Below are 115,343 nucleotides of genomic sequence, written 5' to 3'. Positions count from 1 at the left end.
AGCACATTGGTCATATGGTGACTCACAACCGTATTATAAAACCACTGTAGGTGTCCTTGATGCGGCATCATCCAGTTATTAACCTTGGTGCTCTCTGGAAAATTGGCAATCATTTGTTGGAAAAAAGCATTCATAAATACTCCATTTTCCAAATTATGGGATGCGATCAAGGTAGTTGCCGATTTAATATTTTTACATTGGCTTAAATCTTTATATTTCGTGTAGATACCCGTTCCCTCCACAACACTGTCAGAACCACCCGGAACAGGTTGGTTAGCAATTATATGGATAGGTTTTCCCAAATCATCAAGAGATCGTGCAAGCCCCAAAGCACTTACAGCACCTCGGCTAAACCCTTGGGTTACTATCTTATCTATAGGTAGGATGCCCCGCCAGTCCCGGTATTGTTCTGGCTCAATGCGAACGATGGCGCCCCCGAGATTGTCCTCAGCAAAGCCTTGTTCGTTATAAGTAACCTTTGCCATTCCCAAATTTTCAATTAACTTACCTAAATTGAGATTACCCTCTTTATCAAAAGCGTCTTTGATATTGTTAATACCTCGCTCGAGATCGGGAAATAAGACACTGCCCCCTATTTTAGGGTGCTGACAACCGGTTAAGTGTATTCGTATTACGTCCTCATCAAATGCTGAGCGCTCTTCCATTTTCTTCGCGCTCGATTCGCCGATATCACCTGTTCCTGCAAAGCAAAAAATAATTTTTGGCACAGATTCTCTCCTATATCCCCGAAGGAGATGTACTAAAAACAATCTCCTGATGTAAATATAGACCAAAGCCAGCATGCCGTCTAACAGACGGCCATGCGATTAATTATTACTAAAGTATACAAATTGTCTTCAAATAGCTTAGTTCAGCGTCCATTTTAAAAAATTTATCTTATACGCCGAAAATTCTATTGAGTAGTGAGGGCATTTTACGTTATGGTAAAACTACCTAATTACATGATTAGGCTTCATTTAAGGATAAAGGAATACAATTGCTCAGTACATTGCAGCAATTGAGAACTAGAGCAAAAGGAGAATTTGATATGGCTAGGGGCGAAGTTAAATGGTTTAATAATGCCAAAGGATGGGGATTTATTATTCCAGAACAAGGTGGCGATGATATTTTTGTTCACTTTTCATCAATTCATGGCACTGGCTATAAGACATTAGTCCCTGGGCAGGTAGTAACCTATGAAGTGGGACAAGGCGATAAAGGTCTTCATGCAGCAAATGTGTTTGTAGTTACTGAAGCTGCTGAACTAGAACCAGCCTAATCAGCTAATGCGGCATTATAATTGCCTAACTTCGTTTCGCGTCAAAGTCATTTAGCTGCCTTTGATGCCAAACTCATGTTAATTAATAATGCCGCTCCGACTAAATTTGCCTTAATTACTGAATTCGGAGCCATATTCAGGTATGATGCCTCTAATTTTATTAAGATCAATATTGTCTAATGAGACGTGGTTTATTACTTGTTAATCTTGGGACTCCTAAAGCCCCACAGGTCCCTGCTGTTCGTAGCTATTTACGCGCATTTTTAACCGACAAACGTGTTATTGATTTGCCGGCCCTACTTCGTTATATCCTAGTGTATGTCTTTGTACTACCTTTTCGAGCCAAGCGATCTGCCCATGCTTATCAAGCCATTTGGACTGAGTGTGGCTCCCCGCTACTGTGGCATAGTCAGAACCTACTAACCCAAGTTCAAGAAGAATTAGGTGCTAAGTATGGCGTGGTCTTAGGAATGCGTTATGGCGAGCCATCCATTGCAGAACAATTAAACCGGCTCAAACAGTGCGAATCGATTACTATTTTACCTTTATATCCCCAATATTCTTCAGCTGCAAGCGGCTCATCTATTGAAGAAGCCCTAAAGATTATTAGTTCCTGGGATATAATTCCCTCAATAACAGTAATCCGTGATTTTTTCCAACACCCAGCCTATATCAAAGCACAAACAGCCGTGATTAAAGAACAGGTTAAAGAATATGAACATATTCTTTTTAGTTATCATGGAATTCCTGAGCGCCAGATTACTAAAAATAACTGTAAATCAGTCTGTACTGATGCCTGCCCGATAATCTCCGAGCAGAACCAAGGCTGTTATAAAGCCCAATGCCACCAAAGCAGTCGCTTATTAGCCCAAGAACTGCAATTATCAGAGCAGCAATACAGCACCGCATTCCAGTCTCGCTTAGGAAAAACCCCCTGGATAAAACCGTACACCGATGAACGACTCAATCAACTTGCCGCCCAAGGCATAAAAAAATTAGTAATCGTCTGTCCTTCATTTGTTGCGGACTGTCTTGAAACCTTAGAAGAGATCAGCATCAGTGCAAAACAACAATGGCAAATTTTAGGCGGAACCCAATTAATTGTAGTACCTTGTTTAAACGCACATCCTCTATGGGTAAAAGCCATTGTAGAGATAATTTCTGAATAAAAGTTCTGCTTGCAACCAGGCTTTCCTTAAAAATCACTGCGCTTAGCCAATCCTAGCAATCTGCAACACGCTTTGGCTTGAACGAGTACATCCCCTACTCTACATCCAAATTTTCATGTACTATGACAAAAATTGCCCTTTTAAATTTATTTTTTATCCAGGAGGATTAGAGTGAAACGGATATTTATTTTATGGCTTTTTCTGGTTACCCAAGCGGTTGCTGCGGTATTTAGCCCCGAAGAAATTAGCACCTTAAAAACAAATTTTTTGGCAAACATTCATCCTAATGGCGCAATTATCGCATCCCCCTCGCAACAGAACCCCAACTATTATTATGACTGGGTCCGCGATTCAGCTATTGCCATGAACTTAATAGAGCGCTGGTATGAAGCAAATCATTCCGCCGCAAATAAAGAACGCCTATTTCATTATGTTTCATGGACACGGATGATTCAGCATCAAAACGATCCCCTGCCCGGACAAGATATTCTGGGCGAACCTAAATTCTACATTAACGGTTATCCCTTTGACGGCTCCTGGGGTAGGCCCCAAAATGATGGCCCGGCAATAAGAGCGGTCGCATTAATTCGTTTTGCTCAGCAATTATTAAATCAAAATGAACTAGAGTATGTACAAACTTATTTGTATAACAAGGGCATGGAACCACGCGGAATGAGCGTGATTAAGTTAGACCTGGAATACATAGCCCACCACTGGACCGATGAAAACTTTGACCTTTGGGAAGAAGTTTATGGCAATCATTTTTTCACCACCATGGTACAACAAAAAGCATTACTGGATGGTGCCGCACTAGCTCGTCGTATGGATGATGAACGTGCCGCTATTTATTATGAACAGCAAGCGCGATTGATGGATTATCGTTTATACCAACATTTGGATCAAAAAAAACAACTGATTCAAGCAACCCTTCCGCCCCATTTAGGTCCGCAAAAAACTATGGAACTGGATTCTGCCGTAATTTTGGGCGTATTATTCAATCCCCAACGAGGTCTCTTAGCTCCTAATAGCATTTATGTGGAAAAAACCATTAATGCCTTACATAAACAATTTAACCAAATGTTCCCCATCAATGAGAATAATTCAGGGGCTATTTTGTTCGGTCGTTATCCGGGAGATACTTATGATGGATATCAAACCAATAGCCAAGGCAATCCCTGGTTTATTTTAACCGCAACCATGGCTGAATATTATTACACTTTAGCGGATATGTTGCCTGTAAAACAAAGCCAACATGCGCTAATGAAAAAATACATTGAAACCGGCGATACCTATTTAGAGCTTGTCAAAAAATATGCTCCAGACATGAGTTTAGCCGAGCAAGTTAATTTAAACACTGGCGTTCAACAAGGGGCCAAATCACTAACCTGGAGTTACGTCTCCGTGCTGCATGCCATGGAAGCAAGAAATAAAGTGACCAGTAAATTGGAATAAGATCCGTAATATACATAAATCACATCTCGTTAATTCAACCTGGTTGTTAACAACCAGGTTTTTCTTAAACAGCAACCCGCCCCACGGCCCTCCCAGAATACCTCCATCTACGCAGGAAAACTCGATGTTTCAACCGAAGGTTAGTTTTGCTGCTCCCCGTTCACTTATACGAACAAGCCAAAAAAACACCATTACGTGAGTCTAATTGCTTGAATTTATTTTCTTTAATTCTCTAGCCACGCTAATTATCTAGCCACCGCGCCGCAAAAGAGAAAAACTCCACCAATATGGGTATTTGACGACCAATGATTATGGAGCAATAATTATCTATATGGAAGATAAGCACGTTGGTAACTAATATGTCCAACCTTAAAATTGAATATAAATCAACATCAGGGATAGCAATATTTTCTTTTCCTGCCACCCCACTTTTGGGCTCCCCAGTATTGGCCATGGGCTTTCTATTCGAGGCAGCAGAACAACTAAAAGAACTCGAGCGCTCACCACCGAGAAGGGAGTAAAACCATCGATTTTTATCAGGCAAACAGGAGTAATTACAATGGACATTATAGGACTAATAAGCAGTTTAATTGGTGGCGCTATTGGTGGTAATGCAACTGGTGTCGGGTTAAAAAACTTAAGCCTCGGTACAATTGGAAATACAATTGCTGGTTTAGTCGGTGGGGCATTAGGCGGTTATATATTACAAGGAGTGCAGCTACTCAATCATCTAGGCATAGCCGATACCACTCTTGGTACTATTTTAGGTGATGGAGGTACGGGGCTAGTTAGTGGTGGTATTGTAACTGCCATTGTGGGTTTAATTAGAAATATGATGACCAAATAGAGTGCTCATGCATAGGCTGGGCCGAAAAGCCCAGCACTGAAGCGGTCTAAAATGACACTAGCCAGGTGCTAATACGGAAGCATCTTTTGCATGAGGATCTGATATTTCCGCCCCCCCTAACAAACGCAAAGGCCTCCCTTCCATCACATAGCTCTCAATCTGTTCCAAGCTAATATTTTTGGTTTCAGGCATATAAAAATAGCTATAAATAAGACCTAAGAAGCAGATAGTGCCATATAAAGCAAACGTGAACTCAATACCTAGGGCTTTATGCAATAACGGAAAACTAAAAATAACTACTGTATTAAACGTCCAATTACTCATTGCCGAGAAACCCATCCCTACTCCACGCACATGTAGAGGGAAAATTTCAGCCATTGCAATATGCGGTATTGGCCCTACGCTGATTGCAAATGAGAAAATATATACGCTAAGGCAAATCATCGATAAACAAGGAAGCCATGCACCCTGGTTCAATGAAAACAGGCTTAAGGCAAGTAAACTCACCCCTGTTCCTAGAAACCCTAGAAGTAAGAGCTTGCGACGTCCGATTTTATCAACCCAGAGAATAGCTAATAGAGTAACCAGTAAATTGACCAGTCCGATACCAATCGTCGCTAATATTTGCCCTAAAGTGCTGCTTAATCCCAGACTTTTAAAAATTTCTGGGGCAAAATAGATAACGACATTGATCCCACTTAACTGTTGCAAACAAAATAATAGCGTACCTAGCATTAATACTGGTAATAGAGGTTTCTTAAACAGCAAACGCCAGCTCCCCTGTTTGGGCTCATGTGTCAAGGTTACTTCAATATCACGCAACTCTTGTTCAATAAACTGAGCCTTGCGTAAGGTTTTTAAGGCCTTGTTTGCCTCGTCAGGGCGACCAACACTGCATAACCATCGAGGGGATTCTGGCATGAATAAAATCCCTATCCCCAAAACCAAGGCTGGGAATGCGCTTGAAGCAAACATTGCCCGCCAGGCTTGATTCTCCATCAATAAGTAATTAACGGAATAGGAGCAAACAATCCCTATTGTCATTGCCAATTGGTAAATAGCGACTATCGCTCCGCGTTTTTCCAAAGGAGCAGTTTCTGCTAAATATAAAGGGGCCATGACAGAAGCAACGCCAATCGCCAGGCCAAGAATTAATCGCGACAACTCCAATACCGTAATTGAATCGGCAAAACCAGCACCGAGCGCACCACAAAAAAATAAGCAGCCCGAAAAAGACAAGAGAGTGCGACGTCCGAAATGTTTAACAGCTTTCGAAGCCAGAACCATCCCAATCAAGATAGCCCCCAACAAAGCCCCAAAAGGTAACGCTGCCGCCATCACGCCAATATCAGTTGCGGTTAGCGCAAAATGATTTTTGACCAGCTCTAAAGAGCCGGCAATAATTCCTTCATCATAACCAAATAAAAATCCAGCAACAGAGCCAATAACCGCGACCATCCAAGTCATTATTCCTCCTTGAATCTTAATTACTAATGTAATAACCAGGTCTATCCCTGCCTCCCCGTTGGAGGGAGTCGATCAATGCCCTAAGGATGAATGCGAAAGAGGCAGGGGGAAGGGGAACTTAGCTTGATAAGTTAGCCCCAACCTCGCATTCCTTGCCGTGTAGAAAAACATAAGTCAGTGATTAATGACCAATCATTTTTCTTAATTGCTTCCTCCGGAACTATCCACGACCCCCCAACACAAGTCACATTAGGTAGGGCGAGGAAGTCAGAAAAATTGGATTCATTAATCCCTCCGGTTGCACAAAATCGCGCTTGCGGAAAAGGTCCATAGAATGAACGTAACATAGGAATCCCACCCGCAGCAACAGCAGGAAAAAATTTAAAGTGGGTATAACCTAAAGCCAATCCTTCCATAAGCTCAGAAACACTAGTCACTCCAGGAATAAATGGAATATTGCCGTTAAGTCCCGCGCGGAGTAAATCTTGAGTGGAGCCCGGACTAAAGGCAAATTTCGCCCCCACTTCTATAGCTTGGTCTAGCTGTTCAGGGGTCACAATAGTACCGACACCAATTAATGCATCAGGAAACGTCTGTACTAATAAACGTACTGCCTCCAGAGCGATAGGGGTCCTTAAAGTGATTTCCAGGGCATTAACTCCCCCAGCAAATAATGCTGTAGCTAAAGGAATAGCTTGTTCAATCTCTTTAATTTGAATCACAGGAATTACCGGTGAAGAACAAAACACCGTATCTGCTTGCACAACCCAATTAGAAAATGACATCTAGGTCTCCTTTTCGTACCCGTTCAATCTGATGTTGCAAACGCTGCTTCAAGTGTACTGCAGCGCCTAATATTCCGGGCTGTTTTGCAGTAATTACATAAGTAGGAATTTGCGCATTAAAACTACTGAAACGTCCTTTTTCTTCAAACCTAATTCTAAAATCACTCTGATTCAATAATGGAAGCAAACGTGGAGCAATACCTCCAGCGATATAAATACCACCAAAGGCCGCAAAGATTAAAGCCAAATCGCCAGCATAGGCACCTAAAATAGCTAAAAATTGCGCCACGACTGCTTCAGCAACTACTGATTCACCAGCTAAAGCTAAAGCAACTATTTGTGCGGCTGACAATGAGCGTTCATCCTGCTGATGAAATGCCGTCAGTGCACGATATAAGTTTTCTAATCCCTGGCCTGATAATAAGCGCTCGTAAGAAACATGACCATATATTTTATTGAGGTAACACGCAATAAACCATTCTTGCTCGGTTTGGGCTCCCCAACTTACATGACCACCCTCGCCCCCATAAGCAATATAACTCTGATCATGAGGAACTAAATGCGCAACCCCCAATCCAGTGCCTGCACCAAGAACGACACGCGTTTTATTTTTATCCGCAACGCCCTGACCCAGTTGCACTAATTCGGATTCAGACAATGCAGGAAGGCTCATGGCGATGGCATTAAAATCATTTAATACCGTAAGCTCAGATAAAGCCAATTTTTGTTGCAGCTCGTTAATTGAGAATTGCCAATGAGCATTCGTCATGCAAATTTCATCACCCAGCACCGGACAGGCAATCGCAATCGCGACTTGGGTAATGTGTTCTAACTCATGTTTGCGTTGATAGGCTAATAATACAGCTTCAAGGCTACTGTATTCAGCACAAGAGTAAATTTCGACTGCGTCAATAGCTAAGCTATCCAAGCGCACACGGCTAAAACGAGCAAAGGTGCCCCCAATATCCGCTACGATCGCATATAAATTATACTCATCAAACCTCATAAGCCGACTCTCTTCCTTGAAATAGACTGCAAGCTCCCTGTTCTGCCCCGGTAAACTGAGTACGCAAACTACCAAATAATTCACGTCCAGTACCGTAATAAAGTCCATCAGCATTCATTAGCGCCGCCACACGCAAGCTTAGCTCGTCGTCGCTAACAAGCACTTCTAACTGACCTTGCTCGGCATCAATAATAATCATATCTCCCGTTTCAACCCGGGCCAATACACCATTATCTAAAGCCTCAGGCGTCACATGAATTGCCGCAGGAACCTTGCCCGAGGCACCAGACATACGGCCATCAGTAACCAAGGCAACTTGATATCCTTTATCCATCAGCACCCCTAATTTGGGGGTTAGCTGATGGAGCTCGGGCATGCCACAGGCTTTAGGTCCTTGAAAACGCAAGACCACCACACAGTCTTTATTCAATGCACCTTGTTTAAACAGCTGCTCAAACTCTTCTTGGCTGGAACAAATCACCGCGGGCGCTTTAATTTTATCTTTCCCCTGAGCCAGGCCAGACGTTTTAAACACTGCGCGCCCCAGATTCCCACTCAAGACTTGTAAGCCACCTTGAGCTTTAAAGGGGGTAGAACTTGCCGTTAACACCGCCTCATCGTTGGAAACGCTGGGACCATCAATCCAATGCAATTGCCCATTATCCAAGATAGGTTGACGAGTATAACGTTCCAGTCCATGGCCCATTACTGTATCGACATCCGGATGCAATAAGCCGGCATCCAATAAGGTATGGATGAAATAAGCTAACCCACCAGCGCGCTGAAACTGATTCACATCAGCAGAGCCATTAGGATAGATCTTAGTGATTAGGGGGGTTACTGCTGATAATTGAGCAAAATCATCCCAATTAACCCTATAACCTGCCATCGCCGCAATCGCAATTAAATGCATCGTATGATTCGTCGAGCCCCCAGATGCTAATAGAGCAACAATGCCATTCACTATATTTTTGACATCCATTAGCTGGCCAATGGGTAAGTACTCCTCCCCTAAATCAGTCAATGTTAATACTTGTTGTGCCGCCGCTTGCGTTAATGCATCGCGTAATGGCGTTCCGGGATTAATGAACGAGGAACCTGGAAGTTGTATCCCCATCACCTCAATGACCAATTGATTTGAATTTGCTGTACCATAAAAAGTACAGGTTCCTGGGGAATGATATGAAGCAGATTCAGCTTCCAACAAAGCCACTTTATCTACTTTCCCTTCCGCATATAATTGGCGAACCCTCGCTTTTTCTTGATTCGAAATTCCTGATGGCATTGGCCCTGCAGGCACAAAAATAAAGGGTAAATGGCCAAAACTTAAAGCCGCCATTAATAATCCAGGAACAATTTTATCGCAAATTCCTAACATTAAGGCGCCATCAAACATATTATGTGATAAAGCAATTGCCGCAGACATCGCGATCACATCCCTGCTTAATAAACTCAACTCCATCCCAGGCTGGCCTTGGGTAATTCCATCACACATTGCGGGCACACCACCGGCAAATTGAGCAACACCACCTGCGGCCGCAATTGCCTCTTTAATCAAATCGGGATAACTCACATAAGGTTGATGTGCTGAAAGCATCTCGTTATAAGCAGAAACAATGGCGATATTGGCTTTTTTCACGCCACTCAAACTGGCTTTGTCTTTCAGCGCACAGGCGGCAAAACCATGTGCTAAGTTACCACAATGCAACATGGTACGTTGAGGACCACGAATGCGGGCCTTTTCCATCTGCTCAAGGTAAAACGCACGGCCCCGTGCACTGCGTTCACGAATGCGGGCTGTGACTTGCTCAACTACTGGGTGCATTTTAATTCCTCATGGTGCATACATTACCTGTACATCCGCTTGAGGGCTATTTAAAAAAGCGCTAATGGGCATAAGCATGGGGTCAGGCTGAGCCATGGCTTGATGCAATACCGCTAATTTATTTTGTCCCTTCAAATGTAAAAATATAACTCGGCTATCCAATAATCGTCTTTTGGATAGACTAACACGTTGGAGATCACTGGTTTTGGGATTGACAAAAAGTACCGCTGGAGCATTTTCATCAAGTCCTAAGTTTAATTCATCAGCACTGGGAAATAAGGAGGCCGTATGCCCATCATCACCCATGCCTAAAATAACCACATCAAAGGTGGGTAAGGCAGAAATATCTTGCTTCACATGATGTAAGTCAGGATCAGTTTGAGAATACAAACTGACAAAACGAGCAGCCTTTGCCTCGTGCTGTAGCAGCAATTGTCTTAACATGCGCTCATTGCTATTAGTGTCATCAAGGGGTACACAACGCTCATCCGCCAAAGTAATGGTCACCTTAGACCAGGGTAAATCAACTTTGGCTAAGGCCTGAAACAAATCAGCCGGTGTTTTGCCACCCGAAACCACTAAATAAGCCTGCCCTCGCTGAGTTATTGCATCAAGCAAGAGACGTTTTAATTGAGATACTAAATCGCTAACTAATAAATCTGCATCACCGAAACTATGTAACTGCATTTTGCTCCCCCCATACATGAGCTTTGCCATTGTATAAGCGAATCACCTCTAAAGGTCCCCAAGTTCCGGAAGGATAAGTATATAATGGAATAGACTGTCTTTCCCAAGCTTGTTTAATATTATCGATCCATTTCCAAGCTTGTTCCACCTCTTCTCGGCTGACAAATAGGTATTGATTCCCTAACATCACCTCCAATAACAAACGTTCATAGGCATCAGCAATACGTTGGGTGTTAAAATTTAAATCTAACTTACTGTCACGTAACTGCATACTTTCACTAAGCCCAGGAACTTTGTTCATCATCCGCACTTCAACCCCTTCATCAGGCTGTAAACGAATAATCAATCGGTTGGGTGATAATTCTTGTTTTAATTGTTGAAAAATATTGTACGGCTGCTGCTTAAAATAAATTACGACTTCACTTTGTTTTTTAGGTAATCGTTTTCCGGTAAGCAGATAAAATGGCACACCAGACCAGCGCCAGTTATCAATAAATGCCTTAATGGCTACAAAAGTTTCGGTTTTAGAGTTCTTATATGCTCCATCCTCATCCAAATAACCTGGAACCTTTTGCCCTTTGATGGTATTACTAATGTATTGAGCACGTATGGTTTGCTCCTGGACATGCGTCTCATTAATAAAGCGTAAACTTTTTAATACCTTTAGTTTTTCACTGCGAATACAGTCTGCCGAAAGGCTCATAGGCGGCTCCATTGCCACCAAAGCTACGATTTGCAACAAATGATTCTGAAGCATATCGCGCATTTGTCCCGATTTGTCATAATAAGACCAACGCCCTTCCACTCCTACTTCTTCAGCAACGGAGATTTCAACTTTTTCAATCATACTTTGATCCCAGTTTGATGAAAAAATTGCATTAGCAAAACGCAGAACTAAAAGATTTAAAACCGTTTCTTTTCCTAAATAATGATCAATGCGATAGATTTGATCTTCGGCAAAGAAATGAGCGACCTGATCATTGATGACAATTGAAGAGGGTAAATCATGACCAATTGGTTTTTCTAAAACAACTCGCGAGGGTTGATTCGTCAAACCGATGGTAGATAATCCCTGGCAGGTCTGCGCATAGAGTGAGGGTGGAATTGCAAAATAGGAAATAGCTATTCGCTCTGCAGGATGTACGTATTCCGTTAATTTGAAATAATCTTCAGATTTTGCCATATCGAGTTGACAATAAATGAGTCGTTGCGTAAGGCGAGCCCAAGCTTCTTTATCCAAAGCCTCGTGCGTGAATCGTTCGATTTTTCCCTGCATTAGTTGAATGAAATCGGCTAAAACCAAATCCTCACGAGCACAACCAATAATTCGCGTGTCTGGATGCAACAATTGTGCACATTCCAGCTGATATAATGCAGGGAATAATTTACGACAGGATAAGTCGCCTAAGGCACCGAATATTATTAAATCACAAGGATACTTCGCTGCAACATCTTCAATCATAGGTCATCCCACATTGGGCCGAATTCAAGTGAAATCAATACTAAATTGAAAGAGAACACAGATCAACCAAATTCGACCCTTAAGGTACCCCTTACATTGCAAAACTAACGTTTTATGCTATATCAAAATAATGGAACGGGTTTACTTTTCTCTAAATAAAAGAATCAGGAGAACTATATGCTCAACAGACGATTTTCAGAACGACTAAATAAAGAACTCGATAATATTGGCGCACCCGTGTCAGCTCATGAACGTATTGAAGTCCTATCCAAATTAATTAAAATTCCCAAGTTCAAAGCAGAAGCTTTACTTAATGGTTCAACAAATCCGGATGCAGCAATCTTAGATAGCTTAGCTAAAGAGTTCGAAGTAAGTGCCGATTGGCTTGTAGGAAAAGATGAATCATCGCATTAAAGGGCAAAACTATTGCTATACTGTTAGTAAGATTTATTGCAGAGTGCGTAGAATATGGGCATTTTCAATGATAAAAAAACCAGGCTTGTCGAACAGATAGGAAAATATGGCACTGACACTACTGAATCCCCTTTAAGTAAGGAAGGACAAATTGCGCTGTGTGAAGGAGTTGGCAAATATCAAAAAACTCATGCCAGTAAAGTAGCTGAATACCAAAAAGAACATGATATTAAGCCACGAGCAGATGGCCTGCATGAGCCTAATTTTTTTAGGCAGCAGCTAATTGAGTACATAGAAAATCATCAACTGCCTGGATTCACACCGGGTAAGCCTGATACGCGGGGGACCGATCCAGAAAGTGCAACCATTAAAATGGAAGCATTACTGGGTGAGGAAGGAGTGAAGTTGTATAAATTAGCTTTAGAAGAGGAAATGAATAGCAAAGAATTCCGCTTTGCTGTGGCTGAAGCGTCAACAACACATTACGAAGGTCCTAAATGGGCAAAAGAGCGGCCGGTTGTTATTGTTGCCGGCCCTTCCGGCTGTGGAAAATCTCGTGCTGCTGAAGATGCGGTAAAAACAGCTAACCGCTTTTTACCCACCAATGATGAGGATATGAGCGGCAATAACGTAATTAGCGCCGATGGTGGTGTGGTTCGTGAAGTATCACAAATGCGCAAATTATTAGTGCAGGTGGCACTTAAACAAGGGTACACCGGGATTGAGGATTTGCAGAGTAAAAGCAAATCCTTAGAAAAGGTTAAACATCACGTGCAAAAGGCGGCATTCGCCTCCCCCGATGTGGGGGTAGTTATTCCCGAGACGTTCTCAAAATGGCATATTAATCCATTATGTGCCGCAAGAAGCCTGATGAAGCGGGTCGATGCATTGACAAACACAAAGCAAATTTTTGCTCGCGTAGAAGGAGCCGACAAGGATACTTTTGAAGGGACCGTCGCATTTATGGGCTCTCGCAGAGCCTGGAAAACTAAAGATTTTGATCAGCAGTTAGACTTCGATTTAAATATATCAAAAGATGCCATTTGTGAATCCAAAGCCTATTCTGGTGGGTTTAAATTTGATGCCGGAAAATTCGGCTCAAAAGCAGCTGAAAAGTGGTTTAATAAATACAGTAAAGATAAGTTAAGCATGGTGATAACCAATGACTTGATTCTGTTAAAACCCGACCCCAGCAATCCCCAAGGCCCCTGGCTTTCTGCGAGCAAAAATGATGAGGGAACAAGACTCATTTCTAAATCAGTGTATGATAAATGGCTCTCCCTACCCGAGGGAGCACAGAAACCTGCCATGCTCGACTATTATAAGAAACACGATAAACCTATTATTATTACCTCAGCACAAATTGATTTTGCCATCGCTCAAAAACAAGTTGATAAACGCTTGGCAATCACTGAAGCAAAACTGGAAAAAGAATTAAACAAAGAAAATCCAAACCCAGCGCGTATTGGCCAACTTATTCATCGCCAAGCCCTTTTAAAAGAAATAGCGCAATTCGATCCCAGGGATTTAAATAACCATGAAGCAGTCGCAAACTTACGGTCTAAAATCCAAGAAGCAATTGAGGATTTAAAGGCTGCCAAAACCACTTCTGTTCTATCAATCAGTAGGTCAATTAAAGCCTTTGATAAAGTATTAGCGAATGTTGAGAAAGTAGGCCAGGAGCTAGAATCTCATAATCCTGCATCAGAGACAGTACAAGCTAATTGCCATAATAGCCGTTCGCTAAGATGTCGTTTGCAAAGTATGAGGGCAGAGAAAGAACAAGAACCCGAACTCAACCATGATGACAGAAAAAACATCATCGCAGTAAAATAGCTTAGCTGAAAGTAGCCCGTACTCGCCTAGTATGATACGGACTACGTTGTACTACCCATGAAAACGATGGCTCAAACTCATTGGTTTTGCATGTTTTTCAATGTATTCAATAACTTTTCCAGCAATATTAACACCAGTCGCCTTTTCAACACCCTCTAAGCCTGGTGAGGAGTTGATTTCTAAAACTAATGGCCCATGATTAGAGCGAATTAAATCCACCCCTGCAACTTTCAATCCCATGGTTTTCGCAGCACTCACCGCAATAGCACGCTCCTGCGGCGTCAGTTTTACTTTAACAGCATTACCACCTTGGTGCACATTAGCACGAAACTCGCCTTCTTTGGCTTGGCGTTTAATTGCACCCACCACTTTTTCACCAACCACGAAACAACGAATATCCGTACCTCGAGATTCTTCAATAAACTCTTGTACTAAAATATTGGCGTGCATTTCCTTAAATGCATTGATAATACTTACGGCCGATTGATGGCTATCTGCTAAAATCACCCCTTTGCCTTGAGTACCCTCTAATAGCTTAATCACTAAAGGAGCGCCACCCACCATGCGAATTAAGTCTTCCGTATCATCAGGGGACTGTGCAAAACTGGTTAAAGGCATCGGAATGCCTTTACGCGCTAATACTTGTAATGAACGAAATTTATCGCGTGAACGAGAAATAGCAATAGATTCATTAACGGTATACATACCCATGGTTTCTAAATGACGTAAAACAGCGGTACCATAATAAGTCATTGACGCACCAATTCGAGGAATAACTGCATCAAAATGAGGTAAAGGTTCCCCTCCACGGTAATGAACTTTAGGACTGGATGCAGCCACATTCATATAGCAATATAAAGGATTAATAATCTTAATCTCATGGCCAGCAGCTTCCCCTTCTGCCTTTAAGCGCTTATGTGAATACAACTGTGGGTTTGTGGCCAAAATTGCAATTTTCATGAATATGCTGTTCCTCAATTATTTTTATTTTTTATGCTTTATGAATATATCTAAAGCCTAGCCTATAAATTGGAAAATCTCCTCCTACCGCGGGGGTGGAAAAGAACGTCCAAGCAGCTCTTAATTTCCTCCTTGATTTACTGCCATCAAGTTAAGCGGCTATCTCTCACTAGGTTCAAGATGACTTGCTTAGTCTGATGGCATTACTTCCTTGCCAGAATAAAAGCGCTTAACTAACTGGTTGTTTAAGAAACCAATTGTATGTAATCTTTTGCTAATAAATCAGCACGATGTGGGGTGGTAAAAAATGCATTTAATTCCCCTTGAGGATTAAATAACATCAATGCACCACTATGTTGCATGTCATAATTTTTCGGATCTGAGGCATCTTTTTCCATAATTTTGGCATAAGCAATTCCCATCTCACGAGTCATCGCCTTAATCGATGTTTCCTCTCCGCGCGCACCGTAAAAATCAGGATGAAACGAAGAAACATAGCTGCCTAATTTTTCTTGATCATCGCGCTCTGGATCAATTGAAATCATCACCACACGAGGTAAATCTTTCACCCCTTTGTCTTCGAGAATACGGTACATTTTGCCTAACTCAGCTAAGGTTGTAGGACAAATGTAACCACAGTTAGTGAAGCCAAAAAACATCACCGTCCACTTACCTTGCAAGCTAGCGTTATCAAAAGATTGTTGATCTGTGCCCGTCAAACTAAATTGATTCACCGTTCTTGGGTTTTCTAAATAAGTCCCATGAAAATTAGCAACATCAATTTTTTTCTTGAAGTGCATATGCTGTCCGACAAAAATACCGGAAAACAACCCTGCCAACGCCAACAAAATAACCACCGTAAAGGTAATGCCCTTAGCTTTTAAATTCATTCTCATCCCCTACAAATAGTGATCCACTAATAAAAACACGAACAATAGCATTAAATACACAATCGAAAATCGGAAGGTTTGCATCGCCACTGCAGGCTTGTCCGTACGATATAATTTATGCGCCCAAAATAAGAATCGGGCTCCTAGCACTAAAGCACCGGCCAAATAAAACAGGCCACTCATCCCCACGACAAAGGGTAAAACGCTCACTACTAAAAGTAAGATGGTATATAAATAAACGTTTAATTTGGTAAATTGAATGCCATGGGTTACCGGCAACATGGGAATTTCAGCGTTCTGATACTCTTCTCGTCGATAAATTGCCAAAGCCCAAAAATGGGGCGGGGTCCAAGTAAAAATAATCAATACCAATAATAAAGCCTGAGGATCTAACTGATTGGTTACCGCGGTCCATCCCAATAAAGGAGGAGCCGCCCCAGCCAAACCACCAATAACAATATTTTGTGGGGTAGCACGCTTTAAATAACCGGTATAAACACCGGCATAACCAATTAAAGTGATAAAGGTGAGTAACGCAGTTAATTTATTTACAAATACCGTTAAAATAGTCAGCCCTAAACCACCCATAATTAAAGCGAACCAAGCCGCTTGATAAACAGAAACACGCCCATGAGCCACAGGACGTTTTTTAGTTCGCGCCATAATTGAATCAATCCGTCGATCAACTAAATGATTAATTGCAGCCGCACTACCCGCACACAAGCCAATCCCCACCAAAGAATTGAGCAATAAAGCACCACTAACCCAGCCAGGTGCCGCCAGATACATGCCAACAAGCACGGTGAGTAACATCAACATGACCACACGCGGCTTACATAATTCGACGTAATCGCGCCAAGCGGCTGCGGTTTGTATTGTTTGATCTATCTGCATTATTCCTGCCCTTTACGAGTCAAATGAAGTGAGCTAAATACTGTTGCCAATAAAAGCGCTGCAACACCATTATGGGCAACTGCTACAGAAATTGGCAGCAAATACACCACATTCAAAATTCCTAAGGTGAACTGTACAAGCACCAATATAAACATTACAAAGGCAGCCCCCTTTAAATACTTAAAACGAACGTTAAGCATCATTAACAATGCGAGTGTTAATACATAAACGGCGGTGAGAACCGCACCAATACGGTGAATAAATTGAATCGTTACCCGAACTTCATGATCTAATAAACCACCTTGGTAATTCGCGCCAACGGGAGAAAATAAATTAAAGCCTTGAGCAAAATGTAACTCAGGTAGCCAATCCCCATTACACAAAGGGAAACCAACACAGGAAATACCCGCATAATTTGAGCTGACCCAGCCACCAAGTGCAATTTGGAAAAATACGATAATCACTGCCAATCGTAGCCAAGGCCGCCACTGGGGCAAATCCTCTCCTTTTAAGGAGCTAACCTGAAAACGCAAGCGACTCAGACAGGCAACAATCAGCATCCCACCTAAAAGATGCCCCATAACCACAACAGGCAATAATTTTAAGGTAACGGTCCACATCCCCAAAGCTGCCTGGAAAACAACCAGGACCAATAAAGCCGCGGGTAAATGCCAAGGTAAATTGGCCCCTTGTAAACGCTTACGCAGCATTGAAAAACCAATGTAAAAAATTAATAAGCCTAAAGTCCCTGCGGCATAACGGTGAACCATTTCTGTCCACGCTTTTCTTGATTCAATAGGAATCTGTGGAAAGGTCGTTTGCGCTTGTTGTAAACTCGATGCAGCACTAGGTAACACCATGCGCCCATAACATCCCGGCCAATCTGGACAACCTAAACCCGCATCAGTCAAACGTGTGTATGCACCAAGCATCACCACGAGCAACGATAAAAGTACTGCAGCAGTTACTGCAATGCGTAATAATTTATTGTGCATTCAATTAACCATTCTTTTCTGTTGTATTGAGCAATAATTTTAAATCTTTATATACATCATCTGGTTTAACTAATGATGCATAACTAAGAATTAAGTAATTATTAGGATCCGCTAAAAATATCTTGGGTTCAGCGAGTAATGCTTCATGAGCATTCGCCTCAGCAGCAGACAATTGTACCACTTGAAACTGCATGTCTTTAAGTGCTGATTGTTCTTCAGTTGATAAGACAGATGCCTTATCTCCAAGCACCAGAACTTGATCAACCTGATACAACTTACGGCCTAAAGCCAAACGCACTTTTGCCAAAGTTTCTAATTGGTTCTTACAGGCAGAATCGCATCCCATAGGCGCCCAAAAGACAATATGCCATTTTTTTTCACCCTCTAGGGCCTTTAAAACAACCGGGGGAGTCAGCAAGGCACCTTTATTGATGCGAGTGGCGCCTAACCAGCTTGGATGTTGATAAAAAACATAAGCCGCGATACCAGGTGCAGCAAACATGATAATTAATAGTAATACAACATAATATTTATTGGACTGTGTCTTCATTTCTTTTCTTCAGATTCAATGCTACAAATATAATTAAGATAACCGAAGCCATAGCAAACCACTGCAATGCATATGCTATATGTCGCTGCGGAGGCATGGATACCGTTGCCCATTCTCGTACAAATCCGTGTGTATCTTGCTTGTCGAGGCGAATAATAAACGGATAGACTGATTTTTGCAAAAGTTGACTTAACAATTGTTCGTCTAAACGCTCAAGAATTACTACGCTATTCTCTTTTTTTTCATAATCCTGCCCCAAAACCCACTGCCCTTTACTCGGAAAATAAGTTCTTCCTTGTACTTGAATTAAATTCTCAGGCGCAGTAATTTTAGGAAAAATACGCCGGCTCATATCGCCTGGAATCCATCCTCGGTCGATTATCACAACAGAACCATCTGCAAGTTCTAATGGGGATAAAACATGGTAACCAAACTGATGTTGGTGATGCTGATTATCGAGGAGAAATACTTCTGGCAAATAACGCCCCACTATTTTAATCGGAGTGTATTGTAATGGCAACTTTTGTTTTGGGTTCCATTGTACTGGTTTTAGGTTCGCCTGCCTTTTTTCCGCAGCAAGCATTTGCTCTTTTTCATCAGCACGTTGAATTTGCCAAAATCCTAAACGCAGAAATAAGCCCATAACGACTAAGGTTAGCAGCACCATTGTCCAACTTGGGGTGAAACGAAATTTAAAAAAGGGTACACTAGGCATAATTTATTAATTGCTCAATTTTTTTTCAGATTTAACCAGCAGTTCAGGGAGTATAACAAATGATCACTAAAATCATCATCATCTTTACCATGATTATTATCGCGGGCTCACTTGCCAGCGGTCTGCTTTTTTTACTTCGCGACTCAGGAAATAGCAAACGCACGGTAAAAGCCTTAACCATTAGAGTTGCCATCTCATTGAGTTTATTTATTTTTTTGATAATTGCTTTTAAATTAGGCTTAATTAAGCCTCACGGAATTTAAAGTTAAAATTTAAGGACCTAACTATGCGCTTTTTCTTTATCTGTTGTATTTTTTTTGCCAATTACGCCTGTGCAGATACGATTAGAAATTATATGGACATTGCTAACAATATTCCACAAATGGAAATGAAAGCCGATCCGCAAGCCCAGGCTTGGGCGAGATCAGCACGTCATGTGCTAATGATCACCAGCGAAAGCATTCAAGAAACCCTGATTCAAGCAAACGAAACAGCTAAAAGCCAAGGACACCCTGTTTTTTGCCTCCCCCCTAGTGTGCAATTAAGTCCAATCACTTTAAATGAGCTGATTCAGCAAACTTATAATGAAATTTCCAGTCAACAAAGTGATAAGGATTCAATGACTGTATCTCAGGTTGCCTGGTTGGGGATAACCAAGAAATACCCCTGCCAAACAAATGTCGCGAAAGCCGAAATGGATTTAGTTGCTGCCGCCTGGGGTGGACAACAACAAGTACAACAACCAGCACAGCAGCAAGCACCTCAACAACCAATACAACAGCAAGTTCAGGCAAACCAGCTGCAGCAGGCGTTAAATTAGCACGTAGAACAGAACCACCAACATCACGTTCCGAGTGGCTCAATACTTTGTTATTGGGCCCTAGGCCCAACCTACACTCTAAGCACTAAACTCTTCAAAGGCTTCTAATGCTTCCGCAGCATACATCAAAGATGGGCCGCCTCCCATATATACAGCCATACCCAGCGTTTCTAAAAGCTCTTCTCTTGAGGTTTGCAACTTAACTAAAGTTTGAGAATGAAAGCCAATGCAACCTGGGCAATGATTAGCAACCGCTAATGCCATAGCAATCAATTCTTTAGTTTTTTTATCTAATACGCCCTCTTTTGACGTTGCTTGTGCTAAAGCGGAAAACCCTGCCATAACCTCAGGCATTTCTTTACGCATTTTTGCTAACTGAGTGCTGATGTCTTTAGTAACTTGAGAAAATTTTCCTGACATTTATAAAGCTCCTTTTTATAGCCTATGAAAAACAGCACCTAATGTACCGTATTCCTGTCCTGAACAAAAGACTAAGATATCGCTCTATTTAAGGTTTCTTTTGCCAACGTCAAGCGACGCTCCAGCTCACCTAGTTCTGCTTTTAACTGCAAAATGGCGCTAGTATTCTGGCCACGCATCATTTGTTCTAAAGCATTAATCATTGCGTGTTGCTGTTTTTCTAATGTCTGAATGTCGACTTCCAGAGTGTGTATCCATTGTTGCCGAGTACTTAACATTTTGATACCAAATGACGCATTGTCTTCTGGCTTATGTTGATGACTATGGATTTGGCATAAAGCCACCAAGACATTTACTTTTTGTTGGATTCGCATTGCCAGATAAGCAGCACTATTCCCCTCTTGTTTAGCTAAGCTATGAATATCTGTTTTAATTTCGGCAATACATGCCGTTCCAGTTTGACTCTCTGAACGGAATAAACCACGCGGTAGTTTATGACTCGAAAATGAATTACCTAATTCACCAACTTTCCACTCAAGTTCCGGTAGTCTTGCGGTTAGGTTTTTTAAAAGTTGTTTCGTTTCGATTGACATTTTTGAGTGCCTGAATTGGAGATTGGCCTAACTAGCGCCATCCTTTACTAGGCTCGGATGACGCTATTAAACTACATAAATTAAACTGCGGGTTCCAGATCAGGAGTTTTAGCCTGTAGCCAAGAACTGATAAACGGAGGAGAACACATCAACAGTAAACCAAAAATCAAGGTACATTCATAACGCGCCATGCTACCAACATCAATTCCATCAGGAGGAATGAAGCTTACGGCTAAAGTAGCACATACACCAACAATACCGACCCCAGCCACAAATAACATACCAAACAAACCGCCTGGAATTTTAAATGCACGTGGATGCTCAGGCTCAGATAAACGTAATTTAATCGCGGCAACAAACATAATGAAGTACATCAACATATATAACTGTGCCGCTAATGCAGTTAACAACCAATAAGAACCATTAACGCTCGGCATAAATAAGAACAGTCCCGAGAGTAAAGTTACAATTGTTGCTTGAGTGTATAACATCACTACAGGAGCGCCATTTGCATTTGTCTTTTGGAAAGCCCCCGGCAAATTACCATCTTCAGCCGCAACCAATAAACCTGTAGTCGGAGCAATAATCCAATTACTCACCCCACCAAGGCCACCTAACACCAGCATCACCGCAACTATGGGCATCATCCAATGCATGTGATAGCTCGAGAAAAAAGCTTCAAAAGCCTGCATAATTCCGGCCACTAAATTGATGTCATTTTGTGGTAATACAATGGCAATTGCTAAAGAACCGAGAATTAAGGTACTTAAAATAATTCCTACCGAATAAACCAAAACTTTAGGAAAGGCATTTTGTGGATTGTTCACATCATTTGCATGCACTGTTGCAATCTCAATACCGCAAAACGACATAATGATGGCCGTTAAGGATACCCACATGGATCGATCGGATAAATGCGGAACAACGCTCGGAACATCAAATTGTACTTGCAGTGGGTTACCTTGAGCAATCCATGCCACGCCTAAGCCAATAATCAATGACATAGGCAATAATAGGCCTGCCAGTGAACACAGATTACTAAACAGAGCAGAGGAACTCATACCGCGTAAATTAAGTAAGGTTGCGCCCCAAAAACAACAGACGATGACCGACCAGAGAAAATATGGATTGCTGGTTAGTGCGGGATTGATTAAATAACCAATAGTCCCTGCAACAAAAGATAAGATAGTAGGATACCAGATTACATTCTCAATCCACTGTAACCAAATGGCCAAAAAACCCATCTTCTTGCCAAATGCCTGTTTCACCCAGATATAAATCCCACCTTGCTTGGCCCATCCTGAAGCAAGCTCAGCAGAAACCAGCGCCGTCGGAAGTAAGAAAAATAAAGCGCCTAAAATAAAATAAAATATAAGCTGACTGCCAAATAAAGCAGTAGCCGGTAAATTACGGATGCTGTCTACAGAGCCAACCGTAATCATGGTTAAGCTAAAAATAGTTAGTGAGTGTTTTTTATTGCTCATCGCATTCCTTCGTTGCAGTGTTGGGCCTACAGAAGCTCCCATTATATAAGGCAAAGCTTAAGAAACCCTTAATAATAGCGTAATAAATAAACAAAACCCTCTGTTATTAACCTATAAAAAGACGAACAGAGAACAATAAACATTATCGCAGAGCTAAAATAACACGATTTAAATAGAAAATCTCTGCAATTTTGTCGTTCTTTATGAAAGAAACCATTCCAGAAAGAACTATAATAAAGCGTAACCGCAAAGTGATACGCCCTCCCTAGCATAACACTCATTAGGATAACGTAGCCCCCCAGAGCAATTACAAGATGGCACATTCCATACTGGCACAATATAATATCTATGTGCTATAGTGACTATTTTTTTCGGGTACCACCACCATGTTTGACACCTTAACCGAACGCTTGACCCGCACCTTTAAAAATTTACGCGGACAGGGCCGTTTAACAGAAGAGAATGTACAAAGCGCCCTTCGTGAAGTCAGACTCTCACTGATTGAGGCGGATGTTGCCTTACCAGTTATTAAAGAGTTTATTGAACAGGTAAAACAAAAGGCGCTTGGACAAGAAGTTTTAAACGACTTAAACCCAGATCAGGCCTTTGTTAAAATTGTCCATGATGAATTAATTCAAGTCATGGGTGGTGAACGGGTTGAACTCAATTTCAAAACCCAGCCACCGGCAATATTTTTAATGGCTGGATTACAAGGTTCGGGTAAAACCACCAGTACAGCAAAACTTGCGCGTTACCTGAAAGAAACCGAAAATAAAAAAGTAATGGTTGTTAGTGTCGACGTATACCGGCCAGCTGCAATTCAACAGCTCAAAGTATTAGCCGAACAAATTGATGTCGCATTTTTCCCGGCAGAATCCCATGAGCAACCATTATCCATTGCCCAAAAAGCCATCGATAGTGCGAAAAAGCAATATATGGATGTGCTGCTTATTGATACCGCGGGGCGTCTGCACATTGATGCAGAAATGATGGCGGAACTTAAAGGTCTGCATCAAGCGATTAAACCAATTGAAACGCTCTTTGTTGTGGACAGCATGACCGGACAAGATGCCGCAAACACAGCGAAAGCATTTCATGAAGCCTTAGCCTTAACAGGGGTTATTCTTACGAAAACAGATGGTGATGCGCGTGGTGGTGCTGCCCTATCTGTAAAACAAATTACGGGTCAACCCATCAAGTTCATCGGAAGTGGGGAAAAGATCGAAGCATTAGAACCATTCCACCCTGAGCGTGTTGCTTCAAGAATATTGGGAATGGGAGACATTCTTACGCTGATTGAAGAAGTAGAGCGTAAAGCAGACAAACAAGCCAGCGAAAAACTAGCTAAGAAATTAAAGAAAGGCAAAGGCTTTGATTTGGAAGATTTCAAACAACAGCTATTACAAATGAATAATATGGGCGGTATTAGCGGCATGATGAGCAAGCTGCCAGGTGTAAGCCAAATGATGCCGCAACAGGCAATGAAGCAAGTTAGCGACAAAGCAATGGCTCAAACAATTGCCATTATTAACTCGATGACGCCTAAAGAGCGACGTATCCCTAAATTGATCGTCGGTTCACGCAAAAAGCGTATTGCTATGGGTTCAGGAACCCAAATTCAAGATGTTAATAAGCTATTAAAGCAATTTGAGCAAATGCAGAAAATGATGAAAAAGTTTACTAAACCGGGCGGCATGCAAAAAATGATGCGTGGTTTAGGGGGAATGGCTGGATTAAAGGGCATGTTCCCAGATGAGTTCAAGTAATTATTAAAGAATAATGTTAGAAAAATGAGAGCAGTACGATTTTTTTAAGATAATTCGTAAGAATTACTTCACATGCCGAGTTAATTTTCGTACAATACACGGCATTTTTACGTAACCACTCTAAAGTAGAGGAAAATAATGGTCGTTATACGTTTATCACGAGGTGGCGCAAAAAAGCGTCCTTTTTATCATTTAGTTGTTACTGATAGCCGCAAGCGTCGCGATGGTAGCTACATCGAGTCTATTGGTTACTTCAACCCAGTAGCACGTGGACAAGAAGTGCGTATTCACATCGATGCAGAAAAATTAAGCCAATGGCAAAAAGTTGGCGCGCAATTATCTGATCGCGTAAGTGCACTGGTAAAAGAATTTAACAAAAAAGATAAAGCTGCTTAATAACGTGAGTAATCAGGAAAACTGGATAGTCGTTGGTCGTTTTGGGCGGCCTCATGGTATTAAAGGCTTTGTTACGGTTCACTCCTTCACAGAGCCACGGGATAATATCTTGAGGTACGAAGATTGGCATGCGTTTATTAATAACAAATGGCAGCCAATTAAACTGCTTAATGCGGAAGTACAAACTAAGTCCATCATAGCTCAGATTGAAGGTTATCCTGAACGCGAAACTGTAGCTCATCTAACTAATGTAGAGATCGCTGTTCAGCAAGCACAGCTTGAAGAACTGGACTCTGGTGAATATTACTGGCATCAGCTAATTGGCATGAGTGTAGTGAATTCCAAAGGAGACTCTTTTGGTAAAGTCACTGAAATCATCCCGACAGGCTCTAATGATGTCTTGGTAGTGCAAGGCGAAAAAAGGCATTTAATCCCTTATTTACCTAGCCAATTCATCTTGGATGTTAATCTCAACCAACAACTTATTACTGTTGATTGGGACTTGGATTTTTAAGTGGCGCTTCATCTTGGAGTCATCACTTTAATACCCGAAATATTAAATGCTTTACATTATGGCATTACGGGTAGAGCTATAGAGCAAGGCTTGGTTAAAATAGATCACTGGAATCCACGTGATTGGGCTTCACGGCCATATCGGCAAGTGGATGATAAGCCCTACGGTGGTGGACCAGGAATGGTCATGATGTATGAGCCCTTGCAAGCAGCAATTATGCAGGCTCGCAGTCAAATGCCCAGTCACTGCAAAACGATTTACCTTAGCCCGCAAGGAAAGGTGATTCGCCAGCACGACTTAAATCAAGTGGCAAATGACAAGCAACCCTTGCTCTTTATTGCAGGGAGATATGAAGGAATTGATGAGCGCATTCTTCAGCATTATGTCGATGAAGAATGGTCTCTTGGAGATTTTGTTTTAAGTGGTGGTGAATTAGCCGCTACGGTATTCATCGATGCGATTATTCGTTTGATACCTGGCAGTTTAGGACATCTTGGTTCAGCAGAACAAGATTCATTTATGAATGGTTTGTTGGATTGTCCTCACTACACACGACCAGCAACAATTAACGGATTAGATGTTCCTCCTGTATTATTAGGTGGAAATCATAAAGAAATCGAATTGTGGCGCAGAAAACAATCTCTTGGTAAAACCTGGCTTAAGCGACCAGATTTACTGGAAAAAATAGAATTAAATAATACAGACCAGCAATTGCTTGCTGAGTTTAAGTGCGAACACGGTATTTCCTAGCCTCGAATCTAGGAAGACCAATTTGAGGAGTAGTCCATGACTAATATTATTGACCAACTGAATGCTGAGCAAATGCAGGGTAAAGAAATTCCTGAGTTTAGCCCAGGTGATACTGTTCTGGTTCAAGTGAAAGTAATCGAGGGAACCCGTGAGCGTTTACAGGCTTTTGAAGGTGTTGTAATTGCTAAGCGTAATCGTGGTTTGAACTCAGCGTTCACAGTACGTAAAATTTCTCACAACGTTGGTGTTGAGCGTGTATTCCAAACTTACAGCCCAATCGTTGACAGTATTACTGTGAAAAGACGTGGGGATGTACGTCGTGCTAAACTATATTACCTCCGTAATTTAGCTGGCCGTGCTGCACGTATCAAAGAAAAATTAGCAACTAAAAAAGCTGATTAATCGCTCTGCATCTCTTTTCCTGTCGCAGGAAAGAGATGCAAGTATCTCATTTGGCTGCACGCATGCATCCAATGAGGTGGTTGTATGATGAACTTTAATCTGCCAACTAATCTTACTGTCTCTATTTTTCCTACCCCTTGGGGTAAACTGGCCGTTGAATTTGATGAGCATTTTGTTTATCGCTCTTTTTTTACTTTAGATTCAGGCCCATCACACAAGCTTCCATTATCTGATTTAATTCAACATGAATTAGCATCTTATATTGCCAATCCTAATCATCGCTTTCAATTACAACTGAAGCCGCAAGGCAGCGCCTATCTGCAAAAAGTATTAAATGCTTTACTGGTGATTCCTATCGGGCGTACCGTTACTTATGGTGAGCTGGCGTTAACATTACAAAGCAGCCCCAGAGCTGTTGGCCAAGCCTGTAAGCGCAATCCGTTGGCCTTATTTATTCCCTGTCATCGAGTTATAGGCAAACATAGTTTAGGAGGCTACATGGGAAGCCCTGATGCCTTGCATTATAAAGATTCCTTATTGGCCCATGAAATGTCCGTAAAGCGGTAAATTCGCGAATATTTAAGTAAAAAATACCCTATCGCACATTAGCCCACCTGAAGCGATGTTTCTGCTTTATTTTCTACTGATGTCCCGGGAATTATTTTAGTAAAAAAGAAAGCACAATAAGTAAAAAAGGTCTTAGATACCTGCATCAGAAATGTAGGTGGAGCAATGATATCTAAATATTTTTCCTCCCACTTCTTAGGCTGGGCTTTACGCAGCAGTGCCACATAATTATTTATTTCGGATAAGGCTTTATCTCCCATCGCAGTCTGTCCCTTTAAATAAGACACAAAGGCTTCTGCAATTCCTAAGCGTGTGTAACACAAACTGCTTCCCTTTTCCTTATCTTCTTCACAATAAAGCTTATCCTTATACTCGCGCACTGCATGCAATACAAAATTGATATCGTAGATTTTTTTACACGAAATAAGCAATTGTGACTCATTAATAAAAGAGGTACGTTTTAAAAAATCATTCCGAACTAAGTTGGTACTTTCATTAAAAAGCTCAGGACTGCCCCCCCAACTCCGCGTTTTTTCATCCATAAACTTATAAATCTCACGTTCATTTATTCCTACGGGAAAATTCGTGTCCTCTAAATTAAGCTTGTGGAACGCCACGCATGAAAAGAGCGCATTAGTGGTTGTCATTAATTGAAACATGAGCACCCCCGAATGCAACAGCGCTGTTAACTCAGAAATCGCATAGAGAATAGCCATGTGCTCAATATCTTCATCGCGAAAACCATAACTGAGCCATTCAAAAACCAAGCAATCCATGAGCGCATCGCCACCTAAAGGGGCATCGGGCCTCCCGTATTTTTTGGCAACAAAGTTAGGCCACTCCAAAAAGAGAAAAAAATCGCGTTCCCGCAGAGCCATAAGATATTCAGAACTGGATGAAAGCATAACAATCCTTGCATGCAAACAACAATTTTTTTAAGATTATTATCCTATACTTAAAAAAAATAAATATATATATTCCTGAGGGTGTATAATGAGAAAAAACTATTTATCCTTAATCGCGTTATCACTTTTACCGTTCCATTCCGCATTTGCAAACTGTGATTTAACTAAGTTTCGCTGGGAATGTGACCTGCCCGTCCAAGTCGCCCCAAGACCCTATGCTCACTCATTAGTATATTGTAATAACTCGTATGGTTATATTACCAAAGAGCAATATGACATCTTAACTCGCTATCAACGCGCGAATGTGAATATGGTCTTAGACATTGATGGCGAATATATAGACAGTCCTTGTATCCCAAGAGAAAGAGAGTAAAATGGTAAGATAGAGCCTCCACTTCCTGTTGTATGATTATCGAATTAGATGGCATTTCTATTGAAGTCACAAGAAAGCCCATAAAAAATATGACTCTGCGCATTTACCCTCCGGATGGATTAGTGCGAGTAAGCGCCCCACTAAAATATAGTGAACGTTTAATTCGTAAAACGCTGGAAGAAAAAAAAGCGTGGATTCATGAGCATCGTGAACGTATGCGTCATCGTGCGCCCTTAGAAAGTTTGCCCTTACGAACGGGTACAACTATACCTTTTATGGGGAAAAATTACTTATTAATCATTGAAGAGCACCATGGTCCCAATCAGGTGCAACTTCAAGATGAGCTCATCCACTGCTATACACAAGTGGGTAGTTCACCAGCCCAAATCCAAGCGCTAGTTGATGCATGGTACAAGCGTCAAATGCAACTGTTGCTCCCCAGGCTCATTATGCATTGGGAAACCATTGTTGGTGTTAAAACCAAACAATGGGGCATCAAAAAAATGAAAACACGCTGGGGTTCTTGTAATCCGCATGCTGCACGTATTTGGTTAAACCTCACTCTCATTAAAAAGCCCCAAATTTGTTTGGAGTATGTTTTAGTCCACGAATTAGTACATATGCTCGAGCCCAGTCATAACAAACGATTTTATAGCTTCATGAATCAATTTATGCCTCACTGGCGTGAACATCAACATCTGCTTGAAGGACGCTAATGCTACAAAATACCGAGCAGCTTATTGATAATCTGTGCAATCAAGGATTTCATCTCCTCGATGGATTCTTATCTCAAGAACATTATTTTTCACTCCGAACTACGGCGAAAGAATTATATGAGCAAGGTTTATTTCGTAGTGCCAAAATTGGTGTGAATATGAGCTCGCAGCAAAATAATGCCATTCGCACCGATGAAATTTTATGGCTTGAATCAGATAGTGCAAACCCTGCAATACAATTTTTTGTAGCTCAAATTCATCAGCTAGGCCAGATTCTCAATCAAAACCTATTTCTTGGTATACATGAATTTGAAACTCATTTTGCAAGCTACCAACCCGGTACTTTTTACAAAAAGCATATCGATCAATTTGCTGCCCAAAAAACTCGAAAAGTATCCTTTGTTTATTACCTAAATGAAGAGTGGCAAGAGGAGTATGGCGGTCAATTAAAACTTTATGATACCAATGACCAGCTACTTGAAAACGTCAGCCCTCAAGGCAATCGACTCATTTGCTTTAATAGTGAGTTACCTCATGAAGTAGTGACCACCAACCAACCGCGATACAGCATCACTGGCTGGATGAAAACCCGACCCATTAATCATGCAATACATACCTAAGAAGTACGGGCAAAATAACCTTATTCAACCCTACAGTTAGGTAGGTATGTCTAGTCCCCCTGTTCTTTTACATGCTTAAGCCCGCGATTGAACTTCTTGTTTTTCTGCAGCAATCTGTTTGTTAGAATCATTTTGAGAAGCCTTCAACCATCAAACCACCAAAAAGGAAAAATCGGCCCGCGTAATCATCAAAATTATTGTCTATAATGATAATTTATCCTCACATAATTCTATATGCATGCCTTAGACATTAAACAACTATCTAAAACTTATGCCAATGGAGTTCAAGCGCTCAAAGGCATTGATTTAACCATAAAATCAGGTGATTTTTTTGCCCTCCTTGGCGCTAATGGTGCGGGAAAGTCGACTACAATTGGCTTAATAAGCACTTTACTTACGAAAACCTCGGGCACCATTAGTATTTGCGGCTATGACTTGGAAAAAGAAGCAGAAAGAGCCAAAGCCTGTCTTGGCCTAGTACCCCAAGAAATTAATTTGAATATATTCGAAACCTGCCTGCAAGTTTTACTAAGCCAAGCCGGTTACTATGGGATCTCACGAAAAAATGCCTTACCCAAAGCAGAGGAGCTCCTAAAGCAGCTCGGCTTATGGGATAAACGCGATTCGATTGTCCGTCATTTATCTGGAGGCATGAAACGCCGCTTAATGATTGCCAGAGCACTAGTACATCAACCGCGGGTTTTAATTCTTGACGAACCAACTGCGGGTGTTGATATCGAAATCAGACATAGCATGTGGGAGTTTTTGACCCATACCAATAAAGAAGGCACCACCATTATTTTAACCACTCATTACTTAGAAGAGGCTGAGCAGTTATGTAAGAATATTGCCATTATTGATAAGGGGCAAATTATTAAAAACAGTGCCATGAACGCCTTACTGCAAACCTTACGCCATCAAACCTTTGTCTTTAATACGGAGCAGCCCATTCACGCACTTCCCGACTTAAGTCCGTTGCTCGCCACCCTGATTGATTGCCATACCCTGGAAATTCGTGTTGATACCCATGACAGCTTAAATGCAGTATTTACTATTTTATCCAGGCACGGCATCAATATTAGTAGTATGCGGAATAAAACCAATCGCTTGGAAGAACTCTTTTTGGATCTGATAAAAAATGGCCATTGAAAAACAACTTGTTTCATTATACACGCTGGTACGACGTGAAGTGGTGCGAATGTTTCGTATTGCCAGCCAGGTATTTTTGCCTCCCGTAATCACTACCACGCTTTATTTTTTGATCTTTGGTAGTTTGATAGGCCCCCGTATTGGGGAAATTCAGGGCGTAAGTTATCCCATGTTTATTGCCCCTGGCTTAATTATGATGTCGGTAATTGTTAACTCTTATGGTAACGTATCCTCTTCGCTGTATAGCGTGCGTTTCCAAAAAAGTATTGAGGAAATGCTTATTAGCCCGATGCATGATGGCTTTTTACTGCTGGGCTATGTTTTAGGAGGTATGGTACGCGGCTTAATTGTTGCAATTTTAGTTTATCTGATTGCTAGTTTTTTTCTCACGATTCAATTAAGTCATTTACCGATGACCTTGCTGGTTGTCTTACTAGTTTCCGCCGTATTTTCCTTAGCGGGTTTTACGAATGCGATGGTGGCGCGTAATTTTGATGACATTATGATCATTCCTACCTTTATACTTACCCCTCTAACTTATTTAGGAGGTGTGTTTTACAGCACCACAATGTTGCCGGATTTTTGGCAAAAGGTATCTCTTTTAAATCCAATTTTATACATGGTTAATGCGCTTAGACAGGCAATGATTGGTCAAAGTGAAGTGGGTATGGGCTTAGCGATGGGTATCATTTGTATCATGCTGGTTTTATTAGCGACATTGAATCTGTTTTTATTAAAGAAAGGGGTTGGATTGCGCGAGTAAGTGCCCATGGTCGCCCTGATGTCCACCCAGGACGATGCTTCGTTAAAGCTCCATCATGGATTGCTTCACTACCTGCTGAGGGATTTAAATTAAAAATTTCTTATTCGGTCATTGGAGGAACATGATAACGAAGCAACCAGGAGTTCAATATTCTGAGCCTAAGTTGCTTCGCTACTTAGTGATAATGAATTTAAAATACCATAAGAACTGGTAGCCCGTATTAGACGCGGTCGTAATACGGGTTCTGTAAAATGGTGCAATCGAACCGGCTAAGGTAAGCCAGTACTACACGCTAGGGAAATGTCCGCAACCGCAGTCACTGCCTGAATAGAGTCAATGCTACCGGTCGTAATCGTACCAGGAACCTGGTTCGTAGCAACATAAGTTGCAATTAATGCCCCTTCGTCTGAAACATTAGTATCCGCAACTGCCCCTCCAGCCATCGTTTCAATTTTCCCTGGAGCGTTTAAGGGCGAATTAACGATACCATCTGGTGGGAATGGAGCATCGACAATACGATCACAGGTAACACGTACACTTTTCCCCGGTCTTAACAGCTTATCGCGAGCCGAGACCAATCCCTCGAGAACCTGGACATACGTATTTTCAATGGCGCGAGCTCCAGCACATTGCTTGTTTTTACGATTAGCGTTTGCTTTCGCCGAACGAGTTGCATCAACACGAATATGGGTTCCAAGAATAGCCAGAGAAACAATAGGTGTTTTTAAGGTTTCTTTAATTTTCCCACCATTTTGAATTTCTAATTTTCCATGAGCTAACTCGGCATCAATTTGCACGCCAGATTGCTTTGGAGCATACGCGTGAATCTTATATGATGAGCCTGAACCGATATTTACTAAAGCACCATTTGAATACTGAAGATGCACTGCGGCATCTGCCGCTGTAACAATTTCATCACCAGCCTCCAACGCAGAACCACGCGAAAGGGCCCGCGTACTACCACCATGAACAGCCGTCACCTTATTCTGTGTAAACAATACCTTAGCAGCAGACTCAGCGAAAACCTGGGTCGTCATGGATAAAAGCCCGATTAAAATTATTCTCTTCATATTTTTCCCTGTACAATAAACAAAACATTAATTATTTATGTAGATGAACATAAATACCACTCCAATCTTCCGCAGGTGGTTCCACCTGGAATCCTTTAATGCGCTCAAGATACATTTGATACAAATAAATTTCCGGCGATTTGCTTTTCAGAATATCAAATTTCTTTTCTGCAGACGACCAGTTACGCGCATAATAATCATCTAAGGCTGACTGATATTCCGTCAACTCAGCTACAACAGCATCATCAATCTCTGAACGTAGGCCAACTGGTTGATAAATAATCAATCCCGTTTTACGTCCCTTAACTGTGATTTTATCTACCGGCCGCCAAACAAATCGATCATCGGCAGCATGAGTGCCATCGCTTACTAAAATATTTACTTGGTAAAACTTGGTTAAATCTTGTAAGCGCGAAGCCAGGTTTACCGTATCTCCAAGAACCGTATAGGCTCGACGGAATTCCGATCCCATGTCACCCACGTTCATTAAACCAGTCGCCAAGCCCACTCCAATATTTACTGCAGGCAGCCCTGTTGCTACCATTTTTTCATTAATTTTGGGCAAGCTCTTTATCATGGTTAATGAAGCCATAACCGCATGATAAGCATGCTCCTCATCGACCATCGGTGCGCCCCAGAAAGCAACAATCATGTCGCCAACATATTTGTCAATTGTGCCACGGAAACTGAAAATTATTTCCGTAATCGGGGTAAAAAAAGTATTTAATAAACGTTTAACATTCGAAGCCTCCAAGGACTCACTGATGGAAGTAAAATTGCGAATATCACTAAACTGCACCGTCATATTCCGCTCTTGTCCATCCATACTGTATTGTTCTGGAGAATCAATTAATTCTTTAACATATTGCTCAGGAACATATTGACCAAACAGCTGATTAATTTTTCTCTTTTGTCGCCGCTCCATAATAAATAAATAACCATAATTAGCCACTGTCTGCAGCGTAATCAGCACCAGAATGAAGGCTAAGGGTACATACAAACTTTTGGCGACAAAAAGATAAACGGAAATTGCTAAAGTGGCTAAGATACTGATAAAGGCCAGTATTAGCATGCCTGTAACACCAACCAAGGTAAAGACACAAGTGAAAAAAAATCCTAATAATAAGAGGTACATGCGAGCACTAGTGGTATGCCAATTATATTGGGTAACCAACTGTTGCCCCACAATGCCTTGCACCATATTGCCGACCATTTCCACTCCAGGAAATGATTGAGCTACCGGAGACTGATGTAAATCAGCAAGCAAAATCATGGTTGAGCCAATCACTGCAATGGCACCTTGGAGCTCATCGGAATTAAAGTGACCTTGCATAATATCGGTTGCAGAATAATAAGGTAAGGTCCCCGGAAGCCCCCAGAACGGAATAAGAATTTGCCCATAAGAATTCGTTGGGATAAACACAGCCCCAATTTGAATTCCACTTAACTCACCATCAGTAGTAATCAAGTTAGCGTGATCCACCATCAGATAATTCATTGCAATAGCCAAAGATAAGGTGGAATAAAGTTTGTTATCATAGCTCGCGATCATCAATCCATGACGCACTGAGCCATCTGAGTCAGGAAGATTCGCTACCGAGCCTGCTTGGGTAGCCGCCTCAAGAAATAAAGGCAAACAACCGTTATAGCCCGTAAACTGAAAAAGAGGCATATCACCACGATAGATAATCGCATTGTTTGGCAGGGTTAATGGTGAGGGCAAGGCCCCTTTTTTAACGAGTTGATCATTATGAAATAAAAAACCCAAAACAACATTATGCTCTAATAAAGAATGTGCAAGAATTCGATCATTATCAACATGCGGAGCAATTGACTCTAATAACGCAGGGAGTTGCTGTTGATTGGGTGGAAGTTTGGCAACCAGTGGCAATAATTCATTCTTTAAGCCGATAGCATAATTTACCTCGGGTTCAGACATAACCATATCCGTACCAATAGTTACGATCCCCGCTCCCTTTAATTTGTTAATTAATTCGGCCAATTTATTACGTGGCCAAGGCCAGCGCCCTTCCTGTTGTACAGAGCGATCATCGATATCAATAATAACAACTTTGGGATTAGGCAAATGGGGCCGACGATTTAATTGAACAATTTGATCATAAATTCGATCATCTAACTGATCAATAAGGAAACTGACTAAAGGGAGATGAATTATGTCCGCAAGGAAAATAAATGCCGTACAAAAAAGACCAAGAGAAAATTGCGTCAATTTGGATTTCAGCATTTTGGGCAAAAACTGCGAAGCATTCATTGCAAAAATTCGTCCTTTCTATGAAGGTAACCGTTTTATTCCGACGCAGGTAAAGGCTACGTCCGAGAAATCCTCTCATGTTTTACCCAAGCTCCAACGAACCACGGACTAAGCGCGGCACGTCGGAGATTATCGTATTACGTCAAACGACTAAGAATGCCTAAGAAAACTGGTACTCTATAGCGGCTAAGGTTTGGAAACTATGGAATGTACTGCTCGCATTGTAATATTTTTCCTCAACACGCATCGTAACATTCTTATGGGTATAGGAAACGCCCCCACCTAAACGAAAACCATCTTTATTCATGTTTAACTGAGGCAAAGTACCATTCACTGTAATAGCAGAATTCACGATGGGACGGCTATTGGAGAACTGAGCTACTTGAAATAAACCGCCATTAATAAAGGGCATTAATTTAGGGTTAATAAAATAACCAAGCTCTGCATTTTCCATTAACAGGGTTGCTTTATTTCTTAAGGCTTCAATCGGCACCGACGTTTCTAGCGCGGGGAACTTATACGTATAGGGACCTGTATCAATTTGGCTATATAAAACACCGAAATTTGCTCTTAGTAAAAACTTTTGCCAGCTTTTTCTATAAATCCCATTAGCACTCACAAACCAGTTATCACTACCATTACGCGCATAGGCATGCGACTCATCAAGAGTGTCTGGAGCCACGGTCAAGTAACTGTTGATTTTGTTTTGTCCGTAACCAGCAGCTAAATCCAAATAGATTTGTGGCGTAAAGATCTTTAGTACGTGACCAAAAATTGTATCATTTTTTATATTTTGCGAGGTCGTCGTCACCGGACTCGGTGACAACAAAAAAGCAGAGTTTATCGAAGTATCTACACGAAAATAGTACACACCGGCCATTACGCTGGGGCCAAAGGAAAGATGATCCGCTCCGGCTGAATAAAGATTTGAATGCCCATTGTAACGGTTTATATTCTCCGATGAGGATGACTCAAAGTGAAAATCAGTATATCCATAAAGGAATTCCGGAGTTATCTTTTTCAGAAAACCTGTTACATTACTATTGGTTTCAGTAGCCATTTCACTTCGTGTTCTGGACAAAGCATCAGCACAAACTATTTGCCCACTGCCTAATAAAAATAATGACAGAATTACCGCTTGCTTTTTCATCACATCCAAATTCCTTTTCTAGAAGGTATTATCATCATGCCTCATCATAAACAAAAAATAGGGTACTAGACAAGATAAAGCAGGGAAAAAAGCTGGTAAATCAATATGTTTAAAAGATAGGCAATAAATGCCACGATGTAATTGACGTCTGGTTGAACAGAAAAATATACCTAGTTTATCAATCTGATGCACACGGGAAAATCGAAAAAATGAGGATAGTTTCGAGTGTAACCCACGAAGCGCTACACTCTATGATAACCATTTTAAGCGAAAGCGGGACTTTCCTCTTCAGCGGCAATTTTCTGCTCGATAAGAGCATTGATTACACAGACTATCGCTTCAACAGCTGAAAAAACCAGGGGTAAAAGCGTCATACATGCTAGAGTAGGTCCAACAGGGCTTCCGACTAAAGCAGCCGAAGCAGCAACCGAAGCAGACCAATAAGCCAATCCAGAACAATTTTTGAGCATCTCTTGCAAATGAGGATGTTCTTTTAAAAAGGCATTATTTTCTATATAGTGTCTGGTTAGTAAATCAGGTAACCATTTTAAGAGTGCCGCTAAAGCTCCCACCCCAGCGAAAGCCATAAAGCCACCAGCCCCCTGCACCAACCCGGGAGCAAAAAATGAGCCTGTAAATTTACCGAGAGTACCGATAATGCCACCACCTAGAGCGCCACCGAAAGCTTGGTAGCCAGCCTCTATGAGAACATCTTCTGCACGAACAGGTCCTTTTGCATTATCGATTATACTATCTGCCATAAATAAGATCCCAAGATTAATTAAGTCGCCACATTGTACATAAAAAAAACACAGAGCTCAATAAAAAACTCCTCTTTCCTTAAAAAATGTCCTTTTACTTAAGGGATGAATAATAGAGCAAAAGAGCGCATTACACGCTCAGTGTATAGGGCCTAAAGAAGCCCATTTTTAGTTCATTTGAGGTAAATTTGAATGCAAGTAAGAGGTGATGCATGCCGAGAGCGCATTATTTAAAGAGGCTAGTATCCAAGTAATTGTAGGTATTAACATCATGCACGCAACTGTAGGAGCAACAGGGCTGCCTATTAGCACCGCCGAAGCCGTGACGGCAGCACAACTATAAGCCAAATTCAAGCTATTCTCTATAAAGGACTTCAGATTAATATGCTCGGCTAAATAATCATTATCATTCAAGTAATCTTTGGTTAATAGTTGTGGAATCCACTTTAAAAGTGCGGCAAGAGCACCAACACCAGCAAAAGAGAGAAAACCACCCGCATTACTCATCAGTTCTGGACTAAAAAAGGAATAGGCATACTTACTAGCAAAGCCACCTAAGCCACCAAAGACCGCCCCAAGCCCTGCTTCCCCACTGGCTCGACCAAAAATCTCTGAAAACTCTTGGGACTTCAGCGCTTTAAAACCATTATCATCCTCTAAACGAATAATTTTCCCTGGATACTCTGAGCGATTATTAGGCATGTAGAAAGATTCCAAACAAATCAAGTTGTTAAATTGTACTGTTTTCTGTAAAAAATTTCAACACTAATTAATGAAAAATAATCATTTAAATCGAGCTTATTTACGATTAAAACCTAGGGCACGCAGCCGTTGTTCTATTGAAGGATGGGTATCAAAAGCACTGCTTAAGGATTTAATCGACGAGATGTCTGAGGGATCAAAAAGATAGGATGCCTGGCGCACCTGTTCATGAGCTGTATTCCCATATTCTTCTGCATAATAATCAGCATGTTGTTCATGATCAGAACTAATCTTTAATAAAGCTCGAGCCATAGGCTCATTATCTCGCATCAATTCAACACAGCCAGCATCAGCCATATATTCACGAGTACGACTTAAAAATAGCGTTAATAAAACGGTGATAATTGGTAAAACATAGCGCAGAATCATAATCACCATCAGTAATTGATTATTATCGCGTCGATCATTACCATTGCGTCTAAATAAAACCGAATAAAATAAAATATCGATCACAATAAGCAAAATATTACTTAAAACCGCTACGGTTAAAGTCAATTTAATATCACCATGGCGAATATGACTTAATTCATGTGCCATAACGGCTTGTAATTCAGCACGATTTAATTTATCAATTAATCCACGAGTGATGGCCACCATTGCCGACTTTTCACTATAACCGCTGGCAAAGGCATTCATATAATCTGCTTCAATAATAAAAACTTTGGGAACATACTGTAAGCCCGCAGCAACCGTCATTTCCTCTACCACATTATATAATTGCTGCTCTTGTACATTTTGGGCGTTCTCCGGGGTGATCTCTCGATACTCAGTACCTAAAAGCATGATGCGATCGTAAAGCGAATACGTTATTAATAAAGAAACAGCAGCAAAACCAACCATGAGTAAGGTGGCGTAGGGAATCACGCGAAAATACAGTAAGGCATTCATGCTTTGTTGCACGGTAAGACCGGGATACATAGTTTGTAAAACCACAACATCCGCAATCAAACCGACAGCAAAGTAAACACCAACAAATAATCCAATGACCATACGCGTCTTGCGCTGGTTTTTTCTTATTTGCTCGCGCCAGTCGCCTGCACTGCCATGATAGTCAGCAAGACTCATAGTCTATCTCAAAATTTTACAGTGTAGTCTTCTCTAACCTGAACTTGTTCTTCAGGAAGCCCCCAGTAAACAAAATCTTTATTCAATGCAGAGGAGAAATAATTTACCACCATTGATTCAAAGAAAGACTTTTTCTTCGCATTATAACGCTCAATCGCATCGTTATATGCTTGTTTCGCATAGGCTAATTTGTTTTCGGTATTCACAATTTCTTCCTGCAATTGCAGCACGTTTTGATTGGCTTTCAAATCAGGATATTGTTCAAAAACCACATTAAGGCCTGATGCAATTTGCGAAATTCCATTCTCTGCAGCAATCCGCCCCTGTTCATCACCAGCAGCCTTAGCCGCTTGCGCTTGATTACGTAAGGCAACAACATCTTTCAACGTGGTTTGTTCGTAATCCATATATTTTTTAACAGTATCAATCAGGGATTCGAATACCTTAAATCGGCGATCTAATTGAATATCAATTTGCTTTTTGTCGTTATTAATGGTCTCTATGAGCTGGATTAAAACGTTATAAATACCAATAGCCCAGATTACCAGAAGTACAATGATGACTAAAAGCGCAAGAAAGAAAGTACCCATGTTGTTATCCTATAAAAAATATCCTACTTAAGTTATAGCTTGAAAATAGTAAAAATAACAGGGGAATGTGCCAGACATCCCGTATTAAGACGTCGTCTAATACGGGCTTAGTATTATTTGGAGTTCAGAAGTGGTTTCAAAAATTGTCCGGTATACGATTGTGGACTTTTAGCAACTTGTTCTGGAGTTCCAGTGGCTACAATAAGCCCACCTTTACTACCGCCCTCAGGGCCTAGGTCAATAATCCAATCCGCAGTTTTAATTACATCCAGGTTATGCTCAATAATGACAATCGTATTCCCCTGCTCGCGCAAACGGAATAGTACCGAGAGCAGCTGCCGGGTATCATGAAAATGCAAACCTGTAGTTGGTTCGTCTAAGATGTACAAAGTACTCCCTGTACCCCGTTTGGATAATTCACGAGCCAGTTTAATACGTTGCGCCTCTCCTCCAGACAAAGTGGTAGCGCTTTGGCCTAATTTAATATAAGACAAGCCCACATCCACCATGGTTTGACATTTTCTGGCTAAGATAGGGATGGCGGCAAAAAAAGTACAGGCATCTTCAACCGTCATCTCTAACACTTCATGAATATTTTTGCCTTTATACTGAATATCTAGGGTTTCGCGGTTATAACGCTTACCTTCGCAGACATCACAGGCAACATAAATATCCGGTAAAAAGTGCATCTCTACCTTAATAAGCCCATCTCCCTGGCAAGCCTCACAACGCCCGCCACGAACATTAAAGCTAAATCGACCCGGTTGATAACCGCGTGCTCTGGCTTCAGGAGTTCCAGAAAATAAATCGCGGACATGGGTAAACAGACCCGTATAAGTTGCAGGATTTGAACGTGGAGTACGGCCAATTGGGCTTTGATCAATATCGATAACTTTATCGCAGAGATTCAGCCCAGAAATTTCTTTTACCGCCCCTGGAGTAAACAAACTGGCCCGGTTTAACTGGTTCGCCGCTATCGGATACAAAGTATCGTTAATTAAACTGGACTTTCCAGAGCCCGATACCCCTGTGATACAAGTCATCAAGCCTAAAGGAATACTGACACTCACCTGCTTAAGGTTATTGCAACTAACTCCTTTTAAATGAATCATTTTCTCGGGATTTATCGGTAAACGTTCCTTAGGCACAACGATCGCCTGTTTACCTGATAAATATTGTCCGGTCAGGGATGCCGGATTCTGCATCACTTCTTCAGGAGTACCACGGGCAACAATTTCACCGCCATGAACCCCGGCACCTGGGCCAATATCCAAAACAAAATCTGCACTCCGAATGGCATCCTCATCATGCTCAACCACAATAACGGTATTGCCTTGATTACGTAAATGCATCAAAGTTTTTAACAAGCGATCATTATCGCGTTGGTGTAAGCCAATTGACGGCTCGTCTAAAATATACATTACCCCGACCAAGCCAGAACCAATTTGACTCGCGAGACGAATACGTTGCGCCTCTCCACCTGATAAGGTTTCTGCACTGCGAGTTAAGGACAAATAATCCAAGCCTACATTGACTAAAAAGCCTAAGCGCTCCACGATTTCTTTATTAATCTTGGCAGCGATTTCGCCTTTATAACCAGTTAAGCGCAAATTTTTAAAAAACTCATATGACTTTTCTATGGAATAAGCGGATATTTCGGGTAAGTTTTTATCATCAATGAATACGTTACGTGCTTCCTCACGTAAGCGGGTGCCCCTACAAGTCTGACATGGGCGTGAAGATAAATACTTGGCAAGCTCCTCCCTGATCATCCCTGAATCGGACTCCCGATAACGACGTTGCATATTCGGGATAACTCCTTCAAATACATGCCGCTTCAGCATAAAACCACCATTGGGTCGATGGTAATTAAACTCAATTACGTCACGACCGCTACCATATAAAATGATTTCCTGCATCTCTTTAGGAAGATCACAAAAAGCCGTACCCGTGTTAAAACCATAATGCTGCGCTAAGGATTCCAGCATGGAGAAATAATAATTAGTCTTTTTATCCCAACCACGAATAGCACCTTCGGCTAAACTGGCCGTAGCATCATGAATCACCCGATCCGGATCAAAAAACTGATCCACCCCTAAGCCATCGCAAGAGGGACAAGCACCCACCGGATTATTAAATGAGAAAAGACGGGGTTCGAGTTCACTCAAACTGTAACCACATTCAGGGCATGCAAACTTGGAAGAAAAAACTAGATCAGTAAATTGCTCATCCATGGAAGCGACTATGGCAAGCCCTTCAGCCAAGTTCAATGCATTTTCAAACGATTCACTTAAGCGTTGTTCAATTTCGGGTCTTACTTTAAAGCGGTCGATCACTACTTCAATCGTATGTTTAGTACGCAAGCCAAGTTTGGGCGGCGAATCAAGCTCATACAATTCCCCATCAATGCGCGCACGCACATAGCCCTTCGCTTGCAATTGCTGGAACAACTGCACTTGCTCGCCCTTTCGCTCACGGACTATGGGCGCCAAAATCATCACTTTGGAATCGGCAGGTAAGGTCATTACCTGATCCACCATTTGACTGACCGTTTGCGCATGCAAACGCACGTGGTGTGTGGGGCAACGCGGCTCACCGACCCGCGCATACAACAGACGTAAATAATCATAAACTTCGGTAATAGTCCCCACCGTAGAGCGAGGATTATGTGAGGTTGCTTTCTGTTCTATCGAAATGGCTGGAGATAAGCCTTCAATAGAATCAACATCCGGCTTTTCCATCATCGATAAGAATTGTCGAGCATAAGCAGACAAGGATTCGACATAACGTCGCTGCCCTTCGGCATACAACGTATCAAAGGCTAATGAAGACTTACCAGAGCCTGATAAACCAGTAATAACAATTAACTGATCTCGAGGTAAGTCTAAATCAATATTTTTGAGATTATGAGTTCGTGCACCACGAATACTGATAGTTTGCATAAAATTCGTTCGTTTGGTTTAATAATTCTGAAAAGAAAAATGAATTATGAACTTAAATTCGCAGAGCGTATAGACATTTTTAATTCCATAACCAAGATACGGCCAACAGCATATTTTTTGCCTTGAAGTAACTTGGGTATCCATAAAGACTTCTGCTACACTTAATTTAATAACTCGTTAATATAAAAGGATTTTAGTGATGAGGGCTCTTGTACTCGGAATCATTATCATTTTGGCTCCCAATCTTTACGCCAAAGAACCCATACCAGTAACCGCCTGGACCAAAAAAATCTTACTTAATGCCTTAAGTGTAGATCATAAATCTATAGATGAGGAACCCCAGGAATATAAAGCAGGATTTACCATCAATAGCTGGGATGCGCTGAAGGTCTTCCTTGGAGGATATGCAGAAACCATCCGTGAGAAGGAACTATCGGTTCATCCTCTTTTTCTTATCGAGCCTCAGGTAGTAGACTCCGGCGATGTCTCGGGAATGCGATTTTCCCGCGTCAACACGGAAATCCTGTTGCCGGAAATTAATGTAAAGGTTGCCTTTTCACTACTGGTCATTGCCACGACGCAGCCATCAAGCAGTCCTTATATTATCCAAAGCATTAGTATGGTTAAGGAGGAAAAATAATGCGCCCTTCTTTTCGTTTTAAATTATTTTTCTGGTATTTCTGCCATTTTAAAGTTGCCCTGATAGGCTACTTAAAACCACGGTTAATTAAAATAGATGAAGAAGAAATTGTTATTTGTCTTCCACTAAGAAGGCGCAGCCGTAACCATTTAAACTCAATGTATTTTGGCGCCTTATCGGTTGGCGCAGACTTAGCTGGTGGAATCCATGGTTTTTATCATGCGGAACGAGCTCAATGTAAGGTTTCATTAGTTTTTAAATCATTCCAAGCACAATTTTTACGCCGTCCGGAATCAGATGTTTATTTTGTGTGCACTGATGGTGCCCAAGTCAAAGCCATGTTAGAAGAAACCCAAAGAACAAAAGAACGAGTGAACAGGCCCATCAAAATAGGTGCTTATACAGATTACCCTGGATTAACCAATAAAGTGGCTGATTTTACGTTAGAATTATCCGTAAAAGCGATTTTATAAAAAATAAGTTCAAAAAACCTACATTCTTAATAATAATTTAAGTATTATGCATTACACTAGCGCGGGGTTAATAATGCAGGAAATCTGAATGTTTATTATAGAAGAAAAACTACGAATCATTGAATCATTCAAGAGAAACCAGCTGTCTAAAAAAGTAGAACATTATTACGCACAAATTTTTGATGTGCTTAAAAGTGAGTACGTTAGTCCGCAAATACGTCCTTATTTTGCTGCTGAAAAGATCAATGAAACAGGCGTTCCATTTACTGACTTTGAACTTGAGCCTGATAACATTACCCAGATAAAAAAGCTCATTAATGCCCTTTATTATGCTCGTTTATCCTTTATTGATTTAGAAAATATTGATATTAGAGATTTACGCAAAGCCGGCCCCCATGCCGTATTACTGATTAGCAATACCATTGAAACAACTTATGAAGCAGCTTACTTAGCCACACATTTGGATGTGGATTTAAAAGAAATGTTCCGAGAGGAACTTGATTTTATCCTGCCTCATTTAGCCCAAGTACAACAACTTGCGGAAAAAAATGCCCAAGCAACCAAAGATGCGATTCAACCCTACCCTCTTGCGAAAACGGTCGGGGTAGCAACAGGTAAAACCATAGATCAATTACGCCCTTTAGGTGGCGATGTTGATTATAACTTTCTAACTGAATTTAGTAGGTTGTTGCCCAGTTATATTAATCAGCTCACCGAGAAAATAGAATCATACTCGTCACAACTTCGCCAAAATGAGCCCAAGCTCAATCAAAAAAAATTAGATGAAATACAAAATGCTGCACTTCATTTATTAAATGACATCGAAAATTTAAAAGGAAATAAGATCCTTGTTTCGCTTAAATTTTTAAATTACATCCACATCCTTCGTAACCTAATTACCTTGGTAATGAGTACCCTGGAACAGGTTGGGGAGCTAAGTGAATTCTCCCAAGATGTGGTATGCGGAAAATTATCGCAAATAAAATACGAGGTACTTCCTAAACTATTTGGCCTGGTAGATAAAATTGAAGTGAATTGCATGCTCAATCCGGGCACCTTATCTACCCCCCTGATGGCTAATGCCCAAAAATTATATGAGGCTCTTGTTTATCTTCCCCAAAAAGCCATTGATTTTAAAAAAAGAGGGGAAGAGTTACTGCAAATTGAAGATTCCCGGTTTATTGAGTTAAGACTTGAGCTTGCTTATAAGCGTATTGATACCGCAAATAAAACACTCTATAAAACCGAGCAAGCCCAGAATGCAATTAACGCGTTTTTCGATGAGTTAGCAAAAGCAGAGCATCAAAACCTGAGTCTACATCAATTACCTGAACAGGTAAGAAAAGAACTTGTGAGCCATTACAAAATATTTAAACCTTATGTAGAGCGTTTGGATGTCGACCTCAATGATCAAATGAGCGCAGGCCTGCTTGGTCCCCAAGCGTGGTCATCTTATACTACCCGTTCAACCTGGTCTTCTTATATATCAAGACCATGGAGTTTCATAACCAGAGCACTATCCCCAGATCATGTAAGCTTCGTTCTACCTAAAAGAGTAGCCCTATCCGCATTAATTAAGAAAAATGAGGCAACCCAACTATTCCATATCGGGCTCAATCGAGATCTGATTGACTCGGTATATAAAAATGCGCAGTTAGCCTTATATCCTTATAATCAGCCAATGAATGTGTACACCATTGATGAAACAACTCCTCTAGGGATAAAAAAAGATGACGCACCGCTGACCATTGAAAAAACACAGCTTGTAACGCTGAAATCCAATTTAACTAACTTCAATAAACTTATTAAAAAAACGATTAATGATACTCAAACTCATTTGGCCTTAAATCAGCTCGAGAGCAACGACAAAATTCGTCTGAAAAACCTTTATAATAAACTGCGTTCTTATTTACCTTATTTAACAGCGCGTAAAGAAGACTTACACAAATTTGAACAATACCTTGCTGCATTGCTGGCTAATAGAATAGTAGATCCCAAAGACACTCCCACCATTGTCGACACCACCTTCTTACTGGAAAACTGTACCGCATCGCTGGTGCGAATCCAAACATCATGGCCGACTACAGATGACTCATATTATGATTTGCCACACGCTAAATTCCTTGATGAAGAAGCTGCAGCCGCCTTTCTCGAACAAGAAACCAAAAAACTGAAATTCGAAAAAAGTGATAGCACTCAACATACTTTACTAAGAAACCCAGAACAATTAACCGCCGATCAAACCCTTGAACTTTGCGAATGGTATCGTAATAAGCACAATAAGTTTCAAGTGGCACAGCAAGCCTATAACGATTTTATGAGACTGTTGCAAATACACAGCTCGCAGGAAAAAGGTGCTCAAGCCCCAGCAGCCTTAGCCGTATATGAGGCGACGAGAGCCAGCGTCTATAATATTGACGAAACTAATCTACAAAACACTCAGACTAGCGTCATAATAGCAAGGCCGGAGCAATTAACAGCCGAGCAGGCAATTGAAATCTATACTTTATATTGTACTAAATACAATAAGTTTCAAGTAGCTCGACAAGCCTACATCGAGTTTAATGAAATCCTGAAAAAACATAGTCTTCATGACAATATTTATGCTCTAAGTCAATTAGATGGAGCGCTTAAAGAACAATGCCGTAATTTATATGCCGTGTTCCAACCTTATTTTGTAGTGGCTGCATCGCCTCAAAACAGCGAGAGTATGCTTCGTTTAGATCGTATTCTCGTTGATTTATTATCGAATAGACCTGTTGTTGCAATGGACCTCCCCGTCCCCGATTTATTCAAAGATGCGGAACAACATTTTGGTCGAACAGAAAAGACTTGGCGAAAAAAGAAACAACAATTTATTCGTTTGGCACGAGAACAAAGCACGACTGAAGCAGACTTTATCCAACTATTAAAAGCCCATAAGATTTCAGGTGCCGTACAAAAAATTGAAGCCTTAAATGACCAGGTAAAAACGGAATGCCGCAATTTGTATAATGTTTTTCAAGCTTATTTTGTGTGCGCAGCTCCCGAAACCCACAAAGAAAGTGTACAAAATTTTGATAAATTCTTAGCAGACGCACTATCCAAGAAAAAGCTCGACGCGAAAACAATACCAGTCGTTGACCTGTTTGAAGAACTGGATGAATATCTTGAAACTTATTTTGCTAATGTAAGTATGGATTTGCACCAGAAAAACCAACAATACATTCGTTGGGCTCAAGAAAAACTGATTACGGAAAATGAAGCCGCCTCATTCAGCCTAAATCTAAAGCAGGGAGAAAGAGCCTCTCGCCTTCTCAAAGACACTAATATATCTAAAGGCATTACTGAGTTTAGAGGGGCCTTGTATGGCATCCAGGCGCTCTTTAATGAAGCTATGCGCAAACAATTAATTCCCAAAACCCAAGGGGTTCCTTACCCTGAAATGGAAGACCCGCATCAACAACTGGCTGAGAGCATGCAGGTTCGGGCGATAAAAGATATCTATAATTGCCTGTTTCACATCGAAGGAATTGCTCATGCACTAGAAGATTTAAATGATTACGACCTGCATGGACCTTATACCGCGATTGGTGAAGAAAAGATGGCCAAATTATGGAAATGGAATTATGTAAGTACGCTGTTACAAGCTTATGGTCATATCAACGAAATCATTCAGCTCAGTGAGCGATTGGCCAGCGATCCTCATTATAGTTTTATTACCCGCGAATTAGTCAGCAAAGCGCAAAATCTTTATGCGGTTATACAGGGGCATTCTTTTGCATATCAAACAACGCCTGAGCAAATTCCCGTCGATGGAACCGTACAACAAAATTCCGTGTGGTTTGCACTGAATGCGTTTTATATCGGCCCCAACCACATTAGATCGCTAAAAAATAAGAATTATCAATCGACCGAAGAATTGAAGACGCTCTATAGGAATGCAAAACAAGCTACATTGACTATAGAAGCAATGATTCAAAATTCGCATTCTTATTTTAAACTCTTTCTTCAGTCTCCCCAGATGCTGTTGCTTTACAGAGAGTTGATGCAAAAGCTCAATGAATTTACTACTACAGCACATGATGCCGTACTTAATAATGTAGATAAGATTCGACCTGGAATATTTACACCCATGCTGCTCGAAGCGGATCATTGGGAAACCAAACTGGGATTAGCTTCAGGTAGTCTCTCAGAACCATTACGACGTGTTACTAATGAATTTTATAAAGGCTTTTTAGAGGCTCTTGATTTACCCTCTGAACTGCATGTGGCCTTAATTTGCGATAAAAAACCCTTAGAAGAACGTACGAGTGTTCTCAATAAAAGAATTACTAAGGCTCAAAATAATATTGCACGCGTCAAAAAAGAATACGCCGATCTTGAAACCTTATACCAGTATGTTCAAGAGTACAAACGCTACGCTCACCCCGATCTCATCTCAAAGTTACAACCCATTAGCGTACATCCATTCACTTTTGAGGAGTGCATTGAAGGGCTGCAAAAACAATATAAGAAAAACTTACCCGTCTTAGCTCAGTTTCGTGAGACAAAGAAAGTCAATGTCGCCGTTAGCACCTATGAAGACCAGCATCTATTAGATAAAGTATGCAGTGAAACTCTTAATGCCTACGACCCTGAATTTACCGAAATTGAAGGCTGGATCACAGCCAGTTATCATTACGTTCTTGGCTTGGTAGCAACCTATGAGATGAGACTAAAGACTGCTCAAGAACAACTAACACAGCTTAAAGGAATCGACAAAGTCCAGGATAAAGAAAACCAGGATTTTATTCACGAATATACGACAAAAACCTTTAATCAACATTTAAAGAAACTATGTAACCGTCATATTGGTTTGCAATATACCGATCAAGAGTATCGCAAAGAGTTACGTAAAGAATTACTCACGTTTAAAAACACCATCATTGAGCAGGCAAAAACGGTAAAAGATATTAGTTTTAGTATAGAAAAACAGTTGCAAGAAAAAATAGGTGAGTTTGAAAGCAAGCATTATGAGGAGTACGCACAGCTGGATCGCGTGATGGTTGTTTTAGCCCAGATAAAAGGATATTTAAGCGATGCAACAAAAAAGAAAAATGAACAGCATGTGAGTAGCGTACAAAAAACACAATCGAATCTTAAAGATCCGATAACTGAAAAGTCAGAATTAATTAATGAATTATATGAAATAGCGACCAATGCGCAGAATGAGGTAGATGAAACCGCGCTAGAGAATGACTCTGAGCCCTTGGCAACTAGGCAAGAAAATGTAGGGCCTGAGGCAAATGCAAACCACGCACAGAAGAAGGAAGATGAGCCAAGCACTTTATCAATCAAAGAGCGTTTCGAAGAGATAAAAAAACGAGTGAAGCAACCTCGCTTTGAAAGCGTTCTTCTTGCTCCCAACCGGCACATGGATACTCTAAGTTTTGCTTATTTGAAGGCCTGTTTTCTATCTTTGCTGGAAGCCTTAAATATTTATCCTTCGACAAGAAAACGCCTCTACGACAACATGAATGAGGCAGTAAATAAACCACAAAAACTTGATGCCTCGATAATCCTGACCTACGGATTATTCATTCCGCCCCCCCCTCCCCCGGTAACGAAGACATTGGTTGAAGCGGAAGAAACCACACTTATCCCGGTGTTATAGCGCAAGCTAATCCAAGATCCTCGTAATCACGAATTACGGGGGATCTTGCATAATCTATATCCATAATTATCCCAAAGATTCCTCGTTCTCCAAGTGCTCTTCTCTCGCCTTTTCTACATGCTCTTCTGCTAAGAACAGATACATAGAAGGGACCACGAAAAGAGTAAATAAAGTCCCAATAGAAATTCCGGTGGCGATCACTAAACCAATGTTATAACGACTTAGGGCTCCTGCCCCAGTAGCAATAATTAAAGGGATAACCCCCAACACCATTGCAGCGGTGGTCATCAGAATTGGACGCAAACGAATAGCGGCAGCGGTAAGAATCGCATCAAGTTTCTTTTCCCCTTTTTCCTGCATCTCATTGGCAAATTGCACAATTAAAATACCATGCTTACTGATTAAGCCAATCAGGGTTACTAAGCCTACCTCACTGTATATATTCAAAGAAGCACCACCGATACCAAGACTTACGAAAATCATTGCCCCACAAATAGACATAGGCACACTAATTAAGACGATCAGCGGATCACGGAAGCTCTCAAACAAGGCCGATAAAGATAAGAAAATAATGATTAACGCGAAGAAAAAGGTAATCATTAACGAGGAGCCTTCTTTAATATATTGTCGAGACTGAGATGCATAATCAATAGAATAACCTTGCGGTAAAGTCTGATTCGCAAAGCTGGCAAGAGTACTTAAAGCTTTATCCGTAGAAACACCAGGTAATGCAACTGCAGAAATCGTTGCCGAATTAAGTTGCTGAAAATGATTTAATGATTCAGGAACAACTTGACGTTGCAACGTGGCCACCGTAGATAGGGGTATGGCCTCTCCTGTTGACGTTTTAATGTAGTAATTTAATACTTGGTCTGGATTTAAACGAGACTCGCGGGTCACTTGAGGAATAACCTGATAAGAACGCCCCGAAAAATCGAAATAATTAATGTATCCTTCACTGAGTCCAGAGCCAAATAAATTCCCAATATCCTGCATGGTTAAGCCAAACTGAGAGATTCGGTTGCGATCTAAATTGATTCGCGTTTGCAGCTGATCTATTTTGAGATCGACATCGATATAAGCAAACAAGCCAGAGTTGCGTGCCTGTTCCAAAATCGGTTGCATTACTTCATTTAAATTGTCAAAAGATTCTGTAGTGGTAACCACAAATTGAATTGGCAAGCCACTCCCGCCCCCCGGCAATGATGGCAATTGGAACGCTGCAATTTTTGCCCCAGCAATATTGTTCAACTCGTGTTGAATTAAAGGTTGCAGTTGATTTGAGGTACGATTACGCTCATCCCATGGTTTTAAAACCATACCAATAACGGACATGTTTAATCCAGTCTGTCCATCTACCTGAAAGATATGATCCGTTTCTGAATATTTTTTATAAGTTGCATTAACCGCATTAGCGTAGAGCTGGGTTTGAGCTAATGAAGCATTTGCCGCAGTGGTTACCTGCGATATAATAACTCCCTGGTCCTCTTGCGGTGCTAATTCTGATGCTGAGGTCACAAACAAAAAGTAATTACTTGCTAAAATAATTGCAGCAAAAACAAGAACTACAGGCAAATTACGTAAGGTTTTTACTAAAACACGCGAATAGGCTTTTTCTAATTTTGAAAAAAAATTATCCACCCTTGTCATCAAACGCCCTTTCGTTGCCCCCTCTCCTACCTTCAAAAATTTAGAGCACATCATCGGTGATAACGTTAAGGCAACTATCGCAGAAATGGTTACCGCCCCCGCTAAAGTAAAGGCAAACTCGGTAAATAAGGCTCCGGTTAATCCTCCCATAAAACCAATTGGCGCATAAACAGCAATCAGAACGACCGTAATCGCAATAATTGGATTAGCTAATTCACTTGCTCCCAGTAATGCCGCCTTAATTCGAGTTCGTCCCTCTTCAATATGGCGCTGTACGTTCTCTACCACAATAATCGCATCATCCACCACCAGACCAATCCCTAAAACTAAGGCTAATAAGGTCAATAAATTAATGGAATAGCCTAAAGCCAGCATGACCCAAAAAGTGCCGATAATGGATAAAGGGATTGCTACTAAAGGGATAATTACGGAGCGAATAGAACCCAGGAAAATAAAAATAACCGCCGTCACAATCAGGAAGGCTTCCATCAAAGAAACAATAACTTCATGAATTGATGAGTCAACGAACAAGCTCGCATCATAAACAATATTAGCATTTAATCCTTGCGGTAATTGCGCTTGAATGCTGGGAAAAACTTTCCTAATTTCATTAATTACGGTTAACAAATTAGCTGACGGAGCAACAATAATCCCAATATAAACAGCCCTTCGTCCATCAAAACTCACCGCAGAATTATAATTTTGCGCGCCAAGATCGACATCTGCGACATCCTCCAAGCGAATAATGGCCCCATTTTGCGCTTTAATAACCATCTTTCTAAATTGCTCAACATCGTTAAGATTGGTAGAGGCAGTCAGGTTTTGGATAAACATTTGCCCATCGGTACGGCCTACAGCAGAAATAAAATCATTATTAGCTAATGCTGCCCCAATGTCTGCTGCCGAAAGCCCGAAGCCTGCTAATTTCACGGGATCAAGCCAGGCACGGAGCGCAAAGGTTTGGCTTCCCAGAATTTCCGCTTTCTGTACGCCATTAACTGCCTGCAACTTAGGCTGAACCACGCGAATAATGTAATCAGTAACTTTATTAATTGGCAATTCATCACTATAAAAACCAATATACATCGAATCAATGGTTTGTCCGACAGATACTGTAATCACTGGCTGTTGCGAATTTTTCGGTAACTGGTTAAGTACGGCATTTACTTTGGTAGTAATGTCTGATAATGCCTTTAAGGGGTCGTAATTAAGTAATAAATTAACGGTAATCGTACTCGTGCCCGGAGTACTGGTAGAGGTCATATAATCAATACCATTGGCCTGAGCAATTGAGTTTTCTAATGGAGTGGTAATGAATCCCGCAATCACATCCGGATTGGCCCCAGTATAAGTCGTGGTGACAGTCACAATCGCGTTTTCGGTAAAGGGGTATTGCATTACAGGTAATGCCCCCATGGAGCGCAATCCCATTGCCAAAATCATTAAGCTTATTACTGTAGCCAGTACAGGCCGCTTAATAAAAATTTCGGTAAATGCCATAAATACAATCCTTAGCGTCTATTTGTAACCTGAGGGTTAGCCTCATTAGTAGGTTGAATGCTGTTATTCACCGTAATTCGACTGCCATTTTTAAGCTTTAATTGCCCACTGGTTACGACGGTTTCTCCTTCATTAATTCCTTTCAAAACGGCAACCTGATCCCCGCGGGTATCCCCTAAAGTCACAAAAACCTGACGCACCGTAATAACTGGTTGATTTTTATCATCTTTTTTACCACTGTCTTTAACAACATACACGATATCACCGTAGGGATTAAAACTGATTGCCGATTGCGGTAAGGTGATGTAGCTACGCTTGGATTGCACATCTACGGCAGCATGCACAAACATACCTGGCTTTAATAAAAAACGAGAGTTCAGCAACGTTGCTTCGACTTCCACGTTACGAGTATTAACATCGACTTGGGGTTGAATCGTCGTAATTTTTCCTTTAAACGTTTGTTCAGGAAAAGTATCCACATTAACAGAAACCACCTGCCCGATTTCTAAGTCGGCCAAGGCGTGCTGCGGCAAGAAAAAATCAGCATAAATTATGTTTAAGTCTTGCAGTGCGGTGACCGTATCGCCAACATTAAGATATTGACCTGGGTTAACGTTATTAATACCTAAGCGTCCCGAAAATGGGGCGCGCACCGTCTTTTTTTCAACAATGGCGGCTTGCTGTTCTACCTGTGCTTGCAGATTTTTAAGGTTCCACCAATCGCTATCAACTACTTGTTTGCTCACTGCATTAACTTTAAATTGGGCTTTATCCCGCTCATAGGTAATTTTTGCTAACTCAACTTGTGCTTGTAATGAGTGCAGCTGCCCCAATTCAGCATCCGCATTTAATTGCACTAAAAGAGCACCTTTTTCAACTTGGGCACCGGGAGTAAACGAAATCGTTTTTACCATGCCCGCTAACTCAGTGGTAACATTCACCCCGACGCGGGCGCGTAAACTGCCCACCGCTTTCATTGTGGGCTGCCATAAAGACTTTTCTGTTTTCATGGTGGAGACGGTAATTATCGGATTCTGCATGCTGGCAAAATATCGTTTCATCATGAATCCGGTAAATGCTTTCCAGCCAAAGATTAAGCCAAAAAGTATCCCCACGGATACCAACATAATAGTCATTTGCTTTTTCAAGAAAATTCTCTCTTAATTTGTCTCTAAATCTTAAACGCCATTCCCTGGAGCCTTAAGTTAAGGATGCAGCCTCATTTCAGGGGACGCCACCGCCACTTACACACATTCTTTTACACACCAAGGCTTATGCCACCAGCCGCCGCCTAAGGCTTGGAATAAACCCGCCGTATCGTTATAACGTAAAGTTTGCGCCTGAATACGACTCAATAGCGCTTGTTGATACTGCTGTTGTGCATTTAATAAATTAATATAGCTAACCCCACCCAGACGAAATTGCTGGACCGTCAGCTTTAAAGCATCGTGAGCGGCATCCTCTGCACGAATACTTGCTTGTAATGTTCGCGCATCGGTTTCTATGGAGCTTAAGGCATCTGCCACATTTTGAAACGCTTGTAAAACAGTTTGTTGATACTGAGCCTTCGCTTGATCATAAGCCGCAACAGCTGCTCGACGTTGGGCAAATAAAGCGCCCCCACGAAATAAGGGTTGCGCCACCGCAGCACCAATCAACCAGACATTATTTGGCCCGGTAAATAGCTTGGACCAGGAAACATTAAGCCAACCCTCATTGCCACTTAACGAGACCTGTGGGAAAAGATTGGCCGTCGCCACACCGACTTGTGCACAGGCTGAATGCAAGAGCGCCTCCGCAGCGCGCACATCAGGACGTTGGCGCACCAACATCGACGGGATGCTTAAAGGTAATTCAGTAGGGAGCTTTAATCGATTTAAATCAAGTTTGGGTAAAGCCCCCTCAGGAAACTCACCAACCAAGACGGATAAAGAATGTTTCGCTAAAGCCAGGTTTTTTTGTAGTGGCGGTAAGGTCGCTTTCGACTGCTCCAATAAGGTTTGCTGCGTCAATACATTTGCACGTGAAACTGCACCCACCGTAAATTGACTGTTTAAGATATTTAATAAATCTTGTTCGATTTTAATTAAGCGACGGGTTGCATCGATTTGTGCTTGATACGATGCGATATTTACAGCAGTGGTAACAATATTGGCCGCCAAAGTAAGATGAGCGGCAATTTCTTCAAATTGCTGATAGTCGACCTGCGCCCGCAAAGATTCCAACTCTCGTCGTGAACCACCGAATACATCGAGCACATAAGAAACATTAAAAGCTGTACTGTAAATAGAGAAGGTTGAACTTTGACCTGGCGTACCAATTTGTGCGGTTGCATAGCGCTGACGCTGCACCCCGAAAGCGCCATTAATTGCTGGCAGTAACAGATTACCGACTTGAGCTCGCCAATTTTCTCGCGCTTGATGCAACGCGGCGGAGGCTGAAGCCAAAGTAGGGCTATGATCTAAACCGGCCTTAACTAACTGGTTAATTTCAGGAGATTGATATAGCTCCCACCATAACAGAGGAATATCTTTATTTTTAATAAAGGCTTGCGCCTCTCCGCCAGCTCCGCGTGTTTTCACCGTCTTAGCAGGTAATGGCGATTCCGTATATTGCTTGACCGGTGGTAGTGGCGGTGAGCGAAAATTGGGCCCGACCGTACAGCCTGCCTGCAAAACTGAAAGTGTAAATACCCCAATAAACACACCTGGGCAAGATCTAAAACCAAGCACTAGCAACAATCCTTTGCAACCTATAAATTTATGACAGCTAATCTATCATGAATTTATAAGAAAATGCATTGAAAAATCAGAGAATAAAAATAAAAAGTAGCAAAAGTAAATTTCTCCCCTTTTCCGCCTCGAATAATAATTGCATTGCCAATAAAATACCTATATCATAAAAGCCTAATTAATGACCACATTGAGCCAATAAAAGTCCATGGGTCCATGTTAAGCTTAATTAATGAGAATTATTACCGTATTAGACAGTTATCCTCCCGACTTAAATGGAGGAGCTTACTTCACCCATCGCCTCGCATCGCAACTCCAGAATAGAGGTCATGAAGTTTTAGTCATTTGCCCCTCTAAAACAGGAAAGCAAGCGTATCAAGAATATGATGGCGTACGCTTATATGGCGTGCGCTCCTGGCCGCTTTTCCTCTATAAAAACTTTCGCGTTTGCCTGCCTTTTTTTATTAAAAAAGGAATACTTAATGCCATTGAAGAATTTAAACCCGACCTTATTCATATTCAAGGCAAATTTATTCTCGGTGGCATGTGTTATCGCGCTGGCAAGAAAATGGGCTTGCCTATGATGGCGACCAACCATTTTATGCCGGAAAACTTTTTCCACTATACCAAGCTACCCAAGCGTTTCGAACCTTGGTTTAACCGCACATGCTGGCGTATTATTGTGGATATGCTGTCCCAGGTTGATGCAGTAACTACCCCGACGCAAACTGCCGCACTTTTACTGCAAACAGCAAACTTAGACAAAGAGGTGCATGCCATTTCTTGTGGCGTCGATTTACAAAAATTTAAACCAGGCCAGGATGCCCAACAAATTCGCCAACGCTTTGCCATACCGGAAAAACCTATTCTGCTGTACACCGGTCGTTTGGACCAGGAAAAAAATATTCCGATGGTTATGCATGCATTTCAGGCGGCTAGGCAACAGGTTGATGCCCATTTTGTATTAACCGGCCACGGAGCCGAACGCCGTCGTCTAGAACAGCTAGTACAGACGCTAGGACTCACAGAGCATGTAACCTTTACGGGTTATTTAACCGATGATGACTATCCCAAAATACACGGTCTGGCCCAATGTTTCGTAAATGCTTGCCCTGTTGAACTACAAAGTATCGTTGCCTTAGAGGCGATTGCCTCGGGATTACCCTTGCTGGCAGTTAATGCGATGGCATTGCCGGAGTTGGTTACTCCCGGAGTAAATGGTTATCTATTTGCAAAACATGACGTAAACACCCTCACCAACTATTTGATTGAACTGCTTAATGATCCGGAAAAAAGCCGGAAAATGGGCATAGCAAGTAGACAATTAGCAGAACAACACGACATTCAACACACTATACAGCGCTATGAGGCGCTTTATCAGGAGATAGTGCATCAATGAAAACCATATGGTCTAACTATAAGGAGCTCTGCACAGATTCCCATTTTCTGTGGACGACCTTACTCGGCATCACCCTCCTGCTTTTTAGCTTTATTGCCGCCAATCAAGCCGGGCTCTATGCTTCACAAGTAGCAGGTCAACAGGTAGACGATCTAATCCTACAACATTTGCCCATGCGTAATGTTACATTTATTCATGTTTATGCAGCCCTATTTTTTTGGCTCGGCTTTACCAGCTACATCATTCTTCATCCCGAAAAAATCCCTTTTGTCACCAAGTCTGCGGCTCTATTCATTCTCATACGCAGCGCCTTTATCTGCCTCACTCATTTAGGCGCTCCCGCAAATGAATTAGCGATCCCCGGAAATATCGCTTCTTTTTTCCTCTTTGATGGGGATCTCTTTTTTTCAGGCCATGTCGGCGGTCCTTTTTTACTCATGTTACTTTTTTGGGATAACCCAAGAATTCGTTATTTCTGTTTTCTTTCCAGTGTATTTTTTGCCTGTATTGTGCTTATTGGTCATATCCATTACAGCATCGATGTTTTTGCCGCACCGTTTATAACCTATGGCGTTTATGCTCTGTCCTGTACCTTTTTTGCTAAAGACCATCGTCTTTTTACCCAACAAGTGCCTCCAGCCAAGGCTAACTTTTTAAGGAATGAAACCAATGCCTAGTGTAAAAATTACGGGAATGGGCCGCTATTTACCAAGGAATAAGGTTTTATCCAGCGAACTGGATGCGAAACTACAGATAGCGATGGGGAGTGTACAAAAAAAGTCAGGTCTTATTTCCCGGCATTTTGCATCTGCGGATGAAACCACCTCCTATATGGGAGCGCAAGCCGCCCACATTGCCATAGAAAAAGCACAGCGCAACATGAGGGAGGTCGATGCGATTATTAGTGCCTGTGGCGTAGGCGAACAAGCCATTCCCTGTACTGCCGCTTTAATTCAACAACAGCTTGGCCTCGAATCGTCAGGGATTGCTTGCTTTGATATAAACAGTACCTGCCTTAGTTTTATTACCGCCTTAGATATTGCCTCTCATTTACTTACCGGCGGACGCTTTAAACGAATTTTAATTGTTTCCAGCGAAATCGCATCCAAAGGACTTAATTGGCAGGATATGGAAACCTGCACTATTTTTGGTGATGGCGCGGCAGCCTGTGTAGTGGAAAAAAGCGAGGGCAGAGAAGGTATTCTTTCCGCGCATCATGAAACGCATAGTATTGGAGCCAATATCTGTAAAATTGATGCGGGCGGTACCCGCATACCCAACCCGACTGCAGAGCAGTCCCTATTCTATATGGAAGGGAAAAAAGTCTTTAAACTGGCCTCTAAACTCTTAGACAGCTTGATGGACAATCTATTGAACAAAGCTCAGGTTTCTTTGAGCGATATTCACTGGATTATTCCTCATCAAGCAAGCTTACTCGCCATGCAACACATCCAAAAAAGACTAAATATCCCTCAAGAAAAGTATGTTTCTATTTACCCGCATCATGGCAATCAAATTGCGGCCTCAATTCCCACTGCTCTATGCCATCTCATTGACAGTCAGCAATTACAACGTGGACAATTAGTGCTGCTATTAGGGACTGGTGCAGGACTTGCAGCAGGCGGGCTTATTCTGGAGTATTAAAATGGTTTCTGTAGTTACCGGGGCGACAGGGTGTTTGGGACTGAATTTAACGCAACGATTATTGAAACAAGGTGTTGAGGTCATTGCCCTGGGACGCAATGAAGCATTGGGTAAAATCCTAACCCAGGCTGGCGCTCGTTTTATTCAGGTGGACTTACAAGATCAGACCAAACTAAAACAAGTAATTCCCCAGGAAACACAAACCCTATTCCATTGTGCCGCCCTTTCTAGCCCCTGGGGACGTTATGCAGATTTTTATGCGGCTAATGTCTTAGGAACGCAACATGTCATTGAGTGCACCGCAGAAACAACACGTTTAGTTCATGTTTCATCACCAAGCATTTACTTTGATTTTAGCGAACGCCATAACATCAAAGAACAAGAGCCCTTGCCAGAAAAACCCGCGAATCATTATGTTAAAACCAAGTTAATGGCGGAGGCCCTGGTTGATAAGGCCTACAAAGAAAAACAGCGGAATGTTATCACTCTGCGTCCTCGTGCCCTCTTTGGCCCCTATGATCGCGCAATTTTTCCCCGCCTCTTACAAAGCGAACGCAAAGGCGTTTTGCCGATTATTGGTAGCGGACAGAACCTTATTGATATTACTTATGTAGAAAATGTAGTAGAAAGCTTAATTTTAGCGGCTCAAGCAGACGCCCAATTTTGTGGCAACAAATATAATATTACTAATGGTGAACCCCAAACCTTAATTCAGATACTGAAGCAGTTATTTGACGCGCTACAAAAACCATTGAAGCTTAAATTTATCCCGTACACCCTCGCCAAAAACTATGCTGCATGTTTGGAAAAAATCCATCGTTTACCCTTGGTGCACTCCGAACCTCGTTTAACCAAATACAGTGCGGGTGTTTTATCTTTGGGGCAAACTTTAAATATAGATGCCGCGCAAAACGATTTAGGCTACCAGCCTTTATTTAGTATTTCCCAAGGAATAAAGCGTTTCGCGAAGTGGTACCAACATCATGATTGAATATCAATTATTTGAGGCAGGCTATTGTAAGCACTGCGAGCGCATGACACTACAATCTGGACGCATGCAACAATGTGACTATCCTGCCCTTTGTGCTTTAATTAAGCATCCACAACAGGGCTATATTTTATTTGATACGGGTTATAGCGATCGGTTCTTCCAACTTACGCAAAAATTTCCTTTCTCACTGTACCGACGACTGACCCCAGTGGTTTTAAAGAAATCGCTAAAACAGCAATTAGCAGAACAACAGATTCAAGCCAGTGAAATTCGTACGGTTGTTATTTCGCATTTTCATGCTGATCACATTGGTGGGCTAAAAGATTTTCCGAACGCTCAGTTTATCTGTCATCCGGAAGCCATTAGTGGCATAGATGAGAAAAAAGGGATACGCGCGTTACTAAAGGGTTTTTTACCTGATTTGCTTCCCAAAGATTTCTATGAACGCTTAGTGCTGCTAAAACACCAGATTACCCTACCCGCAGAACTCTCCCCGTTTACATCGGGTTTTGATTTGTTTAATGATGGCCAATTAATTGCTATCGCTTTACCCGGACATGCTAAAGGACAAATCGGTTTGTATTTTAAAGCTCATGCAAAACATGGAACCTTTTTAATTGCCGATAGTTGCTGGCATCAGGAAACCTTTAAAAAATTAATTTACCCTAGTAATCTGACGTACTTAATCCATGAGGATAAGCAAGCGTATCAAAACACGATCCTGCAATTGCATCAATTGCACCAACACAATCAAAGCCTGGATATTATTCCAGCACATTGCCAGCATATTCGTGCTCGTATTAAGAAGGTCAGCTCATGATCCTCAGGTTACTTTATTATTATTTCAAAACCCAATACTTAAGCCAGTGTTTTCGTAACCGCGAACAATTGTCAGCCTATCAAGAAAAGCGCTTTAAGAAACTAGTAAAGAACACTTTAAGAAAATCCCCCTATTATCAGCCCTATTTAGACAAGCCATTCACACAATGGCCCATCATCAATAAAAAAATTATGATGCAGCATTTTGATGAAATTAATACGGTAAATATAAGAAAAGAGCATGCCCTGGAAGTTGCTCTAGGTGCGGAAAATTCTCGTGATTTTTCCCCCTTAATTAATGATATTGCAGTTGGTCTTTCCTCGGGAACCTCAGGCAATCGGGGATTGTTTCTTGCTAGTCCTCAAGAACGAGATGCCTGGGCGGGGATATTATTGGCAAAAGCCTTACCACAAGGCTTAAAAAAACAAGAGCGTGTCGCTTTTTTCTTACGCGCCAACAACCAGCTCTATACCACCTTGAATAAAAGTAAAAAAATCCAATTCCATTTTTTTGATTTACTTGAACGTTTTGATGCCCATAAAGAACGCCTTAGCCAATTACAACCCACCATTCTCTCGGCGCCGCCAAGTGTTTTATTAGCTTTAGCCAAACAACGCCTGGCAATAAAACCACAAAAAATCTTTGCGGTGGCCGAAGTTTTAGAGCCTCGAGATGCAGCCATCATCGAGAAAGCCTTTGTCTGCCCAGTATCACAGGTTTATCAATGTACCGAAGGTTTTTTAGCCATCAGTGATAAACACAGTAATCATTTATTAATGAATGAAGAGTTTTTAATTATTGAAAAGGAATGGATAGATGAGCGACGCTTTGTCCCCATCATTACCGATCTCCTACGTACTACCCAACCAATTATTCGCTATCGCCTCGATGATGTATTAATTGAAGAGCCATCCGCTCGTGTATTTACCCAGTTAAGTGCCATTGAAGGGCGCGTTGGAGATATTTGCTATGCCACCAAAGACGGCAAAGTACTACCGATTTTTGCAGATCTGATTCGCCAAAAAATGGCCTCATTTTCTTTTGAGTTTGATGACTACACCATTCAGCAACATGATTTAAATCAATTCACGATTCAAATCACTCCAGAGTTAGTTGAAAAAGAGGCTTTAGTTGCCCATCTCAATGAACTTTTTCACGACTATGACCAGCCTAAGTGGCAATGGCAGCCCTTTGTTAAAAAAGAATTTAGTGCGAAAAATCGAAGGATTCAGACTATGCCTGAGTTACTAAATAAAATTCAAAGTACTCTGTAACTTGTCTATCCCGTGGTGGCTAGTAATACGGTATTCATACATAAGTCAGACGCGCTCCCGGCATTACGTGCCGCACAAGTCACGTGACTTTAGCGGTTCCTAAGCACCCTTCATTGACTCCCCATTCGCTTTGTTTTAGCATCATCCGCAACCAGACCCGTGGAAAGCAACGCATGCTCATCCATAAAAAAATAGATGCACAAGGCAACTACCTGGAGTTTCCAGGGATTACCGTCATTGCCGATGTAGATGATAAAGATAAAGAATTCTGGCAATGCCTCGCTGAATTATTGGAGGAGAGCACAAACTTACGCCATTATTACGCCCCCCTGCCCCCTTCCAGTTACCATATGACTACGAATAACTTATATACTCAAAGTGATGACACGACTAACTGGCCGGCCTTGCTCACGGACGAACGATTCCAGCGTCTCCATAGGAGGTTAATGGCCACTCCCTTTACTCCCACAGCTCAAGTGGCAGCAATTAAAGTCGCTTACGCCTTGCAGTTAAATTTAACCATTCCTCAATCCCAGTATGAGATAATTAGAACGATTGCCCATGAGTTCGGCATCGAAAACAAAATCCCCAAAACATTCCACATTACTTTAGCTTATGCCTACCAGGAGCCCAGTGATTTGCAAGTCCTGGCCACTGAAATTGCACAACTCGCATCATTAAGTCAGCAAAAAGAGCTGACATTGCAGCCACCGAGACTGTGTTTTTTCCATGACATGCAAGAATTTTTTTCTTGGGATGGAAAAAGTAATCCCTTTCAGCCGAACCCTGAGTTGAACGCAAATTCCCGACGCCCGCGGAGAACCGCGGGACATCAAAAATGAGGGTATAACTCAACACTTCGCCGCCATTAAAACCACGGAAATGCCTTAAAATGATTAAAGATGAGATGCTCGTTGAATACCATGGCCAACATTGGTTACGTCTTTACCAAAGCCTCTAACGGTACCACATGCTGTTAGCATCCCTACTGTGGCTAAAAAAACACAAACCATTATTATTTTTTTCGCTCTGTTCATGATTTTCCTCTCTTCTCTGAGTTTGAAAATAGGATATTTCTTTAGTTATTCTAGTCCACATTCTGAAATCCTGCCAAAAAATAATCACTGTGAATTTTATTAGCCCTGCAATAAAGACCGTTATAACAAATGGCGAAAAAGGAAGCCTGAGAAAGGTATATTTTCCATAAAAATATTGATAAATTAAGGAACTTATAAGAAAAGAACAGGGATTTAAATTGCGCTCGCTCTTATTAACAGGTCTTTGCTGTGCATCAGTGCTAAGCGGTTGTAAACTTCATAGCGTGACTGCAAGTCATACGCCGCAAATTAATGCACATGATTTAGCAATACCCCATGTTTATAAGATCCCAAATACGCAGCAAGCCAAAAGTTGTCTTACTCGCTTTAATGACCCTCAACTACATCAGCTGATTGCAGTAGCGCTCACAGATGGACCTGATATGCGAAGTGCCTGGGCGCGAATTGATCGGGCCCGTCAAATTGCGAAAGGGGCCTTCTCCGCACTATGGCCTTCCGCGGATCTCACCAGCTCTATTGCCAAGGATCACTTTTCATTTAACGGAGTAGTCCCCCCCCCATTCACTGAAGTCGTAGCCAACCAAGCTCGTATCGAAAACCTGGCCTTAAATTTCAATTACGAATTGGATTTATGGGGCAAAAACCGAGAAACCTTCGCCAGCAGTGTCAATGAAAGTTTTGCGACCCATATGGACATGGAAGAAACCCGGCTAATTTTAAGTTCGACCATTGCCTCAGTTTATTTTGACCTGCAAAATAATCTGATTCAGCAACAATTAGCAAAAGAAAATGTACGCATTTTAGAAGAACTTGAAGGGATTGTTACCGATAGAGCCAAACAAGGGGTTGAATCAGACATTCCAGTCAAGACCGCCATCTCCAGCACTCAAGCAGCACGACTGTCAGTTGGTGACTATCACCGTGCGGAACTGCAGGCTCGCCACCAATTAGCAGCCCTAATGGGTAAAAACCCTTTTAATACCGCGATAGAAACCAGCAAGTTTACTTATAATAAACATGAATTAGCCTTACCTAAAATAATTCCGGTGAATTTACTTGGACATAGACCCGATATTGTTGCCACACGCGCTCGTGCACAAGCTGCAGCACATTTGATTAAAGTCGCCAAGGCGGCCTTTTTCCCCAATATTAATTTAAGTGGCGTGCTTAGCTTACAGTCATTTTACTTTAGCAAACTATTCCATGTAGCTTTGCAAACAGAAGGGGTTAAAGCAGCCCTCGAACTACCTATTTTTGATGCGGGAGCCCGTAAAGCAAATCTAGGCGTAAAGCGTGCAGAATATGAGCTTGCGGTGAATCAATACAACCAAACCATTTTAAATGCCTTACGTGAAGTGAGCGATCAAATGACCGCGCTACAAACCTTAAATAAACAGGTTAACTCTCAAGAAAAGGCGGTACGTGCGATTCAAACCAATTACCGCTTATTTCGCTCCCGTTATGCCAGTGGTGTCATTGATTACGTACAGCTTCTGGAAATAAAACAATTAGTAGTACAACAAAAATCACTGCTCATTAGCTTACAGACCCGTCAAAAACAAGCTTTTGTAGCCTTATTAGCAGCCCTGGGTGGCGAGGTATCATTATGAGCAAAAAAGAAGAAAATGGTGGAGCAACTCCGGCGACCTTACGCAAACGTAAGGTCGCCATGTTGGCCCTAGGTGGTCTGTTTTTATTTATTGCCATTGTCTGGCTTATCTACTGGTTGATTTGGGGACAATTTGAAGAGTATACAGATGATGCTTATGTGAGCGGTAATCTGGTACAACTCATGGCACAAATACCGGGGACTGTTGTTGAAGTGCATACCGAAAACACACAACTGGTAAAAGAAGGACAAGCAATTATTAAAATGGATCAGGCTGACTACGCCATCGCTTTGCAAAAAGCCAAAGCCGATCTAGGACAAACCGTACGCCAAGTACGCCAATATTTTGAAAATGCCGCTCAAGCGCGACAAAATGTAATCTTGGATAAAGCAAATCTAGTCAAAGCTCAACTGGATGTAAAGCGCCGCAAAGGATTGGTAGGGAATCGCGCCGTATCTCGTGAAGAAATGCAACACTATCAAACAGCCTTAGATGCAGCCCAAGCGAGCTATAATGCCTCCCTTCGCCAATTAGATGCAGCCAATGCCTTAGTTGAAAACACGAACCTCTACAACCATCCCCTGGTGGAAACCGCTAAAGCGAATCTAAAAAATGCGTATTTAAACTTCCAAAGAACAACGGTTGTTGCTCCCGTCAGCGGATTCATTGCGAAACGTGCCATTCATCCTGGGCAACAGATAGCACAAGACACCGCCATGCTGGCGATTGTTCCCCTACATGATACCTGGGTGGATGCCAACTATAAGGAGTCCTCACTGGAGCATATTCGCGTAGGCCAACCCGTTATTCTCTATGCCGATGCCTATCCGGGCATAACCTATCATGGCAAAGTGCTGGGGCTCAATGCCGGAACAGGATCCGCATTTTCCTTGCTTCCACCACAAAATGCCACCGGGAACTGGATTAAAATCGTACAGAGATTGCCGGTACGTATTCAGCTGGATGAAAAAGAAGTTGCCCAAAATCCCTTACAAATAGGACTTTCGATGCGGGTTACGGTCGATACCAGCAACCGCGATGGCAGTAGAATGCCGACGACCAACAAGACGCTGTTTAAATATAAAACGACGGTCTTTGCTGACCAATTAGCCAAAGTAGATACGCTGATTGATGATATATTAAAAGCCAACTCTCCTGACATGTCTTTACCCAAGGCAGATAAGCATGACTGAGCTCCCTCCATTAACCGGCAGTCGACTGGCATTAATGACTTTTTCCTTGTCATTAGCCATTTTTATGAATGTGCTTGATGTATCCATTGCGAATGTGGCGATTCCCACCATTGCAGGTGATCTTGGCGTCAGTCCCGATAATGGTACGTGGGTCATCACCTCTTTTGCTGTAAGTCAAGCCATCATGTTGCCACTTACCGGCTGGTTGGCCCGCCGTTTTGGTGAAGTCCGTCTGTTTCTATTTTCTACGGCCTTATTTACTATTGCTTCAGTACTGTGTGGTTTATCAGTTAATCTGCCCATGCTGATTTTTTTCCGAGTGGTGCAAGGAGCAGTTTCTGGTCCAATGATTCCTTTATCGCAAAGTATCTTATTGGCAAACTATCCCCCCGAAAAAAGAGGCTTGGCTACGGGAATATGGGCGATGACCGCTGTCGTAGGCCCCATCCTTGGCCCCATTCTCGGTGGTTATATTACTGATAATTACACCTGGCCATGGATTTTCTATATTAATGTTCCTGTAGGTATTTTTTCGGTGGTCTTTACCATGATAACCCTATCAGGCAGAGAAACCCCCATCGTCAAGCGGCCAATCGATTTTGTCGGTTTAATCTTATTAATTATTGGTATTGGCTGTTTGCAAGTTTTATTAGATAAAGGCCATGATTTAGATTGGTTTCACTCGAATACAATTATTACCTTAGCCATTATTTCCCTAATCGCGCTAAGCTACTTGGTGATTTGGCTGCTGACGCAATGTGATCCAATTATTGACCTGTATTTATTTAAAAATAGAAACTTTACCATTGGGGTCATTTGCCTGACCTTGGGCTTTCTCGTCTATTTTTCTAATGTCGTTATTTTCCCATTGTGGCTACAAACCCAAATGGGTTACACCCCGACTTGGGCAGGACTTGCTGTGGCTCCCGTGGGAATTGTACCGTTTTTTCTTACTCCCATAGTAGGAAACTACATGGGCCGATTTGATTTACGCTGGGTAACCAGCATCGGCTTCATCGTGTTTGCCTTTACCTCCTATTGGCAATCACTATTCTATACAGACATTGGATTCCTCCAACTTATTGAGCCTCGCCTTTTGCAAGGATTTGGCCTGGCCTTTTTCTTTACACCGCTGGTTGCCATGATTTTAGCGGATCTACCTCCTGAAAAAATGGCAAGCGCTCTAGGCTTGGGTAATTTCTTTAGAATTCTTGGGGGAAGTTTTGGCACCTCAATTAGTGTCACCCTATGGAATGATCGAGAAGCCTTGCATCAAAGCCATCTCGTAGAACACGTAAATGCATTTAGCCCCTTCACCCAACAAGCACTTGACCAATTACATACCTTGGGAATTCAAGGGATAAAAGGGTTTGGTGTACTCTATGAAGTCATCATTAACCAGGCGTTCATGTTAGCAACCAATGATATATTCAGAGCTTCTGCCTGGGTATTTACCTTTTTACTGGTGCTGGTGTGGCTAGCCAAACCAACCTATGTGAAATCTGGGGGTCCAGTTGCTGCAGAATGATTGTTTTTAAAACAATTTTTCTCTATAATCCGTTTCGATTTTAAACAATAAGGTGCTTTAAAATGAAAAAATGGATGGTACTGGCAGCATCAAGCTTGATGGCAATGAATGCTCATGCAAAAGAGTTTTACTGTGGTTATAAAGATTATTTTCGTTTAAGCGATGACACACACCCCGAGATTCATATTGTCAATGGATTTAGCGATCAAGATATTATTCTGCAAATGATAGGACCTCGTAGCTTCCTTATTAGAGATTCTTATCAATGCAAAAGCGGATATGCCCACGTTACTGTTGCCTATGATGCAGAAAACTGGTGCGTACTCGATATCAAAGATGGTCCATATATGAATCACCCTAAAGTGAATGCATCTTGCAATGGTATTCGTTATCTTGAAACTGAATATGATGGCTGGGGTAGTTATTCATATACAATTAAATTAGATTAACAATCTCTTCTTATGCACGTCATCCCGAACACAATTAAGGTGTTTCTGAACGAGGTATCAGGATGACGTAGCGATAGATTCCTACTCTCCTAGCTTACTACTTGACAAAACCTGATCAATTAAATAACATATCAGTCCAAATTTAATCATGAGAAACAACAAATGACTGATTTTTTCCGTAAACACTCAACAACACAACTCATAGGCGAGGTTGGCATTGGCGCGCTGAATACTGCCAAAAAGGGTGTTCTTGGTGGTCTTTTAATTGGCGCTACAGCTCCGACTATTGGCTCTCTTGTTATGACCGCAAGTGCCGCGGCACTTGGTGGAGCCCTTTTAGTTATTCCCGCAATGATAGCCTATAAGGCACTCCTGAATAATGAGTATTTGGATCACTCTTTTCTTAGCTATATGGAACATACAGGATTTAAAGCTGCCTTTGCATTCACAGCGGGTTGTCTGGGAGCGGCTATTTTAGGAACCGCCATTCTCCAAGTAGGATTAGCTTGCCTTACCGCCTCGCTCACATTCTCCCTTATTGGCAAAATGAATAATATGATTATTGATGCAACAACGTCTCCTTCTGATGAGAAGTATTTGTCGTTAAACGTCGCACAATAAACCGCCTCTTATTCGTAGTTGTGTCTGCCTGGTTGCTTGCAACCAGGGATTTTCTCTTATAAGTTTTTAGTCCCTTTACGCTGTGTCACATCAAAAGACCATCCGCCCCCTAAAGCTTTAATCAATTGAACACTGGCTATTTGACGACGGGTACGTATGTTCACTGAAGCAAGCTTCGCCTGCAAGGCCGTATTTTCGGCAACCACTACTTGCAAGAAGGTCACTAAACCACCCTTATAGCGATATTGCTCCTGGACCCAGGCACGTATTGCCGCCCGACTTGCGGCATCTTGGGTTACGTGTTCCTTATCCAGTTGCTTCATGGCAACAAGATTATCTTCAACATCCTGAAATCCGGTTAAAACCGACTTGCGGTAAGCAGCTACGGCCGCAAAATAATCGGCTTTAGCCTTATTCAATAGACTACGTAAGCGCCCCCCATCAAAAACGGTAACTTCGGCAATGGGCTGGATAAGGGTTAATAAACTCAGTGGCCCAATAGACCAAAATACACTGGGCTTGGAAATTAAATTTCCTAATGAGCGGCTTTGAAAACCGCCACTTCCAGTTAAGTTAAATTGAGGGAAAAAGGCAGCACGAGCAACCCCAATACTGGCATTAGCAGACTGCACTCGATGTTCCGCTGCAACAATATCCGGACGACGCTCTAATAAAGTTGAAGGCATATTCGGCGCAATAGCTAAGAACGTGTGTGGTAGCTTCGCTGGCGCTAAAGAGAAATTAGCCGGAATTTCTCCGACTAATACCGCAATGGCATGCTCCAACTGCGCCCGAGTTAAACGCATCTCTTCCGCCATCGTCTTGGCATTTTCAAGTTGCGTTTCCGCCTCATCCACATCAGCAATCGGAGCAGCCCCACCTCTATGGCGTTGCTGAGTTAAATAAAGCGCTTTTTTATACGCGGTGACAGTTTGATCTAAAATCCGTTGCTGTTCGTCACTCCCCCTTAAAGCAAAATAATCGCTGGCAAGCTCCGCATGTAAACTTAAATGAATTGCTGCCACATCCGCAGCGCTAGCCTTCGCGGTCTGCGCGCTGGCGACGATTTGATTACGCACTGCACCCCAAGCATCAAGCTCATAGCTTAGATAGCCCCCGGCTAAAAATTGATTGTAAACTAAGGTTGACGGCGGATTCGCAACCCTGCGGGAATTTTGCTGCCGGTCGCCGTTAAAAAGGCCTTGTAAGGTTGGGAACAGTGCTGCACGGGCAACCTGTGCTAAAGCATAGGCATCCTGATAGTGGGCAAATGCTATTTTTAAATCCTGATTCGCAAACGTTAAGCGCTCTTCTAAATCATTAAGAATGGGATCATTAAAAGCTTGCCACCAAGCATCCGGCTTAACCAGACTCGGTTTGGTCGTTACTTTTTTCCAGGTTCCTGTTTCTTTAAAATGCTCCGGAATGGGCATAAATGGACGCTCATATTTGGGTGCTAGTGAGCAACCCGCTAAAGCAAAAACCATTAAACCAGAAATACTTAATTTTTTCATGAAGCTACCCGCACCGTTTCATCATTGGAAATTGCATCGGGAGGGTTTAAAACAATGCGTTCGCCAGGAGTCACGCCGGTCGCAATTTCTACTTCGGCACCAAAATCACGATTGATGGTTACTGATTTTAGGTGAATCTTATTATTTTTATCGACCGCAGCAACCTGCAATCCTGCCGCTTGGAAGATTAAGGTATTCACGGGTAAACGCACCGTATGGGGCGGCAGCGGAAAGCTAAACCAAACCTCAGTATAACTCCCGGATAACATCAATTCCTCTTTATTTTCCGCCGTAAATTGTGCCAGCAAAGTACGGGTGTTTGGGTCAATAGCTCTGGCCGTCTCCAACAATTTCGCCGTAAACACTTTATGGGGATGTTCTGCGAAATGTAAGCTGACCTGCATGTCTTGCGTCAGGCGGGTTGATAAATTTTGTGGTACCTTGACATAAACGCGCAAAGGATTTGTTTGCGCAATACGAAATAAAGGTTTCGCGGTAGTGCTGCTGCCTTCATTAATCAAATCGCCTATATCGGTAGCACGTGCAGTAATTACTCCATCAAAAGGGGCGATTACCCGTTGAAACCCCACTAATTGATTTAAGCGTGCCAAGTTTTCTTTGGCTGAAATCATTGCCGCTTGCAGTGCCTTTGCACTACTCACTTTCTCATCAGTTTCTTGCTTGGATACCGAATCAGTTTTTAGTAGATTCAACCACCGTTTCGCGGTAGATTGGGCAAGATTATTGTTAGCAATTGCCGTATTTAAATCAGCGGCAGCCTGACGCTGTTGGGCGTCAAGCTCTGGCGTTTCGATGTCAGCAAGCAACTCGCCTGCCTTTACATGACTGCCAATATCAACATACCACTTTCGTACATAGCCATTCGTTCGCGCAAAAATAGGCGCTTCATGCCAGGCCCAAACATTTCCTGGCAAAATAATTTTTTCTGTTCCCTTCGCCGCCGTTGCCTCCAGTACCCGCACCACCGTTATCGCTTCCGCAATCGTGCGGTTACGTAAAACAATGGCGGCATGAATACGAAAGATAATCAGCAACAGCACAATAAGTAAGAAAATAGCAATGCCGATCGCATAATGACGATGCCGTTTGTCTTTAAGATGTAATTGCATTTTTTCAAACATTTTTGTTCCTTTGCTTCGCCTTCAATTTACGCTCGTGAATTACATAAAAAACCGCCGGTACAAAAAAGAGTGTGGCAATGGTTGCAAACGATAAACCACCGATTACCGCCCTTCCTAAGGGTGCATTTTGCTCGCCACCATCTCCCAGCCCCAAAGCCATAGGCAACATACCTATCACCATGGCAGAGGCGGTCATTAAAACCGGACGCAGACGTGCCCTTCCGGCTTCAAGTGCTGCCGTGAACGGATTAGGCGTTGTCGACAGATGATCGCGGGCAAAACTAATGATAAGAATACTGTTGGCGGTGGCCACCCCCATACACATAATGGCCCCAGTCAATGCCGGTACACTTAAGGGGGTATGGGTTAAAAACAGCATCCAGGCAATCCCTGCGAGTGCGGCAGGTAAGGCGGTAATAATGATAAAAGGATCCAGCCAAGATTGGAAATTAATCACAATCAACAGATATACCAGTAAAATAGAAAATGCTAAACCCCAATAAAGGCCAGAAAAAGCATGAGACTGGGTTTCAATTTGCCCACGGATTGCCACCGAGGAACCTTTAGGTAACTCTTTTTTGGTTTCATTCAATACTTTTTGAATATCTTTAGCTATGGCTCCTAGATCACGGTCTTGGATTGAGGCAAAAATATCAATTACGGGTTGCACATTATAATGGGATTCAACCGCAGAGCTCCAGGTACGCTTAACCTGACTCACCGCCCCTAAAATTTGTACTTGGCTTGGCAGCGTTAGAGTACCAATGGGAAGATTCTGCAAAGCCTGTAACGAATTCATCACATATTGTGGTGCTTGGGTAACTACGGGATAGGAAACACCATTGCGGGGATCCAGCCAAAAAGTCGGGGAGGTTTGAAAGCTTCCGGATAAACTAATGAGTAAATCCGCAGCAATATTAGCTTGAGTAAAACCAATTTCTTTAGAAAGACTGCGATCCACATCAACCAATAAAGTCGGATAATTATCTGCCTGCCGAGTCCGCACATCAGCAAGTCCGGGAATCAATTTAAGTTGACGCATTAACAGATGCGCATATTGGGCATTCTCTTTTCTTTTTAAGCCAATAATTTGAATATTAATGGGTGAAGGTAAACCAAAATTGATAATTTGATTCACAATATCTGCCGGTAAAAAGGCAATAGAAACTGAAGGAAACTCATTATTTAAAACCGTTCTTAATTTACGAACATAATCAGGACCAGGTCGATGGCCCTCTTTTAAAGAAATTAAAATATCTGCGTCCTCTGGTCCAATCGTTGCCGAGTTACTGTAAGACAAATTAATACCACTTACTGGCAAGCCGATATTGTCAACAATACTGTCTAGCTCATCCGCGGGGATAATACGACGAATTACCGTATCTACGTTATCAACGATACGTGCGGTATCCTCAACCCGGGTCCCAGTTGGGGCTCGAAGATGCAGCTTAATCTGGCCGGCATCCACATTAGGAAAAAAATCAGAACCTAACCAGGGCCATAGCAAAAATACGGAAATCAAGACAATGGCTAAAAAGCAGGGGATGAAAAACCTTGCGTTTTTTAAAGCCGAAGCGAGCAAATCACAATAGCGCAGACGAAACTCTGCAAATTTATGCTCAAAGGCCTCGTGCATACGCACAAAACGATTGCTGCTTTCCGGCTTATTCACCGACAAATCATGTTTCTTCAATAAATATTTAGCTAAGGTAGCTACTAAGGTGCGTGACAAAAGGTAAGACATCAACATAGCGAAGACTACAGCCTCAGCCAAGGGAACAAACAAATACTGCGCGACGCCCCCCAAAAAAAACATCGGCACAAATACAATGCAAATACATAAAGTAGATACTAACGCAGGAATAGCAATTTGCTTCGCCCCATCCAAAATCGATTGTTCTACTTCTTTGCCCTGCTCCAAATTCCAATTAATATTTTCAATCGCAACGGTTGCATCATCAACTAAGATTCCCACCGCAAGAGCCAACCCGCCAAGGGTCATAATGTTAATGGTTTCACCTAATGCAGAAAGAATGGTAATTGAGGCAATGATTGATAAAGGAATCGAGATCGTAATAATAAAAGTACTACGAATGCTCCCTAAAAAGAGCAAAATCATCAAACCAGTTAGTGCGGCGGCAATTATTCCTTCCGTGATAACCCCTTTGATCGCTGCTGTAACAAAGATGGATTGATCCGCAAATTGCGACAAATTTAAGCCTTCAGGCAAAATTTCTTTAACTTTGGGCAACAAGTCTTTGATTTGCTTGATAATATCTAAAGTAGAGGCATTGCCGGATTTTTGAATGGACATCATCACTGCGCGCTGCCCATCCACCCGGACAATATTCGTCTGGGGTGCAAATCCATCTCGCACATGGGCTACGTCACGAATAAAAAGCACTCGTCCCGGAGTCGATGCCACTGGAAAATCATTCATTTGCTCAACAACAAGGGGACTGCCATTAAGCTTGACAATGTACTCATAAGTACCAATCTTTTGAGTCCCCGCAGGAACAATTAAGTTTTGTGCGCCAATTGCCGCATTAATTTGTTGGGCTGAGATGCCATAGGTTTGCATGGCATTGGGGTCAAGGTCGACTTGAATTTGCCGGGTTTTCCCACCATAAGGAAAAGGAATTGCCGCCCCCTGCACGGTCGCCAACTGCGAGCGTAAAAAATTATTCGCTAAGTCATTCAGGTTTTGCTCAGGAATGGTGGCACTGGATAAAACTAACTGCAATACCGGTACTGTTGATGCTTTATAATTGAGTATTAATGGCGGTAATGAGCCTGGAGGTAAGTTTTTCAATATCGTTTGGGAAATCGCGGTAACCTGGCTTAGAGCCACATCAATATTAACCCCTGAATGGAAAAACAATTTGATGACACTCACACCGAGCAAAGATTCCGATTCAATATGTTCAATGTCATTAACCGTTGTCGTGACTGCACGCTCAAACACACTGGTGATACGGTTTCCCATTTCATCCGGCGGCAAGCCGGTGTAATTCCACACCACACTAACGACAGGAATATTAATATCTGGAAAAATATCGGTAGGAGTGCGCATGATTGTCAATGGACCGATGAGAAGTAGCATCAGCGCTAAAACAATAAAGGTGTAAGGTCGCGACAGTGCAATCCATACAATCCACATAAAAACGGTCCCTGTTACATCGAGTAAATAGCTTAGCAGTATAACAACAAAATATAGGTTAAATAAGGTTTTGTTCGCATTTTGACTTGAAGAATCAAGGCATTACTAACTTAGGTCTATAATTTGTCCACAACGAACAAAACCTCGAAATCCATGGGCGCTTATATCGGGTAAAACCCCATCATTATAATGATAAAGCCACATCTTCGCCCTGATTTCGGGAGCTAAAGTGATTAACTGCTCAAAATGCGCATGCACGCCACTGGGTACCCGCAAGGTTTCACAATCATGAAACACAATGGTGGCGTCTTCATAGTATGGTTTAAATTGGTCGGGAGTAAATTGCGTGTCAGCGGTGATAAAAAATTTCTTTCCTTGATGGGTGATATCCAAACCATAACATGGCATTAAACAACCATTGGAATGTACATGGACGGTTTTAATTAAATTGATGCGTAAACCTTCCCATTCAAAGCATTGCCCATTCGCCACCGGTTGTACCGCAAAAAAATCATTCAATGTTGCATCAACCTCATCCAGTGTTTTTAAGCCACCACTAAGGGAATGGTCCCAAAGCATATCCGCCAAGTATTCATGAACAATCAGCGTCGGCTTTCCTTTGTGCGAAACAAACTTCCGTTGTAGGGCAAACCATTCCATGCCGCCAACATGATCCGCATGCAAGTGGCTAATATAAACTGCATCAATATCTTCGGCCGTATAATTGGCTTTAGTTAATGAAAAACGTATATCGGTTCCGCAATCGATTAACAACTTTTTGCCATTATCAGTAAGAAGCAGCATATTGGATTGATAATTTAAGGGATCGCTACCCAATCCACTTGCGGTGCCTAAAAATAATAATTTCATTAAATAATCCTAATAAATACTGCCTGTCCTAAATGAAAAAATACAAATACTTACTCTTAAAGAATAGCATTTAAAATTAGTTATTAAAAATAACCCGATTCACCCAAAATAGTCTATCTTTTTAAATAAGAACAAGTGTTTACAAAGGTTCCTGTGCATGAAATTAAATTTGAAAAATACCCGACTGATTAACTGCTTTTTTTTCTTTTTGGCAATTACGCTAATTACCCTCATCTATTGTTTATTTGAGCTAAAACGCTACTCTGCTCAGGAAATGTTCACCGAGTTAGACCGCCATAAAGCCAATTCAATCGCTGATGAATTACGCCAAAGCTCGGAAGACTTGACCACCATGGCTCGTCTGTATGTGGCTACTAGCAATAAAAAGTATCGAAACTATTATGATCAAGTTCTAGCAATACGTAATGGCGTGGCCCCCCGCCCACTGAATTATGACAAACCATATTGGGATTTAATCATCACCAACAAAAGCCCGAAAGATTATCAAACACCTAAATCATTGGGGCAAATGATGTTAGAGCATCATTTCACTTTAAAAGAGTTTGCACTGCTGACGAAAGCTGAAAATAAAAGTAATGCATTAACCCAAATAGAATTAAAAGCAATGAATGCCGTGGATGGAAAATTTCAAGACCACTCCGGACATTACACCATCCAAGGAAAACCTGATTCAGAGCTGGCGCAAAAATTGCTATTTAATGATGAGTACATGCTTATCAAAACAGAAGTAATGCAACCTCTCCGAGAGTTTTTTGTAGAAGTCAACTCGCGAGTGCAACGCACCATCCTCAGTATTGAAGCACAAATACAACATACTCTTTCCATTGCCTTGGGGCTTGCATTTCTCTCCACCATCATCATGATATTTTCTATAGTGCAAACCTTAAGGTCTTTATCCAAAGCGAATGAAGAAAATGACTTATTGCTACTCAATATCTTACCCGAGTCCATCGCATCTCGCCTTAAGTTAGGGGAGCAAAACATTGCCGATGAGTATCCTCAAGCAAGTGTCATGTTTGCAGACATCATCAATTTCAGTGAGCTAACCGACCAATTAGGACCTAAAAAAACGGTTACCGTTTTAAATAAATTGTTTGCCGAGCTCGATAGCATTACCGAGAAATACCATGTAGAAAAAGTGAAAACGATCGGGGACAACTATATGGCCGTTGCCGGGGTGCCTGTACAGACCACACAACATGCCATAAATATGGCAAATTATGCTCTGGCCGTTTTAGAGCGCATGCACGCCTTTAACGCAGCTCAGCAAATGAATCTGCAATTTCGCATTGGCATGACTTATGGAACGGTAATTGCTGGTGTAATTGGCCATAAAAAATTTTTATACGATGTCTGGGGTAATGTGGTCAATTTGGCCAGTCGTTTAGAAAAAAGCGCCCTGCCTAATAAAATTCATATCTCGGAAAAAATGGCCTTTATGTTAGAAGAAGAATTCATTGTGGAGCCTTATGATACGATTACGGTTAAAGGTTTTGGACCGATAAAAACTTATTTCTTGCTGGATAAACGACAAGACGTTGTAGGCTAAAAATAAACCATGGAGCGAGCTCTATTCTCCATGACTCCTAGGTGAGCTAATGGCAGGAATTACCACGGTTCGCGCTAGCCGAATTAGGCTTATGTCTCACTCGAACTCGGATTATCCGCGGTCACGCCGCGGTAACTTCGTGAGCATTATTAAGTAAAGCAGTCTCATTAGACAATGGGCTATTGATAAGTGATAAATACCCTTAGTGCCTTAATGACAACGCCGGCAAATCCCATAAATATTTAATTCATGGTCAGTCATCTTAAAATTCGCACGCAGAGCAATCTCTTTTTGTCGTTGCTCGATCAATTCATCAACAAATTCTTCGACAAAACCACATTTCACACAAACTAAATGATCATGGTGCTCTCCCTGGCTTAATTCAAAGACAGAATGCCCTCCTTCAAAATTATGGCGCGTGACCAGACCGGCATTTTCAAATTGGGTGAGTACACGATATACCGTCGCCAGGCCGACGTCTTCACCGGTTTCTAATAAGGCCTTATAAACCCCTTCCGCACTTAAATGATGATTACTAGACTGCTCTAAAATCTGCAATACTTTTAAACGTGGTAAGGTGATTTTCAATCCGGCATTTTTTAATTGTTTACTTTCATCCATCGATGCTCCTGGTTCGACTATTTTCTCTAAAGATCACGAAGTTCTCTATACCTTGCAGGTGTCTTTCAGTAAATGACGTGCTATTATGGCGAAATTTTTCACGGTAGGCAAAAAAATGAGAATAATAGCTTTACTCCTTGGTATTTTATGTACCTTAACTCTAACTCAATGCACCTCTTTTGACTTTGCACGTCGAGTCGCTCAGCAAGGAAACTTATTACCCGAATCCAAGCTAAAACGCTTAAAAGTGGGCATGAGCAAGAATGATGTTGCCATCTTGATGGGGACCAGTTTATTAAGTCCTACATTTAACAATGACCGCTGGGATTATGCCTACACTTGGCGCCGTGGTCATGGGAATATTACGATGAAAACCGTAAGTTTATATTTCTCTCATGGAACCTTAAAACGGATTGAGCGCCTCTAATCACTTTAAGGCGCATAGGTTCGGGCCATGAGCTCGAACCTGCGTTCCGCCAATTTTTTGTTTACTTCTTCCCTCGAGCCTTTTGGCGACGATTCTCTTTAGGGTCTAAAGATAAAGGGCGATAAATTTCAACGCGATCGCCCTCTTTAAGCACCGTCTCCAAAGCCACCTGTTTCGCATAAATCCCTACAGGCATGTCTTTAGTTTCAGGGTGAGAATGATGTATTCCAGATACCTGCAACGCATCGGCAACAGTTGCGCCTTGAGGCAATTCCAATCGCTGATGCACGGCTTGCTGTTCTCTATCAATATAAACGAGCTCAACCTTCACCATAAATTGCCCTTGCTCGTTCACAAAATGAATCAACCATTTTATCTGTTACTTGTTCAAAAACAGGCCCTAATAGCATAGAAAACATGCGCCCAGCAAATTCAAACTCTAAATCAAAAGAAACCTTACAGCCCTCTTCCACCTCGTCAAAACGCCAAAATCCTTCCAAGTGACTAAAGGGGCCATCAACTAAACGAATCTCAATCATCTTATTAATTTGTAAGCGATTACGAGTCGTAAACGATTTACTCATCCCCGCCGCACCAATCACCAGGGTGGCCTGAACTTCGTCCTCATCCCGATGATGCACCACACTTTCTGTGCAGTAGGGGAGAAATTGAGCATAATGTTCTACTTCATTTACTAAACGAAACATTTGTTCGCAGGAATAACCTACCGTTCTTGATTTTTTTACTATTGTCATAAAATACTCCCAGGGGCGTGCTGGCATAACCAAAGGCTTATATCTCTAATTTCATCCATACACACAGAATGCTCCATAGGATACTTGTGATCCGCAACATAGGTATAACCATTATTTAATAGCCAATCTTTACTCATCTCAACCCACTTCGGTAATACTAAAGGATCAAATTGCCCTGACCCCAGAAAAATCGGCGTATGCTTATCCAGCTTTGGCCTATTATGATCGGCTAAAGGCAAGTATGCAGATAGAGCAATAACTCCCCCCAAACGGCCTGGAGTATGCAGTGCCGTATGCAAAGCCATGGCCCCACCTTGGGAAAATCCCGCTAAAAACAGTTGCTCCAAGGCAAAACCTTCACGCACTTGCGCATCCATCACTTCGCGAATTAAGGATTCTGACTGCTCAATACCTTCCTTGTCTTGTCGATCAACTAACTCCATTCCCAGGATGTCATACCACGCAGGCATTACCATGCCGTTGTTGAGCGTCACTGGCCGCACTGGCGCATTAATAAACACATGGCGTAACGCCACATCCCCAGCTACCAATTGATCAGCCAAACCCACCATATCAGAAGCATCAGCACCCAAGCCATGCATCCAAATAACACATGCTTGTGCTGGAGCTTGGGGCTCTTTCATATAAACACGCAAAATGTTCCCCTTCATGCAAAAGGCAAATTATCGCCAATGCCTTAGCACAGTGCAAGTTATCCCAAGGCAATATTTACAGGAGTCGCCTTTTTCGATAAAAATTTATTAGTGCTCAAAGCGTCTTAAATAGAAACAAAATACGCTCAAATTTGTTTATTTTATTAACAGCGCTGTGTTACAATAGCCTACTGTGTTTTAATAGATGCCAAAATGCCTCCAAACGACAAAACAAAACCATTTCTCCTTACTATGTTGGGTACAGATACCACGTTATCTCCCACCACGAAGAAAATCAAAAAAGACCATGTTTTAAAAAAAGGAGAGATCGTTAGTGATTATCCAAAGGGAGAATCACTAAGTTTGGTGAGCATGCAAGTTCAGGTTGCCAATAAAACTGCGATAAATAAAGGCCCAATCCCCTATAAAACAGATGAAGTCACGGTAATTAATGGCCCGACAACGACCGGTACGAACGTTGGCGAAAAGATTGGTTTTGGTGTTGCGGAAATATTATTTGCGGTTGCCCGTGGACAACAGCCTATTAATATCATTGCCCACAGTCGAGGGGCTGTTGAATCCATACTGATTACTCATGAAATCCAAGCCATACAAAATATGATTTCAGCATATAGCTCAATGGATGAAGTCATTGCCGAGCTCCTCCGGCAACAAACTGAACGACGTAAGGCCCAAAAACCGGTTAATAACACTCCCGATATTATCGAACATTTAAAAGCACAATTAAAAGACATTCCCCAAGAGGCGCAAGCAAGCTGGTTTGAGTCGCTGAAACAGAATATACCTAATACCTCGATTAACTTTTTTGGTATTGACCCTGTTCCCGGGGATTGCTTTCCTATCACCTGGTATGACGATCGTTACTTTACCATGCCCGCGATTGCCCAAAACGTACAGATTCTCTATTACGAAAATGAGCATTCTTCCTTAGGATTTACACCTGCATGGGTGCAACCCGAATCACCAGAGCAAAAATTTGTGTGTCATACTATGCCGGGACATCATGGTACAGGCTCCGCTGGAAATAATGGCTCACAGCAAAAAGTGGTCGAGACCGACGCCTCGGTAAAAGCAACGCATGTGCAGAAATTATTAATTTATAAATTATTGGACTTCTTAAGCCAACATGGGACCCTCTTTAACGATCTAAGCCAAGAGCTTTTTCAGAGGCATTCTGCTTTAGGACGAAAATATGCCTTCATGGTTAAGGATGAAAAGCAAGAAGTTAAGGCCGCCGATGCTTTTGCCGCACTAGGGCAAGTCGTCCATCTTAAGCCGGTCGCTGAGCAGAGCGAACTCGAATTAGTTGCAGCGCTCGTTGAACCGCAGGAGCCGGTAAGCCCGTCATCCCCCAAAGATAAAAAAATTGATGCGGCTAAACTGGATTTCCCCGCAATCTATCGTGAACTGTATAACAAAATCACGAAAAACAAAAAAGCATACGAGGCTTTTAATACTACCTGTTATACCATGATGGGAGTAACCCCTCAGCGTCGAATTCTGCGCAAAGGCGACGCCGATAAAACAAGTCATACTTATGGACTTCTTAACGATGCGCTTCCCATGAGAGCGGGCTTTATTAATGATGAACAAGCCAGGCTAATCCAAGAATACTTTTTCAGCCTGTTCCAATTAGAGCATCCCCCTGAGAATCTGGCAGACATTGTTAATGCCGTGAATTCTGTTTTAGAACAAAATATTCGTCCCCTTGCTGAACATGATGTAAAAGAAGAGAGGATCGAGGATCTCCATAGCAGTTATGTTGCCGTATCTGAAAAACGCGCAAACCTGCGCGACCCAGCAACACGTGAAGTAGTGAGCAAAACTTTTCGTAACGTCATTCAATTAGTCAGTACGCAGTATTTAACTATTGATTGGAGTTCCGTAGAGAAAAAAGTAGAAAAACAACAACTTTTTAATGCCATTATTAACTTAATCGAAAAATTTAAAGAATTAGCAGCACTGGAAGACCCCACTGCACAGGACTTTGTTGGTGAACTAAAAAGTCTCGCCGTATCTGGAATTGGGGAAACATTAGAAGATCAATATCAAATATTAAGCAAAAACTATACGCGCATTAATCGGTCTACAGATGTAGGGTTGCAACGCTTTTTCAATGATCTGGGCACTCAATTTGCTGCCCCAAACAGCAGCGCGTCAATAAATGACATGATTACAGAAATCATGAAATCGCCTGCCTACTTAGAATTAGCCGATCATCCACCCATCCTTAAAATCTCCCACCTTTTTGAACAACTGCGCATCAACGGCTATGCAGAATTAATTATCGGAATCGAGGCAAACTTTAAACTACATCGGTCACAATTTGCTTCCGCTGAGTTCGATAGCCAAGAAATCAATATAATTGAAGAACTTGCTAAAAACTTTGTCGAGCAATATACCGAGAGTATGGAAGCTTTTGCAATGCTCCATGAGCAAATGCACGTCTTTATGAATGATTTAAGTGCTTTAAGCAATCTCGTTCCTGAAAAAACCAAAGACTTTGGTGCCTATGTACTTAAACTTCGTGAAAGCTCACAGGCTCTAGTTATAAAGGCAGCGCAAAAATTCTATTGCGGCCATGCCGTGGATGAACTTCCTCCGATTGCGGCAATGGGGTCTTTTGCTGAATTAGCGGAAGATTACGCTATTGAGCACTACGGTATCGCCGATCGCACGAAAGAAAGACAAGTAGCCTTGGAAAATGCGAATAGACAGCTTCATGACACGAAGGAGCAATTACAAAGAGAAAAGCTCGATGTAGAACATCAATTAAATATACAAACCGAGACCAATGCAAACGTAGAAAGACAATTACAGAAAGAGATAAAAGAAAAGCAAGATTTTCAGGACGCTTTAAATAGCGAGGAAGAGGCAAAATGTCTTTTACTCATTAGCCAAAAGTTAAGACCGATGACGGAAGAATACTTGCAGAAACTAAAAAACTCAAGCAGCAATGAAAAAGGCAGCAGAGCAGAAAAAATAGACCATCTGAAGGAATTACTGCAAAGCCTAGATAATAAGGTTAAGGAACCCACGCCCTCTAAGCGAGTCGGTGACTTTTATAATAAATTACATACCGCTACCGACGCGCTTAACCAACATCGCGATAAAGAATGGATACGCTATGTGAAATATACCGTGATTGCGGGAGCTATTTTGGCGACAGCAGTTTTTCCTGGGTTATTGTGCTTGATGGTGTATGCAAAATATACGGGTAACTCACCTTACTTCTGGGCCCCTCAGGGCAATGCTGTTGTTAATGAATTGTTAAAAGTTCGTCCATCGAATAAAGCAAGCCCGACCGAACCGGAAGTAAGCGCAGAGGTACGAGTACCCGTTCTATAGAACAAAAGAACTCTTCTGTAGGGGGCAATGCCTGCATATCAGAAAAGCCGCCCCCTTTTAAAACACAGCCCTCATTTATCAGGCATGTCAAGGCAGCCGCCTCTAAATATAAATAAAAAAATTTACTGCAGAATCAAAAATGTAGTGCTAGACTTTAGTTCGAGTGGGCTGCAGTGTGTTCCACGGATAGCTATTTAGATTGATTGTTTGTATTAATAATAAAAAAAGTATAAAGAAGGATGGTATTAAATATGGAAGCAACTAAACGTACATTTTTACGCACTACTCTTGCTGTTGCATTAACCTCTGGCGTTGTATTTGCTGCAGCTGCTGCGCCTAGTTCAGGACAATTAGTCGTTGTTAACAGCTTAGGTAACGTAAGCACTACCAATACTGGGGCATCTGCTTCTAGCTTTTCTGTAGTAGTATCTGATAGTTCTGGCCCTTGCTCAACCACTGCAAGTGTTGCTTATAACGGCACTGTTACTGTTAAATGGAATGCCTCTGCTACTCACAGTACTACTTCATGTACTGACATCACTAGCGTTGCAGTTACTCCACTTAAGGCAACTGTTGGCTCTGTTTCAACCATTATATATGACAGTGTAACCTCTACAACTGTTCCTGCAGTAACTGCAACTGCGGTTACGTTTACAGCACCCACAACAGCTTATCCAAATATGGCACTAGTTGTTAATGGTAATGGAACTCCAGCGTCAGCTGTAACAGCTAGTGCTACTGCATGGGGCGTTGGTGCTGCCGCAGCTCCAGTATTTGATGCAGGTAACGGTTCATTAACTACTGTAGGTGTTCCTGGTGCTCAAGGTGCTTATGGCTTGAAAGCGGAAAACATCATGAGACGTTATGCTATTCTTCCAATGCAAGCAGCACAATAATAATAATACTAATTAGCTGCGACAACTCAGCTCAGAAAGAGGCTGCATTGCATTCTGAGCTGAGGGGTCAAACAAATAAGATTTACGGGCGATTGCATGAAATATATTAGTTTACTCTTAGTTGCCTTCTTGGCAATATTGACTCTCTCTGGCTGTGGTCAAAAAGGCTCTCTCTATTTACCTCAACCTGAAACAGTAAAAAAAGCAACTCCTAATTCTAAATAAATGATATGAGTATAAAATTTACTAAAATGCATGGACTCGGCAATGACTTCATCGTCATTGATGGTATTAATCAAAAGATTGATCTTAGCCCCGAGCAGATAAGCCTAATCGCACAGCGTAATACCGGCATTGGTTTTGATCAGCTCTTACTCATTGAACCCAGCGATCAAGCAAATGTTGATTTTAAATATCGTATTTTTAATGCTGACGGCCACGAAGTTGGTCAATGCGGTAATGGAGCACGTTGTCTTGCAGCCTTTGCGAAATATTACGGTTTAACACCAAAAAATAGTTTAACGGTTGCCACCTCCACCACCCAAATGCAATTACATATCAATAATGATAATAGCATTAGTGTTGATATGGGAGTTCCACGTCTTGCCCCCAAAGATATCCCTTTAATCGCCGAGCACCAAGCGGAGGCGTACACCATAAACTTAGAGGAAGGAGAGACGGCAATTGTTCATGCGCTGAGCGTGGGCAATCCTCATGCTGTTTTATTAGTTCATGATACCGAAATGGCTCCAGTCCATACGCTAGGTCAGCAAATTAGCCATCATCCTCGCTTTCCTGAGCAAGTAAATGTTGGTTTTATGCAAATTATTAATCCACGCCAAATCAAATTAAGGGTCTATGAACGCGGTTGTGGTGAAACACTTGCTTGTGGCAGTGGTGCTGTGGCCGCAGCAGCAGCTGGCCGTTTATATCATCAACTCGAACCACAAATAACCGTATCCTTACCTGGTGGCGATTTGGTTATTGACTGGCCCGCCTTTGAGAAACCCATCACCCTAACAGGCCCGGCAGCCTTCGTTTATGAGGGAGTACTTCTTTCCCTTGGATAGCAACGACAGAAACTGATGCAAAATATGACCTCCAATCCTAGACTCTAACCATCTACTTCATATATTTTACTCGTTGATCGTGCATTCAAAGCATTGGCAGACAAAGAAAAGAAATACCTGCTGCTGATGCGGCGCATATTTTACATGAGCAATTGGTTGAGGAGAAAAATAAATGCATAGCAGATGGCTATCCTCCTAGCGTATTTGTAGGTAAATGCACTGTATATTACAGGATGCACGGCAAGGTGAATTAGGAAATACTCGCGGTATTTTAGGAAAAATCGCATCCGCCTTACTATTTATTATCAGCTTTGGCCAAGCAAGCGTAAAAAATGATTCCATCAAGAAATTGACGGAAGTAAATAGTTCATTGCGGCAAGTCAGCTTTTTTTCCAACCTCCAAGTGGATACTGATAATTCAAGCACCGCCGTGGCTGATAATCATATAGCCCCCAAAGACTAATCCTCTAAAGCTTACAACGACGGGTAGCATCAGCTCATCGAGAGAATGCAGCTAAAGCTGCACTGTCGTTGTGGGCTGCGAAGATACTCCATTTTGCGCCTCTTTTTTCGCCTCGTCTTTGGTAAAAAAACCATCGTTAAAACTATTTACCATCCACCCCCAGGTAGATTGGGCAGTTTTAACCACGTGTTCCGAATAAACAGCAAGAGCTTCTTTGGTTACCATCATCACCTGGCCCACCTCCGTACCCGCGCTGGTTACCGCCAACATGTGCTCGTTTAGCTGGGGCAATGGTGTATTAAACTCCGCTGCAGTTCGTATCAATTTATCAGGACCATCGTTTATTTGCTTTATTAATAAGGTGGTTTCACTCAAAGGGTGCCGTTGGCATGATAAAGCTAACAGGCGAAAATGATTCTCCATAAATGGACCTTGATTGCATTTTAACCAAGCATATAATCGAAGCTGATTTTCATTGTGGTGCACAACATAATTGAATAAGGCCTGTATCTTGGTGCGAGTTTCAAACTCGTCACTTGGCGAATCAGTAAATTTATAGCGTGTTAAAGCTCGGCCGAGCGCTTCAAATTGTCCCTGAGTTAATATTGCAGGCGGCTCCATTTCCCTTAAGAGCCCTTGGATGTCTTTCTCTATGGGCAACGTTGGTTCATCTACTATGGATGTCTCTATTATCGCGATAGGCCGAGTCATTGATTCGGGCATAACGTACATCGGATTATTGGCGGTAAAAAAACCGGTCCACCCATAAAACCAACATCGTTTTAGGTATTTAATTAAACCAGAAAACAGCCCCTCGCTCTTACAAAGCTGCAGCTCAAATTCAGCTTCAGCACGTGCCTGTTGCACCATTTGCATCATCTCAGGCTCTAGCATGGACAATTCATTTAGTGCCCATGAGCAAAGATGAACAATCATTTGATAGTTGCTTTCCCCCCCCATGAAACCAAAATGGCGTATGGTTGCCCTTGCATCATAGGTAAACAACGCGTGAATAATGCGTTCATTATAAGAAGCTTGCTGTTGTATTACGGCAGAAAATAGGGCGTCTTTCAAGCGAGCATCTAATTGAGCACTATCCAGTAAGAAAATTAACCGCGAAATTATTTGGTTATTCTTAGCATGCCCCAGGGAGTGACCAAGATAATCATTAATTAGGTGCTGAATAGGTTTTATATCACCACGGTAATGGATTAGGAAATATTCGAAAAAGTTAATGCTTTGGTATTGGCCAAGGAACTCGCTTATTGTAGCCTCCATTTCATCATTCTGCAGTTGCGATGGATTCGGGCTATTATCAAGAACGATAGGCTGTACTATTTTTTGGATATTTAGACGTCCATTATGATATAGGGGATAGACACTGCCAGCTAAGGCATTAGCTTTTAAGTAACCACAAAAATAATTACTGGTAAGTTCGCGAGTCTTAACTTGAATGTCTTTAAGCTCAGAAACACTTTCTAAAGCCAATAATAATTCAATTGCTTCGGCAGAAAAGACATGTTTGGCATGCAGCAAACTGCTGGTCAATTGTTTAATAAATGCAGTGTATGCTTCGTAATAATGCCCATTCAGGTACAGTTTCATCGCTAAAATTAAATGCGATTCTTGATTTATCAGCAAGAGCAATTTTTTCGGCAGTGGATGGAACAAAGGCAAGTGCTCGATGATCGCAGAGGTCAATAATACTTGTTTACTGTGCTCTTGGTCTTTTATCGCATCAATAATTTCTGAATAGATAAGCTTCATTAAATGAGCCAATACATAATGTGCATTGGGTAAAAAAGCATAGTGTCGTACCCAATAGAAAATTAATTCACGATGCAAATACTTATACAATAAGGCTTGTACTTGTGCCGTGTTTAATTGATGAAAATGCGGAATGGAGCAAAGTAAACTTACAGCGGCTTCTGGATCTAATTTGTTAATGAGTTCCGTTGAAAGGATCGTTACATCAAGTTGATGAATCCAGGCATTCAGGCGCGATGGCTCGGTACGGGATTCTTTAAATGCAATGCGATTTAATACGGATTCACCCTTTAAATTAATTAAATACTCACTGTGCCCTAAGAGACGCACAATTAACAAGGTCCGCACTTTGGGTTCATGCATGATATCGATTAATTCAATTAGTTCTTGCGGCGTAAATTGATGTTCTTCAAGGGAGGAGATGAATTTGAGTCGCGAACTTGAGTTATTGTTAATTTCAGCTAAATAAGCCTCATTCCCTAAAGCTGCTTTAAACAAGTCTAATTTTCCAGGCATGCAACTCTCCCGTTGGCCTATATCGCGATGTGAGCCTTATAGCAGATTCACATAAATACTCCTTTTTTCAGGATAGCTGTTTGAAAAAAAAACGCAATAGTTAAGCTTAGTTAGCCATGAAGGGTATGAGTTCAGGTTCTAAATACTTTTTGTCTAAGAAGCAGGCTGGTTATTGGCAGCTGCTAATTGATGTTTTTTAAGCTTCCAGCGCTTATGCATCCAATTCCATTGCTCGGGATGAGCGAGAATAATACGCTCTAAAGCTTGATTATAAGCAAGGGTATTATGATAAAGTGATTCGGCGGTAGAACCATAATCCTTCCAGGGAATCGCCTCAAAAAACTCTAAAACATGCTTGCCATTAGGCAGGCGATATCCGGCGGCAGGAATTACGGGAACCCCTGTATAACGCGACAACGTGGCTAAACTGCGATAGGTTCCTGCTTTTTCACCAAAAAACTCTACGGCAATTCCATCGCGGTTAACTAAAGAAGCATGCTGATCTAAAACAAAAATTACCGCATGATTTTGCTCTAAAGCCGCACATACTTTATCAAGCGAATTTTTCTTAGGGATTACATTTAAGCCAGCCTGGTAATACTGCTTAAATAAGCTACGCTCAATAAGCTTAATCGATAAGGTACGGCGGATAAAATGAAACTGACCTTGAAACTCTTTAAAGTTGAGCACCCCACCTATTGGCGCAACTTCCCAGTTACCAAAATGTCCAGTGAGGGTCAGCACTCCCTTTTGTTGAGCAACTACCGACAACATGTGCTCATGACCACGCACTTCAACAAGCTGGCGGAGTTGCTCGTCGCTCATAAAACGTAGTTGTAACGCTTCTTTAAATGATTTAAGCAAATGTGAATAATAAGATTTCACTAAATGGTTTTTTAGCGACAAACTTAAGCGCTCACCATAAACGCGATCGATATTCGCCATGATGACCTGCCGCTTATAAGGAGCAAACCTAAAAATGGCTCGCCCCCAAAAGCTGGTGGGTAATGCGCTAATTTGTTGCTCTAAATCATTCACAGGCTTTAATCACCAAACACGTGTTCATACTGGCAAATCCGCGATTAACTACTAAAGCATGATTCGCCTTACCTAAAGAGCGATGCTCTGCATTAATGGATAATCCCTCACAGCTATTTGCGGTTTGCTGCAAATTAGCAATCCCAGGAATACATTGATTTTCCAAAGCATATGTTGCCATAACCGCATCAATTAGTCCTGACGCACAAATAGTATGCCCCATAGACCATTTAAAGGAGGTGACTGGTGTTTGATGTTCAGCAAAAACGCCTTTTATTGCCTGAGCTTCACTGTCATCTGATTTCACATTACCATTACCATGTGCCACAATCATGCCAATATCTTGGGGATGAATTGCGGTAGAATCTAAAGTACGTTGCATCAGGGCGGCTAATTGCTGGCCGTCATTCTCAATAGAAAATAAGCCAGTTGCTTCTGTAGCTGATAAGCCACCCATCACTTCACCATAACAGCGTGCTGAACGCGCACGTACACTCGCCTCGCTCTCCAAGACGATTGCCGCCGCCCCCTCAGCCATGATGGTACCATCATGTTCGGCATCAAAAGGTTTTAAGTGGCGCTCACTTAAGACTCCTAATTGATTGTAATAGTATAAAGATTGCGGTTCAGTTGCCACGTCATAGGCAACAACCACTGCACGGTCAACCTGTCCGCTAACAATTGCATGATAGGCCTCGATCAATGCTTGAGTTCCGCCTACCGCATGGTTGGTCACATTATGATTAGGACCTTTAAATCCATAAGTAATACCGGTATATGCTAAGACGTTATTCGGGAGAATACGCAATAACCACATAGGGTGCACTTCATCAAATAATTGTTGTGCAAAGGGTTGCATCTCACCTTGCGATTTAGCAAGCAAGGGTAAAAAATCATATTGTTGGAAATACTTATTGCCAGGCGAGCCAACAAAAATCGCGGTTTGCTCATTGAAATCATCAGCGCTTTCTAAGCCATCACGATAAGGAATCATTTGGCTGTGCTCAACCGCCTGAACTGCAGCATTGATACCAATCACATCCTGACGTGAAATAACTTTAATGAGCTTTCTATCCGGTAACATTTTTGCCGGTTGAAAATCTTTAAGCTCCCCGCCAAGACGAGCTGCCCATTGCGATAAATCCCAGTCGCGAATTTCATCAATTCCACTCTTCCCTGTAGAAATAGACTCCCAGGTTGCATCAGCAGTGTTTCCTGAGGCAGTTAAAGCACTACGGCCGGTAATAAATACTCTATTGTTTTGACTCATCGCCCTGCTCCTTCAAATTCAGGATGCTTAAATAACAAGCAGCTATTCGAGCCACCAAAACCAAATGAATCAGATAAAACTACACCTAAAGATTTTTCACGGGGGCCATCAACAACATAATCCAAATTACACTCCGGATCTGGCGTCGTTAAATTTGCAGTTTTGGGAATTTGACCTTGCTCAATGGATTTAACCGATAAGACGGCTTCCAGCGCTCCTGCTGCAGCAATCAAATGTCCGGTTTGTCCTTTGGTTGAGCTCACCGGCAAATGGGTTGCACGCTCACCAAATACCGCTTTAATCGCGTTGGTTTCACTTAAGTCATTCATCTTAGTTGAAGTACCGTGCGCATTGATGTAATCCACATCCGATGCCTGTACTCCCGCATCATTTAATGCACGCTGCATGGCTTGAATCGCGCCATCCCCATTAGGATGCGAATCAGTAATACGATAAGAACTAAGCGAGTTACCTTCGCCGGCCAACTCGGCATAAATACGCGCACCGCGCGCCTTTGCTTTATCCCAGTCTTCAAGAATCAAAAAGGCAGCGCCTTCACCCAAAACAAAACCATTGCGAGTGCCATCAAAAGGACGGCTGGCCGTTTCGGGAGTCTCATTATAGGTAGATAATGCGCCTAATAAACAAAAGCTGGAAAGACCAATGGGGTTTATCATTGAATCAAAACCACCAGCCAGCATAAAATCAGCTTCACCACGACGAATCACTTGCATGGCAAGCCCTAAAGCCTGACCACCCGAAGCACAAGCAGTATGTACCGAAGAGGCATAACCACGCATACCAAATTGTTGAATTAATAGAGATAACCCAGAATTCGTGGTGGTTTTACCAAAGTCTGCCAGTTGATAAAACTCGCGCGACTTTTCTTGTAATTGGCTCCAGTTAACCTCACCATCTTGAGCGCAGACCTTCTGAAAGCGATGCAAATAATCAAACTCCGAAGTCATCATTCCGCTACCGGTGACCACGCCCCATTGCGATGCAGTTTCCTCGGTAGGCAAAATACCCGCATCATCAAATGCCTGGCGTGCAGCTTCTAAAGCATATTGGGTAAAGGACATGGCAAAACGAGAATGCTTGTTGGCTAATGCCGGATTAGGCTGGAAATTCTTTACTTCTGCCGCAATATGTGTGGGAAATGCGCTGGCATCAAATTGTTTAATCTCAGCGATTCCCGATTTCCCAGCCAATAAATTGGACCAGGTAGATTCAACATCAAGACCAATAGGAGACACCGCCCCTAAGCCTGTAATTGCAACTCGTCTGTTTTTCACGTTATTTACCTCGAGGAATAAGCACCACATCCACAACACAAACCCGCTTTCCAGCAACTTCGCTGCGAAAAGCCAAGATTAACTCATTTTCCGTGTGCCGTTTTACGGTTACATAACACTCAATCACATCTCCAGGATGGACAAATTCATTCATTTTTATCTTGCGCAGCTCACTGACGCAATAAGCTTCTGCAAATGCTGCACGCGCAACAAATTCACGAGCTAGATTCAACTTACACTCCAATAACACCGTCATTGGTAAAACAGGATTCTTGGGGAAGTGGTCCGGCAGATAAGGTGCGGCACGAGTGATTCGCTTTATGGCGGTCAAACTAACCCCAGATTCACTGGAGGTGATACGGTCAAAAGTCATTGAAACCGTGCGCGTAGCATCATTATGAGCAATTTGTTGCTCATCTAATAAGGGGACGCTATCTGCGCTAAGTGCAGCCCAATCGCCTGGATTATCAATTTCAGCGTATTGTTGTTTCACTTCTTCCATGCTAATAAAATCAGTCATGGGTAATAAGGGGCCTAAGGCACCTTCAACGCAAAAAACCAGCTCGCTTCCTACTCGGGCAATACTATGATACTGCACCGCGCGATCATCGACTTGGTCGATAAACGACTCGAGTAATAAAGTCTCACCAACATAAGCGGGTCTATGTAACTGGGCACTGGCAACAATACCGGCAACTGGGCGTTGGGAAAAACCATTATGATGCATCACATTCCAAGCAGCCAATTGTCCTAGAGTTTCACCGATTAAAGAAGGGATAAAACAAAGACGCCCCTGCTCATCAGTGGTCAGGAAGGTATCATCACGTGTTATGTGCTTAATCCCCCGGATTAATTCTCCGGGAGATGAGTGCACAATGCGATCAACAAACAAAAATCTCATCGCTGATCACGCAGTAACTTGTTGTTCATTCATTGCAGAAACCACTAATTTACAAAAAGTTTCAACCGTAAATAAAGTTGGGATTTCGTTAACTTTCATGCTTGATTTGAATTGATCCGCAGGAACTTCACTCAAATAATTTTGCAAGGCAATCAGGCCTTGTGCTGTTAACACGCCACCTTTTTCAAATTCATCTTCGGCTAAATCGCCACGCGCATTCTTTTCTAATTGACCACGTGGAATTTTAATTTTGAATTCTTTTTCCAATTGGAAAACTAAATCAAGAAAATCAATTGATTCAGCACCTAAGTCAGCAATTAAGCGACTGTTTTGAGAGACTTCGTCTTCATCAATTACAAGTACATCGGCAACGATTTCTCTAACCTTAGGATAAACGTCAGCTACATTCATATTTTTTCCTCAGAGATTCAGGCTGGTTCACAAAGCCGCAAAGTATATCATAGATTTTTTTAAAGACATAAAATTAACATAAATTGGTTAAAAAAAGACAATAATAACTGGCGTAAGGAGAGACGCTGACGCCATGCGGCATGTCCGCACGACGTCAAGAGAAGAAGAATTAACTATCAGAAGATAATGAAAAAACCACACGCAGTGTTCTTACAAAACTACCCGACTTGGCTATAACCAGCATCCACAAACAAAGTATGCCCATTAATCATATCGGCTTCGGGCAAGCACAACAAATAAACCGCATTAGCAACATCTTGTGGCGTTAATGGTCTATCACTCAGAGCATGCGCTTGATACTCATCTAATAATTGCTCCCGGTTTGGGAAGTGCTTTAATGCATCGGTATCAACTACCCCAGCGGAAACCGTATTCACGGTAACCCCATCAACAGCTAATTCCAGACTTAATGAACGAACCAAAGCTTCTAGAGCGGCTTTAGATGCGCCAATAAAGGCATAATTAGGAATAGCACGATGGGCGCCTAAACTCGATAAAGCAATAACCCGACTACCTCGTGGCATCAAGGCGCGGCCTTCAGAGGCAAGATGATTTAATGCCAATGCATTCGTTTCTAAGCACCAGCGCCAGTGTTTAGTTGACATTTTCAACGCCGGCTTTAAAACGCCACTTGCCGCATTACTCACCAAGAAATTAAGGTGATCAAAATGCTCACGGAATTGGGCAAACATTTCCTTGACTGATTGATGGTCTGCCACATTTGCCTGTAATGCAACGGCTTTCCGACCCATTGCCTGAATCTCTTGGACTAGAGCCTGAGCTTCATCGGAGCTATTGTAGTAAACGACAGCAATATCGCATCCAGCTTGAGCCAACTTTAATGCAGTAGCCTTACCGATACCTCGTGCGCCACCAGTAATTAACCCAACTTTTCCTGCAAAATTTAAACTCATGGAACAACCCTCTGACTAAAATGGTGCATTGTCATTTTTATTCAGCCGGAATGCAATCTTTACTGTATTAAATTTTCAAAGATCTTGTTTCTGGATGTCTAACTTTGTACTATCCCCACACCACATGCCAACCCTAATAATTATTGATGACATACCCCTGGTCTAAAACTGTATTTCCTATCGCCGCCATTTTTTCATTCCGTATGCTGGGTTTATTTTTACTGATCCCTGTATTTAGCATTTATGCTGAAAATTTGCAGGGAGCAACTCCGGCGTTAATTGGTCTTGCGTTAGGAATCTATGGTCTGGGACAAGGGATTTTACAGATGCCTTTTGGCTTTTTTTCAGACAAAATTGGTCGCAAACCAATTATTACTATCGGCCTGATTTTATTTGCCCTCGGTAGCATCCTGGGAGCCATAACCGACTCCATCTATGGCATGATTATCGCTAGAACCATCCAAGGCACCGGAGCAATTGGTAGTGTTTTGATTGCCCTCCTTGCCGATTTAACACCTGATGGACAACGTACCAAAGCGATGGCCGTGATCGGCATGACCATTGGTACCTCCTTTAGTTTAGCCATGGTAATCAGCCCTGCCTTATCGCATCGTTATGGCTTAGCTGGTATTTTTTATCTAACCGCAGGATTAGCCCTATTAGGCTTACTCTTACTGCATTGGGTCATCCCCCAACCCCAAAAAGAACGCTTTCATGCTGACAGTGAAGCTAATCCGGCTTTATTCAAACACGTGGTTCGCAATAAACATCTGCTGCGTCTTGATGTAGGTATTTTCTGCCAGCACTTTATTCTTACCTCCACGTTTTTTGCCATTCCGTTTATCTTAAGAACACAGGTAGAACAAGGACACTTAGCACAACAATGGCATTTTTATTTGCCACTCATGTTAGGGGCCTTCTTATTAATGGTGCCTTTTATCATTATTGCGGAAAAGAAAAAGCTCATGAAACGTATTTTCTTGAGTTCGATTGTAGTCATCACTCTGGCACAACTGCTCTTAGCCTATAGCCATCAAAATTGGTTAAGCCTTTGCCTGCTCATGCTTGCCTTTTTTATTGCTTTTAATATCCTCGAAGCAGCCCTTCCTTCATTAGTCTCGAAGCAGGCCCAACCCAATAGTAAAGGAACGGCCATGGGGATTTATTCAACCAGCCAGTTTTTAGGTATTTTCATTGGGGGTGCGCTTGCAGGTCTTTTATACCAGTGGAATGGCAGTCAGGGTATCTTCATGGTGAATGCCCTATTGGCCGCGCTGTGGTTCGTTATCGCCTATTCGATGCAGCCGAACGTTTATGTAGCAACTTTAATCCTCGCCTGTGACTGGCTTGAGAAAAAAGAAGAAGTGATAAATCAACTACTAAGTGCTCCAGGCATTCTTGAAGTTGTATTTGCCAAGGAAGAACAAGTGCTTTATTTGCGCGTAAATAGAGAACATTATGTTGAAGGCAGCGCGGAGCAAACACTCAGAGCTGCCTCTCGTTAGGAGAGCCATTTATTATGTTTGCCAAGGATGTAATCGCAACACCAGCATCACCTATATTTATTATGCTTTCAGGAGCGCCCTGTGTCGGAAAATCGACTTGGCGTGGGCAAATGGTGCAAGAACTGAATCGCCTGAATATGCCGGTTACGGTTCTTTGTGCAGATGATATAGCGTTTCAAATGGGCGATGAGCTCCAATTATCTTATAGCGATATTTTCGCCCATCATCGCAACGCCTTAGAAGAGCGATTCAAACAAGAATTATTACAAGCCAGGAGGCAATCTGGTGGATATGTCATTCTGGATAGAACCTATTTAAATGCGCTGTGGCGCAAAGAAACACTTGACCTAATCCATTCGAAAAACGTACATATCGTCTCCTTTAGCGTAAATGATGAAAAGGCCTGGCGAGAAAATTTAAAGCATAGAAATGAACAAAATCCGCAAAAAAATATTACGGATAAAATCGTTGAGGAGCTCGTTAATGGAGCAAGCCCTCCACTCAAAGAAGAAGGCTTTGCCTCCATCAAAAAGTGCCTCGCAATTAGTGAGAAAGGCGCACAAGCAACATTTACCCATTCCATCCGTACCTTGCTTAGCTATTGTAAAGCAACCGAAACGCATACCGCTGATTTGCATTGCCATTTAAATGGTAGTTTTAGCTTAGCGTTTATGGAGAGAGTAGCCAGAAAAAACAATTGCTTTAGTGCTTATGAAGAATTAGTCAAAGTGAGAGAGCATTATTTAACACAAACCCAAAACCAACCCGAGGAAGGATATTCAGGAGAGCAAATAGCCTTGGTCTGGAAACAATTTGGTTTAATTCACAAAATAATTCAGACTCTTGATGACATTAGCGAAGGTACCATGGATGTCATTCTAAACTCAGCAGCAAAGTATTTGGAAATACGCACCACGCCAAAGTGCATCGATAATCATTCGGTTACAGAATATATTGATGCGTTTGAACGAGGATTAGTCCAGGCTCAAGCCCTAAATAATAACCAAAAAGCCATGGGCTTATTAAGCTTGGATAGAACCCTGCATACGCTAAATGATGCGGAATTTTTTATACAGCGTATTCTTGCCAGCTCACAACACGTGCTTGCAGGCATCGATATATCCGGCAACCCATTAGCGAAACGGAGTTTAAGCGGACACGATTTAAAAAATGTGGTTTTATTAACGCTAAACAAAGGGATAAACATCGCTGTACATATGGGAGAGTCAGAGACCGACCTTGAGCGCCATGATAGCGATATGGTTCTCGATGCCCTGGAGGAATGGGTAAAACAACAACCCTCTCCGAATAACGCGCTGCATGGACGAGTACGCTTAGGCCATTGTATTTATGTAACGGAGCAACAAAAATTGCGAATTAAGGAACTGAATGTTCCGATCGAGGTTTGCCCCACCTGCCATACGAAGCTTAATTGGCATTATGAATCAACCCCACATCCAGTAAGCTCCATTTATCCAGGAGTTGAAGCGCCCTTGGTAGCCGGAACGGATGATACCCTTCCGTTTGGTGGCACGGCAAAAAGCAACTTTAATGATTTTCTACGCTTCTTTAACAATACCGAGAACTTAAGTCGTAAAGAAATAAAAGCCCATCAATCAACCTTTCGCTTTACTGCCCATTAAGGTCGATGTAATTCCCTCCCCCGAATGTCCCTATTCGGGGAGCAGACACGTGCACCATATGCTGCGAAAATGAAGGCAGTTAGGTTAACGCAGACGCTATGTAACAGGTGCAACTTCCCATGTAAGCATTTCAGCTGGCTCTGATCGTTTCGCCTGCTTTCCAAATAGCCCCATTGAATGCCAAGACGTCTTTTCATGAAGTGTTGTAACATTAGGTTGCAGCGGGGAATTAAATAAGGAATGAGACCAATAGTTCTTTTGACATACCTCACCAATAACCTGCACCACCACTTCCGGAGCCTCCTGTTCGGGCAAGGGCAAACGGATATAGAGCTCACTGAGATTTTCTTTCATATTTGCCAACTGCTGATAACCAAGAACATTCAACCCTAATCCACTTAACTCAGAGAAAAGGCCGATGAGAGCACTAGTTATTGTTTCAACAGCAGGCTGTGTATCAACCGGTATAAACTGAAGCAACGTTAAGCTCACTACCAAAGTACCGAGAATCAGAGCGAGTTCCGGAGCGACTTCATATACTTTCGTAAGAAATAGTGCACTGGCAATCAAGCTTAAAATGCTGATAACCGAGGTAAGAACTAGCAATACTTCGAGCATTGAACCAGATAATAGTAAAACGCCCCCCAAAGCGCCTACCAGCATCCCCGTACTTACTAGCCCCACTCCAATGGGAGCAAGATTAAAATACGCTGAAAGGGGCCTAATAACCTGGTTGATAGGGTTTGCCAAATAAACAAGACCGCGAACCAATACCGGCAGCGCAAACATAAAGAGTGTTAACTCAGGGAACAATACAATTGGCAGAGCCAATGCCGAGATCAATCCTGCCATCTTTAGCAGCAAAGGTACGATACGATATTTATCAGAAGATAACGTGGCTAAATCCCTAGTTATATCTTTAATGCTTGCTTGCAGCCAATGTCCCAGCACCGCGGTCATCGCATCATAAGCGCTGCATACCATGAAACAAAGCCATTTAATTGGAGAGGCGAGCTTACGTGAGGCGAGAATGGAGTCCCACTTTCCCAAGGCAATTGCTTCGCGATAAACAATATCGTTAAGCTCTTCTTCGGCAAAAAATTGAATAATTAATTGATACCAATTTTGCTTGAGGGTATTAAATAAAGATGGCTCATAGACGGTGCGATAAAAAGCCTCTCCTCGTATAGCCTTAATTTCATTACTGTGTTGCTCCAGCCACAGAGCAAACTGTAAAAAGGTTTTATGCGCATCAATAAATTGCTGTTGTTCGTGCTTCGACGACAATGAGTGGACGTAATGAGACATTGAGTCAAAATAGTCGTCTATTTGCTCTTTCATTCGCAAATCAACACAATCCAGAGGAAGCGCATCAGCGAATGGTCTAATCGTTCTTAAAAGATCAAACCCTAGCTGAGTTGGCTTAAGGAGCTCATCGACCGCCTCCATAATCGCTATAAATTTCTTGGTTAACGGGTCATCGCCATTGGTTTTATCAGGATGATATTTAACAACAAGCTTTTTCTTCTGCTGCTTTATGCGTGCAGATAACTCATCATCATTTAATTGTCCTAATTGAGTAGCTATCTGCTCTTCCGAAAACTCTAGTTGGCGCAAAAGCTCAATTTGCTTAGCAGTAAAAGGCATTGACTCACATCCGCAAAAAAGCAACCACTATACACAAATAATGAACAAAAAACAACAAAGACAAGCAATGAACCCCATAATGTTCCAAACAGAACCAATGAAGAGCACAGGACAACCACGTTCAATGCTCGCCTCTTAGTTTTCAGCCCATTGTTTCTGCTGCTAAGAAGACAAATTTGCCGCCGCGATAAATCCATCATGTCCAGCAATTTGTTTGGCTATTATTGCTTTTCGCATTCGAGCTTCAGTCTTTTCGGGCATTGAAACCCTACCCAAAAGCAATCCAGAAACGCCTGAGCGTGATATTTTTATTTCTGGGGCTAATGGAGCTAAAGGATTGGCCTGGGCCACCCGGTCTTGTTGCGGAGCGAGTAACCTATCCCCAGTGCATTTTTTACGCGAATATGCCTCAAAGTCGCTAATGGTGCCAACACTTCTTCTTCTCGTGTGTCTAACATCCTGTTTGTTCTTCAAGAAAACATCAAGCTCAGAGTATAAAACCGCCCGTTCTCTTTGCATGTGTTTACTCACATTCTCTAAATGATTTTGTGCTTCTAAAGCGGTTTGCTCTGCAGCACTATGTAAGGCTACCAACGCTTTTTTCACCTCCCAAGAAAAACCAAAAACCTGCTCATGATCATTAAAATTTCGAAGACGCTGATGAGCTCTAGCGATAGTAGCATGCTGAAACAATACAAATACCGGTGCCGGAACTTGAGTTTTATACCACTCAAGCAAGGAGGAATGGGAGCAGGTACCATTGGTTTGTAAGGTCAGACATTGCAGGTCATCGTGTAACTTACCTTCTCTATAGAGCGCAAGAAACTCTTCATTCATTGAACGCCCGGAATCGGCAGACGAAACAATAGCTGGCTTGACTATTTTCTCAATAAGCTTACGCTCCATAATTTCATTTATGGACAGGGGAGCGGTCACTTTAATGGGCCGTGCCATACTCCCACTAATTGACGTAACAAAAAGGGTTTTCCAACTTTCAATATCCGTCTCTCTTGCGCCGGTATTAATTACTTTAAAGACAAATTGATCCTCGGCAACACAGCGGCACTCAACCACCGTGGCATGTCCACCTTCGGTACTTTTAAAACCGCATGGAATAATCAAAGAAGTTCCAGGTTGCAAGCCCATCATTGTTTTGTGTATTTGATAAGTCATATCCAAAATCAATCCATCGACCACATGAGCTGAGCTGATGTTAAGTCCACTAATTATGGATGCCTTATCCATTTCATTCGCTAACTCTGAACTTTGTCTTACTTTATCTTTAATACCTCCTAATGCCGCGACCGTTTGCTCATCCAGATGGCGGCCTTCTTGTTCCATGAACTCTTCTAAATCATTAGCAAAGTCATGGTAAGCACATGATGATACTTTGCCCTGTAATACAACGTGGTGGTTTAAATTTGTTCTCCCCATTAAATGATGAGAAAGATAAGTTAATTTAAATTGTTCTGGATAAGAATCATATTTATCTGCCAAAAGTTGTTTTACGCTTTGTAATCCAAAGAATCGTGCAAGACGAAATAGCCAATTGGGATAATGGACCTCATCATAATCAACTACAGCCTGTGCATGTGCCTCTTTAATGTGCCTCATTGCTGCCAGGACTGCTTTTTCTGCCGGAGGAAGAACCCCAAAGAAAGCAATGATTTTTTGCCACCATGTTTTCCCATTGGCAAGATAGGCATTGCAAATTTTTAGCGAGGTCAGGAGTTCATCTAAATATTCAAGACGTGCTTGGGCACTATCTTCACGTACTCCCGACTCATGGTAAGCAGAAAATAAAACTAAAGCTTCGTTGGTCAGCTCTTGAATCGTATTTACTTTGTGAATTGGATTGCGGTTGCGCTTATCGCTCTCGATAACAGAATTAACTTTGTTAGCAAATACAGATAACTTTTTTCTAGCCTCAACATGGTAAATCATGCCCGATACATCTCTCGCAGATCAAATTAGATGCCTAATGTATCATTTAAACCTTAATATAAAATTAAACCCCGTTCACTGGAATCCCAACCACCGCTCACCTATCCTGTCGCGGCGGAAGAGGTAATCACTCATTTCAGCCGCGACTATATTATTCCCTAGATTGAGTATTACTGGCGGATTAAACGCACATTCTTATCCGTAAATGCCGTTTTTTCAGTAGAGCGATAGGGATTGATATCCAGTCCCCCGCGGCGAGTATAGCGCCCATAAACAGTGAGAGAGTCCGGTTTACAATGATTCAGAATGTCTACAAAAATACGCTCAATACATTGTTCATGGAATTCATTGTGATTACGAAACGAAATCAGATACTTTAATAAGCCCTCGCGGTTAATTTTTTTTCCTTTATAGGCAATTTGTACGCTTCCCCAATCCGGTTGATTTGTAACCAAGCAATTCGATTTCAAAAGATCAGAGCATAATACTTCTTCAACTATCTCATCAACGACCGTGAGAAAAGCAGGCTCAACCGAGTAAACAGAGCATTCAACATCCAACTCATCAAGAGACTCACCAGTAAATCCTTGTTGCATGTGAAGCTGTTTAGACTGCTCTAAAGGATGGATGGCGATAAAAACCTCTGCCTCGAGACGCTCCTGCAAATCCTTCTGAATGATTTTCTCTAAGGTGGAGATACTATCAAATTTACTATTGTTAAAAGAGTTAAAATAAAGTTTTAAGGACTTGGATTCAATAAGCTTAGGCGTGTTGCAATCATAAATGATTTCTGCCAGCGCAACCACGGGTTTACCTTTGGCATTCAACCAGGACACTTCATAATGATTCCAACAATCAAAACCATAAAAGGGTAGGTCCAGCGGATCCACACCAATCTCTTGACGTTTTCCAGCGCGAGGAATAGGAAATAAGCGCTCAGGATTATAGCTGGGATCATAGTCCGACTTTTTACCTAACTCGGATGCATCAGCCACCGATTGATAATTTTTTAATACTTGATCATTCATCGTATTTCGCTCCAAAATTTCTATAATTTTTGCCGTACTTTTCCAATTGACCGGTTGGCTTATTTCGATTTGACTGGAAATATATCTAATAAGGAAGCGGCCTCATTAATACGTGTTGCTTTCGTTTCCAATTCACGAGCCTGAATTTACATGGAGAGTACCACATCAAAATTTACACTTTCTATAATTTGTTTGATCTTGGTTAAAGATAAGCCCAAGAGTTTCAGTGTCGTAATCTGCTGCAATCGAACTAAATCCTGCTCAGAGTACAACCGATATCCTGAGGATGAACGCTTATCGGGCTTCAATAAACCGATATCATCGTAATAGTGCAAAGACCTAATCGTTAAGGAAGTCATTTGACTGATTTCTTTAATTTGGTAATATTTCATACACTCTCTCCTTGCTGATGATTCTAGTGCATCACGTAAGGTGAGAGTCAATACTTATCTGCCTCGTGCTTTACTTAATATAAAGAGAATTAAACCTATGTCCAACAATCTAACTAATTGGCTGAAATTGATCAGTGAAGTTCAAGCCATTGCCCAAAATGGACTTGCCTACTGTCATAACGAATTTGATAAGGAACGATACACCCGTCTACGTGAAATCGCAGCTGAACTTGCCGTAGAATTCACTGACCATGAACAAGAAGACATTAAGTTACGCTTCTCTTTAGAACATGGATATGCCACTCCCAAACTTGAAATTCGTGCCTTTGTACTCAAAGAAAATAAAATATTGCTCGTGAAAGAGCGCTCTGATGGTTTGTGGACTTTGCCCGGCGGCTGGACGGACATTAATGAGTCTCCTTCCGAGGCTGTAATCAGAGAAACAAAAGAAGAAACGGGTTTTAATGTGGATACTGTACGTTTATTGGCTCTTTGGGATGAGCAAAAACATGATCATCCTCATCACTGGCCACATACCTATAAATGTTTTTTCCATTGTAATTTAATTTCCGGCGAAGCAACAGAAAATATAGAAATTTCCGCGATTGATTTTTTTGATTTACATGATTTACCACCGCTTTCAACTCCCAGGGTCACCAAGAGCCAATTGCTGCGCTTATATGAGCAAGTTACGCATGCAGAACAGACACTATTTGATTAGCAATTCACTATGCACTAGTGATATAAATTAAGGTATACTCACCCCCTAACTTTCGCATACAGGAGATAACAAATGGCTCGCGGAATAAATAAGGTCATCTTGATTGGCAACGTTGGTGTTGACCCGGATGTTCGTTACCTACCAAATGGTAATGCAGTAACTACTCTTTCAATTGCAACCAGTGAATCATGGAAAGATAAGAATACCGGTGAAAAGCAAGATCGTACCGAATGGCACCGTGTCGTTTGCTTTAATCGTCTGGGCGAAATCGCTGGCGAATACGTACGTAAAGGCTCTAAGCTTTATATTGAGGGCAGTTTAAGAACAAGAAAATGGCAAGATCAACAAGGCCAAGATCGCTATACTACAGAAATCGTTGCCAATGACATTCAAATGTTGGACAGCAAAGGTGGCAGTGCGGGTGGTTATGATGATATGCCTCAAACGCAACAATATGCACCAGCCCCACAACCAAGTGCTAACCGACAAGCAGCTCCCCAATCAAATCAAATGCCGCATGATGCATTTGATCAATTTGATGACGATGTCCCATTCTAAATGAATCCGCAAACCTGGTTGCAAGCAACCAGGTTTATCGATCGCATGCCCATATTGTCGCACTGCCTCCAATAGAAATCCCCCATATATTGATAGCGTATACAGGGCATCAGCACCCTCTTATTATGTGAACTTTAGCTATGGCGCTAAGGCCTAACTACTACAAAGCAAATAGCGTAGGCATTCTCAAAACTTATCTGCGGGGGTATTTAGGAAATTCAGGAAGCGATGAATGAAAAAAAGGTTTTAATTTAACAAATAAAAAACCCGCTAAAAGCGGGTATTTTATAAACATCAATAAATGATATTTCAATAATTACTCAGCAACTGGTCTGTCTAACAGCTCAACAATTGCCATTGGTGCATTATCACCATCTCTAAATCCACATTTGATGATGCGAACATAACCACCAGGACGCTTAGCAAAACGAGGACCTAAGTCAGTGAATAATTTACCTACCGCAGATTTTGATCTCAAAGTATCAAAGGCTTGGCGGCGTGTAGCAACAGAATCAACTTTGCTTACAGTAATTAATGGCTCAATATAACGTCGTAAGTCTTTAGCTTTAGGCAAAGTTGTTTTAATTAACTCATGCTCAATTAAAGAATTACACATATTTGAGAACATCGCCTTACGATGACTACTTGTACGGCCAAAATTACGGCCAGAATTACGATGACGCATAACAAAAACTCCTAAACATTACTCGCCAAGACTTGCTGGCGGCCAATTCTCAAGTTTCATACCCAGCGATAATGAACGTGAAGCTAAAACGTCCTTAATTTCAGTTAAAGATTTCTTACCTAGATTAGGAGTCTTTAATAATTCATTCTCAGTACGTTGTACTAAATCGCCAATATAATGAATATTTTCTGCTTTTAAACAATTAGCAGAACGAACAGTTAACTCTAAATCATCTACAGAACGTAATAGAATTGGATCAAAGTCATTGCGTTCTTTATTATCAGAGCGAGACTCTTCAAACTTCATATCAACGAATGCATGAAGTTGTCTCTGAAGGATGCTTGCAGAAATACGAATAGATTCTTCAGCATCAATTGTTCCATTAGTTTCTAATTCAATAGTTAACTTATCTAAGTCAGTGCGGTTTTCAACCCGCGCACTATCAACGTAGTAAGCAACTTTTTTCACAGGCGAGAAACTATTGTCAATTTTAAGTTTACCAACAGATTTTCTTTCCACTTCATCATCAAAATGTCTAATGAAGGAATCAGTACTATGGAATCCAATTCCTCTTTCAACTTTCAATGTCATGTTTAATTTGCCCTTTTCGTTCAAATTAGCAATGACAAGCTCAGGGTTAACAACTTCAACACCATGAGTCAGTTGAATATCACCTGCAGTAACTTGGCAGGGGCCTTGCTTATTAAGAGTTACTATAGCCTCTTCACTTGTTGTTAACTTAATTGCAACCAATTTTAGGTTAAGCAATAAATCAACAACATCTTCCTGAACACCTTCAATAGTGCTGTATTCATGAAGAACACCCTCTATTGACGCTTCAGTGATCGCGCTACCAGGCATAGATGATAGTAATATACGTCTCAAAGCATTGCCGAGGGTATGACCAAAGCCACGCTCCAAAGGCTCTAAAACTATTTTAGCTTTATAAGGCGATTCAGCCTGAACCTTGAGAACATTAGGTGTCAGCATTTCATTGATTTCAGTATACATTCAGCTATTTCTCCGAGCTTACTTAGAGTAAAGTTCTACAACCAGGTTTACGTTGTAGTCTGAAGATAAGTCAGTTAACGTAGGTGCTGTAGAGAAAGTTCCTTTAAACGAAGAAGAATCTACAGTAATCCAATCGCATGGAGCTCTTTGTTCAGACAAAGCTAAAGCCGCTTGAATACGTGCTTGACCTTTTGCCTTTTGGCGAACAGTAATCACATCTCCAGGCTTAACTAAAAATGAAGGTACGTTAACGACTTGATCATTAACCAATATCGCTTTATGCGTAACTAATTGTCTTGCTTCAGCACGTGTGGTTGCAAAACCCATACGATAAACAACGTTATCAAGACGTCTTTCAAGCAGAGTCATCAGGTTTTCGCCTGTAGAACCCTTCAAGCGCGCAGCCATTGTATAGTAACCACGGAATTGCTTTTCAAGAACACCGTACAGTCTTCTAATTTTTTGCTTTTCTCTAAGCTGAATTCCGTAACCACTCAAACGTGGCTTCTTATCACCATGCTGTCCTGGTAATTTTTCAGATTTACATTTGGACTTATGATCACGAACGCCACTTTTTAGTAATAAATCACAACCTTCACGACGTGATAATTTACATTTTGGACCAAGATATCTAGCCATTAAATTACTCCTAAAGTCTTACACACGACGTTTTTTAGGTGGCTTACACCCGTTATGAGGGATACCAGTAACATCGGTTATTTCAACGATTTTAATGTCCTGATCTATAATTTCACGAATCGTAGACTCTCTACCAGGACCAGGGCCACGTACAAATACAGCCACAGATTTTATACCATATTCTTTTGCAGCAGCAGCAGCACGCTCAGTTGCAACTTTTGCAGCATAAGGTGTACTTTTTCTTGAGCCTCTAAAGCCAGAACCACCAGCTGTTGCCCAACTTAATGCATTACCTTGTCGATCAGTAAAGGTAACAATTGTGTTGTTAAAAGACGCGTGGATATGAACGATACCGTCAGATACGACACGCTTTGCCTTTTTACGTACTTTCTGTTGCTTTGACTTAGTTATTGCCATCTTTCTTTCCTACATGAAAAATCAATTAGTAGTGCCTTTTCTGCGACCTTTACGAGTACGAGCATTAGTTTTCGTACGTTGTCCTCGCAAGGGCAAGCCTCTTCTGTGTCTTAACCCGCGATAACATCCAAGATCCATAAGGCGCTTAATGTTCATAGTCACAACACGGCGCAAATCACCTTCTACAGTAATTTTCGCGATTTCAGTTCTCAAAGACTCCAACTGAGCATCTGACAACTGTGAAACTTTAGTTGAAGGTTCGATACCTACTGTGGAACATAATTTTAAGGATGTAGTTTTACCGATACCATATATAGCTGTTAAAGCAATCACAACATGCTTGTGATCAGGTATGTTTACTCCTGCAATACGAGCCATTAACTTCTCCGAACGTTATTTTGTTCTGTCGAAAGGGACAGAAGAATACTATTTTTATAAAAATAAATCAAGCAGATCTTAACCCTGCTTTTGCTTATGTCGTGCATCTTTACAAATTACACGTATAATGCCACTTCTTTTAATAATTTTGCAATTGCGACAAATGCGCTTTACAGATGCTCTTACTTTCATTCCAAACTCCGATAAAAATCATAGTAGACCAGGTAACTTCGTACCTTTAAAATTAGCCTTTTTCATTAAAGAATCATATTGCTGCGTCATCAAATGGGCTTGTATTTGGGCTACAAAATCCATAATAACAACTACGATAATTAGCAACGATGTTCCTCCAAAATAAAAAGGGACATGCCACGTATACATTAAAATCTGAGGCAACAAACATACTAAAACTAAATATATGGCACCGATTAAGGTCAAACGAGTCATCACGGAATCGATGTATTTAGTTGTTTGCTCACCGGGTCTAATTCCTGGGATATAAGCACCAGATTTCTTTAAGTTTTCTGCAGTATCTTTGGGGTTAAAAACAAGAGCTGCATAAAAGAACGCAAAAAACAAAATAGCAATTGCATAAACAATTAAGTACAAAGGCTGGCCAGGTGACAAAGCCATTCCAACATCAGATAACCATCCCAAACCTTTAGTATGGGAAAAGAACTGAGCCAGTGTTGCTGGTAGTAATATGATACTGGATGCAAAAATTGGTGGAATTACACCAGACATATTAATTTTTAAAGGCAAATGGCTAGTTTGAGCCGCGTATACCTTCCTACCTTGCGTCCTTTGTGCATAGTTAACTCTAATTCGTCTTTGAGCACGTTCCATAAACACTACAAAGCCTGTAACGACTACTACAATTACAGCGACAACAATCAGGGTCAGAGCTTGCATCTGTCCTTCTTTTACCTGCTGAAGAACCGAAGCAATTGCTGTTGGCATACTGGAAACAATCCCTGAAAAAATAATCAGAGAAATACCATTACCAACACCCTTCTCTGTTATTTGTTCACCTAACCACATTAAGAACATGGTTCCGGTAACCAAAGTAACTACTGCTGTAAAATAGAATGAAGCATCAGGTTGCAATGCAATTTGCTGTCCTGCTAACCACCGCGCCATACCTAAGGACTGAAATATAGACAGTACCAAAGTTAAATATCGTGTGTACTGGTTTATCTTTCTTCGTCCAGACTCGCCTTCTTTCTTTAATTGTTCCAGTTTTGGAGAAACAACACTAAAAAGTTGGATAATAATGGAAGCAGAAATATAAGGCATAATACCGATAGCAAATACGGTAACACGCGATAAAGCGCCACCAGAAAACATATTAAACAAGCCAAAGATTGTATTTTGTTGTTCATTGAAGAAATTAGCTAAACGAGCAGGATCCAAACCAGGAACTGGAATGTGCGCCCCTAAGCGATATACTAATATTCCAAGAATAACAAACATTAATCTTGATTTTAGTTCAGCCAATCCACCACGAGATTGGCTACCATTATGTTTTTGGTTTTTCATAGTCACTCTTCTATGCTGCCACCTAGACCTTCAATGGCTGAACGAGCGCCTTTAGTGACCCTTAAACCTTTCAGTTTGATGGCTTTAGTTAATTCACCGGATAAAATAACCTTTACATCTTTAATTGAACCGTTAATCAGTCCTTCTTTACGTAAGACATCTAGGTCAATTACGTCAACTGTTAATTTTTCAAGTTCACTTAAACATACTTGGTCAACTGTTCTACCAACACGAGATTTAAAGCCCATTTTTGGCAAGCGTCTTTGAATTGGCATTTGACCGCCTTCAAAGTTAATCTTGTGGAATCCGCCTGCTCTGGCTTTTTGACCTTTGTGACCTTTACCACTAGTTTTACCTAGTCCTGATCCAATACCACGGCCTAGACGTTTTTTAGGACGTCGAGAACCTGGATCTGGTGATAGTGAATTTAAATTCATTACACACTCTCCTCAACAAGCAATAAGTAATCGACCATATTAATAAGGCCACGAATTGCTGGAGTATCATTATGAAATACACATGAGTTTGTTTTACCCAAACCCAATTGCTTTACAATCGAAATATGCTTTGGTTTTCTACCTATGGTACTTTTAACCAAAGTAATTTTAAGTTTCTTTTCCATAATTAGCCCGCCATAACTTCTGGAACAGTTTTACCACGCTTGGCCGCAACATAATCTGGAGTACCGATGTTCATTAAAGCACCGATTGTTGCACGTACGATATTGCTAGGATTGGTAGAACCAATGCTCTTCGCTAATATGTTTTGTACACCAAGAACTTCCAGTACTGCACGCATAGCGCCACCAGCAATAATTCCGGTACCTTCGCTAGCTGGCTTCATGAATACTTTAGAAGCACCATAGCTCCAGGTAATTTCGTGGAAAATAGTTGAGCCAGAAAGTGGGATATAAACCATATTTTTCTTAGCTTGTTCCATTGCTTTTTGAATTGCGATAGGAACTTCACGAGCCTTACCTCGACCAAAGCCTACACGACCTTTACCGTCGCCTACAACAACGAGAACTGCAAAGCCAAATACACGTCCACCTTTAACAACTTTTGCTGTACGGTTTACCGCGACTAGCTTCTCTGTATAACCATCTGATTTTGGTGATTCTTCGAATGCCATAATCGTTCCTTAAAAATCTAACCCAGCTTCGCGAGCACCTTCTGCAAGGGCTTTCACTCGGCCATGATATTTGTAACCAGCACGATCAAATGCAACCTCAGTTACACCCTTTTCACTTGCACGCTTTCCAAGCAACTTACCTACTAAGTTAGCTTGTTCTACCTTGCATTTGCCGGTCAAACTAGCTTTTAATTCTTTATCGACAGTTGAACAAGATGCTAACACTCTATCTCCTAGTTTATCTGCTTGGATAATCTGAGAATAGATATGCACACCGCTTCTATGAACAACTAAACGTGCTCTGCCTGATTTACGAATCAGGGCTTTTGATTTTAAACCACGTCTTGTGCGTGAGTTGTGCTTATTCATGACTTAGACCCTATTTCTTCTTCGCTTCTTTACGAACAATTTGTTCACCAGCATACTTAACACCTTTACCTTTATATGGCTCTGGTGGTCTAAATGCTCTGATTTCAGAAGCAGCCTGTCCTAGAATTTGCTTATCAACACCTTTAAGTACAATAACTGTATTGCTAGGAGTCTCAGCAGAAACACCCTGAGGCAATTCATACTCTACTGGGTGAGAAAAACCTAGAGATAAACTAACAGTCTTATCTTTAGCTTGTGCTCTATAACCTACACCAACTAATTCCAGAGTTATCACAAAACCTTGTGTAACACCGTGAACCATGTTGTTTACTAAGGCTCTAGCAGTACCTGCTTGTGCCCAAGCTTTAGGATCATTTGCTGCTGGAGCAAACTCGAGATGGTTATCTGCATTTTTAGTGATTTTCACTAACTTATTAATTTTTTGTGTCAGTGAACCTTTTGGCCCTTTTACCGTAACTTCACCAGCGTTAATTGTTACTTCAACACCAGCTGGTTGTGCTACAGGGGCTTTTGCTACTCTAGACATATCATTCCCCTCAAGTATTAAGCCACTTCACAAATGACTTCGCCACCAACGCCTTTCAGCTTCGCAGATACATGAGTCATTATGCCTTTAGATGTGGATAATATTGCCACGCCAAATCCAGGAATCGAAGTTAGATCTTTATAAGATTTATAAACTCGTAATCCGGGTCTACTAATTCTTTTAATAAGTTCGATAACTGGCTTACCATGGTAATACTTCAGTTTAACCGTCATTATTTTAAGATTGTTCTCTAGTGCTTCTACAAAGAAATCTTGAATATAACCTTCTTCTTTCAAAACACGAGCAATTTCTTCTTTCAATCGAGAAGAAGTTAACGTTACTTGCTGATGTCTAGCCTGTTGACCATTTCTAATTCTGGTCAGCATATCAGCAACAGGATCATGCATACTCACAATCGTTCTCCAAAAAATTTACCAACTGGACTTTCTGCCGCCTGGTACGTTGCCAATCATTAATTGCTGTCTTAAACAAATTCTGCAAAGACCGAATTTACGATATACCCCATGTGGACGACCACATGATTGACATCTTTTTTTATGGCGAACAGGGTTAGAATTAACAGGTAATTTTGCTAATTTAGCCTGACTGTCCATAATCACCTGAAAATCATCAGATGATTTGATCAGGATTTTCAATTCGTTTCTGCGCTGGCTGTATTTGTTTACAAGCTTGGCACGCTTTAACTCTCGCATAAGCATTGATTTCTTAGCCACAATATCACCCTTCTATTTTTTATCTCTATCTTTCAATGGAAGATTAAACGCTTCTAATAAAGCTTTAGCTTCTTCGTTTGTTTTAGCAGTTGTGGTGAAGCAAAGGTCCAATCCACGAATGCCATCTGTTTTATCGTAATCAATTTCAGGGAATACGATTTGCTCATGTAAACCCATACTGTAGTTACCAGTACCATCAAAAGACTTAGGATTTAGGCCACGAAAATCTCTTACACGAGGTAGAGTAATAGAAACTAAACGATCTAAAAACTCATACATGCGTTGACGACGAAGTGTAACTTTACATCCGATCGGCCAACCTTCTCTGATTTTGAAACCAGCTATAGATTTTCTAGCTTTAGTAACAACAGGCTTTTGTCCAGCAATTAAAGTCATGTCTTCGATTGCGTGGTTCATTATCTTTTTATCGCCAACAGCTTCGCCAACACCCATATTTAAAGTGATTTTAACTAGCTTTGGAACTTCCATAACACTGGAATAATTAAACCGCTTCATCATCATAGGGATGATTTCTTTTTGATAAAAATCATTAAGTCTTGTCATTTCAATCCCCTAATTAAACACGGTCAATTATTTCATTGTCAGATTTAAAGTATCTAACCTTAGAACTGACGCCGTTGCTTTCAATAAACTTAAAGCCAACTTTATCAGCTTTCTTAGTGTTAGGATTATAATGAGCAACATTTGATACATGAAGTGCAGCTTCAGTAGCCACAATTCCACCTTTATGTTCGGGTTTCTGTGGATTTGCTTTAACATGTTTCATAACCATGTTTCCGCCTTCTACAACAACACGTTCTTCTGCAACTCGTAGGACTTTACCTACATGACCTTTACTTTTACCGGCGATTATAATAACTATGTCGCCTGTCTTAATACGTTTCATATCTAATCCTTCTCACAAAACTTCTGCAGCCAGAGATATTATTTTCATAAATCTCTCTCGTAGCTCGCGAGTAACGGGGCCAAATATACGAGTACCAATAGGCTCGTTTTGGTTGTTTAAAAGTACTGCAGCGTTGCCATCAAAACGGATCAACGAACCATCATCTCTGCGAACACCTTGAGCCGTTCTAACAACAACAGCCTTCATTACAGCACCTTTTTTTACTTTACTTCTTGGTATTGCGTCTTTAACACTCACTTTGATTACATCACCAACACGCGCGTAGCGTCTGTGCGATCCACCAAGTACTTTAATACACATTACCTTACGTGCTCCACTGTTATCAGCAACATCGAGCACAGTCTGCATTTGGATCATTTTATTACTCCAGCTCTGATTTAGACCAGAAAAAGGTTGCTGATTATATCAGGCCTTTTAGGGTTTTAAAAGTATATCAACGAAGTTGATTAAGAAATTACTTCAACTAATACCCAGCTTTTTGTTTTAGAGAGTGGTCTTGACTCACGGATCTTCACAATATTACCAATTTTACATACTTGATTTTCATCATGAGCATGTACTTTGGATCTACGCTTCATAATTTTGCCATACTTAGGATGTTTTACTGAACGCTCAATCATCACAACTATAGATTTATCCATTTTGTCGCTAACTACTTTTCCAACCATTGTTCTGGCGTTTGATTCATTAGTAGACATATTACTTACCTGCCTTTTCAGTCAAAATTGTTTTAACTTTGGCTACTGCTTTACGCACCATAGTAATAAGGTGAGTTTTATCCAGTGAACCACTTGCTTTTTTCATTCGTAAATTTAATTGTTCTTTACGTAATGAGAGCAACTCATCATTCAATTCTTCAACTGATAAATTACGTAACTCTTGAACAGTTTTCATTACATCACCTTCCTTTCTTCAAACATAACTTTGAAAGGAAGTTTTGCTTTAGCTAGATCAAAAGCTTCCATCGCAAGCTCTCTAGATACACCTTCCATTTCAAATAGAACCTTACCAGGTTGTATTTGAGCAACCCAATATTCTACGCTACCTTTACCTTTACCTTGACGAACTTCCAATGGCTTTTGTGTAATAGGCTTATCAGGGAATACTCTAATCCAAATTTTACCGCCACGCTTAATATGACGAGTCATCGCACGACGTGCAGCTTCGATTTGACGAGCAGTAAGACGGCCTCTTTCCAGGGCCTTCATACCGAACTCACCAAAACTAATATTGCTACCACGTAAGGCCAAACCTCTGTTACGGCCTTTCATTTGCTTGCGGTGTTTTGTACGCTTTGGTTGTAACATGATTCTTAATCCTCAATCACTAGGCGTTGTCAGTAGATCTTTTCTTTTGTGGCAGAACTTCGCCCTTAAAGATCCAGACTTTTACACCAATAATACCGTAGGTAGTTTTAGACTCTGCTGTACCGTAATCAATATCAGCTCTGAATGTGTGTAATGGAACTCGACCTTCACGATACCATTCACTACGAGCGATTTCAGCACCACCTAATCTTCCACTCACGCAAATCTTAATACCTTTAGCGCCTGCTTTAAGAGCAGAAGTAACAGCACGTTTCATAGCACGACGAAACATAACGCGCTGTTCTAACTGTTGTGCAATGCTTTCTGCAACTAAAGTAGAATCCAGCTCAGGCTTTTTAATTTCTTCAATATTTAAATGTACAGGTACACCTAATTTTCCAGAAATTTCATTACGCAATGTTTCAATACCGCCGCCTTTCTTACCAATGATAACACCAGGGCGTGCAGTTTGAATTGTAACTACCGCATTATTAGCTGGACGCTCGATTAGAATTTTACTTACAGCAGCAGCCATAAGTTTCTTCTTTAATTCAGCACGCAAGTTAATATCCTGAATTAAAAATTCAGCATATCTTTTACCAGCAAACCATTTAGAATTCCAATCTTTAATAATTCCAAGGCGTATGCCTATAGGGTTAACTTTTTGTCCCATTGCTATTCCTCGTCAGACACTTTAATCGTGATATGGCAGGTGCGTTTACAAATTCTGTTTGCACGACCTTTAGCTCTGGGACTAATGCGTTTTAAAGTAGCCGCTTCATCAACGCAGACCATACCTACTTTTAGATCATCAATATCTGCTCCATTATTGTTTTCAGCGTTAGCAATTGCTGATTCCAATAATTTAAGCATTAATTGAGCACCTTTTTTGGGCGTGAACTTGAGGACATCAAGTGCACTTGATACTTTCATATTGCGTATCATATCGGCTACCAATCTGCCCTTCTGAGCGGATAAGGGAGCACCTTTCAACTTAGCTGTAACTTCCATCATATCCTCTTACTTGCCTTTAGCCTTTCTGTCACCAGAGTGGCCTTTGAATGTACGAGTCATGGCAAACTCACCTAATTTATGACCAACCATATTGTCTGTGATAAAAACAGGAATATGTTCTTTCCCGTTATGAACAGCAATTGTTAAATCAATCATTTCAGGAACGATTGTTGAACGGCGAGACCAAGTCTTAATTGGTTTCTTAGAGTTGCTTTTTACTGCAGCCACTACTTTGCTGATCAGATGTTGGTCAATAAATGGACCTTTTCTTATAGAACGAGCCACTTGATATCCTCTCTAATTATTTCTTCTTACGTCGTCTGACAATAAAGCCATCAGTACGCTTATTACTTCTGGTCTTATAACCTTTAGTAGGTACACCCCAAGGAGATACTGGGTGACGTCCACCAGAAGTACGGCCTTCACCACCACCATGTGGATGGTCAACTGGGTTCATCGCAACCCCACGCACTGTTGGACGAATACCTCTCCAACGATTAGCACCTGCTTTACCTAATGAACGTAAGCTATGTTCACTGTTGCTTACTTCACCAATTACTGCACGGCATGATACGTGAATTTTACGCATTTCACCTGAACGCAATCTTAAAGTCGCGTAAATACCTTCTTTAGCAACTAATTGACCGCTAGCACCAGCACTTCTTAACATCTGGGCGCCTTTTCCTGGTTTCATTTCAACACAGTGAATAGTACTACCAACTGGCATGTTTTTCAGGGGCAAGCAGTTACCTACACTGATAGGAGCATCTGCACCACTTACAATAACATCACCAACGTTTAAGTTAGCTGGAGCAATAATATAACGTCTTTCACCGTCTTTATAAACGATTAAAGCAATTAAAGCTGTTCTGTTGGGATCATATTCGATACGCTCAACACGACCTTCAATACCATCTTTATTGCGTTTAAAGTCAATAATACGGTATTGATTACGCTGGCCACCACCGATGTGTCTTACAGTGATTCTACCATTGTTGTTACGTCCGCCAGTTTTCTTTAGCTTCTCAATTAAAGCAGCATGTGGACGTCCTTTATGGATGTTTTTATGAACCACACGCAATTCGCCACGTTTACCGGGCGATGTAGGTTTAGATTTTAATAGTGCCATCTTAATCTGCCTTATTCGGTAGCTGTAAAGTCAATATCTTGATCAGCATGAAGAGTTACAAATGCTTTTTTCCAGTCACTACGCTTACCAGCTGTTTGCTTGAAGCGTTTTGATTTTCCCTTCACGTTGATAACAGATACATTTTTAACTTTTACGTTAAATACATGCTCTACCGCCATTTTAATTTCATTCTTAGTTGCGGTTTTCAATACTTTGAAAGTGAACTGTTTTAGCTTGTCGGCTAAAACAGTTGCTTTTTCAGAAGTATGTGGTTCACGGAGAACCATCAACAATCTTTCAGCATTCATTGTAACTGTTCCTCAATTTGTTTAATTGCGGCTTCTGTAACAACAACTTTCTCAAACTTGAGCAAAGAAACAGGATCTAAAGTCGCAACGTCACAGATATCGAAGTCAATTAAATTTCTTGACCCGAAGTATTCATTCTCACCAACTTCACTCATTACAATTAGAGCGTTGTTAATGTCCAACTGGTTCATTTTTGTAATGAAGTCTTTAGTTTTTTTACTTTCACAATGAAAATCACTAACGACAACTAAGTTCCCAGTACGGCAAAGTTCGGAGATTATACTACGTAATGCGCGTTTGTACATTTTTTTATTAATTTTTTGTGAATAATCGCGCTTTTTGGATGCGAAGGTCACGCCACCGCTTCTCCAAATTGGACTGCGAATCGTACCAGCACGTGCTCGACCGGTACCTTTTTGGTTCCAAGGCTTTTTACCACCGCCTCTAACCTCTGAACGAGTTTTTTGTGCGCTATTACCACTACGAGCATTATTCATGTAGGTTACAACAGCTTGGTGTATTAAACCTTCATTGTATGCGTACTCAAAAACCTCTTGGTTCAGACTTAATTTTGTATTCTTATCTATAGTAGTAATTTCCATCACTCACCTCGTGCTTGCTTTTTAGCTGCAGGCTTAATCTCTACTCGTGAACCAGGAGCACCAGGAATAGCGCCTTTGATTAAGAGAAGATTTCTTTCAGCATCTACGCGCACAAGTTCAAGGCTTTGAACTGTACAACGAACATTACCCATATGGCCTGCCATTTTTTTACCTTTGAACACGCGGCCTGGAGTTTGGTTTTGACCAATAGAACCAGGAACACGATGCGATCTGGAGTTACCATGAGTAGCATCTTGTGTTCTAAAATTCCAGCGCTTAACAGTACCGGCAAAGCCTTTACCTTTAGACGTTCCGGAAACATCTACAAATTGACCTTCTGCGAAAAGATCAGCAACAGACAGTTCTTGACCTGAAGTAAATTGATCTTCAGCGTCGATTCTGAACTCAACTTGCATATCGCCAGCTTCAACTTGAGCTTTAGCAAAATGTCCCGTTTGAGCTTTATTTACTTTACTCGCTTTTTTAGAACCGCCGGTTATTTGAACAGCTGAATAGCCATCAACATCGTTGGTTTTAATTTGCGTAACTCTATTAGGGTGAACTTCAACAACAGAAACAGGTACTGAAACCCCTTCTGGTGTGAATACCCGAGTCATACCGATTTTACGGCCTAATAAACCGATCATCATTGTAACACCTCTTTAATATCCTTCACCCTAACAATTAGTCATCAAGGCTTATCTGAACATCAACCCCAGCAGCCAGATCCAATTTCATCAAAGCATCTACTGTCTTTTCAGTCGGATGAACGATAACGACCAGGCGTTTATGAGTACGTAATTCATATTGATCTCGAGCATCTTTGTTCACATGCGGAGAAATCAATACGGTGAATTTTTCCTTACGAATTGGTAAGGGTATTGGTCCTCGAATTTGAGCACCAGTACGCTTAGCTGTCTCCACGATTTCTCGAGTTGATAAGTCAATCAACCGATGATCAAAGGATTTTAATCTAATTTTTATATTTTGATTGTTACTCATTATAATTACTCGATAATTTTAGCGACAACACCGGCGCCAACTGTACGGCCACCTTCCCGAATTGCGAAACGTAAACCTTCATCCATCGCAATAGGAGCATGTAGGTTAATTACTAATTGTACGTTATCGCCTGGCATTACCATTTCAACACCTTCCGGCAAGTCGCAAGTACCTGTTACGTCG

General features: G+C 41.6%; 123 protein-coding genes (1 of these 123 running past the window's edge). 45 read left to right on the top strand and 78 right to left on the bottom strand.

Translation table 11 applies throughout. The annotated features are described in order from the left end of the window. Positions 1–728 carry the 5' end (the start) of a hypothetical protein gene (locus ACD661_RS10210; protein ID WP_400187754.1) on the bottom strand. 964 nt of this gene lie to the left of the window's left edge, so the window shows 728 of its 1,692 coding nt (coding positions 1–728); the start codon lies at positions 726–728; its stop codon lies beyond the left edge, outside the window. A 320-nt stretch (positions 729–1,048) separates the two neighbouring features. Here ACD661_RS10210 and ACD661_RS10205 point away from each other — a divergent pair, with 320 nt between their 5' ends. From ACD661_RS10205 to ACD661_RS10195, 3 genes are all read left to right on the top strand, one after another. Beyond that, positions 1,049–1,279 (top strand): cold-shock protein, encoded by a 231-nt coding sequence (locus ACD661_RS10205; RefSeq protein WP_400187753.1) that lies wholly within the window; start codon positions 1,049–1,051, stop codon positions 1,277–1,279. Between the two features lie 179 nt (positions 1,280–1,458). Continuing rightward, positions 1,459–2,448: a ferrochelatase gene (hemH, locus tag ACD661_RS10200; protein ID WP_400187752.1), complete on the top strand. Its 990-nt coding sequence runs from the start codon at positions 1,459–1,461 to the stop codon at positions 2,446–2,448. A 171-nt stretch (positions 2,449–2,619) separates the two neighbouring features. After that, positions 2,620–3,900, top strand: coding sequence for a glycoside hydrolase family 15 protein (locus tag ACD661_RS10195; RefSeq protein WP_400187751.1), 1,281 nt, complete (start codon positions 2,620–2,622; stop codon positions 3,898–3,900). 241 nt (positions 3,901–4,141) lie between these two features. Here the strand turns inward: ACD661_RS10195 and ACD661_RS10190 are convergent, their stop codons facing one another. Next, the gene (locus tag ACD661_RS10190; RefSeq protein WP_400187750.1) at positions 4,142–4,354 is read right to left on the bottom strand and encodes a hypothetical protein; all 213 of its coding nucleotides are present in this window, start codon (positions 4,352–4,354) and stop codon (positions 4,142–4,144) included. 105 nt (positions 4,355–4,459) lie between these two features. Between ACD661_RS10190 and ACD661_RS10185 the strand changes: the two genes are divergently transcribed. Next, on the top strand, positions 4,460–4,747 hold the full coding sequence (locus ACD661_RS10185; protein ID WP_400187749.1) for a hypothetical protein: 288 nt from the start codon (positions 4,460–4,462) through the stop codon (positions 4,745–4,747). A gap of 57 nt (positions 4,748–4,804) precedes the next feature. On the opposite strand, the gene ACD661_RS10180 is transcribed toward ACD661_RS10185, so the two are convergent. The 6 genes from ACD661_RS10180 to zwf form a co-directional block, all read right to left on the bottom strand. After that, entirely contained in the window at positions 4,805–6,214 is a 1,410-nt protein-coding gene (locus ACD661_RS10180) for a sugar porter family MFS transporter (RefSeq protein WP_400187748.1), read from the bottom strand. A 131-nt stretch (positions 6,215–6,345) separates the two neighbouring features. Beyond that, a complete protein-coding gene (locus tag ACD661_RS10175) occupies positions 6,346–6,999 on the bottom strand; it encodes a bifunctional 4-hydroxy-2-oxoglutarate aldolase/2-dehydro-3-deoxy-phosphogluconate aldolase (protein ID WP_400187747.1) in 654 nt (217 codons plus the stop codon). Further along, a complete protein-coding gene (gene glk, locus ACD661_RS10170) occupies positions 6,986–8,005 on the bottom strand; it encodes a glucokinase (RefSeq protein WP_400187746.1) in 1,020 nt (339 codons plus the stop codon). Before glk ends, ACD661_RS10175 begins: the two co-directional genes overlap by 14 nt. Beyond that, the gene (gene edd, locus ACD661_RS10165) at positions 7,995–9,830 is read right to left on the bottom strand and encodes a phosphogluconate dehydratase (protein ID WP_400187745.1); all 1,836 of its coding nucleotides are present in this window, start codon (positions 9,828–9,830) and stop codon (positions 7,995–7,997) included. The genes glk and edd overlap by 11 nt, the downstream gene beginning before the upstream one ends. A gap of 9 nt (positions 9,831–9,839) precedes the next feature. Further along, complete coding sequence (gene pgl / locus ACD661_RS10160) at positions 9,840–10,517, bottom strand: 6-phosphogluconolactonase (protein ID WP_400187744.1); 678 nt, start codon at positions 10,515–10,517, stop codon at positions 9,840–9,842. Then, positions 10,504–11,979: a glucose-6-phosphate dehydrogenase gene (zwf, locus tag ACD661_RS10155; RefSeq protein WP_400187743.1), complete on the bottom strand. Its 1,476-nt coding sequence runs from the start codon at positions 11,977–11,979 to the stop codon at positions 10,504–10,506. The genes pgl and zwf overlap by 14 nt, the downstream gene beginning before the upstream one ends. 177 nt (positions 11,980–12,156) lie before the next feature. Between zwf and ACD661_RS10150 the strand changes: the two genes are divergently transcribed. Next, positions 12,157–12,393 (top strand): hypothetical protein, encoded by a 237-nt coding sequence (locus ACD661_RS10150; protein ID WP_400187742.1) that lies wholly within the window; start codon positions 12,157–12,159, stop codon positions 12,391–12,393. Between the two features lie 54 nt (positions 12,394–12,447). Further along, complete coding sequence (locus tag ACD661_RS10145) at positions 12,448–14,229, top strand: hypothetical protein (RefSeq protein ID WP_400187741.1); 1,782 nt, start codon at positions 12,448–12,450, stop codon at positions 14,227–14,229. Positions 14,230–14,280: 51 nt separating this feature from the next. Here ACD661_RS10145 and rimK read toward each other — a convergent pair whose 3' ends face one another. The 6 genes from rimK to ACD661_RS10115 all read right to left on the bottom strand — a co-directional run bounded on the left by rimK (position 14,281) and on the right by ACD661_RS10115 (position 19,233). Continuing rightward, the gene (rimK, locus tag ACD661_RS10140) at positions 14,281–15,189 is read right to left on the bottom strand and encodes a 30S ribosomal protein S6--L-glutamate ligase (protein ID WP_400187740.1); all 909 of its coding nucleotides are present in this window, start codon (positions 15,187–15,189) and stop codon (positions 14,281–14,283) included. Between the two features lie 245 nt (positions 15,190–15,434). Beyond that, complete coding sequence (locus tag ACD661_RS10135; RefSeq protein WP_400187739.1) at positions 15,435–16,079, bottom strand: SCO family protein; 645 nt, start codon at positions 16,077–16,079, stop codon at positions 15,435–15,437. A 9-nt stretch (positions 16,080–16,088) separates the two neighbouring features. Continuing rightward, on the bottom strand, positions 16,089–16,973 hold the full coding sequence (cyoE, locus tag ACD661_RS10130; protein WP_400187738.1) for a heme o synthase: 885 nt from the start codon (positions 16,971–16,973) through the stop codon (positions 16,089–16,091). Beyond that, positions 16,973–17,968 (bottom strand): COX15/CtaA family protein, encoded by a 996-nt coding sequence (locus ACD661_RS10125; protein ID WP_400187737.1) that lies wholly within the window; start codon positions 17,966–17,968, stop codon positions 16,973–16,975. Before ACD661_RS10125 ends, cyoE begins: the two co-directional genes overlap by 1 nt. 4 nt (positions 17,969–17,972) lie before the next feature. Continuing rightward, positions 17,973–18,518 (bottom strand): hypothetical protein, encoded by a 546-nt coding sequence (locus tag ACD661_RS10120; protein WP_400187736.1) that lies wholly within the window; start codon positions 18,516–18,518, stop codon positions 17,973–17,975. Then, positions 18,499–19,233, bottom strand: a complete 735-nt coding sequence (locus tag ACD661_RS10115; RefSeq protein ID WP_400187735.1) for an SURF1 family protein — start codon at positions 19,231–19,233, stop codon at positions 18,499–18,501. Before ACD661_RS10115 ends, ACD661_RS10120 begins: the two co-directional genes overlap by 20 nt. 59 nt (positions 19,234–19,292) lie before the next feature. Here ACD661_RS10115 and ACD661_RS10110 point away from each other — a divergent pair, with 59 nt between their 5' ends. Continuing rightward, positions 19,293–19,496 carry a twin transmembrane helix small protein gene (locus tag ACD661_RS10110; protein WP_400187734.1) on the top strand — a complete coding sequence of 68 codons (204 nt, stop codon included), beginning with the start codon at positions 19,293–19,295 and terminating at the stop codon, positions 19,494–19,496. Positions 19,497–19,519: 23 nt separating this feature from the next. After that, positions 19,520–20,053, top strand: a complete 534-nt coding sequence (locus ACD661_RS10105) for a phosphatase (RefSeq protein WP_400187733.1) — start codon at positions 19,520–19,522, stop codon at positions 20,051–20,053. 78 nt (positions 20,054–20,131) lie between these two features. Here ACD661_RS10105 and ACD661_RS10100 read toward each other — a convergent pair whose 3' ends face one another. The 3 genes from ACD661_RS10100 to ACD661_RS10090 all read right to left on the bottom strand — a co-directional run bounded on the left by ACD661_RS10100 (position 20,132) and on the right by ACD661_RS10090 (position 22,550). Then, positions 20,132–20,473, bottom strand: coding sequence for a carboxymuconolactone decarboxylase family protein (locus ACD661_RS10100; RefSeq protein WP_400187732.1), 342 nt, complete (start codon positions 20,471–20,473; stop codon positions 20,132–20,134). A gap of 71 nt (positions 20,474–20,544) precedes the next feature. After that, a complete protein-coding gene (gene priC, locus ACD661_RS10095) occupies positions 20,545–21,066 on the bottom strand; it encodes a primosomal replication protein PriC (RefSeq protein ID WP_400187731.1) in 522 nt (173 codons plus the stop codon). 80 nt (positions 21,067–21,146) lie between these two features. Then, entirely contained in the window at positions 21,147–22,550 is a 1,404-nt protein-coding gene (locus ACD661_RS10090; protein WP_400187730.1) for an APC family permease, read from the bottom strand. A 386-nt stretch (positions 22,551–22,936) separates the two neighbouring features. Here ACD661_RS10090 and ffh point away from each other — a divergent pair, with 386 nt between their 5' ends. The 6 genes from ffh (at position 22,937) to ACD661_RS10060 (ending at position 26,945) form a co-directional block, all read left to right on the top strand. Continuing rightward, positions 22,937–24,316 (top strand): signal recognition particle protein, encoded by a 1,380-nt coding sequence (gene ffh, locus ACD661_RS10085; protein ID WP_400187729.1) that lies wholly within the window; start codon positions 22,937–22,939, stop codon positions 24,314–24,316. A gap of 138 nt (positions 24,317–24,454) precedes the next feature. Continuing rightward, the gene (rpsP, locus tag ACD661_RS10080; RefSeq protein ID WP_252580530.1) at positions 24,455–24,712 is read left to right on the top strand and encodes a 30S ribosomal protein S16; all 258 of its coding nucleotides are present in this window, start codon (positions 24,455–24,457) and stop codon (positions 24,710–24,712) included. A gap of 4 nt (positions 24,713–24,716) precedes the next feature. Further along, positions 24,717–25,226 (top strand): ribosome maturation factor RimM, encoded by a 510-nt coding sequence (gene rimM / locus ACD661_RS10075; RefSeq protein ID WP_400187728.1) that lies wholly within the window; start codon positions 24,717–24,719, stop codon positions 25,224–25,226. Next, a complete protein-coding gene (gene trmD / locus ACD661_RS10070) occupies positions 25,227–25,976 on the top strand; it encodes a tRNA (guanosine(37)-N1)-methyltransferase TrmD (RefSeq protein ID WP_400187727.1) in 750 nt (249 codons plus the stop codon). A 36-nt stretch (positions 25,977–26,012) separates the two neighbouring features. Next, entirely contained in the window at positions 26,013–26,378 is a 366-nt protein-coding gene (rplS, locus tag ACD661_RS10065) for a 50S ribosomal protein L19 (protein WP_133136861.1), read from the top strand. An 84-nt stretch (positions 26,379–26,462) separates the two neighbouring features. After that, positions 26,463–26,945, top strand: coding sequence for a methylated-DNA--[protein]-cysteine S-methyltransferase (locus ACD661_RS10060; protein ID WP_400187726.1), 483 nt, complete (start codon positions 26,463–26,465; stop codon positions 26,943–26,945). Between the two features lie 38 nt (positions 26,946–26,983). Here the strand turns inward: ACD661_RS10060 and ACD661_RS10055 are convergent, their stop codons facing one another. Further along, complete coding sequence (locus ACD661_RS10055; protein WP_400187725.1) at positions 26,984–27,850, bottom strand: helical bundle domain-containing protein; 867 nt, start codon at positions 27,848–27,850, stop codon at positions 26,984–26,986. Between the two features lie 88 nt (positions 27,851–27,938). On the opposite strand from ACD661_RS10055, the gene ACD661_RS10050 reads away from it, so the two are divergent. The 5 genes from ACD661_RS10050 (at position 27,939) to ACD661_RS10030 (ending at position 31,471) form a co-directional block, all read left to right on the top strand. Continuing rightward, positions 27,939–28,223, top strand: a complete 285-nt coding sequence (locus ACD661_RS10050; protein WP_400187724.1) for a hypothetical protein — start codon at positions 27,939–27,941, stop codon at positions 28,221–28,223. Between the two features lie 32 nt (positions 28,224–28,255). After that, positions 28,256–28,939, top strand: a complete 684-nt coding sequence (locus tag ACD661_RS10045; RefSeq protein WP_400187723.1) for a M48 family metallopeptidase — start codon at positions 28,256–28,258, stop codon at positions 28,937–28,939. After that, the gene (locus ACD661_RS10040) at positions 28,939–29,559 is read left to right on the top strand and encodes a 2OG-Fe(II) oxygenase (RefSeq protein WP_400187722.1); all 621 of its coding nucleotides are present in this window, start codon (positions 28,939–28,941) and stop codon (positions 29,557–29,559) included. The genes ACD661_RS10045 and ACD661_RS10040 overlap by 1 nt, the downstream gene beginning before the upstream one ends. Before the next feature lie 234 nt (positions 29,560–29,793). After that, positions 29,794–30,708 carry an ABC transporter ATP-binding protein gene (locus tag ACD661_RS10035; RefSeq protein ID WP_400187721.1) on the top strand — a complete coding sequence of 305 codons (915 nt, stop codon included), beginning with the start codon at positions 29,794–29,796 and terminating at the stop codon, positions 30,706–30,708. Beyond that, positions 30,698–31,471 carry an ABC transporter permease gene (locus ACD661_RS10030; protein WP_400187720.1) on the top strand — a complete coding sequence of 258 codons (774 nt, stop codon included), beginning with the start codon at positions 30,698–30,700 and terminating at the stop codon, positions 31,469–31,471. The genes ACD661_RS10035 and ACD661_RS10030 overlap by 11 nt, the downstream gene beginning before the upstream one ends. Positions 31,472–31,740: 269 nt before the next feature. Here the strand turns inward: ACD661_RS10030 and ACD661_RS10025 are convergent, their stop codons facing one another. The 8 genes from ACD661_RS10025 to uvrA form a co-directional block, all read right to left on the bottom strand. After that, the gene (locus ACD661_RS10025; protein ID WP_400187719.1) at positions 31,741–32,541 is read right to left on the bottom strand and encodes a FecR family protein; all 801 of its coding nucleotides are present in this window, start codon (positions 32,539–32,541) and stop codon (positions 31,741–31,743) included. 31 nt (positions 32,542–32,572) lie between these two features. Continuing rightward, entirely contained in the window at positions 32,573–34,813 is a 2,241-nt protein-coding gene (locus ACD661_RS10020; protein WP_400187718.1) for a CHASE2 domain-containing protein, read from the bottom strand. Positions 34,814–34,973: 160 nt separating this feature from the next. Continuing rightward, entirely contained in the window at positions 34,974–35,963 is a 990-nt protein-coding gene (locus ACD661_RS10015; protein WP_400187900.1) for an autotransporter outer membrane beta-barrel domain-containing protein, read from the bottom strand. A gap of 263 nt (positions 35,964–36,226) precedes the next feature. After that, complete coding sequence (locus ACD661_RS10010) at positions 36,227–36,724, bottom strand: hypothetical protein (protein WP_400187717.1); 498 nt, start codon at positions 36,722–36,724, stop codon at positions 36,227–36,229. 168 nt (positions 36,725–36,892) lie between these two features. Further along, on the bottom strand, positions 36,893–37,426 hold the full coding sequence (locus ACD661_RS10005; protein WP_400187716.1) for a hypothetical protein: 534 nt from the start codon (positions 37,424–37,426) through the stop codon (positions 36,893–36,895). Positions 37,427–37,522: 96 nt separating this feature from the next. Further along, positions 37,523–38,551, bottom strand: coding sequence for a zinc metalloprotease HtpX (gene htpX / locus ACD661_RS10000; protein WP_400187715.1), 1,029 nt, complete (start codon positions 38,549–38,551; stop codon positions 37,523–37,525). Positions 38,552–38,559: 8 nt separating this feature from the next. Continuing rightward, on the bottom strand, positions 38,560–39,141 hold the full coding sequence (locus ACD661_RS09995; RefSeq protein ID WP_400187714.1) for a LemA family protein: 582 nt from the start codon (positions 39,139–39,141) through the stop codon (positions 38,560–38,562). A 113-nt stretch (positions 39,142–39,254) separates the two neighbouring features. After that, positions 39,255–42,083, bottom strand: coding sequence for an excinuclease ABC subunit UvrA (gene uvrA, locus ACD661_RS09990; RefSeq protein WP_400187713.1), 2,829 nt, complete (start codon positions 42,081–42,083; stop codon positions 39,255–39,257). Positions 42,084–42,282: 199 nt separating this feature from the next. On the opposite strand from uvrA, the gene ACD661_RS09985 reads away from it, so the two are divergent. The 3 genes from ACD661_RS09985 (at position 42,283) to ACD661_RS09975 (ending at position 48,831) form a co-directional block, all read left to right on the top strand. After that, positions 42,283–42,723, top strand: coding sequence for a hypothetical protein (locus ACD661_RS09985; RefSeq protein ID WP_400187712.1), 441 nt, complete (start codon positions 42,283–42,285; stop codon positions 42,721–42,723). Then, entirely contained in the window at positions 42,723–43,196 is a 474-nt protein-coding gene (locus tag ACD661_RS09980; protein ID WP_400187711.1) for a PaaI family thioesterase, read from the top strand. The genes ACD661_RS09985 and ACD661_RS09980 overlap by 1 nt, the downstream gene beginning before the upstream one ends. Before the next feature lie 88 nt (positions 43,197–43,284). Continuing rightward, the gene (locus ACD661_RS09975; RefSeq protein WP_400187710.1) at positions 43,285–48,831 is read left to right on the top strand and encodes an SdhA; all 5,547 of its coding nucleotides are present in this window, start codon (positions 43,285–43,287) and stop codon (positions 48,829–48,831) included. 66 nt (positions 48,832–48,897) lie between these two features. Here ACD661_RS09975 and ACD661_RS09970 read toward each other — a convergent pair whose 3' ends face one another. The 3 genes from ACD661_RS09970 to ACD661_RS09960 all read right to left on the bottom strand — a co-directional run bounded on the left by ACD661_RS09970 (position 48,898) and on the right by ACD661_RS09960 (position 54,713). Then, positions 48,898–51,981, bottom strand: a complete 3,084-nt coding sequence (locus tag ACD661_RS09970; RefSeq protein ID WP_400187709.1) for an efflux RND transporter permease subunit — start codon at positions 51,979–51,981, stop codon at positions 48,898–48,900. An 11-nt stretch (positions 51,982–51,992) separates the two neighbouring features. After that, complete coding sequence (locus ACD661_RS09965) at positions 51,993–53,129, bottom strand: efflux RND transporter periplasmic adaptor subunit (protein WP_400187708.1); 1,137 nt, start codon at positions 53,127–53,129, stop codon at positions 51,993–51,995. Between the two features lie 96 nt (positions 53,130–53,225). Continuing rightward, entirely contained in the window at positions 53,226–54,713 is a 1,488-nt protein-coding gene (locus tag ACD661_RS09960; RefSeq protein ID WP_400187707.1) for an efflux transporter outer membrane subunit, read from the bottom strand. A gap of 232 nt (positions 54,714–54,945) precedes the next feature. Here ACD661_RS09960 and ACD661_RS09955 point away from each other — a divergent pair, with 232 nt between their 5' ends. From ACD661_RS09955 to ACD661_RS09925, 7 genes are all read left to right on the top strand, one after another. Further along, complete coding sequence (locus ACD661_RS09955; RefSeq protein ID WP_400187706.1) at positions 54,946–56,112, top strand: glycosyltransferase family 4 protein; 1,167 nt, start codon at positions 54,946–54,948, stop codon at positions 56,110–56,112. Continuing rightward, on the top strand, positions 56,109–56,789 hold the full coding sequence (locus tag ACD661_RS09950) for a phosphatase PAP2-related protein (protein ID WP_400187705.1): 681 nt from the start codon (positions 56,109–56,111) through the stop codon (positions 56,787–56,789). The genes ACD661_RS09955 and ACD661_RS09950 overlap by 4 nt, the downstream gene beginning before the upstream one ends. After that, a complete protein-coding gene (locus ACD661_RS09945; protein ID WP_400187704.1) occupies positions 56,782–57,756 on the top strand; it encodes a beta-ketoacyl-ACP synthase III in 975 nt (324 codons plus the stop codon). Before ACD661_RS09950 ends, ACD661_RS09945 begins: the two co-directional genes overlap by 8 nt. A gap of 1 nt (position 57,757) precedes the next feature. After that, positions 57,758–58,747 carry an NAD-dependent epimerase/dehydratase family protein gene (locus ACD661_RS09940; protein WP_400187703.1) on the top strand — a complete coding sequence of 330 codons (990 nt, stop codon included), beginning with the start codon at positions 57,758–57,760 and terminating at the stop codon, positions 58,745–58,747. Further along, positions 58,740–59,567, top strand: coding sequence for an MBL fold metallo-hydrolase (locus ACD661_RS09935; protein ID WP_400187702.1), 828 nt, complete (start codon positions 58,740–58,742; stop codon positions 59,565–59,567). The genes ACD661_RS09940 and ACD661_RS09935 overlap by 8 nt, the downstream gene beginning before the upstream one ends. After that, a complete protein-coding gene (locus ACD661_RS09930) occupies positions 59,564–60,841 on the top strand; it encodes a F390 synthetase-related protein (protein ID WP_400187701.1) in 1,278 nt (425 codons plus the stop codon). The genes ACD661_RS09935 and ACD661_RS09930 overlap by 4 nt, the downstream gene beginning before the upstream one ends. 173 nt (positions 60,842–61,014) lie before the next feature. Continuing rightward, a complete protein-coding gene (locus ACD661_RS09925; protein WP_400187700.1) occupies positions 61,015–61,683 on the top strand; it encodes a DUF1868 domain-containing protein in 669 nt (222 codons plus the stop codon). Positions 61,684–61,737: 54 nt separating this feature from the next. On the opposite strand, the gene ACD661_RS09920 is transcribed toward ACD661_RS09925, so the two are convergent. Then, the gene (locus ACD661_RS09920; protein WP_400187699.1) at positions 61,738–61,878 is read right to left on the bottom strand and encodes an entericidin A/B family lipoprotein; all 141 of its coding nucleotides are present in this window, start codon (positions 61,876–61,878) and stop codon (positions 61,738–61,740) included. Between the two features lie 218 nt (positions 61,879–62,096). Between ACD661_RS09920 and ACD661_RS09915 the strand changes: the two genes are divergently transcribed. The 5 genes from ACD661_RS09915 (at position 62,097) to ACD661_RS09895 (ending at position 67,300) form a co-directional block, all read left to right on the top strand. After that, positions 62,097–63,509, top strand: coding sequence for an efflux transporter outer membrane subunit (locus ACD661_RS09915; RefSeq protein ID WP_400187698.1), 1,413 nt, complete (start codon positions 62,097–62,099; stop codon positions 63,507–63,509). After that, positions 63,506–64,702 carry an HlyD family secretion protein gene (locus tag ACD661_RS09910; RefSeq protein ID WP_400187697.1) on the top strand — a complete coding sequence of 399 codons (1,197 nt, stop codon included), beginning with the start codon at positions 63,506–63,508 and terminating at the stop codon, positions 64,700–64,702. The genes ACD661_RS09915 and ACD661_RS09910 overlap by 4 nt, the downstream gene beginning before the upstream one ends. Next, positions 64,695–66,230, top strand: a complete 1,536-nt coding sequence (locus ACD661_RS09905; protein ID WP_400187696.1) for a DHA2 family efflux MFS transporter permease subunit — start codon at positions 64,695–64,697, stop codon at positions 66,228–66,230. The genes ACD661_RS09910 and ACD661_RS09905 overlap by 8 nt, the downstream gene beginning before the upstream one ends. Before the next feature lie 62 nt (positions 66,231–66,292). Next, positions 66,293–66,679, top strand: coding sequence for a hypothetical protein (locus tag ACD661_RS09900; protein ID WP_400187695.1), 387 nt, complete (start codon positions 66,293–66,295; stop codon positions 66,677–66,679). 162 nt (positions 66,680–66,841) lie between these two features. Then, positions 66,842–67,300: a hypothetical protein gene (locus ACD661_RS09895; protein WP_400187694.1), complete on the top strand. Its 459-nt coding sequence runs from the start codon at positions 66,842–66,844 to the stop codon at positions 67,298–67,300. Between the two features lie 56 nt (positions 67,301–67,356). Here ACD661_RS09895 and ACD661_RS09890 read toward each other — a convergent pair whose 3' ends face one another. The 4 genes from ACD661_RS09890 to ACD661_RS09875 all read right to left on the bottom strand — a co-directional run bounded on the left by ACD661_RS09890 (position 67,357) and on the right by ACD661_RS09875 (position 73,986). After that, positions 67,357–68,814 (bottom strand): efflux transporter outer membrane subunit, encoded by a 1,458-nt coding sequence (locus ACD661_RS09890; protein WP_400187693.1) that lies wholly within the window; start codon positions 68,812–68,814, stop codon positions 67,357–67,359. Continuing rightward, entirely contained in the window at positions 68,811–69,956 is a 1,146-nt protein-coding gene (locus ACD661_RS09885; RefSeq protein ID WP_400187692.1) for an efflux RND transporter periplasmic adaptor subunit, read from the bottom strand. The genes ACD661_RS09890 and ACD661_RS09885 overlap by 4 nt, the downstream gene beginning before the upstream one ends. Further along, positions 69,949–73,116, bottom strand: coding sequence for an efflux RND transporter permease subunit (locus ACD661_RS09880; protein ID WP_400187691.1), 3,168 nt, complete (start codon positions 73,114–73,116; stop codon positions 69,949–69,951). Before ACD661_RS09880 ends, ACD661_RS09885 begins: the two co-directional genes overlap by 8 nt. Positions 73,117–73,221: 105 nt before the next feature. Next, positions 73,222–73,986: an MBL fold metallo-hydrolase gene (locus ACD661_RS09875; protein WP_400187690.1), complete on the bottom strand. Its 765-nt coding sequence runs from the start codon at positions 73,984–73,986 to the stop codon at positions 73,222–73,224. Positions 73,987–74,143: 157 nt separating this feature from the next. Here ACD661_RS09875 and ACD661_RS09870 point away from each other — a divergent pair, with 157 nt between their 5' ends. Then, the gene (locus tag ACD661_RS09870; RefSeq protein ID WP_400187689.1) at positions 74,144–75,556 is read left to right on the top strand and encodes an adenylate/guanylate cyclase domain-containing protein; all 1,413 of its coding nucleotides are present in this window, start codon (positions 74,144–74,146) and stop codon (positions 75,554–75,556) included. Between the two features lie 210 nt (positions 75,557–75,766). Here ACD661_RS09870 and fur read toward each other — a convergent pair whose 3' ends face one another. After that, positions 75,767–76,177: a ferric iron uptake transcriptional regulator gene (fur, locus tag ACD661_RS09865; RefSeq protein ID WP_400187688.1), complete on the bottom strand. Its 411-nt coding sequence runs from the start codon at positions 76,175–76,177 to the stop codon at positions 75,767–75,769. Positions 76,178–76,262: 85 nt separating this feature from the next. On the opposite strand from fur, the gene ACD661_RS09860 reads away from it, so the two are divergent. Continuing rightward, positions 76,263–76,604 carry an outer membrane protein assembly factor BamE gene (locus tag ACD661_RS09860; RefSeq protein WP_400187687.1) on the top strand — a complete coding sequence of 114 codons (342 nt, stop codon included), beginning with the start codon at positions 76,263–76,265 and terminating at the stop codon, positions 76,602–76,604. Positions 76,605–76,665: 61 nt separating this feature from the next. On the opposite strand, the gene ACD661_RS09855 is transcribed toward ACD661_RS09860, so the two are convergent. From ACD661_RS09855 to ACD661_RS09845, 3 genes are read right to left on the bottom strand one after another with little or no spacing between them, the layout of a single operon-like run. Next, positions 76,666–76,938 (bottom strand): RnfH family protein, encoded by a 273-nt coding sequence (locus ACD661_RS09855; RefSeq protein ID WP_400187686.1) that lies wholly within the window; start codon positions 76,936–76,938, stop codon positions 76,666–76,668. Beyond that, positions 76,925–77,359, bottom strand: a complete 435-nt coding sequence (locus tag ACD661_RS09850) for a type II toxin-antitoxin system RatA family toxin (protein WP_400187685.1) — start codon at positions 77,357–77,359, stop codon at positions 76,925–76,927. The genes ACD661_RS09855 and ACD661_RS09850 overlap by 14 nt, the downstream gene beginning before the upstream one ends. Beyond that, entirely contained in the window at positions 77,356–78,003 is a 648-nt protein-coding gene (locus ACD661_RS09845) for an alpha/beta hydrolase (protein ID WP_400187899.1), read from the bottom strand. The genes ACD661_RS09850 and ACD661_RS09845 overlap by 4 nt, the downstream gene beginning before the upstream one ends. Positions 78,004–78,225: 222 nt before the next feature. Here ACD661_RS09845 and ACD661_RS09840 point away from each other — a divergent pair, with 222 nt between their 5' ends. The 5 genes from ACD661_RS09840 to ACD661_RS09820 all read left to right on the top strand — a co-directional run bounded on the left by ACD661_RS09840 (position 78,226) and on the right by ACD661_RS09820 (position 83,810). Then, a complete protein-coding gene (locus ACD661_RS09840; protein ID WP_400187684.1) occupies positions 78,226–81,381 on the top strand; it encodes a hypothetical protein in 3,156 nt (1,051 codons plus the stop codon). 251 nt (positions 81,382–81,632) lie between these two features. Beyond that, positions 81,633–82,277 (top strand): hypothetical protein, encoded by a 645-nt coding sequence (locus ACD661_RS09835; RefSeq protein ID WP_400187683.1) that lies wholly within the window; start codon positions 81,633–81,635, stop codon positions 82,275–82,277. A gap of 96 nt (positions 82,278–82,373) precedes the next feature. Next, on the top strand, positions 82,374–82,502 hold the full coding sequence (lptM, locus tag ACD661_RS09830; RefSeq protein WP_400187682.1) for an LPS translocon maturation chaperone LptM: 129 nt from the start codon (positions 82,374–82,376) through the stop codon (positions 82,500–82,502). A 5-nt stretch (positions 82,503–82,507) separates the two neighbouring features. Beyond that, on the top strand, positions 82,508–83,347 hold the full coding sequence (dapF, locus tag ACD661_RS09825) for a diaminopimelate epimerase (protein WP_400187681.1): 840 nt from the start codon (positions 82,508–82,510) through the stop codon (positions 83,345–83,347). A 214-nt stretch (positions 83,348–83,561) separates the two neighbouring features. Beyond that, positions 83,562–83,810, top strand: coding sequence for a hypothetical protein (locus tag ACD661_RS09820; RefSeq protein ID WP_400187680.1), 249 nt, complete (start codon positions 83,562–83,564; stop codon positions 83,808–83,810). A gap of 51 nt (positions 83,811–83,861) precedes the next feature. On the opposite strand, the gene ACD661_RS09815 is transcribed toward ACD661_RS09820, so the two are convergent. From ACD661_RS09815 to fabL, 7 genes are all read right to left on the bottom strand, one after another. Beyond that, entirely contained in the window at positions 83,862–86,093 is a 2,232-nt protein-coding gene (locus ACD661_RS09815; protein WP_400187679.1) for a hypothetical protein, read from the bottom strand. 153 nt (positions 86,094–86,246) lie between these two features. Beyond that, complete coding sequence (locus ACD661_RS09810; protein WP_400187678.1) at positions 86,247–87,131, bottom strand: lysophospholipid acyltransferase family protein; 885 nt, start codon at positions 87,129–87,131, stop codon at positions 86,247–86,249. Beyond that, positions 87,124–88,401, bottom strand: a complete 1,278-nt coding sequence (locus ACD661_RS09805; RefSeq protein WP_400187677.1) for a beta-ketoacyl-[acyl-carrier-protein] synthase family protein — start codon at positions 88,399–88,401, stop codon at positions 87,124–87,126. Before ACD661_RS09805 ends, ACD661_RS09810 begins: the two co-directional genes overlap by 8 nt. Further along, positions 88,398–89,726, bottom strand: a complete 1,329-nt coding sequence (locus ACD661_RS09800; protein ID WP_400187898.1) for a beta-ketoacyl-[acyl-carrier-protein] synthase family protein — start codon at positions 89,724–89,726, stop codon at positions 88,398–88,400. The genes ACD661_RS09805 and ACD661_RS09800 overlap by 4 nt, the downstream gene beginning before the upstream one ends. Further along, complete coding sequence (locus tag ACD661_RS09795; protein WP_400187676.1) at positions 89,698–90,597, bottom strand: ApeI family dehydratase; 900 nt, start codon at positions 90,595–90,597, stop codon at positions 89,698–89,700. The genes ACD661_RS09800 and ACD661_RS09795 overlap by 29 nt, the downstream gene beginning before the upstream one ends. A 6-nt stretch (positions 90,598–90,603) precedes the next feature. Then, positions 90,604–91,008 carry an acyl carrier protein gene (locus tag ACD661_RS09790; protein ID WP_400187675.1) on the bottom strand — a complete coding sequence of 135 codons (405 nt, stop codon included), beginning with the start codon at positions 91,006–91,008 and terminating at the stop codon, positions 90,604–90,606. Positions 91,009–91,226: 218 nt separating this feature from the next. Then, complete coding sequence (gene fabL / locus ACD661_RS09785; protein ID WP_400187674.1) at positions 91,227–91,982, bottom strand: enoyl-[acyl-carrier-protein] reductase FabL; 756 nt, start codon at positions 91,980–91,982, stop codon at positions 91,227–91,229. Between the two features lie 146 nt (positions 91,983–92,128). Here fabL and ACD661_RS09780 point away from each other — a divergent pair, with 146 nt between their 5' ends. Together ACD661_RS09780 and ACD661_RS09775 are read left to right on the top strand one after the other, a co-directional pair. Continuing rightward, entirely contained in the window at positions 92,129–93,487 is a 1,359-nt protein-coding gene (locus tag ACD661_RS09780) for an MFS transporter (protein WP_400187673.1), read from the top strand. 14 nt (positions 93,488–93,501) lie between these two features. Beyond that, entirely contained in the window at positions 93,502–95,130 is a 1,629-nt protein-coding gene (locus tag ACD661_RS09775; RefSeq protein WP_400187672.1) for an AAA family ATPase, read from the top strand. A gap of 96 nt (positions 95,131–95,226) precedes the next feature. Here the strand turns inward: ACD661_RS09775 and ACD661_RS09770 are convergent, their stop codons facing one another. The 4 genes from ACD661_RS09770 to ACD661_RS09755 form a co-directional block, all read right to left on the bottom strand. After that, complete coding sequence (locus ACD661_RS09770; protein ID WP_400187671.1) at positions 95,227–96,777, bottom strand: hypothetical protein; 1,551 nt, start codon at positions 96,775–96,777, stop codon at positions 95,227–95,229. A 162-nt stretch (positions 96,778–96,939) separates the two neighbouring features. Then, entirely contained in the window at positions 96,940–98,721 is a 1,782-nt protein-coding gene (locus ACD661_RS09765; protein WP_400187670.1) for a hypothetical protein, read from the bottom strand. A gap of 170 nt (positions 98,722–98,891) precedes the next feature. Beyond that, the gene (queF, locus tag ACD661_RS09760; RefSeq protein WP_400187669.1) at positions 98,892–99,749 is read right to left on the bottom strand and encodes an NADPH-dependent 7-cyano-7-deazaguanine reductase QueF; all 858 of its coding nucleotides are present in this window, start codon (positions 99,747–99,749) and stop codon (positions 98,892–98,894) included. A gap of 146 nt (positions 99,750–99,895) precedes the next feature. After that, positions 99,896–100,141, bottom strand: coding sequence for a MerR family transcriptional regulator (locus ACD661_RS09755; protein WP_400187668.1), 246 nt, complete (start codon positions 100,139–100,141; stop codon positions 99,896–99,898). 97 nt (positions 100,142–100,238) lie between these two features. Between ACD661_RS09755 and ACD661_RS09750 the strand changes: the two genes are divergently transcribed. Both ACD661_RS09750 and ssb read left to right on the top strand, forming a co-directional pair. Then, positions 100,239–100,862 carry an NUDIX hydrolase gene (locus ACD661_RS09750; protein WP_400187667.1) on the top strand — a complete coding sequence of 208 codons (624 nt, stop codon included), beginning with the start codon at positions 100,239–100,241 and terminating at the stop codon, positions 100,860–100,862. Between the two features lie 72 nt (positions 100,863–100,934). Then, positions 100,935–101,420, top strand: a complete 486-nt coding sequence (ssb, locus tag ACD661_RS09745) for a single-stranded DNA-binding protein (RefSeq protein ID WP_400187666.1) — start codon at positions 100,935–100,937, stop codon at positions 101,418–101,420. A 316-nt stretch (positions 101,421–101,736) separates the two neighbouring features. Here ssb and rplQ read toward each other — a convergent pair whose 3' ends face one another. From rplQ to ACD661_RS09600, 29 genes are all read right to left on the bottom strand, one after another. Beyond that, positions 101,737–102,105 (bottom strand): 50S ribosomal protein L17, encoded by a 369-nt coding sequence (gene rplQ, locus ACD661_RS09740; RefSeq protein WP_400187665.1) that lies wholly within the window; start codon positions 102,103–102,105, stop codon positions 101,737–101,739. A gap of 18 nt (positions 102,106–102,123) precedes the next feature. After that, positions 102,124–103,116 (bottom strand): DNA-directed RNA polymerase subunit alpha, encoded by a 993-nt coding sequence (locus ACD661_RS09735; protein ID WP_400187664.1) that lies wholly within the window; start codon positions 103,114–103,116, stop codon positions 102,124–102,126. Between the two features lie 18 nt (positions 103,117–103,134). After that, entirely contained in the window at positions 103,135–103,755 is a 621-nt protein-coding gene (rpsD, locus tag ACD661_RS09730) for a 30S ribosomal protein S4 (protein ID WP_400187663.1), read from the bottom strand. Positions 103,756–103,773: 18 nt separating this feature from the next. Further along, positions 103,774–104,172, bottom strand: coding sequence for a 30S ribosomal protein S11 (gene rpsK, locus ACD661_RS09725; RefSeq protein ID WP_058533024.1), 399 nt, complete (start codon positions 104,170–104,172; stop codon positions 103,774–103,776). 21 nt (positions 104,173–104,193) lie between these two features. Further along, positions 104,194–104,550: a 30S ribosomal protein S13 gene (rpsM, locus tag ACD661_RS09720; protein ID WP_058533023.1), complete on the bottom strand. Its 357-nt coding sequence runs from the start codon at positions 104,548–104,550 to the stop codon at positions 104,194–104,196. A 78-nt stretch (positions 104,551–104,628) separates the two neighbouring features. Further along, positions 104,629–104,742 (bottom strand): 50S ribosomal protein L36, encoded by a 114-nt coding sequence (rpmJ, locus tag ACD661_RS09715; protein WP_078061441.1) that lies wholly within the window; start codon positions 104,740–104,742, stop codon positions 104,629–104,631. A gap of 18 nt (positions 104,743–104,760) precedes the next feature. After that, complete coding sequence (gene secY / locus ACD661_RS09710) at positions 104,761–106,089, bottom strand: preprotein translocase subunit SecY (protein WP_058533022.1); 1,329 nt, start codon at positions 106,087–106,089, stop codon at positions 104,761–104,763. 2 nt (positions 106,090–106,091) lie between these two features. Beyond that, complete coding sequence (rplO, locus tag ACD661_RS09705; protein WP_400187662.1) at positions 106,092–106,526, bottom strand: 50S ribosomal protein L15; 435 nt, start codon at positions 106,524–106,526, stop codon at positions 106,092–106,094. Continuing rightward, positions 106,526–106,711 (bottom strand): 50S ribosomal protein L30, encoded by a 186-nt coding sequence (gene rpmD, locus ACD661_RS09700; protein WP_058533020.1) that lies wholly within the window; start codon positions 106,709–106,711, stop codon positions 106,526–106,528. The genes rplO and rpmD overlap by 1 nt, the downstream gene beginning before the upstream one ends. A gap of 2 nt (positions 106,712–106,713) precedes the next feature. Then, the gene (gene rpsE / locus ACD661_RS09695; RefSeq protein WP_400187661.1) at positions 106,714–107,220 is read right to left on the bottom strand and encodes a 30S ribosomal protein S5; all 507 of its coding nucleotides are present in this window, start codon (positions 107,218–107,220) and stop codon (positions 106,714–106,716) included. 9 nt (positions 107,221–107,229) lie between these two features. Then, a complete protein-coding gene (gene rplR / locus ACD661_RS09690; RefSeq protein WP_400187660.1) occupies positions 107,230–107,589 on the bottom strand; it encodes a 50S ribosomal protein L18 in 360 nt (119 codons plus the stop codon). 10 nt (positions 107,590–107,599) lie between these two features. Further along, a complete protein-coding gene (rplF, locus tag ACD661_RS09685; RefSeq protein WP_400187659.1) occupies positions 107,600–108,136 on the bottom strand; it encodes a 50S ribosomal protein L6 in 537 nt (178 codons plus the stop codon). A 17-nt stretch (positions 108,137–108,153) separates the two neighbouring features. Next, a complete protein-coding gene (gene rpsH, locus ACD661_RS09680; RefSeq protein WP_472975196.1) occupies positions 108,154–108,543 on the bottom strand; it encodes a 30S ribosomal protein S8 in 390 nt (129 codons plus the stop codon). 24 nt (positions 108,544–108,567) lie between these two features. Next, positions 108,568–108,870, bottom strand: coding sequence for a 30S ribosomal protein S14 (rpsN, locus tag ACD661_RS09675; protein ID WP_347573603.1), 303 nt, complete (start codon positions 108,868–108,870; stop codon positions 108,568–108,570). 12 nt (positions 108,871–108,882) lie between these two features. Further along, the gene (gene rplE, locus ACD661_RS09670) at positions 108,883–109,434 is read right to left on the bottom strand and encodes a 50S ribosomal protein L5 (protein ID WP_400187657.1); all 552 of its coding nucleotides are present in this window, start codon (positions 109,432–109,434) and stop codon (positions 108,883–108,885) included. A 13-nt stretch (positions 109,435–109,447) separates the two neighbouring features. Next, positions 109,448–109,777 carry a 50S ribosomal protein L24 gene (gene rplX / locus ACD661_RS09665; protein ID WP_400187656.1) on the bottom strand — a complete coding sequence of 110 codons (330 nt, stop codon included), beginning with the start codon at positions 109,775–109,777 and terminating at the stop codon, positions 109,448–109,450. Between the two features lie 12 nt (positions 109,778–109,789). Next, positions 109,790–110,155, bottom strand: coding sequence for a 50S ribosomal protein L14 (gene rplN, locus ACD661_RS09660; RefSeq protein ID WP_347573600.1), 366 nt, complete (start codon positions 110,153–110,155; stop codon positions 109,790–109,792). Between the two features lie 89 nt (positions 110,156–110,244). Next, positions 110,245–110,496 (bottom strand): 30S ribosomal protein S17, encoded by a 252-nt coding sequence (rpsQ, locus tag ACD661_RS09655; protein WP_400187655.1) that lies wholly within the window; start codon positions 110,494–110,496, stop codon positions 110,245–110,247. Between the two features lies 1 nt (position 110,497). After that, on the bottom strand, positions 110,498–110,692 hold the full coding sequence (gene rpmC, locus ACD661_RS09650) for a 50S ribosomal protein L29 (protein WP_400187654.1): 195 nt from the start codon (positions 110,690–110,692) through the stop codon (positions 110,498–110,500). After that, complete coding sequence (rplP, locus tag ACD661_RS09645; protein ID WP_058533009.1) at positions 110,692–111,105, bottom strand: 50S ribosomal protein L16; 414 nt, start codon at positions 111,103–111,105, stop codon at positions 110,692–110,694. Before rplP ends, rpmC begins: the two co-directional genes overlap by 1 nt. 19 nt (positions 111,106–111,124) lie before the next feature. Further along, positions 111,125–111,778, bottom strand: a complete 654-nt coding sequence (gene rpsC / locus ACD661_RS09640; protein ID WP_058533008.1) for a 30S ribosomal protein S3 — start codon at positions 111,776–111,778, stop codon at positions 111,125–111,127. Between the two features lie 2 nt (positions 111,779–111,780). Beyond that, a complete protein-coding gene (gene rplV / locus ACD661_RS09635; RefSeq protein ID WP_400187897.1) occupies positions 111,781–112,116 on the bottom strand; it encodes a 50S ribosomal protein L22 in 336 nt (111 codons plus the stop codon). Positions 112,117–112,125: 9 nt separating this feature from the next. Continuing rightward, entirely contained in the window at positions 112,126–112,404 is a 279-nt protein-coding gene (rpsS, locus tag ACD661_RS09630; RefSeq protein ID WP_400187653.1) for a 30S ribosomal protein S19, read from the bottom strand. 16 nt (positions 112,405–112,420) lie between these two features. Continuing rightward, positions 112,421–113,248, bottom strand: a complete 828-nt coding sequence (rplB, locus tag ACD661_RS09625) for a 50S ribosomal protein L2 (protein WP_400187652.1) — start codon at positions 113,246–113,248, stop codon at positions 112,421–112,423. A gap of 11 nt (positions 113,249–113,259) precedes the next feature. Continuing rightward, entirely contained in the window at positions 113,260–113,556 is a 297-nt protein-coding gene (rplW, locus tag ACD661_RS09620) for a 50S ribosomal protein L23 (protein ID WP_058533004.1), read from the bottom strand. Beyond that, positions 113,553–114,158: a 50S ribosomal protein L4 gene (gene rplD / locus ACD661_RS09615; RefSeq protein WP_400187651.1), complete on the bottom strand. Its 606-nt coding sequence runs from the start codon at positions 114,156–114,158 to the stop codon at positions 113,553–113,555. Before rplD ends, rplW begins: the two co-directional genes overlap by 4 nt. Further along, positions 114,158–114,808 carry a 50S ribosomal protein L3 gene (rplC, locus tag ACD661_RS09610; RefSeq protein WP_472975194.1) on the bottom strand — a complete coding sequence of 217 codons (651 nt, stop codon included), beginning with the start codon at positions 114,806–114,808 and terminating at the stop codon, positions 114,158–114,160. The genes rplD and rplC overlap by 1 nt, the downstream gene beginning before the upstream one ends. A gap of 34 nt (positions 114,809–114,842) precedes the next feature. Next, on the bottom strand, positions 114,843–115,160 hold the full coding sequence (gene rpsJ, locus ACD661_RS09605) for a 30S ribosomal protein S10 (RefSeq protein ID WP_058533001.1): 318 nt from the start codon (positions 115,158–115,160) through the stop codon (positions 114,843–114,845). Positions 115,161–115,165: 5 nt separating this feature from the next. Further along, the coding region (locus ACD661_RS09600) for an EF-Tu C-terminal domain-related protein (protein ID WP_472975195.1) at positions 115,166–115,343 on the bottom strand (178 nt) is incomplete at its 5' end.

This window comes from Legionella lytica (genome assembly GCF_044626755.1).
GTDB classification, from domain to species: Bacteria; Pseudomonadota; Gammaproteobacteria; order Legionellales; family Legionellaceae; genus Legionella; species Legionella lytica_A.
The sequence above is the reverse complement of the archived record's forward strand: the minus strand, read 5'-3'. Positions and strand labels throughout refer to the sequence as shown.

Excerpts from the sequence above, each read along its gene's own strand:
- rpsK (WP_058533024.1), bottom strand. The coding sequence starts at position 104,172 with ATGGCAATAACTAAGTCAAAGCAACAGAAAGTACGTAAAAAGGCAAAG.
- ACD661_RS10115 (WP_400187735.1), bottom strand. The coding sequence starts at position 19,233 with ATGCCTAGTGTACCCTTTTTTAAATTTCGTTTCACCCCAAGTTGGACA.
- ACD661_RS09945 (WP_400187704.1), top strand. The coding sequence starts at position 56,782 with ATGCCTAGTGTAAAAATTACGGGAATGGGCCGCTATTTACCAAGGAAT.
- ACD661_RS09805 (WP_400187677.1), bottom strand. The coding sequence starts at position 88,401 with ATGAGTCAAAACAATAGAGTATTTATTACCGGCCGTAGTGCTTTAACT.
- ACD661_RS10035 (WP_400187721.1), top strand. The coding sequence starts at position 29,794 with ATGCATGCCTTAGACATTAAACAACTATCTAAAACTTATGCCAATGGA.
- rplX (WP_400187656.1), bottom strand. The coding sequence starts at position 109,777 with ATGAAACGTATTAAGACAGGCGACATAGTTATTATAATCGCCGGTAAA.
- ACD661_RS10120 (WP_400187736.1), bottom strand. The coding sequence starts at position 18,518 with ATGAAGACACAGTCCAATAAATATTATGTTGTATTACTATTAATTATC.
- ACD661_RS09775 (WP_400187672.1), top strand. The coding sequence starts at position 93,502 with ATGTTTGCCAAGGATGTAATCGCAACACCAGCATCACCTATATTTATT.
- ACD661_RS10175 (WP_400187747.1), bottom strand. The coding sequence starts at position 6,999 with ATGTCATTTTCTAATTGGGTTGTGCAAGCAGATACGGTGTTTTGTTCT.
- ACD661_RS10050 (WP_400187724.1), top strand. The coding sequence starts at position 27,939 with ATGAGAAAAAACTATTTATCCTTAATCGCGTTATCACTTTTACCGTTC.
- ACD661_RS10145 (WP_400187741.1), top strand. The coding sequence starts at position 12,448 with ATGGGCATTTTCAATGATAAAAAAACCAGGCTTGTCGAACAGATAGGA.
- rpsQ (WP_400187655.1), bottom strand. The coding sequence starts at position 110,496 with ATGTCTACTAATGAATCAAACGCCAGAACAATGGTTGGAAAAGTAGTT.
- ACD661_RS09900 (WP_400187695.1), top strand. The coding sequence starts at position 66,293 with ATGAAAAAATGGATGGTACTGGCAGCATCAAGCTTGATGGCAATGAAT.
- ACD661_RS09905 (WP_400187696.1), top strand. The coding sequence starts at position 64,695 with ATGACTGAGCTCCCTCCATTAACCGGCAGTCGACTGGCATTAATGACT.
- ACD661_RS09780 (WP_400187673.1), top strand. The coding sequence starts at position 92,129 with ATGACATACCCCTGGTCTAAAACTGTATTTCCTATCGCCGCCATTTTT.
- ACD661_RS10040 (WP_400187722.1), top strand. The coding sequence starts at position 28,939 with ATGCTACAAAATACCGAGCAGCTTATTGATAATCTGTGCAATCAAGGA.
- ACD661_RS10205 (WP_400187753.1), top strand. The coding sequence starts at position 1,049 with ATGGCTAGGGGCGAAGTTAAATGGTTTAATAATGCCAAAGGATGGGGA.
- ACD661_RS09985 (WP_400187712.1), top strand. The coding sequence starts at position 42,283 with ATGAGGGCTCTTGTACTCGGAATCATTATCATTTTGGCTCCCAATCTT.
- ACD661_RS09930 (WP_400187701.1), top strand. The coding sequence starts at position 59,564 with ATGATCCTCAGGTTACTTTATTATTATTTCAAAACCCAATACTTAAGC.
- rplW (WP_058533004.1), bottom strand. The coding sequence starts at position 113,556 with ATGAATGCTGAAAGATTGTTGATGGTTCTCCGTGAACCACATACTTCT.
- ACD661_RS09935 (WP_400187702.1), top strand. The coding sequence starts at position 58,740 with ATGATTGAATATCAATTATTTGAGGCAGGCTATTGTAAGCACTGCGAG.
- rpmJ (WP_078061441.1), bottom strand. The coding sequence starts at position 104,742 with ATGAAAGTAAGAGCATCTGTAAAGCGCATTTGTCGCAATTGCAAAATT.
- ACD661_RS10180 (WP_400187748.1), bottom strand. The coding sequence starts at position 6,214 with ATGACTTGGATGGTCGCGGTTATTGGCTCTGTTGCTGGATTTTTATTT.
- ACD661_RS09920 (WP_400187699.1), bottom strand. The coding sequence starts at position 61,878 with ATGAACAGAGCGAAAAAAATAATAATGGTTTGTGTTTTTTTAGCCACA.
- ACD661_RS10030 (WP_400187720.1), top strand. The coding sequence starts at position 30,698 with ATGGCCATTGAAAAACAACTTGTTTCATTATACACGCTGGTACGACGT.
- rplV (WP_400187897.1), bottom strand. The coding sequence starts at position 112,116 with ATGGAAGTTACAGCTAAGTTGAAAGGTGCTCCCTTATCCGCTCAGAAG.
- ACD661_RS09835 (WP_400187683.1), top strand. The coding sequence starts at position 81,633 with ATGGAAGCAACTAAACGTACATTTTTACGCACTACTCTTGCTGTTGCA.
- pgl (WP_400187744.1), bottom strand. The coding sequence starts at position 10,517 with ATGCAGTTACATAGTTTCGGTGATGCAGATTTATTAGTTAGCGATTTA.
- ACD661_RS10190 (WP_400187750.1), bottom strand. The coding sequence starts at position 4,354 with ATGGCCAATACTGGGGAGCCCAAAAGTGGGGTGGCAGGAAAAGAAAAT.
- edd (WP_400187745.1), bottom strand. The coding sequence starts at position 9,830 with ATGCACCCAGTAGTTGAGCAAGTCACAGCCCGCATTCGTGAACGCAGT.
- dapF (WP_400187681.1), top strand. The coding sequence starts at position 82,508 with ATGAGTATAAAATTTACTAAAATGCATGGACTCGGCAATGACTTCATC.
- ACD661_RS09870 (WP_400187689.1), top strand. The coding sequence starts at position 74,144 with ATGAAATTAAATTTGAAAAATACCCGACTGATTAACTGCTTTTTTTTC.
- rplO (WP_400187662.1), bottom strand. The coding sequence starts at position 106,526 with ATGAATTTAAATTCACTATCACCAGATCCAGGTTCTCGACGTCCTAAA.
- ACD661_RS10185 (WP_400187749.1), top strand. The coding sequence starts at position 4,460 with ATGGACATTATAGGACTAATAAGCAGTTTAATTGGTGGCGCTATTGGT.
- ACD661_RS10015 (WP_400187900.1), bottom strand. The coding sequence starts at position 35,963 with ATGAAAAAGCAAGCGGTAATTCTGTCATTATTTTTATTAGGCAGTGGG.
- ACD661_RS10005 (WP_400187716.1), bottom strand. The coding sequence starts at position 37,426 with ATGCCTAATAATCGCTCAGAGTATCCAGGGAAAATTATTCGTTTAGAG.
- rpsE (WP_400187661.1), bottom strand. The coding sequence starts at position 107,220 with ATGGCATTCGAAGAATCACCAAAATCAGATGGTTATACAGAGAAGCTA.
- ACD661_RS09975 (WP_400187710.1), top strand. The coding sequence starts at position 43,285 with ATGTTTATTATAGAAGAAAAACTACGAATCATTGAATCATTCAAGAGA.
- ACD661_RS10110 (WP_400187734.1), top strand. The coding sequence starts at position 19,293 with ATGATCACTAAAATCATCATCATCTTTACCATGATTATTATCGCGGGC.
- ACD661_RS09850 (WP_400187685.1), bottom strand. The coding sequence starts at position 77,359 with ATGACAATAGTAAAAAAATCAAGAACGGTAGGTTATTCCTGCGAACAA.
- ACD661_RS10025 (WP_400187719.1), bottom strand. The coding sequence starts at position 32,541 with ATGAAGAGAATAATTTTAATCGGGCTTTTATCCATGACGACCCAGGTT.
- ACD661_RS09765 (WP_400187670.1), bottom strand. The coding sequence starts at position 98,721 with ATGATTTACCATGTTGAGGCTAGAAAAAAGTTATCTGTATTTGCTAAC.
- ACD661_RS09880 (WP_400187691.1), bottom strand. The coding sequence starts at position 73,116 with ATGTGGATTGTATGGATTGCACTGTCGCGACCTTACACCTTTATTGTT.
- cyoE (WP_400187738.1), bottom strand. The coding sequence starts at position 16,973 with ATGCAGATAGATCAAACAATACAAACCGCAGCCGCTTGGCGCGATTAC.
- priC (WP_400187731.1), bottom strand. The coding sequence starts at position 21,066 with ATGTCAATCGAAACGAAACAACTTTTAAAAAACCTAACCGCAAGACTA.
- ACD661_RS10060 (WP_400187726.1), top strand. The coding sequence starts at position 26,463 with ATGATGAACTTTAATCTGCCAACTAATCTTACTGTCTCTATTTTTCCT.
- ACD661_RS09790 (WP_400187675.1), bottom strand. The coding sequence starts at position 91,008 with ATGAATGTAGCTGACGTTTATCCTAAGGTTAGAGAAATCGTTGCCGAT.
- ACD661_RS09940 (WP_400187703.1), top strand. The coding sequence starts at position 57,758 with ATGGTTTCTGTAGTTACCGGGGCGACAGGGTGTTTGGGACTGAATTTA.
- ACD661_RS10135 (WP_400187739.1), bottom strand. The coding sequence starts at position 16,079 with ATGAATTTAAAAGCTAAGGGCATTACCTTTACGGTGGTTATTTTGTTG.
- ACD661_RS10010 (WP_400187717.1), bottom strand. The coding sequence starts at position 36,724 with ATGGCAGATAGTATAATCGATAATGCAAAAGGACCTGTTCGTGCAGAA.
- ACD661_RS09950 (WP_400187705.1), top strand. The coding sequence starts at position 56,109 with ATGAAAACCATATGGTCTAACTATAAGGAGCTCTGCACAGATTCCCAT.
- ACD661_RS09735 (WP_400187664.1), bottom strand. The coding sequence starts at position 103,116 with ATGTATACTGAAATCAATGAAATGCTGACACCTAATGTTCTCAAGGTT.
- secY (WP_058533022.1), bottom strand. The coding sequence starts at position 106,089 with ATGAAAAACCAAAAACATAATGGTAGCCAATCTCGTGGTGGATTGGCT.
- ACD661_RS09895 (WP_400187694.1), top strand. The coding sequence starts at position 66,842 with ATGACTGATTTTTTCCGTAAACACTCAACAACACAACTCATAGGCGAG.
- rplF (WP_400187659.1), bottom strand. The coding sequence starts at position 108,136 with ATGTCTAGAGTAGCAAAAGCCCCTGTAGCACAACCAGCTGGTGTTGAA.
- ACD661_RS09770 (WP_400187671.1), bottom strand. The coding sequence starts at position 96,777 with ATGCCTTTTACTGCTAAGCAAATTGAGCTTTTGCGCCAACTAGAGTTT.
- ffh (WP_400187729.1), top strand. The coding sequence starts at position 22,937 with ATGTTTGACACCTTAACCGAACGCTTGACCCGCACCTTTAAAAATTTA.
- hemH (WP_400187752.1), top strand. The coding sequence starts at position 1,459 with ATGAGACGTGGTTTATTACTTGTTAATCTTGGGACTCCTAAAGCCCCA.
- rpsJ (WP_058533001.1), bottom strand. The coding sequence starts at position 115,160 with ATGAGTAACAATCAAAATATAAAAATTAGATTAAAATCCTTTGATCAT.
- rpsP (WP_252580530.1), top strand. The coding sequence starts at position 24,455 with ATGGTCGTTATACGTTTATCACGAGGTGGCGCAAAAAAGCGTCCTTTT.
- rplC (WP_472975194.1), bottom strand. The coding sequence starts at position 114,808 with ATGATGATCGGTTTATTAGGCCGTAAAATCGGTATGACTCGGGTATTC.
- rplD (WP_400187651.1), bottom strand. The coding sequence starts at position 114,158 with ATGGAAATTACTACTATAGATAAGAATACAAAATTAAGTCTGAACCAA.
- rpsC (WP_058533008.1), bottom strand. The coding sequence starts at position 111,778 with ATGGGACAAAAAGTTAACCCTATAGGCATACGCCTTGGAATTATTAAA.
- glk (WP_400187746.1), bottom strand. The coding sequence starts at position 8,005 with ATGAGGTTTGATGAGTATAATTTATATGCGATCGTAGCGGATATTGGG.
- fur (WP_400187688.1), bottom strand. The coding sequence starts at position 76,177 with ATGGATGAAAGTAAACAATTAAAAAATGCCGGATTGAAAATCACCTTA.
- rimK (WP_400187740.1), bottom strand. The coding sequence starts at position 15,189 with ATGAAAATTGCAATTTTGGCCACAAACCCACAGTTGTATTCACATAAG.
- ACD661_RS09750 (WP_400187667.1), top strand. The coding sequence starts at position 100,239 with ATGTCCAACAATCTAACTAATTGGCTGAAATTGATCAGTGAAGTTCAA.
- ACD661_RS09815 (WP_400187679.1), bottom strand. The coding sequence starts at position 86,093 with ATGCCTGGAAAATTAGACTTGTTTAAAGCAGCTTTAGGGAATGAGGCT.
- ACD661_RS10105 (WP_400187733.1), top strand. The coding sequence starts at position 19,520 with ATGCGCTTTTTCTTTATCTGTTGTATTTTTTTTGCCAATTACGCCTGT.
- rpsD (WP_400187663.1), bottom strand. The coding sequence starts at position 103,755 with ATGGCTAGATATCTTGGTCCAAAATGTAAATTATCACGTCGTGAAGGT.
- ACD661_RS09820 (WP_400187680.1), top strand. The coding sequence starts at position 83,562 with ATGCACTGTATATTACAGGATGCACGGCAAGGTGAATTAGGAAATACT.
- ACD661_RS09955 (WP_400187706.1), top strand. The coding sequence starts at position 54,946 with ATGAGAATTATTACCGTATTAGACAGTTATCCTCCCGACTTAAATGGA.
- rpmD (WP_058533020.1), bottom strand. The coding sequence starts at position 106,711 with ATGGAAAAGAAACTTAAAATTACTTTGGTTAAAAGTACCATAGGTAGA.
- ACD661_RS09910 (WP_400187697.1), top strand. The coding sequence starts at position 63,506 with ATGAGCAAAAAAGAAGAAAATGGTGGAGCAACTCCGGCGACCTTACGC.
- ACD661_RS09875 (WP_400187690.1), bottom strand. The coding sequence starts at position 73,986 with ATGAAATTATTATTTTTAGGCACCGCAAGTGGATTGGGTAGCGATCCC.
- rplQ (WP_400187665.1), bottom strand. The coding sequence starts at position 102,105 with ATGCGTCATCGTAATTCTGGCCGTAATTTTGGCCGTACAAGTAGTCAT.
- ACD661_RS09970 (WP_400187709.1), bottom strand. The coding sequence starts at position 51,981 with ATGGCATTTACCGAAATTTTTATTAAGCGGCCTGTACTGGCTACAGTA.
- ssb (WP_400187666.1), top strand. The coding sequence starts at position 100,935 with ATGGCTCGCGGAATAAATAAGGTCATCTTGATTGGCAACGTTGGTGTT.
- ACD661_RS09755 (WP_400187668.1), bottom strand. The coding sequence starts at position 100,141 with ATGAAATATTACCAAATTAAAGAAATCAGTCAAATGACTTCCTTAACG.
- ACD661_RS09795 (WP_400187676.1), bottom strand. The coding sequence starts at position 90,597 with ATGAGATTTTTGTTTGTTGATCGCATTGTGCACTCATCTCCCGGAGAA.
- rpmC (WP_400187654.1), bottom strand. The coding sequence starts at position 110,692 with ATGAAAACTGTTCAAGAGTTACGTAATTTATCAGTTGAAGAATTGAAT.
- ACD661_RS09925 (WP_400187700.1), top strand. The coding sequence starts at position 61,015 with ATGCTCATCCATAAAAAAATAGATGCACAAGGCAACTACCTGGAGTTT.
- ACD661_RS10100 (WP_400187732.1), bottom strand. The coding sequence starts at position 20,473 with ATGTCAGGAAAATTTTCTCAAGTTACTAAAGACATCAGCACTCAGTTA.
- ACD661_RS10020 (WP_400187718.1), bottom strand. The coding sequence starts at position 34,813 with ATGAATGCTTCGCAGTTTTTGCCCAAAATGCTGAAATCCAAATTGACG.
- ACD661_RS09890 (WP_400187693.1), bottom strand. The coding sequence starts at position 68,814 with ATGAAAAAATTAAGTATTTCTGGTTTAATGGTTTTTGCTTTAGCGGGT.
- rpsH (WP_472975196.1), bottom strand. The coding sequence starts at position 108,543 with ATGCATGATCCTGTTGCTGATATGCTGACCAGAATTAGAAATGGTCAA.
- ACD661_RS09860 (WP_400187687.1), top strand. The coding sequence starts at position 76,263 with ATGGCGAAATTTTTCACGGTAGGCAAAAAAATGAGAATAATAGCTTTA.
- ACD661_RS09845 (WP_400187899.1), bottom strand. The coding sequence starts at position 78,003 with ATGAAAGAGCCCCAAGCTCCAGCACAAGCATGTGTTATTTGGATGCAT.
- rplP (WP_058533009.1), bottom strand. The coding sequence starts at position 111,105 with ATGTTACAACCAAAGCGTACAAAACACCGCAAGCAAATGAAAGGCCGT.
- ACD661_RS09885 (WP_400187692.1), bottom strand. The coding sequence starts at position 69,956 with ATGTTTGAAAAAATGCAATTACATCTTAAAGACAAACGGCATCGTCAT.
- ACD661_RS09855 (WP_400187686.1), bottom strand. The coding sequence starts at position 76,938 with ATGGTGAAGGTTGAGCTCGTTTATATTGATAGAGAACAGCAAGCCGTG.
- ACD661_RS09995 (WP_400187714.1), bottom strand. The coding sequence starts at position 39,141 with ATGGGTACTTTCTTTCTTGCGCTTTTAGTCATCATTGTACTTCTGGTA.
- ACD661_RS10045 (WP_400187723.1), top strand. The coding sequence starts at position 28,256 with ATGATTATCGAATTAGATGGCATTTCTATTGAAGTCACAAGAAAGCCC.
- rplR (WP_400187660.1), bottom strand. The coding sequence starts at position 107,589 with ATGAATAAGCACAACTCACGCACAAGACGTGGTTTAAAATCAAAAGCC.
- ACD661_RS10150 (WP_400187742.1), top strand. The coding sequence starts at position 12,157 with ATGCTCAACAGACGATTTTCAGAACGACTAAATAAAGAACTCGATAAT.
- fabL (WP_400187674.1), bottom strand. The coding sequence starts at position 91,982 with ATGAGTTTAAATTTTGCAGGAAAAGTTGGGTTAATTACTGGTGGCGCA.
- zwf (WP_400187743.1), bottom strand. The coding sequence starts at position 11,979 with ATGATTGAAGATGTTGCAGCGAAGTATCCTTGTGATTTAATAATATTC.
- ACD661_RS10125 (WP_400187737.1), bottom strand. The coding sequence starts at position 17,968 with ATGCACAATAAATTATTACGCATTGCAGTAACTGCTGCAGTACTTTTA.
- rplE (WP_400187657.1), bottom strand. The coding sequence starts at position 109,434 with ATGACAAGACTTAATGATTTTTATCAAAAAGAAATCATCCCTATGATG.
- rplS (WP_133136861.1), top strand. The coding sequence starts at position 26,013 with ATGACTAATATTATTGACCAACTGAATGCTGAGCAAATGCAGGGTAAA.
- ACD661_RS09800 (WP_400187898.1), bottom strand. The coding sequence starts at position 89,726 with ATGTGGTGCTTATTCCTCGAGGTAAATAACGTGAAAAACAGACGAGTT.
- rpsM (WP_058533023.1), bottom strand. The coding sequence starts at position 104,550 with ATGGCTCGTATTGCAGGAGTAAACATACCTGATCACAAGCATGTTGTG.
- ACD661_RS09980 (WP_400187711.1), top strand. The coding sequence starts at position 42,723 with ATGCGCCCTTCTTTTCGTTTTAAATTATTTTTCTGGTATTTCTGCCAT.
- ACD661_RS10090 (WP_400187730.1), bottom strand. The coding sequence starts at position 22,550 with ATGAGCAATAAAAAACACTCACTAACTATTTTTAGCTTAACCATGATT.
- rplB (WP_400187652.1), bottom strand. The coding sequence starts at position 113,248 with ATGGCACTATTAAAATCTAAACCTACATCGCCCGGTAAACGTGGCGAA.
- lptM (WP_400187682.1), top strand. The coding sequence starts at position 82,374 with ATGAAATATATTAGTTTACTCTTAGTTGCCTTCTTGGCAATATTGACT.
- ACD661_RS10055 (WP_400187725.1), bottom strand. The coding sequence starts at position 27,850 with ATGCTTTCATCCAGTTCTGAATATCTTATGGCTCTGCGGGAACGCGAT.
- htpX (WP_400187715.1), bottom strand. The coding sequence starts at position 38,551 with ATGAGTCTTGCTGACTATCATGGCAGTGCAGGCGACTGGCGCGAGCAA.
- uvrA (WP_400187713.1), bottom strand. The coding sequence starts at position 42,083 with ATGCAAACTATCAGTATTCGTGGTGCACGAACTCATAATCTCAAAAAT.
- queF (WP_400187669.1), bottom strand. The coding sequence starts at position 99,749 with ATGAATGATCAAGTATTAAAAAATTATCAATCGGTGGCTGATGCATCC.
- ACD661_RS09840 (WP_400187684.1), top strand. The coding sequence starts at position 78,226 with ATGCCTCCAAACGACAAAACAAAACCATTTCTCCTTACTATGTTGGGT.
- rplN (WP_347573600.1), bottom strand. The coding sequence starts at position 110,155 with ATGATCCAAATGCAGACTGTGCTCGATGTTGCTGATAACAGTGGAGCA.